A 115,343-nucleotide genomic window follows, 5' to 3' on the forward strand; every position below is an offset into this window, starting at 1 on the left:
ATACCCAATTGACGGAAGAGCAAGGCGGGGGTTATGAACGTTCTAATCCTGATGGAGATCCGAATAATAACTTGCGTGGGTAAGAATAAGAGATACATATCGCTTTATTGTAACTGAAATACATTACCTTTTCTGGAGAAGAGGTGGATGTGTTTCATTATTTTTTCATCATAGGTAATACATGGAGGAATATGAATGAAGAAAAAGGATTCACCTGAAGAAATAATTTTCACAGCAATCATTTTTTTATCTTTATGGATCTATTTTAAAACTAGTGATCTATCTACCACTTTAAGTGTAGGGGTTGGATTGACTATATTATATATACTGATATTAGTGATACGTAGTATACTTCATAAAAGAAAAACCTTAATGTCTGGGATGATAAGATTGATCAGATGACTGGAAAGCAATTTGAAGAATATTTATATCATTTGCTATCGAAAAAGGGATATAAGGTTAGATTAACCAAAACTACTGGTGATTTTGGGGCCGATTTGCTTTTAACCTCACCTACTGGAAAGTGCATTGTTGTTCAAGTTAAAAGATACAAAAAGAATGTCGGGATAAAAGCGGTGCAGGAGGTTGGAACAGCTATGCCTCACTATCAAGCATCTGAAGCGTGGGTCGTTACAAATAGTTATTATACAAAAGCTGCTTGCACATTAGCGAAGTCAAATGATGTTCATCTATATAATAGAGAGGATCTAATTAATTGGATCGTTAAGGTGAAAAAGACGAAAGTGAGCTAAAGGTATTACCGATTATTATTATAAAGTGTTAAAATATTAGCAATACATAAAAAGGAAGGGTGTTAATCATGCAGAAAGCTGTATCGATCATCCATAAAGGTCTTGAACTTCGCGGTATGGAGCATATGCCTGAAGGGGAAAAACTGCCAGCCGTCATCTTATTTCATGGATTTACTGGAACGAAGCTTGAGCCGCATCGCTTATTCTTAAAGATTTCACGGGAATTGGAAGCGAAGGGTATTGCAAGTTTCCGTTTCGATTTTCTTGGTAGTGGTGAGAGTGATGGGAATTTTGAAGATATGACTGTGTCAGGAGAATTGGAAGAGGCAGAATCAATATTCAATTATGTTAAATCCCATCCGCAAGTTGATGAAGACAAAATAATCATACTTGGGCTTAGTATGGGCGGCCTTATCGCTAGTTTACTTGCAGGAAAGTTGTCTACCGAGATTGAGAAGTTAATTTTGATGGCTCCTGCTGGGACAATAGGTAATTCAATAGAACCGATGATTAATTCTGTTCCTTTTATTGCAAGCCATGATGCGTATGATCATGGTGGCAATCTTGTGGGAAAAGCGTTTCTTGAAGATGTAAAAAACCTTGAAGTATGGTCGCAGTCTGCCAAATATAAGGGAAAGGTATTGCTAATTCATGGTACAAAGGATGAGGCTGTCCCCTTTGAGGTTTCCAATCTCTATATTGAAAATAGTTATAAAGCTCAGGCTAGCCTTCTACCAATCGAAGGGGGCGATCACACCTTCAATGCTTATTATTGGGAAAAAGCTGTGATTGATGCGATCCTTGAATTTGCAATAAAATAGAATGGTTAAACGGAACCATTATTTATTTCGATCGTGTAACGTGATTGCTGTTGATGAACCAACTTTTTTAGTATGGGAGTGACCACACTATCAAAAAAGATAAGCAGGAAAATGAGATGGCAACCGGTATAGCAATTGGTGTCGCACTAGGAATCCCCTTGGGCATTGCGCTTGATAATATCGCAATTGGTATTGCTATTGGAATTGCAATTGGATGTGGAATAGGTAGCGCCAGTACAAAAAAGAAATGAACATTCGTGATGAGAAATACAGTAACCCCCCTTTTTTATAGGGAGGTTACTTTTTTAATAATGTGAGAAGATAATGAACTATGCTACATTTTCGGAGCTCAGTAACAGTTGCAGTGGTTGAAGTCTTTTTAGTCGGCTCTTAGTATCATTGGAATACAGTACACTTACAATTACGTTCTATGAGTATTAATAAAACATAGTATAGATAGTTGTTTCGTACCTTTAGCGATAGATGAGGATGGTTTATAATAATTGATAATCTATCTGTAGAAGGGGAATCAACCTATGAGAAAGCTTTTATATGGATTCGTTATTTTAATTTTTATATTAACAGCATGTTCATCAAAGGAAAAACCGGCGGAAAAGTCAAAATCTACTGAAAAGCAAACCGAAAGTATAGCTACGGAAAAACCAATAGAAAGTGGGTATAAACCAAAAGAAGTAGAGTACTATGATATTGAAAATGTTGATCGAGAGTTTACAGATGTTGAAAAAGAATTACTACGGCATCCAGGTATTTACAGTGGCGATCAGTACGACGAGGGAAAGGTAAATGAGGCACTGGAACAATTACCTGATGATTTAACTCAAGAACAATATTTAGAAGAAATGCTTTATTTGCTAGCAGAAGATTTTCATGAAGAAATGCAAACATTAGTGAATTTTGATTCTAGCGTTGAGGTAAATGTTGATCGTCCTGATGAAACGGTAAATTCACCTACATTAAAAACTGCCCATTATGCAATTTTAATTGATGCGAGTGGGAGTATGAAGGCGATGTCTGGAAATAAGACGAGAATGGAAGCCGCAAAAGCAGCAGTGAAAGAATTTGCCGAGCAAGTGCCTGAGAATGCAACAATATCCATGCGTGTATACGGTCATGAAGGAACTGGAAGTGATACAGATAAAAAGTTATCTTGTAGCAGTTCGGAGAATCTATATAATGATCATTTTAATCAGAAAGAATTCCAGCAATCTTTGGATAAAGTAAAACCAGCAGGTTGGACGCCAATTGCTTTAGCTTTGGAGAGTGTGAAAGAAGATATCCCAGAAAATACGGATGATGTCGTTGTTTATGTAGTTAGTGACGGGATTGAGACTTGTGATGGAGATCCAGTTAAAGCAGCGAAAGAACTGGTGGATGCGGATATTCAAACAGTTGTTAATATCATCGGTTTTGATGTAGATGACGCCGGCCAAACACTACTGAAAGAAGTTGCAAGTGCAGGTAATGGAGAATTTACTTATGTGAATTCAGAACGTGACTTTAAAAATTATATGAAAGTACAATATGAAGAGATTCAGAAGAAGTGGATGGAATGGAAGGAAACTGGAAAATCGGAGGCTTATGAAATAAAAGAGCAAAAGAAAGAATTGGCTTACAGTACAAAAGAAAGCATGAAAGCAAAAAGTATCCAAGAGAAAGAACGACTCAAAATGGCTCAAATATATTTAAAAGACAGATTTGCTGACTATGATCATCCAGCATCAAAAATGTTTTCGATGATTGTTGATTATGGAGACGCTAAATGGAGATATGCCGTAGACACTGGAAACCAGGCTTGGAGAGAAAGTGTTGATAACGGGAATGCAGAATGGAACGATTATGTGGATGAAGGAAATAAGAAAATTAATGAAACGATAGATAAGAAGAATGAATAGATACAAGAACGGATAAGGCTACGAGAGTTTAAGGTCGTAAGCTTATTAAAAATAAATCTTTGTTTTTAATATTTTGATAGAACATATGTTTCTTTTCTGTTTTTTTCTGTTATACTAATATTAAAGTTGTATTAAGTGAGATAGGACGGTTGGCCGCTTACCCGAGAAGGGAGGTGGTGTTGATGACAGTATATGAGGCATTGAGTGTTGTTGGACAGTTTAGTATTGTGGCAATCAGTGTTCTAACATTAATCGTATCACTTGTCATCTATAACAACAAAAAGAAATAACCGTCCTCCACTGCCTAAGGATTACGGTTATTTCATTTACCTCAATTAGCTGGGCCAGCCGTACACGTTGCGGCATACAACTGGATGAACCGAGTGTTGGAGCACTCGGTCTTTTTTTAAGGTAACCAGGTATAAGATTCTGAGAAGTGTCTCTATCCTAGTTTTGACGTACATGAGTATGTCTACACTGACATTCTGTACTCTTTTTATTATATTACTATTATACGATGAAATATGCAGAATGCAAAGGATTGATGAAAGATTTTTAGGTACAATCACCTATATTATGTGAAGCATCTTATCTCATCATTTTTTGCTTTCAGGCTCAGCTACTTTTACAAGGAGTTTACCTTTATTCGTTCCCTCAAATAGGCCAATGAATGCTTCTGGAATGTTTTCAAAGCCTTCAATAATTGTTTCTTCGTATTGCAATTTTCCTTCGCTTAACCATTTTCCAAGCTGTTCGGCAGCTTCAGTGACTTGATTGCTGTAATCCCCAACAAGGAAACCTTTCATCAGGGAGCGGGTTTTTACGAGCTTGCTTTGTACTCTTGGACCAATATCGGCTTCTGTTTTGTTATAACTGGAAATAGCACCGCAAACTGGGATGCGAGCAAAGTTATTTAAGTGTTGCATGACTGCATCTGAAATGTCTCCACCGACGTTATCAAAATAGACATCCACACCATTTGGACATGCCGTTTCAATAGCTTTTTCGATATTTTTTTCTGTTTTATAATTGATCACTTCGTCAAAGCCCAATTTCTCTTTTAAAAGTTGGGCTTTTTCATCCGTACCTGCGATACCAACGACTCTAGCACCTTGAATTTTTGCTATTTGTCCTACAATCGAACCAACAGCACCCGCTGCTCCAGAAACGACAACCGTTTCACCTGCTTGCGGCTTGCCGATGTCAAGCAGTCCAAAATAAGCAGTTAACCCAGTCATACCAAGCACACCAAGATAAGTAGTGATAGGAGCAACAGAAGGATCTATTTTTCTAACGGCTTTTTCATTTGCAACTGAATATAGTTCCCAACCTAAACTTCCAAGTACAAAATCACCTTTTTTAAAATGAGAGGATTTCGACTCAATGATTTCTCCAATCACTCCTCCTTCCATCACTTCTCCAACTGGAAAAGGCTGAACATAAGACTTTACATCTGCCATTCGTCCTCGCATATAAGGATCAACAGATACATATAACGTGTGAATAAGAACTTCACCGCTATTAATACTAGGAATTTCCTTATCGATAAATGAAAAAGTATCCTTGTCTGGCATACCTTCTGGACGTTTAGCTAAAATGATTTGTTTATTGTTCATGCTCATGTATTCCCTCCTAAAATTATTTTCATTCTTCCGTAACTGTAACATTCAAGCAAAATGTATTCAAAAGAACAGTTTACCCGCAAAATTGTTAAAGGATGAAAAGTTGTGATTTGTCTCACAAAAAAATGAACTTAATTAGTATATAATGATAAAGAAGAACCTCTTGGAAAAGGAAAAAATATATGTATAAGAGTAATGAATTCAACCGAAGGGATCAATTATACATAATGAGTTGGATTGGATGGAGGGGAATATTTGGCTACATTTTATAAAATTCTTGTTTTTATTCATATTATTTCAGCCATTCTTGGTATGGGGCCGGGTTTCATATTAAGTATGATTGCAAAATCGGCAAAAACGATGACGGAGTTGCGTAATGCTTACGTGATCAAGCGGCGACTTCATATGATGGTGATGATAGGTGGCTTGTTATTAATCGGTACAGGTTTATTAATGGGGATGATTAATCCAAGCTTATTTCGTACGGGTTGGTATGTAGTAAGTTTAACTCTCTTTTTAATAGGACTAGCGATGGGACCTATTTTATTAGCTCCTTTATCAAAGCCTATTAAAGCTATTTTAGCTTCTCATAAAGGGGATGACATCCCAGCAGAATACGTACGTTTATCTAAGAAACTAGATGTATGTGAAAATATCGCGAATACTATTTTTTTCATTATTATCGTTCTAATGATATTAAAGCCTTTTTAGCGAAAGTCAGCCTCTAGGTTGGCTTTTTCTATATAATCGAATATATTACTTTTTTAATAAGAGATAAATTGTTATGATGATAAGCAATCGGAAGGAAAATTTGATAGCGCATACAAACCGAGAGGGAGTGGAACGGAAAATGAAAATTAAAGCATTAGCCCATCGAGGGTATCCTGTTAAATATCCAGAAAATACGTTGTCTGCTTATCATGCTGCTTATGATCTTGGGTTTACTCATCTGGAACTAGATGTTCATTTAAGTAAAGATGGAATTCCTGTCCTTATGCATGATATCACTGTCGATCGAATGACGAATGGAAAAGGAAGGGTAAAAGATTTTACATATGAAGAATTAAGAGACCTTCGAGTTGGTGAAAAGGAGACGATTCCCACCTTAGAAGAGGCATTGCGATTTGCTAAAGGTAAAATGATGGTAAGTATTGAGTTGAAACAACATGGTGATCTGTATAATGGCTTGGAAGAAGCAGTACTCAATGTAATCTTAAAAACAGGAATGTTAGATCACGTATATGTAAATTCATTTGACCATTATGCAATAATAAATATGCGCAAGTTATCAGATGATATGGAGCTCGGCATTATTCAACATGGGGCTTCTCCAGCTGTGATTCCATTTATGAAGGAAATAAAAGCAACTTATTTGTCTTTAAGAGTGGAATATTTAACGGACTATTACGTTCAACTTTGCGAAGAAGCAGGAATCACAATTGTCGTTTGGCCAGTAGATACAGAATGGCAATTTAAAAAGATGCAACGTTATCCATCGGTACTCGGGACAACGAATAAATTGGAGTTTTTCAAGCAAATGTATGAGCAGAAATACGCGAAAAATTGAAAGTTGAATTTCGAATAAAAAGAGGATCCAGCGTATCAATGAGTTCCGTATTCTATCACAAAACGTTAATATACAGCTAAAAATGTGTATCAAATTGCACCGCAATCTGCGGTTTTTTTTGTTTTCAGCCAATAAGATAGCCCAGTCCGATATGTTACGAATGGAGCTATAATTTGTAGTTATTTTTGCTTTCTATTCCCGTAAATCACTCGTTAATTTTAGTATATTCTATCACAAACTTACCCTGATACTCTTTAACCAATTTTAATTCCGAATCCAATCCATCTTCCATCTATATCTTCAATTACAAATTCTTTATTATTGTAATCAGTATTGTCTAGAGTACGGACTATTTTTACGTTGGAATGGATGAACTCTTTTTGAAGTTCATCTTGATCTTTTGTGATAAAGTAAGCATCATACCCGTAGCCATATAAATCTCTATTTGGAATTACTTTTTGTCCGTTAGATTTAGTTAAGATAATTTCAGTGGTATCACGATATAAGCAAATATGAGGTTCATTTGAGTCCATATACTGAACAACATTAAATCCCATCTTCTGTTCATAAAAGTTTGCTGTTTTAATAATATCTGGAGTCGGGAATACACAGTGTGACTCTAATAAAAAGTGCTTCATTTTGCATTCTCCTTTAAAATTCAATTGTGGTCACTTTACATTTCTATTTCGGAGTTAGATAATCCTTCTTTCACTAAATTGTCTATTCGTTAATAAATGGGCCAACATATCTTCCACTAATTGTACAAGAGTTAAGCCTGTATGAGTATTGCAATATTTTCGAGATTAAAACGAAAACCTCCATGTTACATCTTCCGGATTGTGGTACTTTGGTGTAATTTAAATCCAACATCCCTAATTATGTTCGTATAGGGTTATCTTTTTGGTGGTAAAATGAATCAGGATGTAGCCTCATCAATAGATTTGCTTTTTCAAATGTGATAATATTAGCCCTTAAGTATATAGAGGACGTGATCAATATGATAAATATTAAAGAACCTGCTGCAGATATAACCATTACGCAACGCAAACAAGTAATCGAGAATGATGAAGCGCCAATTAAACCAATCTATGGATTTATCGACTTTCATGAAATTCCCCGTGACAAAGGCGGTATTTTCCAGTTTTATAATGAGCGTGATGAGCTTTTGTTTGTAGGGAAGGCACGAAAGCTTCGCCAACGTATAAAGAAACATTTTGAAGATACCGTTTCACCAATCAAAAATCATCGGAATGAGGTCAAAAAAATTACCGTTTCGATCGTAGAAGATCCAACAGACCGTGAAATTTATGAAACTTATTTGATTAACACAAAACAAGCGAAGTATAATGTCGATAAAGTTTTTTACAAATAAAAGTCGTTTAGAAAGCAACTTGGTAATAGCTCTTAGATTTGAAGACAAAAGGTAGTTGGAATCATCTCATTCCAACTACCTTTTTGTATTTTTATTTTTAACCATGGAGCGAATACCAAAAACGCAATGAAATAACGTCTTCGACCAATGGATAAATGAAGGTGAAACCATTCGTAGCAACCGATTTGTGAATGAAATGGTTTTTGTGGAACAAGTTGTTCATAGTAATATTCACTAATAATTTGCTTACAGGATGTTGGTTTCTTTCCATTAATTCTTATTACTTTAAGATTAGTCTTACCTTCATAGTAAAAATGAATAAGTAATTAGAAAAAAACTTCGTGGTTTGGAGAAGCGTCCGCTCGCCCCGCGATAAGCTTCGGAAAACCTACTCTATCCAATGTTGATGTTTTATCAGGGTTGTCGACGCTCTGAGAGCAATGGCAATATAGTCATTGCTCTTTTTTCTTGTACATAATTCCATGCTATTTAGTGAAAAGTAATAATGATAGCTATATCCGGAGGCGATAAATGATGAGAAATAGATTAATGACAATTGTCATGGCAATTATATTGATTTTTTCTTGGAATAATACGATGTATGCTCAAGAAAAACCTACCGCCCTTTTAGAATACGACCATGATGTTACAGGTGATGGAGTACGTAATAAAATCACCTTATACGGTATACCATTTGAATCGAACTCCAAATTTTATCAAAAAGTATGGGCGGAAATAGAATTACGAGATGGTAAAAAAGTTAGAATTGATTATGAAGGCGGTTATGAACCGAAACTCGAGTTCGCCGACCTGAATCATGATGGAGTGGATGATATATTATATTCCAGTGCTACTGGCGGTAGTGGTGGTTTATACAATTATGCATTACACACTCTGAAAGATGCACAGCTTAAAGAAATACCTTTACCAGAACCATTGCAAATCGAAGGGGCATTCCAAAATGATTTCAAAGCAATCATCGAAATCCCCGGAATAAAAGACCCAATCGTTCTCGATTTAAGTAGCCGCAAAGATGACTATATTTCCTTAGGTTTATTTCAAAAAAATGGCATGCTAAATGAACCGACAGAATTAATGATTGATCCCATTGCATTTTTCGAAATAGTAAAGGTGAAAAACAAAAAAGGCTATGGATTGAAGGGCTATAGACAAATTAGTGGAGCTTATCATGCAGATGGCTTAGGAACGGTTGAAACAACCTGGTATTATGAAAACGGAAAATGGAACCCTGTTAAAGTAGAATGGAAAACTTCAGAATAGACCTTTGTGGAATTTCCTTCCTGTGGTAAAATGGACCTAAAGATGACATTCATCAAAGGTGGGATCACAATGGATATTGCGGCATTATCAATGGCACTTAGCCAAGGAAAAGTCCAACAGCAAGCATCAATATCAGTTATGCAAATGGCTAAAGGAACGGCAGTGCAACAAGGGGATGCAATGGTCGATTTGTTAAACTCTGCAAATGTTACAGCAATTCAGCATGCAGCTCAACCGCATTTAGGTGGAAATATTGATCTGAAAATGTAATTGAAAAATCTGTCCTAGACGAGTTCTGGGACAGATTTTTTGTTCGTTTTCATGCTTTCAGTTTTTTCGGCCAAATAAAGTAACTTGCACTAATGAGGAAATCAATCCCTAAAACGAGTGACCAAACCTTCCATGTGCTTGATAAAGCTTCTGTCTGTTCTTTGTTATCAATATAAAAGATGAGTCCAATTAAAATAGCGGAACCGATTCCGTAGGCAATGACGTGCTTTAACCAACCTTTAAATCCATGTTTAGCATGTTCAAAACCATCTCGTTTTAGCGGTTTTGGCCCTTGCTTTGTTACATAATAGAGAAATCTTTCATCTGCCCACTCAATCATGCTTTTACCAAATGCAATGGAGACTCCAATATACACTGCTGCAATGGCATGAGCTTGTGTTGCAATAGCACCACGGTGCAGATCAATACCCGTAATGATGAGAAGGATTAAATCAATGACTGGAGTTAAAGCAAGAAGAAAAAGTCCAAGTTTTTTCTTTTTAAATATATATCTAGTAATTAATCCTCCTAAAATCACAATCCAAAATCCAATTTCACATGCAATGATCATCCATGCCACTAAATTCATATATGCGCTCCTCATTTTAATACAACTGTACTATTTATTTTATTTTATTTTATTTTAACATGATGATTTTGACAATACAACTGTGTTATTTAAAATTGCCGATCAAATTATTAATTGTTAAAATAGAGGTATGCCAAAAATTATTGATCATGAAAAACGTAAAATACAAATTGCTGAAGCGACTTGGCGCGTTATTCTGGAACGAGGGATGGAAGGAGCGACAGTAAGAAATATTGCTAAGGAAGCCGATTTGTCATCAGGTGCTTTACGCCATTATTTTTCCACACAAGATGAGTTACTTATGTATGCGATGAACCTCGTCAAGGAAAACGCCACTGCTAGAATTGAAAAGATTGCCCAGCAAAATTTTCCGCCAAAAGAATTAGTTTTAAAAATACTAATGGAAATTATTCCAACTAATAAAGAAACACTGGCCGAAATGGAAGTGTGGTTTGCCTTTATTGCTCATTTTATGCATGACAAGTCAGTGTTTGAGGTACATCATGATGGTATTCTTCAAGGACTGCAAAAGCTGATTGAGTTATTAGAGCATTTTCAACTTCTGAAAAAGGAGTTAAATAAAGAGTTGGAAATAGAAAAATTATATGCATTAGTCGATGGATTGGCACTTCATGCGATGTTCGAGCCAAACCGCATCGATAAAAAGAAAATAGAGCAAGTTCTCTTTAGTCATATCCAATCGATATGTAAGTAAAATTAACAACTGTAATCTCTTATTCATATTCCGTTCATGTTGCTCCTCTATATTGTAGATATAAGTTAAATGATAAAGATTGAAATATAGATAGGGGAGAAATAATATGAACGGAAGAAATTTATTGCTTATTAGATTTTCAGCGATTTTTTCAGTAATTGGAGCGGTGTTAGGCGCCCATATGGCAGGTGCTGGTTCTTATGCTTTTCGCCCGATTCATGCCCACATACTTGTTCTTGGTTGGTTAACATTATTCGCCTGGGGTGTATATTATGAGATATTCCAGATTAAGTCGAAAAAAATAGCATTATGGCATACATGGACGGCTATTATAGGTACAATAGGACTGACTTTGGGAATGTGGCTGAATTTCATTAAACCATTTAATATAGCCGATGGAGTATCATTGGTCTTTTATATCGGTGGAGGCGTAATTATATTAATCAGTTTTATTTTGTTCTTTATTACAACATTCTTTATTGAAAAGAAATCTAGTAAATAATAGTAGGAGAGCAGTGAGGGAACGAAACTCATTGCTCTTTTTTTTGTGGAAAAAGGGCGGTGCTACGCAAAGTGAATAGAAGACAAATAAAATTGTAAATAATTTTTTGTTATAATTGAATTCGATACTACAAGAGTTGGATGCTTCGAATTATATTTGTTTTTACATATAAACAAAAGCAACTGAATACGAATAACTATCCGTGCTACAATGAAGGAAGTGTTTTTTCGGGAATGAGCGATCATTTCTTGATTTTTATAAAAAAGGGAGTTTTACCGATGATAAAAAATGCGCCAACATTAAAAAATATGACACCAACTTATGATCCGTGGGAAGCATATTTAGATGTGACAGAGCATGGGGAGTTAACATTATCGAATATTGAATTTACAACTACATATTTATGTAATATGCGTTGTGAGCATTGTGCTGTAGGATATATGCTCCAACATAAAGATCCGGATGCATTGCCGATAGATTTGTTGATTCAAAGATTAGATGAAATTCCCCATTTGCGTGCATTCAGTATAACTGGCGGAGAACCAATGTTTTCGAAAAAGTCAGTGGAGCAGTATGTGCTCCCGTTATTAAAATATGCACATGAACGTGGTGTGCGCACACAAATGAACTCCAACTTAACGATGCCATTAGATCGTTATTTATTGATTGCCCCGTATTTGGATGTCCTCCATATTTCTCACAATTGGGGAATGGTTGATGACTTTATAGATGGCGGATTTGCGAACATGGAAAGAAAGCCACCTCGTGAGCGCCGTGCCCAGCAATTCGAACGGATGATTGAAAATAGCCGGGCACTTTCAGAAGCGGGCGTGATGGTTTCAGCTGAAACAATGCTTAATAAACGAACATTGCCACATCTTGAACATATTCATAAGCAAGTTGTTGAGGAGATGAAATGTGCACGCCACGAGATTCATCCGATGTACCCAAGTGACTTCGCGGCTAATCTGGAAGTTCTTTCTTTAGAAGAAACGAGAAACGCGATTCATCACATCCTTGATATTCGTAATGAAGATGTTTGGATGTTATTTGGGACGTTGCCATTTTATCCATGCAATGAAAAGGAAGAAGACCTTAAATTACAGGAAAGAATTTATCAAAGCAAAAACGTGTCCGTTCGAAATGATCCAGATGGAAGATCACGACTTAACGTTAACATCTTCACTGGTGATGTGATCGTTGCGGACTTTGGAGACGTACCACCACTTGGAAATATTAATACAGAAACACTACCATCCATGTTTGATCGTTGGTTGGAGCAACCAATAGCTAAATCACTTAACTGTCATTGTCCAGCAGCACGTTGCCTTGGGCCGAATCTATTAGTGAAAAATGCTTATTATCCAGAAGTCGATTTTGGGCAGAGAAAAGCGAAGATTAGATATTAAAAATTCGCGTGACGGCGAACAGAGTGGTCGTGATGGCGGATAGAAATGCGTGACACCGAATAAAATCACGTGAATGCGAATAAAACGGCTGCGGATAAGACGGCCGTGGATAGGATCGCTTTAACAGTAAATCGCAGTTATTAGTCAGGCAATTTTTCCCTCTGTTGAGTAAAAAAGAAGAAGAACTGTGTGGATGACTCTCCATACAGTTCTTTTTTATCATAAACAAATTATTTAGTGCGCAAATCCAACCATTTAACTTCATCTTGAGTTAAGCTGATGTTTGTTGCCTCTTTACAAGATAGCATTTCTTTTTTATTTTGCGGCCCAATAATTGCTGCCGTTGGGAATGATTGATTTAAGACGTATGCTAGGCTGATTTGAATTGTTTCTACACCTTTTTCTTTCGCTAATTGTTCGGCTCTACGGTAGCGCTCCCAGTTTTCATCATTATAAAAGACGCGAACAAGATCTTCATTTGAGCGATCTTCCGGAGTGAAACGGCCGGTGAAGAAGCCACGAGCTTGAGAAGACCATGAGAAAATTGGTAATCCTGTTTCTTCATGCCAAGCAAGTGTTTCGTCATCTACTGAAATACAATCAGCCCAATAAGGCTCAATTGCTTTTGCTAAACTCAAGTTTGGACTGCTGTATGTGAAACCAACTAAACCGTGTTTTACAGCGTAATCATTTGCTTCTTGTAGTCTTTCTTTGGACCAGTTAGAACCGCCGAATGCGCCAATTCGACCTGCTTCCACATGTTCATTTAATATTTCCAGGATTTCTCCAACAGGAACGCTAGGATCATCACGATGCAATGCATATAAATCAATATAGTCTGTACGAAGTCTCTCCAAACTCGTTTCAAGCTCTTGATTAATGGCTTGTCTATTTACTTGAGGTCCATTTTGATTTGGATGTCCGCCTTTTGTTAGAATTAGTACATCGTCACGGCGTTTATTTTCTTCCATCCAAATACCAATTGCTTCTTCACTTTTTCCGCCAGCATAAATAAAAGCAGTGTCAATCGTGTTTCCACCAATTTCTATATAATCATTTAATACTTCCGTCACTTTGTCCATAATATCTGGAGTAAAGTAATCTGTCCCCATAATTAGTTCAGATACAGGTTTTTTTATATTTTTAATTTGGATATTACGCATATGTTTTTATCTCCTTTTCATTTAAAATAATTCTTTGCTGTTTTTCAGCTGAGAGGAGTGCCCCTTTAACAGCTCTCATATTGCGAATCATGTCATCTGCAGGGAATTTTGTTTCTTTTCCATCTAATACACTTTCTGCAAATGAATCAGCTTGAAGCGCATATGGATTGATATTCTCCTCTTGAACGGTCGTCACTTCGTCCCCTTTAATGATGTCATATGATTGATCACCAAGGAATGCTGCCTTCATAACAATTCGACCTTCAGTACCGAGAATTTCTAATTCATTACGGAAAGCTGCCCACATGGCACAGTCAAACGTTAGTGAAACTCCATTGGAAAATTCCATAATTCCTGCAGCCATCATATCAACGTCTCCATGATCAGGAGAGAATAATGCATGTGTTGTTACTGCAGTAGGCTCTTCATCTAGAATTAACCTTGCAGCACTAATAGGATAGCAACCTACATCATATATGGAGCCGCCACCCCATTCTTTTTTATAGCGGATATTTTCTAGATTAGTGGCACCATTAAATGAAAATACGCCGTGAATACCCCGTATATCACCAATTTCTCCATCTTTAATTAGTTTTTTAATATCTTCATATCGTTTTTGGTGACGATACATATAAGCTTCTACTAAAATGACTCCAGCTTTTTCACAAGCATCAATCATCTCTTGTGCTTCCACCTCATCTAATGCTACTGGTTTCTCGCAAAGTATATGTTTACCAGCTGCAGCAGCCTTTAGTGTCCACTCTTTATGTAAATGGTTAGGAAGTGGAATGTAAACGGCATCAATTTCTGGGTCTTGTAATAGCTCTTCATAGCTGCCATACGCTTTTGGTATACCTAGTTCTTTAGCGAATTTTTCGGCATTGTCTAAAGACCTGCTCGCAACCGCTTCCACTGTATTGCGCTTTGATTCTTGAATACCTGGTATAACAGAGCGTTTACCAATACTTGCTGTACTCATAATGCCCCATCTTACTTTTTGTTCAGACATGGTAAGAGCCTCCTAATATTAAAGTAGTATATTTATATTATGACAGATAGATTAGCTAGTAAGCTAATCTTTTTATTTGAAAAAGAAAATTAATTTAAAAAAAGAGCAAATTCCCTAACGCGAGGGCCAGAGAATTTGCTTATTCATCATATCCAGTCGCTAAACGGACGCTTCCGCTTTTCTTAAGAAAATTTTGGTAGCCAGTCTCCGTGTGCTTCGATTAGGTCATCGCATAGTGAGACGATATCGTCTATTGAAAGTTCAGCTGCAGTGTGTGGGTCGAGCATAGCAGCTTGATAAATATGTTCTTTTTTGCCAGTCATAGCTGCTTCGATTGTTAATAGTTGTGTGTTAATATTTGTTCTATTAAGAGCTGCGAGTTGTTCAGGCAGATCTCCGACATATGTCGGTGTCACACCGCTACTATCAACAAGACAAGGAACTTCTACAACCGCATTTTCTGGGAGATTGCTAATTAATCTTCCTGTATTTAAGACGTTTCCGCCAATTTTATAAGGAATATCCGTTTCCATTGCTTCGATGATATATGAGCCATACTCATGAGAACGTTCGTGAGTTAAGTCTTTGTTATTAACCATGTCTTCACGCATTTGTTTCCATCCGGCAATTTGGTTTACACATCTACGTGGATATTCATCGAGTGGAATATTGAATTTCTCAATTAATTCAGGATAATTCTTTTTAATGAAATATGGGTGGTATTCTGCGTTATGCTCGGACGATTCTGTTATGTAATAACCGAATCGATTCATTAATTCAAATCTCACCATATCATTATGTTTTGTTTTTTGTTTTTCAGCAGCACGTTTTTTAATTTCTGGGTATAAGTCTTTTCCATCACGTGTGATTTCAAGCAACCATGCCATATGATTAATTCCTGCGATCTTCCATTGGATATTATCCGTAGGCATATCGAGAGATTTAAGTAAATCCGGTGCACACACTTGCACACTATGACAAAGACCTACTGTTTTAATGCCACCGTAGCGAAGCATTGTTCCAGTCAATACGGCCATTGGATTTGTATAATTTAAGAACCATGCATCAGGGCATACTTCGCGCATATCTTTTGCAAAGTCTAGCATGACTGGAATCGTTCTCAGGTTCCTGAAAATCCCACCAATTCCGATCGTGTCTGCGATTGTTTGACGAAGCCCGTATTTTTTTGGAATTTCAAAGTCCGTGATCGTACATGGATCATATCCACCAACTTGGATCGCATTGATTACATACTTAGCACCTCTTAGTGCTTCTTTCCGATCTGAATATGCTTTTATAGTTACTGTTGATCCCATACTATTTTTCATATTGTTCAACATATTTTCTGAATCTGTTAATCTTTCATGATCGATATCGAATAGGGCAAACTCAAAGTCTTGCAAGCTAGGGACTGTCATGCAATCACCGAGCACATTTTTTGCGAATACTGTACTTCCTGCACCGAGAAATGTTATTTTAGACATGAATGATAACCTCCATAGTAAAAAGTTGCTTGATTCACTTTTATAATATATCTTAGTGTAAGCTCTTTCAATGGTAAAAATGAATGAATGGAGGGTAAAATATTGCTGTTAGAAAATGGGGGTTTCAAATCTTTTGGTTTTCATTTTTCAGGAGAACATCAAAATGCAGTAGCTGGTCTTTATTCGGTAGGGTGGGAAAGGGAATCGACACACGACTATGATTATGATGGGATGAAACGTAATGAATTTGGTAAATATGTTTTTCAATATACGTTTTCAGGTGCAGGTAAAATAGAAGTTGCAGGAAAAGAATATACATTGGCAGCGGGAAAAGCATTTCTTGTGCAAATTCCGAGTGAGCATCGTTACTTTTTACCTGATGACAGTGAACATTGGGAGTTCATGTATATTACAATTTATGGAGAAGAAGCAAAAAGGTCATTTGATTTTGTTAACGAAAAGCTGGGCACTGTTATCCAGTTTAGTCCTGAATCATCGCCAATCAAGTTATTAATGAGTATTTATCAGGAAGCAGTAAGTAGAAATATAACGGATGCGTATGAGTCATCTGCTATGGCTTATTCATTTGTAATGGAATTATACCGCTATGCTTTAAATATAGGGGTATCAACAGAAAAATGGCCGAAACAAGTGGAGAAAGCAATCTTATATGCGAAAAAATATTATCCGAGCCAAATCGGTTTAAATGATTTAGTTGCCGAATCTGGACTGTCAAAATATCACTTCACTAGACTTTTTCATAAAACAACAAATTTAACACCGATTCAATATTTAACGAAAATCCGTATTGATAAAGCGATTGAGTTGCTTAGAATGACGAATTATTCAATAGATGACATTGCTAAATTAGTAGGTTATTCAAACGGAAATTACTTCATTAAAGTTTTTCATAAGCGAATTGGTATGTCCCCTGGTCAATTTCGTGAAAGTAAATATACGGTGCCAGTAGATCATGTTATGACAGACTGAAGTAACATACTCTTGTTAATCTTTTATCTTTGGATGTCGATATAAAAGATATATGGAAAGGGGGAAAAGGATGGATATTGAACAAGTAACGAAAGGTGATCGCAGAAGTAAAAATAATATCATGACACTTGCATATGGTGTTGCTAGTGGTATAGGGTTCATTGCTCAACTTATTTTAAAAGCTAATCTAGCGGTTCAGCTGTCACTAGGAATACCATTCGTTTTATTATTTATTTTCTATTATTTTAGCCGTCGCAATGATTTCTTAGATCGGTATTTATCTTATATTATTATTTCTTTAGGTTCTATTACCATATTCGGTTCATTAATATTATCGTCCGCAAGTCTTGGTACGATCGCTTTATCTTTTTTTCTTTTAATTATAGCAAGTATTCCTGGTTCCTATGGAGTGATGATCTACGGTTATATTTTAAGTTCGATTTCGATGGGAATGAATTTTAAGTATTTTAGTAATATAGAGAGTATGGGTCCAAATGCAGTTAATCTTTTAATCGTTCATTTTCTAGCAGCGGCGGCGCTCTTCTTGCTCGTCCGTCAAAGTAATCGAATGTTTAAGCAAGTGGGGTTACTTTTACAAGCTTCTCAAGCGAAAGCTGTTGAAGAGCAAGAATTGGCCGATAAGCTAGAGCATGCGGTAGGTACGATCATAACTAATATAGAAAAGGTTCGAACCAATGCGAATACATCAGTTGATGCCCAAAGAGAAATGCTTACAGCGGTAAGTGAAGTAAGTATAGGCAGTCAAAGGCAGGCCGATCAGATTGCTGATATCGCTGAAAGTACAGAAGAGACAAGTAAATCGGTAGAAGAAATGCGCTCACAATTGGACAAAATTGTTGCTCAAGCGAATGAAGCTGGCAATAGAGCAGATGGTGGGGCTTTGCAGATTGCTAAAATGAAAAATAGCATAGAATCGTTTACAGCGTTTTTCAATGGCCTTAGCGATACATTCAAAAAGCTTACAGAAAAAATACTTGAAACGAATAATTTTGCTAGTTCTATACGCCAAATAACGGAACAGACAAATTTGCTTGCTTTAAATGCTTCTATTGAAGCGGCTCGTGCTGGGGAACATGGAAAGGGCTTTGCCGTTGTAGCGGAAGAGATCCGCAAGCTCTCGGGTTTAACAGATGAAACGTTAAGAAAAATAGATGAAAATCTAAACGAGGTTAATACGTATAATGAACTTGCGGTTGACAAAGTGCAAGAAGGGGTTCATCAAATGAATGAGCAAGTAAATCTGGCGGATGATTCGAACGCTTCATTTATCGACCTATTTAGAACGATGAGTACGCTACAGCTTGAATTACAGCAATTTTCAAAGCAGATGAGTACCATTTCAGAAAATAGTGGAGTAATCCAAGGACGTACGAATGAATTTGCTGCGATTATCGAACAAAGCACCGCTGCTGTTGAACAATTGAATGCTACACTTATTCAGTTAGTAGATGAGCAGGAACAAATTACTACATACATCAATGAAACATATGACGAAGCAAATCAAATACGAGCATAATTACTAGAAAAGTCACCAATCTAGAGATGGTGGCTTTTTCCAATGAAAATCTAGTAATTAAAATAGTAAATCGATCAAATATAAAGTTGTGTAAAATAGTAATATGATCGTTTTAAACAGAATGAAGAAAGGGTGAGTTATATGATTACATATAGGAATAGGTTTAAGCACCTGCTTATATTGATAAAACATTATTTAAATATTTATATAATGGAAAGTATACGACGAAAATTAGTTATTACCCTACTCATCGTGATGACTGTTCCACTTGTCATTTTTTTAATCCTATCCACTAATATCGCGAGAGGCACTGTCGGATCTTCAGAGATCAGTTCAAACATAGCCCGGGTCGATCTTTCCAGTCATTATATTGAATATCAGCTAAAAGAATATGATCAGCTACTTTTTTCAGCATTAGTAGATGACTTACTAGTTCCTAGTTTAATGAAAGTTGATGATATTAACACGACCAATATGTTCAACACGCAAAATTATATTAAGGATAAACTCTTTAATATGTATAATAGCAGGGAAAGCATTAGAGCAATATCACTCGTTTCTTACGATACTGGTAATAATTATCGTATAACAGATAATGAATTCTTTATTGAATCGTACTCAAACTTACCGCAGTATGCTAAAAGTAAAGATGTCATTTTTGGCATTGATGAAGAATCTAATAGTTTTTTCTTTGAACGAAATATTTATAGATTTGAAGATCAGAAACTAATTGGGAAGATAAAAATGAATATTAATTTTTCCTTGTTTGATCCTATTATAAAAAATCTGCAAAGTAATGAAGGCGAGCATGTTATATTACTTAGTTCTTCAGGGGATATTCTTTATAATCCAGATAATGCTCATATTGATAAGTCAGTAAGAAAACAAATGGTGACAAATAGGAGTAGGGAGACAGAGGTTACCCAGGAAGAGAATCTGTATTTATTTCAAAATAAGTTGAATCAAAATATTATTTTATTAAAAATGGTGCCAGTAGAAGTAATGAATATTGGGGCTTCTTATATTCAAAAGTCCGGAATTATTATTCTCATTATTTCAATTATTTTAACAGTAACATTGTCAATCTATGTGTCAAATAAAGTAACTAAGCCTGTAATTGAGTTATCAAAAGCAATGGAAAAAATAGGTGAAAACAATTTTAATGTTCAAATAAAAACAACTGGATCGGATGAAATTAGTCATTTAAGAAGGAAATATAAAGAAATGATCGGCAGAATTCGTAACTTAATTGAAAAGGATTATAAGCGTGAAATAGAAAAGAAGGATGCACAATTTTTAGCGTTACAGGCACAGATTAATCCTCACTTTCTATATAATACCCTTCAAGTTATTGGGGGGATGGCAATTAAAAAGGGTGTAAAAGAAATTAATGATGTGACACAAACGCTTAGTGATGTGTTTCGATATATTACCAAAAAACAGGATGGACTCGTTTATTTATATGAGGAAGTAGATCACTTGAAAAATTATATACATATTCAACAATTACGTTTTCAAGATAAAATGTCTATTCATCTATTTGTAGATGACGAAGTAAATGATGAATTGATTCCGTTGTTAACGATTCAGCCGCTTATTGAAAATTGCTTTATCCATGGTTTTGACTCTAAAGTTGATGACTGCATAATAAAAATAGATATTCAAAAAGTATTTGATGAAATTGAAATTATTGTTGAAGACAATGGTAGTGGAATATCTAAGATTGATTTAATTCGCATTCGAGAAAGTTTGGCTTCTGGACAATTTGTGCAAGGAGAAAGAATTGGAATTAATAATGTGAACAATAGAATCAAGCTTTATTTTGGAGATGAATATGGAATTGACCTGTATAGTGAAAAGAATAAATATACTAAAGTCATCATGAGACTTCCTAATCAAAAGAAAGGAGTAGGCGAATGACAAAGCTATTAATTGTTGATGATGAAAAATGGGTCCGGGATACAATAAAAATTTTGGTTAAGCAAGCATCATCACCTATTAAGCATATTGAAATGATAGAAGCTAAAAATGGAATAGAAGCGTTGGAATTGATTCATATTGTACAACCGGACATTGTTATAACAGATATGAAAATGCCTGGTATAGATGGAAAAGAACTACTGGAAATAGTGGGAAATAACCACCCACATCTTCCAGTTATCGTTTTAAGTGGATACCATGATTTTGTGTATACGAAGCAAGCAATTAAGTCCAGAGTGATCGAATATTTACTAAAGCCTGTCGATGAAATGGAACTATTTCAGGCAATAGAAAAATCTATTGAGGTGAAAACAAAGCTAGAACATCAACATATAAATTACCAAATGTTATCGATTGATCGGCCAGAAATATCAAACGTCATTCAGCCTTTTCTCAAGAGCATTTACTATGATGTGAAAGAATTAAATACTGCCTTGTATTTGAACCATGTGCAACAATTTTCAAATACAATAGACATATCCTTAAAAATGGATGAATCATTCACTTTACATTTACAACAAAAATTTTTAATTACAATGGAAGAGATGATGCATGATCATCAACTTCGTCTAGAAGATTTGAAAATAACTTTATCAAAGTTACATTTAAATCGATCTGCTACATTTGAGCAAGTCATTGGAAATCAAGTTGAAATAGTGCAAGCAATTATCACTACTATTGAAAGAAATAAAAGCTTGAAAAAAAAGCTTAATTTGGAAGAGATTAAACAGTATGTTGATCAGCATTACGACGTTCCGGAGATATCTTTAGATGTAGTAGCAAAAACCTTTTTTATTAGTAAAGAGTATCTAACTACTGTATTTAAAAAGAAGTATGGGTACAATATTACGGAATATATCATTTCTTTAAGAATGGAAAAAGCAAAACAACTTGTAATGAATACTACTATGCAGTATAAAACGATTGCTGAAAAAGTTGGATATGATGATCCTCCTTACTTTTACCGAGTATTTAAGAAATATTATCATAAATCGCCAGGAGAAATGAGAAAGACCTGAATATTTAACTCCCTCCTTGAAAGCTTACAGGAGGGAATTTTATTTTGTGAATATTAATAAAGTGCAAGTGTAAGCGATAACATTTTCAATTTTTTATAGTATTGGAAAGTAATATGATAGACATATAAGGGGGAGTTAATATGAAAAAAATATTTATTACTATGTTCACTCTAATTTTATTCGGAAGTTTGCTAGCAGCCTGCAGTTCAAAAGGAGGTTCAGCGACTAATTCAAGTGGTGAAAAATTGGAGAAAGTCGACTTAAAAGTGTTTATCTCACAGCCCCGCTTTAAGAAGCAATATGAAACATATCTGGACCAATTTGTTGAAAAACAAAAAGAAGAAAAAGGCAGAGATATAAATATTAAACTTGAAATGCCGAACGTTAATCAGGCGGATCAATTATTAAAAACTCGATTGGCTTCTGGAGATAGTCCAGACGTATTTAGTCTTCATGCGGTAAACGATATCCCAGTATATGATAAAGCTGGCTATCTCGAAGATTTATCAGGTGAGCCATTCATAGATAAATTATATGATACAGTCACACCAGCCGTAACAATTGATGATCGTGTGCTTGCTGTACCATTAGAAACATTACAATGGGGTTTCTTATACAATAAAGACATTTTTGCAGAATATAATCTGGAAGTTCCGACGACGATGAGTGAAATGGAAGAAATAATTAAGGTATTGGAAAAGAACGAAGTAACACCATTTATACGGGCATATAAGGATTCTTATATACCACAATTATTCCTACCATTGGTGGTAGGTGCATCAAGCGCTACTACAAATCCTGATTTTATGGATGATATGAATGAAGGTAAGGGAAGTTTCGCAGATTTGAAAGATTTATTTCCAGTAATGGACCTTGTTCATGAGCATGGAACTGATAGACCGTTTGAAATTGGACAAGACCAAGGTGCATCAGATTTTGCCAATGGAAAAGCGGCAATGTGGGTGCAAGGTGCATGGATGGCTGAATCTATCGTTGCTGCCAAGGAGGATTTCAACTTTGGAGTCGCAGCACTTCCTATTAATGATGATCCAAATTCAACTTTAATAAATTTAAGCACGTCAACATCTCTAGCCGTTTCAAAAGAAAGTAAAGTAAAAGACGTAGCAAAAGATTTCATCAATTACGTAATGGATGAGGAAGATTCAAGTGCATTATATGAAAGTTTAGCATTTAATCCGATCTCTGATTTGCATACATTTGATCTATATCCTTGGCTCGAGGATTCAAACTCATACGTTGAAGATGGAAGAATATATCAAGATCCTACAATTCCATCTGCAGTAAAATCTGAATCGGAAAAACTATTTCAAAGCTACTTCGCAGATGATGCGACACAAGAAGCAGTAATCAAAGGACTCGATCGCGCATGGGAGCAATACTTAAAAATAAATAATTAATCAGAATCGATTAGGAGCACGGGTTAGAGTGAGAATAGAAAGATAGCAGTGATGCTGTTTTTCTATTCTCTGGAATAAAGACTGGAAAGGAATGAATCCTATGTCTGTGAAAGAGCCAGTAATAGAAACACGCAACAGGACCTCTATTGATTTAGTAATTCCTAAAAAAAGTAGCTTTAAAAAGAAGTATCTAAGTTTACTATTATTCGTATCACCCGCATTTCTATTTTATCTTTTGTTTTTATTTATCCCAACTATTGGTGCAGGTGTGTATAGTTTTACGGATTGGAATGGTTTGAATCCGAATTATGCATTCGTCGGATTCAGCAATTATATAGAAGCATTTAAAGAAGATCAGGCATTTAGACATTCATTTTTATTTACGTTAAGATACACAGTTTTTGTGTTTATTATTCAAAACGTAGTCGCACTTATGCTTGCTTTATTGATTGAATCAAGAACAAGATCCAAAGGGTTTTTTAGAACCATTTTCTTTATGCCAAATATGCTTAGCTTAATTATAAGCGCATTAATGTTTTCCTTTATTTTCACAAATGTTCTGCCAGAACTTTCTCAAAAGGCATTATTGACAGTGCTTGATCAACCATGGATTGGTGATGCAAAAGTTTCTTTTTATTCGATTTTGATAGTTTCCCTATGGCAAGGGATTGGATATATGATGGTCATTTATATGGCGGCTTTACAAGGAGTTCCAAAACAATTAAAAGAAGCGGCAATGATTGATGGAGCAAATGCTTTTCAACGGTTAAGACAAGTGATCCTTCCAATGATTATGCATGCGATTACAATCTGTTCCTTTTTAACATTAAATGGAGCGTTTAAAGTGTTTGATGTTGTTTACGCCTTGACACAGGGTGGACCCGGAACATCTACTCAAGTCATCGCTTTAAATATATATGAAGAAGCGTTTTCAAATAACTTTCGCTTCGGATATGCCAACGCGAAGGCCATGATTTTATTTATGGTTGTTCTGATGATTACCCTTATTCAAGTTAGAGTAACAAAAGGTAAGGAGGTGGAAGCATGAGAGAGAAACGCTTAGCATCAATATCTGCAAATGTTATTTTAACGCTCTTTGCTGCCATTTCATTCTTTCCAATCTATATGGCAATTATTAATTCATTTAAAACACAGGGTGAGATTTTTAACTCTGTTTTAACATTACCTAGCTCTTTACATTTTGAAAATTATATTGGTGTGTTCCAAGAGCTGAATTTATTAGGAAGTGCATTTAACACCTTGATTGTAACCGTTATCGGCCTTGGTGGGATTGTGATTTGTGGTTCTCTAGCTGGATATAAACTTGCTAGAACACGAGGTATATTAAGTAATATTCTCTTCATGCTTTTTATTGCTTCAATGCTTGTACCATTCCACTCTATTATGATTACGCTGAGTCAAATGGCAAAAGGGATTGGAATACAAGGTTCCTTGCCGGGTCTAGGTTTAATTTATATTGGGCTGGGGGTCAATATGGCTGTCTTTCTTTATCATGGTTTTGTGAAATCCATTCCATTAGAGCTTGAAGAGGCAGCAAAAATTGATGGTTGCAGTGATATACAGATTTTCATAAAAATTATCTTTCCTTTATTAAAACCAATAACGGCAACTATATTGATATTAAATGTTTTATGGCTATGGAATGACTTCTTATTGCCATTAATTATGCTAACAGATGTCAATAATTACACATTGATGCTTTCTATCAATATGTTAATTGGCCAATACAATAGTGATTGGCCAAAAATATTAGCGGGTCTAGTATTAACTGCGCTTCCTGTTATTGTATTCTACGCATTTTTTCAAAAGCATATATTGTCTGGGATTTCAGAAGGTGCTATTAAATAATAGGGTAGGGACCTTCTAGTAAGCTATTTTAAGATCTGGTTTAAGGATTTTTTAATTTTTTGAAAATGAGATTGACGTCAAGCCAAATATAATTTACAATACAGTACATAGTATTATTGAAAAAATATTCCAAATAACTGAACGATAACTAAATAGCAAAGCTTATCAAGAGAGGCGGAGGGACTGACCCTGTGAAGCCTCAGCAACCAGCAATGACAAATTGTATGGTGCTAATTTCAGAAGAATACTTTTGTATTCTATAGATGAGTGTGCTTTAACTGGCTTACGGCCTGTTGAACCTCCACTCATACAATCTTGAGTTGGAGGTTTTTTTATGGATAAAAAAGCATAAAATAGGAAGAAAGAATTTTTGTAGGCATTTTCCATAATCAAAAAAGGAGGGATAATGATGGCTTCTTACGATGAGAAAATTATTGAATATATTAAATCTGAATTAAATAGTATTAATTTTGGTTCTGTCATAATTACTATTCACGATGGAAAAATTACACAAATTGATAAGAATGAAAAAAAGAGATTTCCACATCCAGTTAAATTAGGATCAGCAAAAAAATAAGAGAGAATAATGTACTATATTCAGCCTTACTAGTCTCCGATTTAGCTAGAGATCTTTATCGTTAACCCTAATTTTAGCTTCGACAAATTTTTCGTTATGTATATCGACTTAATTTTCTATAAGTTACTGGAAATACCTTCAACGAGGTCGATATAATAGTAGGTATTAAAATATGCTATCAATCGATAATTTCGAAGAGGGAGGCGAAGGCATGGATGAGCAACAAGCTCCCTGTGTATTGCTATATCACATGCAAAGCCGTATATATACTGCAATTAGTGATCGTTCCAATGTCCTAAAGGAAAATAGTAAGCAGATAGAGCAGCAATTCAAATGGGTTAATGAAGCAACGGATAAATCTTTTCACATGGATCTTGGAGACCGATGTTATGAAGTAACAGCTGTGCCATTTCAACAAGATTCGATACTTATCTATATGTTCCCGCATAATAGGGGAGAATTATATCTATCTATGGAACATGAGAAAATGCTGCGATTACAACAACATCAACTATTTGAATTGGCAAAATCAAAAATGATTTCCCAAGGAGCCATTCAGTCGTTGATCGAAGATATATGTGAAACGATTTCATCTGTCATGGATAGTGACCGAGTAAGTATATGGTTGTTTAATGAAAAAAACACAGTTTTGAACTGTCAATATTCATATAATCGACATACCAATGAAGAGTATTTTTCTGAATGGACATTAGAACTTAAAGATTTACCAATGTATTTCGAGCAAATACTGAATAAAAGATTTTTTGTTGTAGAAGATGTGATGGCAGACCAAAGAGTATCCGGCCTCAAACAAATGGACTTTTACCAAAGGGATAAGATACATTCCTTATTAGACACCCCGATCGTATTAAGCACTGGTATTAAGGGAGTTTTATGTTGTGAGTCATTCTCCAAAAGAAAATGGTCGGAGTTAAATCAAGCAATTGTTGGAACGTTCGTAGATATGATAAGTTTTCTATTTGAACGTTTACAGCGAATAGAATTAGAAGAGGAAATACGAAAACTTGCCTATGTAAATCAATTAACGGGGTTATCTAATCATCATGCTTTTCTTGAATTAGTAAATGAAGAGATGCTAAAAATGGACCCAAATGAAAAAGGCTTCATGGTGTACTTAAAGCTCGATCAATTTACTAATATTCAAGATGTATTAGGCCATAGCGGTGGCGATGAAGTGATTATTCATACGGCAAATAGGATGCAAGAATTATTTTATCATAATGGGATTTTAGGACATATCGGATTTGATCACTTTGCGATTTTCTTATCAACAACCAATGATCATTTGACAGCGGATTCTATCGAGCAAATGACGAATCAATTGTTACAGCCAATGTACGTTATGAGGCAAGAAGTGTATATGACGCATAGCTATGGTGTAAGCATTTACCCAGACCATGGTAAAGATGCAAAAAGTTGTTTGCAAACGGCTCAAATCGCCTTAAATATGGGGAGAAAAAGAAATATTCGTAACGTCAAAGCAATATTTACTGATGATATGCTTACAGTAATGGCGGATGATTTAAATGTAGAAATGAACTTGCGTCGTGCTTTGGATTTAGATGAGTTTGAACTATACTATCAGCCACAAATAGACTGTCAATCCGGAAAAGTAATTGGGTTTGAGTCTTTGATTCGATGGAACCATCCAGAGCGAGGTCTGGTGTCTCCAGTTGAATTTATTAACTTAGCTGAATCCACAGGACTTATAATTCCGATTGGTGAATGGGTTATTACACAAGCATTTCAACAACTGGAAAAATGGAATGTAAACAAGCAGGTGGAGTTTACCCTATCAGTGAATATTTCACCACGTCATTTTTTAGATGTAAGATTGTATGACTTTTTAAAACAAAGTTTAGAAACGTATCAGGTGAATCCTAAGAATCTTAATATTGAAATTACTGAGAATGTTGCAATGGAAGGTTTGACCCAAGTACAATATCGAATGAGTAAACTCCATGAACTTGGTATAACTGTTAGTATTGATGATTTTGGGACAGGATTTTCAGCTTTTCAGTATTTGCAACATTTCCCAGTTCAAGGAATAAAGATCGATCGTCAATTTATTCGAGATATTGCAGAAAATGAAAAGAGTATGGGAATCACTAAGACAATTATTGATCTTGGTAAAATGATGAAGTTAAATATTATTAGTGAAGGAGTGGAAACAGTAGAGCAATGGGAAATATTAAAGAAGCTAGGCTGTCCACAACTTCAAGGATATTATTTTTCAAAACCAATGCCACTTAAAGAGATAGAGAATTGGTTAAATCAATACCAACATTAATACTATAATCGAAATAACCTGTTTCCTTTTTCGGGAACAGGTTATTTTTATTTTTTAGATAGTATCATATTGACAATAACAGAGTGTGGAGTATAATGATATTATCAAATTGATAATAAGAGGAGTGTTAATGATGAATAATGAAACTTCCGCTTCAGAACAACAATTTTTAAAAACATATAATCCAGAACAGTATAAAAGGCCGTCGGTTACGGTAGATATGTTACTTTTTACAGTAGCAAGAGGCGAACAAAAGAATTATCGCAAGCTTCCGGATATGGAATTAAAGCTATTACTTGTAAAACGTGGGAAGCATCCATTTAAAAATCAGTGGGCATTGCCCGGAGGATTTGTTCAGGTAGATGAAAGCCTCGAAGAAGCTGCATACAGGGAGTTGAAAGAAGAAACAAATGTGGAGGAAGTATATTTAGAGCAACTATATACATGGGGGGCAGTCGAGAGGGATCCAAGAACAAGAATTATTAGTGTTTCCTATTTAGCACTCGTCGACCATACGAAACTCACGGTCAAATCTGGTGATGATGCAGCGGAGGCTGAGTGGTTTACCGCGACACTAAAAATCCAAGAGGAAGAAAAGAAAATGACAGAAGAAGGTTTTGTTCAAAGAGAGACTTTTCTTCTAACATTACGAAACGATGAAACAACATTGACAGCTGATGTGATTGTACATCGTACTAAAATTGGAAAAGTGGAGACTACGAAAACAGACATATCCTTAAGCAAAGGCATCGCTTTTGACCATGCAAAAATCATTGTATATGCGTTAGAACGCCTTCGCAATAAAGTTAGTTATACGGATGTTATTTTTACATTGATGCCTGATACATTTACACTAACGGAATTGCAAAAGGTGTATGAAACGATCTTAGATAAAAAGTTGATTAAAGCCAACTTTAGGAGAAAGATCTCTCATATGGTGTTAGAAACAAATGAATTTACGACGGAGGCAGGGCATAGACCATCACAATTATTTACATTTAAAAATGATTGGAGCGATGATTGATGGAAGCAGAAGCAGTTCAAAAAACGACTGAATCTACATTTATTCATTATTTTGGCATATGGACTTGGTTTGAGAAAATTTGGCTTACTATATTTACTGCCATTACAATCTATTTGTTTTTTGCTTTCGAGGACAGTTTAATTGGGCTTGTATCATCATTGACAGGAATGCTCTGTGTCGTGCTTGTTGCTAAAGGAAAAATTACTAATTATTACTTCGGTATCATCAATACTTTGACTTACGGTTATTTAGCTTATACGTACGGACTTTACGGTGATGCGATGTTGAATCTACTATTTTATTTTCCTGCTCAATTCATCGGCATTTACTTGTGGGGTAAGCATCGCGCAACTGGAAATGTGCAAGGAGAAGACGTTGTCGTAGCTCGAGTACAAAAGAAATTTAGACTGATTGTATTAACAATCTTACTATGGGCCCTTTATGCGATCTTTCTTGTATATCTTGGGGGAAGAAGTATTGGGCTTGATTCTGCTACCACTATATTATCTGTAATTGCACAAATTTTAATGATTAAAAGGTATGTGGAACAATGGCTTGTGTGGATTTTAGTTAATATTCTTTCGATTGCAATGTGGATTATTGAGTTAATTCGTCAAGATGGAAATGATTGGGCGATAGCCCTTATGTGGACAGCATTTTTAATCAACAGCATATATGGTTACTTAAATTGGCGAAAACTATATAAGAAACAGGAGGTGCTAACGAAATGAAAAAAGTCGGAATGTATGGGGGTAAATTTTTACCTGTGCACCAAGGACATGTGAATGCAATGACGATTGCTTCAACGATGGTGGATGAGTTGCATATTATTGTTTCCTATGATGAAGAATATGAAAAAAGGTATTTTGAAAATAGTTCACTAGAACCAATCCCATATAAGCAACGACTTCGCTGGTGGAGTCAAATGACAAAGCAAATGGATCATGTATACGTCCATGCGGTGAAGGAAAAGCAAACTGGTTCTTTTTCTGATTGGGAAGAAGGTGCACGACAAATTAAGCAAGCAGTTGGAAAGGAAATCGATGTTGTTTTCAGTTCAGAAAAAAACTATTCTCCTACTTTTGAGAAATTATACCCACAGGCAGTACATGAAATCATTGATAATGAGCGCATCATGGTAGATATTTCAGCAACAAGAATTCGTGAAGAGGGTGTTTATCAACACTGGGAGATGATACCAGAAGAGGTACGCCCGTATTTCGTGAAAAAAGTGGTCGTAGTAGGGACGGAAAGCTGCGGTAAATCAACACTTGTGAAGAACTTGGCTCGGATTTTCAATACGAGGTACGTAGAAGAATACGGGCGTACCTATTATGAAAAGTTTAAGGATTGTGTATCAGTTACTCAAGAAAGTGACTATCATGAAATCGCTTTTGAACAAAAATATCACGAAAAAATGCAAGCGGAGAGAGCAAATAAAGTGCTTTTTATAGATACCGAAGCAATAGTGACTCAGTATTATTCAGAGCTTTATGTAAATAAAAATCAAGAAATTTTAACGAGTATCGCGAAACTGCAAGACTATGATTTATATCTATTTCTCGAACCGGATGTAGTGTGGGTAGATGATGGGACACGTGTCCATGGCGAGCAATATGTCCGAGATGAAAACAATCAGCGCTTGAAAAAAATGCTCAATAACTATGGAGTGAACTTTCACGAAATTAACGGAAGTTATTATGAGCGGCTGAAAAAAAGTAGGCAATTGGTTGAAAGTATCTTGTAGGAAAAAGCATTCTTAACAAATGAAAATTTAATTGTATCGCTCCATGATGCGCCAGTTTAACTATTCCATAGGATTGTACTTTTATTGCTTGAAGATGATAGAATTGGGTATTGTAAAATATAAAAGGAAATTGAATCGAAAAGGTGATAATACTTGAAGAAACAACAGGAAAATAAAATCCACTTAGAAAAGGTTAATATGGAAGAAAGTACGAGGAATATGGATAAACATTATTCAGAATCAAAATTCATAAACAAAATAAAGAAAACAGGTGGAAAGCTTGCACAAAAAGCGTTATATGCAGGCCTAGTACTCTTTTATGCATTAAAAAGTCCGAAATTACCGCAGCGCTCTCGTCTTGTTATCTTTGGAGCTTTAGGATATTTTATTTTACCGATCGATTTGGTACCTGACTTTCTACCGATCATTGGTCTTAGTGATGATGCAGCTATCTTAATCGCTGCCCTCGGTAAACTTTACGAGGCAATTGATGAGGAAACGAAAGAACAAGCTCGCAAGAAAATGCGTGATTGGTTTGGGGTCGACTATGAAAGTGAATTTGCATAATAAGTAAAAAGAGCATTCCACCAGTAAATAATGAGGGGGAGTGCTCTTTTCCACTTTGTTTAGCTATAGTCTCAATGTCAAGGTTAAGACCAATCGCCAAAGAGTAGAGGCCGATCTTCTTACCGTCTTGTCATATGCTGGTCGCCTGTGAGCGAGTGCATCTCTTAAATTGTAAATTTATTTGCGGTTGATTTCAGTTCGTCCGCTAAGTTTGCAAGTAGGTCTGCGTTTTCGGAAATTTTTTCAATTTGATGAGCTGTCTCTTCAACAGATGCGGTTGTTTCTTCAACTCCTGCTGCTGTTTCTTCTGTCACAGAGGCAATTTCAGTAACACCTTCAGTCAGTTGACTCCCGATTGCTTCCATTTGAATTAAATCTTTAGACATATCGGTTGTCAAAGTAGACATTTCATTCGTTAGATGAGTGATTTCTTGGAAAACTTTACCCGTTTCTAGAATTTTATCCTTACCTTCCGTCACGCTGTCGTATCCGCTCTTAAGAGAGGTAGCAACAGTCGCCGAGCCTAATTGGACATTATCTACGATACCGGTAATTTCTTGCACGGAAGTAGATACTTGTTCCGCCAACTTTCTTACTTCATCCGCTACAACAGCAAACCCTTTTCCTTGTTCCCCTGCGCGTGCAGCTTCAATTGCCGCATTCAATGCCAATAAATTCGTTTGAGCCGCAATGTCTTGAATAACTGTAACAAGCGTAGAAATTTCCCTCGTCTGCTCATCTAGTGTTTTCATCTGTTTTACTGAATCTTGAACAATTGAATCGATCATATTCATTTGGTCAACAGAAGATGCCATCATTTCATTTCCCTTGGTTGTCATTTCTAATACTGAATTAGACGAATGTAAAACGCTTTTCCCTAATTCATTTGCATGTTGCACTTCATTAAAAAAGCTTGAAACCATCTCTGCCATTGTTGTTGCTGTACCGGCTTGGGCTTCAGATCCAGAAGCTAATTCCTCCATCGTGGCAGCAATTTGATCGGAAGCTTCATTCACCTGTAATGTTGCTGCAGACAAAGTGGAACTTTGTTCATTGACCAAGTCGGCTGTTTCGAGTGTCTGAGAGACTGTTGTTCGTACTTCCTTGTTCATTTTATTAACAGAATCGATAAGTTGTCCAATTTCATCTTGAAGTTTGGTTTCAATAGGTGGTTCATTTAAATAACCATCTGCAATTCGTTCCATTCGTTGGGAAACTGTTACTACAGGTTTTGAGATAGTATTTGCAATAATAAAAGAAACGATGGCCCCAATAATGATAACAAAAATAGCCAAAATGATATTTACATTGCGGATTAAATAACCTTGCTCTGCACTTTGCATGCTATCAGAAGCAATTTGATTTTGCCTCTTTGACGCAATTTCATCAAAGCCTTCCATCACTTCACCTGCAAGAGGAGAGGCTAACGTTTCGTCTATTCGCGATGCTTCCTCCATGTCTCCACGTTCAATCGCCGGAAACACTTGCTCTGTAATAATTTCACGCCATTGTATACTTTTATCAACAAGCTCTTTCACGGCATTATTATTTGTATTTGCTAATAGTTGATCTTGTAATTGTTGACTCTCTTCCGTGTATTGAAGGAATAGTTCCTTATAATTCTGATCTTGATGAATAAAGTAACCCCGTGCCAATGCTACACGATCAGCTATATTAAATGCGAGTCTGCTGTCAATAATCATTGTAGGAATATCTTCCTCGGCAGTTTTCTCGATTTTATTTACTAAGATTGTTATGCCTATTAAACTAGAAACAGCCATAAAGACCGCTAAAATAATCACAACTAAAAAGCCTAAATTAATTTTTAAACGAAGTGATTTCATGCCCATTCTCCTTTTTTCTGGTTGTTATTTTTATATCGGTATTAATTTGTAAAAAAACAGGGCAAATAGTACTAGGTGGAAGGTGATTTTTGGGACATTTAAAAAGAAATTAAATAACACAGTATATATTAATTAGGTAAGTTATTTATGTATAGGTTATTTATGTATAGCTTATGGATAGTAACTATCAACACAATATAGAATTTCATTACAGTACGGATCCTCGTAAAAATAAAAACCCCGTAGAGAAGTCATCTTCTCTACGGGGTTTAGGTGTTAGATTGACATAGGTTATTATTTTGCTTTTTTGGGACCGCTAAAGTTTTTAACTTGGTCCATTAATTTATTTCGGGATTTTTCATTTCTTAATAAGTATGCTGCGCCAAGGGCAACAGATGTGAGCAATGCTTTATTTTTCATGAAGACACTCTCCTTTTATCGTAATGACTGTGCCTTCTTCTTATTCCCCAATTATACAAAAATACACGGAAAATGGTGATAAAATCTGTGAAATTGGAATTTAAGTTAATTCTAATATAATAAAATCATAAGGCTCTAAAGTGATTGTACTATCACTGAAAGGTGAATCAGACCACAGATTTAGCATTTGATGATCGGCTAACTCTACTGGTATTTGAAATTCTCCCTCTTGATCGGCTGTATTGAAAATGATTAATATTTTTTTATTTTTATTGCTTTTCATGAATCCAAAACAATTAGAATCTGCTGTCTCTTCATGAAGAAAGGAAAGTTCGCCATCATTTGCTAGAAGTGGGTGTTCTTTGCGTAGCGAGATTAATTTTCTAACATGATTAAACATATCGCGGTCTTGTTGTGACTCATTCCATACCATACATTTTCTACAACCTGGATCCTCGCCACCATCCATCCCAATTTCATCCCCGTAATAAATGCACGGTGTTCCCATAAATGTAAGCAAGAAAGTGAATATTTGTTTTAGTCTTCGCTTGTCGCCCATACACTCATTAAGAATGCGAGGTGTATCATGGCTGCCTACTAAATTAAATGCGGTTGCGTTTACTGTATCAGGATACATATACATAACGGTTGTCATATTTTCCACAAATTCCTTTGTAGTAATTACTTTCTTGGCAAATAAATCTAGTACGTTTCTTGTTAAAGGATAATTCATGACTGCATCAAACTGATCGCCTCTTAACCAAGGCATTGAGTCATGCCAAATTTCCCCTAGTATGTATAAATCCGCTTTAATATCTTTTACCTCACGACGAAATTCACGCCAAAAATCATGATCTACTTCATTAGCAACGTCTAGTCTCCAACCATCAATATCAAATTCTTCCACCCAATACCTTGCAACATCAAGTAAATATGTACGCACTTCTTGATTTTGTGTATTTAACTTTGGCATAAATGGAGTAAATGCAAAAGTATCATAATTTGGAGCTGGGTCTGTTACAACTGGGAAGTCGCGAATATAAAACCAATCATTGTACTTAGAGTCCTCCCCATTTTCTAATACATCTTGGAAAGGAGGGAAGTAATAACCAGAATGATTAAAAACAGCATCGAGCATTACTTTGATGCCATTTTTATGACATATAGTTATAAGTTTTTTCAACGTTTCTTTATCCCCGAATTGTGGGTCGATTTCCATATAATCGATCGTATCGTATTTATGGTTAGAATAAGCTGTGAAAATCGGTGTGAAGTAAATACCACCAATTCCTAGATGCTTTAGATAATCAATATTTTCAATAACACCATCTAAGTCACCACCGAAGAAATTATCTACTTTCGGTTCGGAGCTCCCCCAAGCTAATGACCCTTTTGGATCATTAGTCTTGTTACCATTCGCAAACCTTTCTGGGAAAATTTGATACCAAACAGTGTCTTGTACCCAAGATGGTGGTGTGAAGACTTCTGAAGGGTGAACAAAAGGAATACAAAAATACTGTGCAATGTCAGTTGGACGTTCCGCTTTGAACCCATTTTCTCCAAAAAAAATAATGTTAGCGCCGTCATTTAATTCAAATCCATAGCGAAGTCTTTTGTATTCGGGTTTCAGATGCATTTTCCAATAATCAAATAAAGCATCAGATCCGCTTTTACTCATAGTCGTTTCATTGCAAACCCATTTTTTATTTTGCCAATCATACGGATCACCGTGAATCAACTGAATAGAATGAATATCATCTTTTGCAGTTTTAATCATTAAACAAACTTCACCATTCGCGCAAGCGTATGCGTAATTATCAGTAGCTCTATGGGTTACGGCCAAATGATTCATATATCCCACTCCTATGAAAATAGTATAGTGAATTAAATGTATATCATCATAGAATTAGTTGTCAATGTATGTATATTCAAATAATTTAATTTGATATTTTTATAAAAGTAGTTGCACTTTTTAAAAAGTTAGTTATAATACAATTTATAAGCGCAATCGTTTTCATAGACTTGGAAGCGATTAATTTTTCGAATCCAAGCGCAATCGATTGCACTATAAACATAATTTATATGGAGGGGTCAAGATGAAGAAGTCAATCTCGTTGCTACTAGCTATGATGCTAGTAATCGGTATGCTCGCAGCATGTGGACCGAGCAGAACGGAAACAAATGATAGCGGAAACACAGGTAGTAAGGAAAAGGAAGAAGAAAATAACGCGGTAGAAGAAACAGATAAGCCTGATAAATTAGTAGTTTGGGTGAATGATGAAGAGTCACAAAAAGTTGCACTACGTGAAATTTTTGATAAATATGAAGAAGAAACAGGGATTACAGTTGAGCAAGTAGAAATGAATATGCTTGATCAAATTGAAGCACTTGCACTTGATGGTCCAGCTGGAAAAGGTCCGGATTTATTCTTCCAGCCACATGACAGAATTGGAAATATTGTTTTGCAAGGTCTAGCTGATCCAGTAGAGTTAGGGGATGCAAAAGAAGAGTATGTTGGAACTTCTATTGAAGCAGTCACATATGATGGCGATATTTGGGGAGCGCCCTTAGTAGTTGAAACGTATGGTACTTTTTACAATAAAGATTTAGTCGATAAAGCTCCAGAAACAATGGATGAACTTATGGAAATTGCTAAAACTCAAACAGATCAATCGAAAGATGAATACGGTTTCTTAATGGAAGCAGCGAACTTTTATTTCTCTTATCCATTCTTTGCAGCAACAGGCGGCTATGTGTTCAATAAAGAAGACGGTGCTTATGATGTAAATGATATTGGATTAAATAATGAAGGCGCAATTAAAGGTGGAGAGCTGATTGGTTCTTGGTTTAAAGAAGGCTATATTCCAGTAGAAGTGAACCCAGATATTATGAACGGATTATTCAATGATGGGAAAACAGCTGTTGTTATTACAGGTCCTTGGAATATACCGACATACAAAGAAGCACTAGGTGATAAGCTTGGTACAGCTATTTTACCGAAAATTGATGGAAATGTACCACAATCATTTGTTGGTGTGAAATCATGGATGCTTTCTTCTTATTCAGACAATAAGGAATGGGCTACAGATTTAATGAAATTTACTACAAACACAGAAAACTCGTTACATTATTTTGAAAATGCGGGAGAAATGCCAGCAAACGCAGCAGCTCTTGAAGATGAAAAGGTAACTTCAGATGAATTGATTAAAGCATTCGCTCAACAAGTTGAATATGGTGAGCCAATGCCATCGGCTCCAGAAATGCAGCAAGTTTGGGATCCGTTTAATAATGCACTTGCTTTCATTGCAAAAGGAGAGCCAGTAAAAGAAGTATTGGATGAGGCAGTAGAAACAATCAAAGATAGTATCCAAGCTTCAGGTGGCGGTCAATAAGCTAAGAGTTTATGAAGTGACTATTGGTATTGTCATGTTATATGGAGGTGCCGATATAATCACATCTTGTTGAGTTAGAAGGCTATGTTAATGATGCTGTTGATTCTTTAGCTCATTTTAGCCCTGGCTTCATGACGGGCGAGAGAAATTACTTTCCCATTCATGAGGCCAGGGCTACCTTTCAGATTAGCTAAGAGACGTGAGATAACAGGGTTTAAAAGTCGTTGAATCAACAATATTGATTAATATAGTCGAATGAAAAAAGGGAGAATAAAGTTAAGCCTCTGGCGGTTGCCTTAGATATTATAAGGGATTTATCGAGCAAGCTTGATAAAAATCTGGGCACTAAAACGCCAAGGAGAATTTGATCTTTAGGAGGATTGCATATGTCGGATGGACATAGAAGTAGGCATAATCCGAAATTGGCAATGGTCCTATCCATTATTTTTGCTGGTCTCGGTCAATTATACAATCGACGCTGGATTAAAGGAATTATATTTATTGTTGCAGAGATTGCTTTTATTGTAACGCTTGGAAGCTTTGTGAATGAAGGGATTTGGGGGCTACGAACACTTGGAACGATTCCAGGAGAACATCATTCAATATTCCTACTAATTTTCGGACTTATTTCTTTGATTATCCTTGGATTTACCATCGCATTATATGTATATAACATGATTGATGCAAAAAAAGATGCAGAACGAATTGTTAGGGGAGAAGAAAAACGCAGCTTTATAGAAGCGATTAGTCATGCATGGGATAAAGGGTTCCCTTATGTATTTGTAACACCTGGTCTGATTATGCTTCTATTTATTGCGGTATTACCTTTGTTATTTACCATTGCACTTGCTTTCACTGATTACAATCTATATAACACGCCACCTAGAAAATTATTAAACTGGGTTGGATTCGAAAACTTTAAAAATATGGTCACGTTAAAGGTTTGGAAAGACACGTTTTTCAGTGTGTTCGCATGGACACTTGTATGGACAGCGATAGCTACAACCTTGCAAATTGCCCTTGGGTTGATCCTAGCATTATTGGTTAATGATCCACGGATTAAATTTAAAAGATTCATTAGAACCTTCTTGATTTTGCCTTGGGCTGTACCAGCGTTTGTAACAATTTTAATTTTTGCTGCAATGTTTAATGATAAGTTTGGAACGATTAATAGAGATCTACTTTCTATGATTAATATTGCTATCCCGTGGCTTCAAGATCCTTTTTGGACTAAAACAGCGCTAATAATGATTCAAACATGGCTTGGTTTTCCATTTGTATTCGCTTTGTTTACGGGTATTCTTCAAAGTGTATCTAAGGAATGGTACGAAGCTGCTGATGTTGACGGTGGAACGCGTATGCAGAAATTCAGATATATTACGTTACCGCATATTATGTATGCGACTGCCCCATTATTGATTATGCAGTATGCAGGGAATTTTAATAACTTTAACATTATTTATCTATTTAATAATGGTGGTCCTGCGGTACGCGGACAAAGTGCAGGAGGAACTGATATCCTCATTTCATGGGTATATAAACTTACATTTGAGTTGAATCAGTATAATATGGCTGCAGCTATTTCCTTAATTTTAGGGCTGATTGTGATGGGATTTGCCTTCTTCCAATTCCGACGTACTCGTGCCTTTAAAGAGGAGGGGAATATTTAATGAATCCAAAAGTGAAATCAAGAATAGAAGTTACACTGATTTATCTCTTTCTATTAATCATGTTTCTTGTAATTGCATATCCACTAGCATGGACAATCGGGATGTCTTTAAACCCCGGTACAAGCCTATATTCCGCAAGTATTATTCCTGAAAATTGGTCACTAACGCATTATAAGTGGTTGTTAACCGGTGAAAATAGTAATTACTTATCATGGTATAAAAATAGTTTAATTGTTGCGATTGCTAATGCATTTTTCTCTGTTATTTTAACAGCATTAATTGCTTATGCATTCTCACGCTATAAATTTGTTGGACGTAAATATGGTTTATATACTTTCTTATTACTGCAAATGTTTCCATCATTAATGGCAATGGTTGCTATATATGTCATGCTGAATATGATTGGTTTACTAGATACCTTACAAGGGTTGATATTGATTTATGTAGGTGGGCAAATTCCATTTAATGCTTGGCTTGTAAAAGGATTTTTCGATACTATTCCGCGGGAGTTAGATGAAGCAGCAAGAATCGATGGTGCGGGGCATCTTACTGTATTTTTCAAAATTATGTTGCCACTAGCTAAACCAATTCTTGGTGTTGTTGCTTTATTTAACTTCATGGCTCCATTTGTGGATTTCATACTGCCGCGAATCGTTTTACGCGATCCTGAGAAGTTTACACTTGCCGTCGGATTATTTAATTTCATTAATAATGAATTTGCAAATAACTTTACACGCTTTGCTGCTGGTTCAGTTATGATCGCTTTACCAATCGCGATCGCTTACTTATTCTCACAAAAATATTTAATTTCCGGGCTAACTGCTGGAGGAACGAAAGGTTAAGAAAAAGGTCGGTTGCTATCTTACTGTCTTCTTTAAAAATAAAGAAGACAGGGGGAGGCAATGGTGAAATTATTTCGTGATTAATGGATGATTCACTTCAGAAGTGAGCAAGGAGGAAGAGCGTGTCGATAACAATAAAAGATGTGGCGAAATTTGCAAATGTCGCTCCTTCCACTGTTTCAAGAGTAATTGCGGATAATCCTAGAATTAGTGAGAAAACAAAAAAACGTGTACGTGAGGCAATGAAAGAGCTTGGATATCATCCAAATTTTATCGCAAGAAGTTTGGCAAGACAGTCCACTAAAGTCATTGGACTAGTTATGCCTGGTTCAGCAGACATCATCTTTCAAAATCCATTTTTTTCAAATGTATTAAGAGGATTAAGTGAAAGTGCACATGAAAAGAATTATGCATTACAGATGACGACAGGGAAGACTGAAGATGAAATTTTCGAAGGCGTGGTACAAATGGTTCAGGGCCGAAGAGTGGACGGACTTGTTCTTCTGAATTCCCATGTGGATGACAAAATAATGGAATATTTACGAAAACAAAATGTTCCATTTGTGGTTATTGGAAAGCCGTTTAAATATGTAGAAGAGATTACCCATGTTGACAATGATAATTTTCAAGCAACAAGGGAAGTAACAGAGTATTTGCTTCAACTCAACCATGACCGGATTGCATTTATTGGTGGAAGTTTAGATCTTGTTGTAACAATCGAACGTCTCTTAGGTTACGAAAAGGCTTTGCAGCTTGCTGGGATTGAATTAAATAATCAATATGTGATCCATGAGGAGTTCCTCCGAGAAGGTGGAAGAGAAGCTGTTTCCGAACTGTTAAAACTCTCCGATCCACCGACAGCCCTAGTAGTTGCAGATGATTTAATGGCATTAGGTGTGTTAAACATGCTTGCAGAGCTAAATGTTTCAGTACCAGAAGATATATCTATTGTCAGTTTTAATAATGTATTGATAGCTGAAATGGGTAATCCACCTCTAACCTCTGTTGACATCAATATTTTTTCACTTGGATACGAAGCTGCGAAAAATTTAATTCTACATATTAACAATACACAGGAACCAATAAAACGAGTGATTGTACCACATAAACTTATTATCCGATCTTCTTGCATGAAAAACATTGAGAATGATCTGGTGTCATTAGAATAAAGAATAGGGAAGTATTTATTGGGGGAAGAGAAATGAAAACAATAAAAATAAAGATAATAAGTGGGTTTGTTGTAGTTATTTCTCTTGTAATGATAATGGGTGTAATTAATTTTATTTCTACACAAATAACGAATCAAAAGGCAGCTATTGTAGTGGACGATGAGCTGCCTTTGCTAAACCTTTACGAAGCAATAAATTTTAATATGAATGAAAGAACATCATTGGCTAGAGGATATTTACTATATGACCAAAAGGCATATTATAATGCTTTTACTTCTGCTACTGATGATATTCGTGTATTAGAAAAGCAACTAATAGCGCTATCACCTCATAAATCTACACAGGAATTAGTAGATAGAGTACATGCGTGGGAGCAGTTGATGGATAAGCAAGTGTTTTCACAATATGATAATGAGGATAAAGAAAGGGCAATAGACAATTTTAGAAAAATAGTTGAGCCTGTAGGCCTACAATTAAGAACAACTTTAAATGAATTAGCTACTACTAGAGTAGAGAATATATCAACCAGTGGCGAAGATATCATAAAAAGCGGTTCAAGGGCGGCTATCATTAGTATCGGACTTACAGTTGGGATTATCGTAATTGGCATTGCAGTCGCTCTTTTTATTGCTAATTCGTTATCAAGGCCTATCGTGAGGGTTGTTAAACGGATGAAGTCAATTGCAGATGGCGATTTAACACATGAGGATTTAAAAACGCGCTCAAAAGACGAAGTTGGAGTCCTCATTCATGCAGTCAATGATATGAACAAGCAAATTCGAGAAATGGCAGTTGAAATTGGGACTGCATCAAAGAAAGTCACTAATCGTAGTAAGGGATTAAGTCAGTCAGCAATGGAAGTTAATATAAGTAGTGAGCAAGTGGCAGTAACAATGAAGGAACTGGCACTAGCTTCCGAATCCGAGGCTCAATCTGCAGCACAGTTAGTGGATTCGATGGGGTTATTATCAGATAATATTCACGATGCAAATGAGCACGGTCGTCAAGCAAACCTTGTAACGGATGAGGTTCTTGAATTTATTGTAAAAGGAAATACAGCGATGAATGAATCGGTTTCCATGATGAAGGTCATTGATGAAAATGTGAAAGTAGCAGTTAAAAAAGTTGGAAAACTTGATAAGCATTCGAATGAAATTTCCCAATTAGTAAATGTTATTTCTGATATTGCTGAACAGACAAATCTATTAGCGTTGAATGCAGCAATTGAGGCAGCGCGAGCAGGCGAGTTTGGAAAAGGCTTTGCAGTCGTTGCGGATGAAGTGAAGAAGCTTGCTGAGCAGGTGGCTAAATCAGTGTCAAATATTACTGGGATAGTTTCCACAATCCAGATTGAAACAAATGATGTAGTGGATTCGCTACATGATAGTTTTGAACATGTAGAATTAGGAACAAAACAAATTGAAGCAACTGGACTTGCATTTGAATCAATAAGTCAAGCGGTTCATCAAGTAGTCAAACAAATTCAAATTATTTCAGCCGACCTAACGGAAATAGCTGGTAATTCTGAGATAATGAATCATTCTATTGCTAATATAGCAGCAATTACGGAAGAAGCTTCAGCGGGCATTGAGGAAACAGCAGCCTCTGCTAGTGAGACAACAAATTCTATGAATAAAATTGTGGAAAATGTAGAATCTTTATCGGAAGTAGCGGTTAACTTAGACCACTTGATTAGAAGGTTTAAAGTTTCTTAGAAAGCTGGAAGAAAAATATTGCATCTGGAGCTGTCTAATCATTAGACAGCTCCAGAACCAATTGGATTGGTCATTTTCAAAAAGGTGAGTTTGTATCTGATCATTTTATTCTTATTATATAATCAAGAGACTGAATATTTATATTAATCTGACTAATGGGAGAGGGATATATATATAATGACAAAAAAAGTGCAACAAAAAAAGATGTCTGTTTTTGCGATATTACTAATGATTTTCAGCTTGTTTTCCGGGTATTTACCGCAAATCTCGGCCGAATCTAACAGTACATTAGGCAGTCCAGTTTTAAATGAAGATAGAACGGTCACATTTAATTACGAAGATGCTTCAGCAGGAAGTGTGCGTGTTGCAGGAAGCTTTACCAATTGGGATGAGCACCCACTTGTTATGGTTAATGATGAAGGGCTGTGGACAACAACTACAGATGAATTAACCCCTGATGTATACGAATATAAGTTTATCCTAGGCGATGATGAGTGGATCAAGGATCCACTTAATATAGAAGAAGAAGGTGGAAACAGTAAACTCGTTGTACCAGGGATTAACCTAATACCGATTGCTTCTTTACAAGAAATAAATAGCACAACGAAATTGAAGGCTAACATCATTGAAGGTAATGGGATAATTCAAGAAGAATCATCGGAAATAACTTGGTCTTTAGAAAGTGCTCCACCAGGTGTTGAAATTAATGGGGCAACATTAACAATTACCGAAAATGCACCAGTTGGTACAATATTTATTATAAAAGCTACTAAAGGAAATGATACAGCTACGAAAGAAATAGAAATCTCTGCACAAATGAATCAGTTTACGATAAATTATCATCGAATCGATAACAATTTAGAAGATTGGAATGTGCATATTTATGAAGGCGGATACGAAGCAAGGAATTATAATTTTGAATCGGAGTATGCTGTACAAATGGGGGATGGCAAAGAGTTTAAATTCTCTAAAGGTACATATTCATTCCCGAATAATAGCTTTAAAATAATCCCTCGTAAAGCTAACTGGGAAAGCCAAGATTTGGAACAATACGTACTAATGCCAGAAGGGAAGAAAGAAACAGAGATCTGGATTATTCAAGGATATCCAGAAGTTTACATGAGCGAAAGTGCGGCTATTGCTGCATTAACAGATTCCGTATCACCTCATATCCAATTTGTATATGAACGTTCGGATGCAAACTATGATGATTGGGATGTATGGGTGTGGGGGACAGAAGCACAAAATGATAATATTAATTTTACAAACTTTAAAGATGGAAAAGCAATCGCCGATATAGGGGTAGGCCCGCTTGCAGATCGAGTTGGCTTTAAAGTACGTAAAGGTAACTGGGAACAAGAGGAGCCAGGTGGAGACCGTTATATTGATGTAAATAGAATGGATCCAATAACAAAAGTCTATGTGAAAAGTGGGGAAACTGAGTTTTTTACTGTTCCATCTATGGAAGCACCAGAAGTCAATAATGGAAATGCAACATTTTATTATCGTGACAAGAATTTATACGTATCAGATCAAATGTCGAAAATTGAAAAGGTAGAACTTAGCATTTTAGGCGAACGACATGAAATGACTAGAGAGAAAAATAGTGAGCGTTTTGTATTTACTTATAATGATCTTCCATATGGTGATCATGAATATACATTCTTTGTAACGATAGAAGGAGAAACAACTGAAGTAGCGGATCCATATTTCGCAGTCGACGGAAAATCAATCATTTCTTTCTTCAAACCAGAAATGGAAATAAAGGGTACTGTTTCTCCTGCGGCCATTGATTATAGTCAAAATGCCGTATTAACACTAGATTTATTGAATGAGACCGAAGCCGAATTACGTGGAATCTATGTTGATTTGACAGAGGTTGGTGGTGAATCGAATGTAACAATTGATCCAGATTTGGATAGAGTCACAATAGCTGTTCATGAATCTATTACAGCAGGTGTAAAAACACTTCCATTAAAGGTGGTTGATGTATACGGAAATGAGCATACAGGTGAAGCGAAAGTAACAGTGAAAGCTCGTAATTTTGTCGGAGAGGCTGACTTTGATTGGGATGAAGCGAGGATTTATTTCCTTCTAACAGATCGATTTTTTAATGGAGACACGACAAATGATGATCCGTATCGTGTAGGATATGACAAGAACGAAGCAGGAGCATATCAAGGCGGAGATTTTAAAGGAATTACAGAAAAGTTAGATTATCTCCATGATCTAGGAATTAATACTATCTGGATCAACCCAATTGTAGAGAACATTGCTTATGATGTACGCTATAATGATGAACCACATCTTACCCCGTACTATGCTTATCATGGTTACTGGGCAAGTAATTTCAATGAGCTAAATCCTCATTTTGGAACGATGGATGATTTTCATGAATTAATTGATGAAGCGCATGCAAGAGGTATGAAGCTTATGGTCGATGTAGTGGTGAATCACGCAGGTTATGGATTAAAAGAATCAGATGAAGCATTAGATGGGACAATTCCGCAATTTCCAACGAATCAAGACAGAGAGCGGTTCGCTGGGATGCTTCGTGATGGGGGAAGCGGTGATATAAAAGGTGAATTAGCTGGTCTTCCTGATTTCATGACAGAAGAACCGGATGTACGCCAGCAACTAATTGATTGGCAAACCCAATGGATTGAAAAATCTAGAACACCAAATGGAAATACGATTGACTATTTCCGTTTGGACACAGTGAAACATGTGGAAAATACAACTTGGAGGGCATTAAAGAATGCCCTAACAAATGAAATGCCTGAATTTAAGATGATAGGCGAAGCTTGGGGAGCAAGTCAGCATAATGATTATGGTTATCTTAATTCAGGAATGATGGATTCTCTCCTAGACTTTGATTTTAAATATCAAGCGAGAGATTTCGTTAATGGTAAGATAGATTCAGTAGAAAATGATTTGAATAAACGAAACGATTTAATCAATAACACAGCTACTTTAGGGCAGTTTCTAAGTTCTCATGACGAGGATGGTTTCCTCCAGCAATTTAAAGGCGAAGAAGGTAAATGGGGGAAACTTATGGTTGCAGCATCTGTACAAATTACCGCAAAAGGTCAACCAGTTATATATTATGGTGAAGAGTTAGGGATTTCTGGGGAAAATAACTATCCATATCTTGAAAACAGACAGAATCTACCATGGGATAAAGTAGACGGAAATGAAATACTTGAACATTATACGAAGGTTTTAAATGCACGTAAAGATCATTCAGCTATATTTTCAAAAGGTACGAGACAAACGTTAGCAGGTTCTGATGAGCTTGGTTATTCTGTATTCGAAAGAGCCTATGCAGGAGAATCGGCCATTGTTGGATTAAATACTGGAATCGAAGCAACTGAAATAACATTTTCGGTTCCATTTTCGGTAGGTCAGGTTGTTACTGATGTTTACAGTGGTAAAAACATTGTTGTGGGAAACGATCAAAAAGTAACTGTTCAGCTACCAGGGATGCAAGATGGTGGTACATTTATTTTAGTAGTTGAAAATGAAAATGAACAGCCAGTAGAAGAAGATGTACCAGTAAAAAATGAAACACCAAAGGTAAACGAAAAGCAAGTGGAGAGTGGTAAAACAAGTGATGATGAAACTGCAGGATTGAATGAATTATCAACCTCACAAGCTGAAAAGAAGTTGCCTAATACTAGTACAGCTCTTTATAATTGGCTTATGTTAGGTGTATTACTCTTTATAATAGGAAGCGCAATCTTATTAGCGCAGCGAAAAAGAAAAGCTAATAAAATAGATTTTTAATAAATGATAGAAGGGTGTTTCGAAAATAGAAGTTTTGGAGACACCCTTCTTAATTAATACAATCTGTACATCATTGAATTGGAGTGATAGGATTTATATATATAACCAAAGATAATTTAAAAGTAAGAAAGTAGGATACATAAATGGCAATAACGATAAAAGATGTGGCTAAATTTGCTAATGTCGCACCTTCCACGGTCTCAAGAGTAATAGCTGATAATCCTCGAATAAGTGAAAAAACAAAAAAAAGAGTTCGTGAAGCAATGGAAGAACTAGGTTACCATCCTAATTTTATTGCGAGAAGTTTAGCAAGTCAGTCTACTGAGGTAATAGGTCTTGTTATGCCCGGATCCGCAGATAAGACTTTTCAAAATCCTTTCTTTTCCAATATTTTAAGAGGATTAAGTGAAAGTGCACATGAAAAAAATTATGCATTGCAAATGACTACTGGTAAAACAGTTGATGAAATTTATGAGAATGTCGTGCACATGGTGCAAGGTGGAAGAGTAGATGGGCTTGTCCTTCTGAATTCCCGTGCCGATGATAAAATTATGGAATATTTACGGAAAAGAGATTTTCCTTTTGTGGTGATTGGTAAACCATACATGCATGAAGAAGAAATTACACATGTTGATAATGATAATTTTCGTGCATCTAAAGAAGCGACTGAATATTTACTAGAGCTTGGGCATGAGAGCATTGCATTTATTGGTGGAGATCTTAGCCTAGTTGTAACGATTGATCGTTTGCTTGGCTATGAAAAAGCATTACGGATTGCGGGAATTGAGTTAAATAATCAATATGTCATTCATGAGGAATTTTTACGCGAAGGTGGACGCGAAGCTATATCAGAGTTGCTAAAGCTTTCAGATCACCCTACAGCTTTAGTTGTTGCAGATGATCTAATGGCCTTAGGAGTGTTGAATACGCTTGCTGAATTAAATATTTCCGTTCCAGAGGACATTTCTATCGTAAGTTTTAATAATGTTTTATTTGCGGAAGTAGCAAATCCACAACTTACATCTGTAGATATTAATATATTTACACTTGGCTATGAAGCTGCAAAAAACCTTATTTTAAAAATTAATAATCCGAATGAACCAGTGAAGCGAATTATCATACCACATAAATTGATCATCAGAGAATCTAGCGCAAAAAAACATTAATTTTTCAAACAACTTTTTAAGTGTTCAGTGCTTTTGTTCTGCCACATGTTCTTTGAAAGGTTTTAAACTAAATTGGGATAAAAGTAAACTGGGGGTTTGATGATGTCTATTTACCAATATTCAGCAACAGGAATAGATGGATCGGAAAGAAATCTTAGTGAGTTTGAAGGAAAGGTATTACTAATCGTTAACACGGCAAGTAATTGCGGTTTTACAAGGCAATTTGGGGAGTTACAATTATTGTATCAAAAGTATGAAAAAGAAGGCTTTTCCATTTTAGGTTTCCCATGTAATCAATTTAGAAATCAAGAGCCAGGTAGTGCAGAAGAAATCCAAACTTTTTGTCAAAAAAATTATGGGGTTACATTTCCTCTGTTTTCTAAGGTCAATGTAAAAGGAGAAAGAATACATCCAGTCTTTGAGTATTTGACAGGTCATGGTAAGGGTTTTTTAACTAACGAGGTAAAGTGGAATTTTACAAAATTCCTCATTGGTCGTAATGGTGAAGTTGTAAAACGCTACGCACCAACTAAAGATCCATTAAAGATAGAAAAGGATATTAAGAATCTTTTAAACTGAGGATATAAATAGATCTGAATTGGTAGAATGAAGGAAATAGAAATTTCCCGGGAAATGTCGAAAAGACAGACTGACCTTGTGCAAGTCAGTCTGGTCTCTGTTATCAATAATAATAATATGGGTAATATGGATAACCGTATCCAAATCCATACCCATATGGCCCGCCAAGTAAGGCTCCCGCAGCAAGCCCCCCTAAGAATCCAGTAGCGAGTGGAACCCCGAACCCGAAAGGTCTTCCAAATCCAAATCCATATGGACGCCGACCAAAACCAAAAGGTCTTCTGCCAAATCCATATGGACGGCCAAATACTCTTTCGTCTTGATGTTCCATTGGGAAAGGCTGATTATATCCATAAACATCATTATATTGTTGCATAGAGCATCCTCCCTTTAGTATTCATTGAACCAATAACAATCCATCATATGCATTTGTACTAGAAATGGAGCTTGAAAGAGGCTGAAATTGGGCAATAGAAAAAAGACTTGCTAAAAAATAGCAAGTCTTTTTTCTCAACTAGTAGGGGGGGACTCCACAAATTACTTTGTCATTCCAAATAATTTATGGAGTAATAATCTATCTATTCCCGCCCATGAATAAAGTAAACATTTTTTTTGGGGAACTTTAACATTTATCTTGACTAAAGCAAACATGAAACAAAAAATCTGTTAAACAATCCCACTGATTAGCCGATAATAGGGATAAGTACATACATATAATTGTATAAGGGGAGAACGAGAATGGTCGGACAAGTTGGGGTTGGAGGCGAATTTTCAGCTGTTACTGCTACAGCAACGGATAATTCAACAAGAGTAGACGTCCGTGCTTTAGCAAATGATGTAAAGGTTATTCTAGGAAAAACGGAACAGACTGCTGTTATTCCAAAGGAACAGGTCGAAAAAATTGTCGGTGGGATGAATGATTTTTTAAAAGCATCACCGCATTCGAATTTGAAATTTGAGTTCCATGAAGAACTGAATGAATATTACGTTACTATTGTGGATGATATAACTAATGAAGTAATTAAAGAAATTCCACCGAAAAAAATGCTGGATATGTTCGCAGCAATGACAGAATTTCTCGGTTTAATGGTAGATAAAAAGATCTAATCGTTTTTGAAGGAGTGCATAAAGATGAGAATTGCTGGATTGGCTAGTGGAATGGATATAGATATGATGGTGAAAAATCTAATGCAAGCGGAACGATTGCCATTAGATAAACTAAAACAAAAAAAGCAAATACTAGAATGGCAACGTGATGATTATCGCTCAATCAATACACAATTACTTAGCTTCCGTGACAAACTTGCGCAATTAAAATTGACACCGAATTACCGTGCGAGAACAGTAACATCTTCGAACGAAGATAAAGTATCGGCAACCGTAACTAGTGGGGCGTCACAAGCTTCTTATTCGATTTCACAAGTGGAACAATTGGCGACGGCTGCGACGAGGAAAAATGCTGGGAAAGTTACGATTGATCCAACCAAATCCCTAGGCAGTCAGAATATGGGGGATAACTTTTGGAGTCAAGGTGTCGTTCAGTCAAAAACATTTAATGTAAAAGAAGAAAACAAATCGACGTTTCAGCTCCAGGAGGGGACCTTAAAAGATCCTTTAAAAGCTAGTGTTAAAGTAAATGGACAAAGTATGGAAGTCATTCCATATGATTCAAGTAAATTACCTGAAAAAGGGCAAGTCGCTATTGACTCTGCTGGAAATCTCACTTTTAATGAAGCATTAGCAAAGGATAGCGTTGTTAAAGTTGACTATATACTAGTTGAAAAGAAAGTGGAATTTCAGCATGCTGATGACGCAAAAGATCCATTGAAAAATTGGAATATTGGGGCCGGATCAATTGCTTCAGCAACAATTACAATTAACTCGGTTGACTATAAAATGGATACAATTGTAACTGATGGATTTGCTGCCTTGAAAAATGGAGATACCGTAATTGGAAAAATTAATCCGACTACTGGTGCAATAATTTTTGAGCCAGGCCTTGAAAAAGGTACAAAAGTTGATGCGACTTTCAAACAAAATTATTCTGCTTTTGAGATTGAAACCCATACTTCCAAAGGAAAAGTAAAGGAACAATTTTATATTACTGAAAATGATACTTTAAACAGTGTCATCCGCAAAGTAAATGAATCAGATGCAGGAGTTACAATGTTTTATGATTCTCATACCCAACAAATGACATTAACAAGAAAAGAAACTGGTGATTTTAATAAAGATACCTTAGATGATGATGGAAAAGTTACGACTAGAAATGCCGAAATTGTTGTTTCAGGTGATTTTATGGAAAAGGTTTTGCATTTCAATAATGATATGGAACACGAAAATGGCGGTCAAAACGCCAAATTCACTATAAACGGTCTTGCAACGGAACGTAATTCCAACACTTTCGATATGAATGGAGTTACATTTACACTTAAGCAAACATTTGCGGAATCACCGGGAGAATCCGTTGCAATTTCAATTGGAAACGACAGCAACCAAGTATTTGAAAACATCAAAGGATTTGTTGATCAATACAATGAGCTCATTGCAGAGATTGGCAATAAATTAACTGAAAAAAAGAATCGTGATTACAAACCTTTAACGGATGAGGAACGTGAGGAACTCTCAGATAAACAGATAGAAAAGTGGGAAGACCTAGCGAGAAGTGGTTTATTGAGGAACGATCCAGCATTATCCGGTGTGATATCTGCAATGCGTTTAGATATATCGAGTAATGTAGAGACCAATGGTTTATTCTCGCAATTAGCAAGCATTGGTATTAGTACGACATCGAATTATATGGAAGGCGGAAAACTGGAAATTAACGAGGCAAAATTAAAAGAGGCTCTAGAAAAAGATCCGGGATCTGTCGAGAATTTATTCCGTGGGACTGGCAGTGATGCTGGCCGGGGAATTGTCCATAAATTGTATGATACTGTAGATGCTTCTATTAAGAAAGTACAGGATAAGGCAGGAAGAGCGACGTCAACGGATCAGCAATTTGCACTGGGGCGTGAGTTATTAAACGTCGGTAAAGGTATTGATCGCTTTGAAGATAAAATGAAAATCGTTGAGGCTCGTTATTGGAAACAGTTTACCGCTATGGAACAGGCAATTCAGAAGGCAAATAGTCAGTCTGCGTATTTAATGCAACAATTTAGTGGCTTTTAAGTTGAAAGGTAAGGGTGGTAAATTTGGCTATGAATAATCCGTACCAGGCATATAAACAAAACTCTGTAACAACTGCGTCACCTGGTGAGTTAACATTAATGCTTTATAACGGTTGTTTGAAATTTATTAATATGGCGAAAAATGCAGTTGAAATGAAAGATATTGAAGCAAAAAACATAAATATTCAAAAGGCGCAAAATATTATTACTGAGTTGATGGTTACTCTAAATATGGATTTAGAAATTTCGAAAAATATGTTGTCCTTATATGATTATGCGAATCGTCGTTTAATTGAGGCGAATATTCAGAGTGATACTGCTATGCTTACAGAGGTTGAAGAGCTTATTACTGAGTTTCGTGATACTTGGAAGCAAGCAATTCAAATGAACAGGCAGCAGAAACATGCAGTAGCTGGTGGCGCTATATAATGAAGAAACAGCTCGAAACTTGTGTATTAATCTCTGAGCAATTACTAGAACAAGCAAAAACAGTAAATGATCAGGAACGGGATGAACAGATAAAAAGAATTGAAGAATTACTGCAACAGCGTGAAGAAGTCCTGCCACATATACATGGTCCATTTACACCAGAAGAAATGACTATTGGCAAACATTTATTGCAGATCAACATAGAGCTTGATGCATTACTAACAAATATTCAGATGACTATTCAAAAAGATATGAATCAGTTGGAAAAGAAAAAAACTTCCGCCACACGCTATGCTAATCCATATGCAAGCATGCAGGAATTAGATGGAGCGTTTTATGACAAACGCAAATAAAAAAATAAAGTTCTTAAGTTAAATACATGCAAAGAAAGCTAGATCAGTGATGATTCTAGCTCTTTTTTCTAAATCCTCACAAATTCGACAAAATTCTTATGAAGGTTAAGCAGGTATTTTATGTGGTATATAGAATAGTATATACATAGCCTTTAAATAAGGAGGAATTTTTATGCTAAACTACCAAATTCGCGGTGAAAACATCGAGGTAACTGAGGCTTTACGAGACCATATTGAAAAGAAAGTAAGTAAACTAGATCGTTATTTTAGTGAAACACTTGAAGCGAATGTACATGTTAACTTAAAAGTAAATCCAGATAAAAAAGCTAAAATTGAAGTTACTATTCCAATTCCTCAGCTTGTATTGCGAGCTGAAGAAACGAATGATGATATGTATGCAGCGGTTGACTTGATAGTAGACAAGTTAGAAAGACAAATCCGTAAACATAAAACAAAAGTAAATCGTAAATTCCGTGAAAAAGGAAATTTAAATGAGTTTTTTGCTACAGGAGAGAATGGTTCAGCTGTTGAAGAAGAGGACGAAGATGAGTTAAATATTGTTCGAACGAAACGATTTGATTTAAAGCCGATGGATAGTGAAGAGGCTGTTCTTCAAATGAATATGCTCGGACATAGCTTCTTCATCTATACAGATGCTGAAACAGATGGGACACATATAGTATACCGTCGTAAAGATGGAAAATATGGATTGATTGAAACGAATTAAACAACAAAAGCACACACCATGGTGTGTGCTTTTGTTGTTTAGTTTCTTTTGTATTCATTGTATAATTCAATAAATATAGTTAACTTTGTGAGGATGATTATTTCTCTTCTTAAATATAAGAAGGCGGTTGATTCGATGAAGCAGATAGATATATTTATAGCATTTTTTCGTTCAGGGATACTTGGTTTTGGCGGTGGTCCATCCGCCATTCCACTTGTCCAAAGAGAAGTGGTGCTGACATATAAATGGATGAACGATGAAGAATTTTCTGATGTGCTTGCGTTAGCAAATGCACTGCCAGGCCCAATTAATACAAAAATGGCCGGGTATATTGGTTGGCGTGTAGGAGGGGTGTTTGGTATGCTGAACGCCCTTTTTGCTACGATTATACCTACTGTCTTCCTTATGATCCTATTTCTTACATTACTTTCTGCTCATAAAGATAAACCTTGGGTAGCGGGTATGTCGAGGGCAGTAATTCCAGTTGCGGGTGTCATGATGGGAATATTAACATGGGATTTTATCGTAAAGTCAAAAGCAACATTGGGGTGGAAATGGACAATATTATTTGTCACATTAAGTATCCTCATGTTGGTACTTCTTGGTATTCATCCCGCTATATTGATTGCAGGGTTATTATGTGTGGCTCTATTTTCTCGCGGAAAGAGGAGTGAAAGAGGTGAACACTCGTGATATATTGGGAGATTTTCATCGCCTTTTTCATCCCCGGTATACTTGGTTATGGGGGAGGTCCCTCCTCGATTCCACTTATCGAAAATGAAGTGGTTGGAAGATATCATTGGTTAACGGTTGATGAATTCAGTGAAGTATTAGCGCTGGGAAATGCACTGCCAGGCCCGATCGCGACTAAAATGGCTGGTTATATTGGTTATCAGCAAGCAGGGATTCCAGGAGCAGTAGTGGCCTTGTTTGCAACAGTTGCCCCATCACTGCTATTAATGATTGCTTTGTTAGGATTATTATTGAAATTTAAGGATTCACCTCAGGTGAAAAAAATGACCCAACTTGTAAGACCTGCGATCGCTGTATTACTGGGAATGATGACTGTGAATTTTTTCTTGAGTTCTGTATCCGAAAATAGTGCGGGATATTTGCAGACAATCTTCATCAGTTTAGTAAGCATCGTATTACTTCAAGTAAGAAAGGTTCATCCTGCGTATGTAATTGCAGGCGCACTTCTTTATGGTGCCTTCTTTTTATAAGTATATTCGTAGGCCAGATTCGATGACCACATACGTGACCATTGAACCTGGCCTTTAATAATGATAAGATTAGTAAGGTAATTTGTAACATTTTACTATTAGATTTATTAAGGTTATTTTACCAATAATATTTTCTGGGTGATTTATCCGGGTTGATATAAGAAGTTAAACTTGCTCGTATTTTGAAAATAAAGGGAGCGTATTAAATGGTTACTTTTATCAAAAAAATGTTTGATCCTAATAATCGTGAATTAAAACGTCTAGATAAAGTGGCAGATCAGGTGATCAGTCTTGAATCCGAGATGGAAAAATTAACAGACGATCAATTACGAGGTAAAACAGATGCTTTTAAGGAGCGTTATCAGAATGGAGAGTCTCTAGATGACCTTCTTGTAGAAGCATTCGCTGTTGTTCGAGAAGGTGCTCGTCGAGTGCTGGGGCTATTTCCATATCCTGTACAACTGATGGGGGCGTCTTCCCTTCATGAAGGGAATATAGCGGAAATGAAAACAGGTGAGGGTAAAACACTAACAGCAACGATGCCTGTTTATTTAAATGCACTTACAGGAAAAGGTGTGCACGTAGTTACCGTCAACGAATATCTAGCTAGTCGTGATGCGAGTGAAATGGGAGAATTGTACGAATTTCTTGGCTTAACTGTTGGAATGAATTTGAACAGTATGTCAAAAGAAGAGAAACAAGAAGCATACAGAGCTGACATTACTTATGGTACAAATAATGAGTTTGGTTTTGATTATCTTCGAGATAATATGGTCCTGTATGCAGAACAAAGAGTTCAACGTCCCCTTCATTATGCAGTCATTGATGAGGTTGACTCCATTCTGATTGACGAAGCTAGAACACCTTTGATCATTTCAGGACAGGCACAAAAATCTACGCAAATGTATATGCAAGGCAATGCGTTCGTGTCGCTGTTGAAAAAAGAAGAGGACTATACATTCGATGAGAAAACGAAAGGTGTGCAGCTTACTGAAGAGGGAATCAATAAAGCAGAGCGTTATTTTAAAATTGATAACCTCTTTGATATTTCTCAAGTCACTCTAAATCACCATATTAATCAAGCATTAAAAGCCCATGTTAGCATGCATCTTGACGTAGACTATGTAGTCCAGGAAGATGAAATTGTCATTGTTGATCAATTCACTGGAAGGCTTATGAAAGGACGCCGTTTTAGTGATGGCCTTCATCAGGCAATCGAAGCGAAAGAAGGCGTAGAGATTCAAAATGAATCGATGACAATGGCAACGATCACTTTTCAGAACTATTTCCGAATGTATGAAAAGCTTGCTGGTATGACAGGTACGGCAAAAACGGAAGAAGAAGAATTTAGAAATATTTACAATATGCGCGTGATTGCTATTCCAACAAACCAACCTATTGAAAGGGATGACCGCGCCGATTTAATTTATGCGTCTATGGACGGTAAATTCAGAGCTGTTGTAGAAGATATAGAAGAACGATATAAAAAAGGACAGCCTGTTCTTGTCGGTACTGTAGCGATTGAAACGTCTGAATTGATTTCATCACTTTTATTAAAGAAAGGCGTAAAGCATGATGTATTAAATGCAAAGAACCATGGCCGGGAAGCGGAAATTATTATTGGTGCAGGGCAACGTGGGGCTGTTACGATAGCAACTAATATGGCTGGACGGGGTACAGACATCAAACTTGGTGAAGGAGTGAAAGAATTAGGCGGTCTTGCTGTTATTGGTACAGAGCGCCATGAATCACGCCGGATAGATAATCAGCTACGAGGACGTTCTGGCCGTCAAGGGGATCCAGGTGTCACTCAGTTTTATTTGTCGATGGAAGATGAATTAATGCGTAGGTTTGGCTCAGACAATATGAAATCAATGATGGAACGCATGGGAATGGATGACTCTCAGCCTATTCAAAGTAGAATGGTTTCTAAAGCCGTTGAATCTGCACAAAAACGGGTGGAAGGAAACAACTTTGATGCAAGGAAGCAGCTACTCCAATATGATGATGTATTACGTCAGCAACGAGAAATCATTTATCAACAACGGAATGATGTAATGGAATCAGAGAATTTACGTGAAATAGTTGAAAATATGATTCGTTCTGTTGTTGAAAATACCATCCATGCGCATACTCCGAAACATGAAGAAGAAACGGAATGGAATTTGCAAGGAATTGTTGACTATGTAAACGCCAATTTATTACCTGAAGGGGATATCACTGTTTCTGACTTAAATGGTAAAGAGCCGGATGAAATGATTGTGTTGGTTAATGATAAAATAAAAGCTCGCTATGATGAAAAGGAAGAGCAATTGACTCCTGAACAAATGCGTGAATTTGAAAAAGTCATCTTACTACGCTCTGTTGATACGAAATGGATTGATCATATTGATGCGATGGAACAACTACGTCAAGGTATCCATCTAAGAGCCTACGGCCAAATTGATCCTCTAAGGGAATATCAAAGCGAAGGATTTGCAATGTTTGAAAGTATGGTTGCTTCTATCGAAGAAGATGCTGCTAAATATGTGATGAAAGCAGAGATTCGCAATAATTTAGAGCGTGAGGAAGTGGCCAAGGGTCAAGCTGTTAATCCGAAGGAGGAAGAGGGACCAGTAAAAAGAAAGCCAATCCGTAAAGAAGAAAATATTGGACGAAATGCCCCATGTCCTTGTGGCAGTGGCAAAAAATATAAAAATTGTCATGGTAGACTCGCATAGACTCTTCCGTATGATAAAAATAACAAACAAAGTAAGTTAAACTGATGATCGAGGTGGATGTAATGGAATTATTTGAAGTGAAAACAGAATTAGATAACTCAGCTAAGCGTTTGGCTGATTTTAGGGGGTCTCTTTGACTTAGAAGAAAAGGAGACAAGAATAGCTGAATTAGATGAACTAATGCTTGAGCCGGGATTTTGGGATGACCAACAAGGGGCACAAGCGACAATTAATGAAGCAAATGCTTTGAAAGACCTAGTTAATGAATATAAAGAACTTTTGGAAACACAGGAGAATCTTGAGCTAACACATGAGCTTGTGAAAGAAGAAGCTGATGCGGATCTAGAGGCAGATCTAGAAGAAGAACTAAAAGCATTGGTTCATCAACTGAATGAGTTCGAACTACAATTATTATTAAGTGATCCGTATGATAAAAATAATGCAATTCTGGAATTACATCCAGGCGCAGGTGGAACAGAATCACAAGATTGGGGTTCTATTCTACTCCGTATGTACACACGCTGGGCAGAGAAAAAAGGTTTTAAAGTAGAAACCATGGATTATTTACCAGGTGATGAAGCAGGTATTAAAAGTGTAACATTACTTATTAAAGGTCATAATGCTTATGGTTATTTAAAGGCTGAAAAAGGAGTTCATCGTCTCGTGCGAATTTCACCATTTGATTCATCTGGCAGACGTCACACATCATTCGTATCTTGTGATGTTGTGCCAGAATTCACTGGTGACATCGAAATCGAAATACGTTCTGAAGATTTGAAAATAGATACGTATAGAGCGAGTGGGGCTGGTGGGCAACATGTTAACACGACAGATTCTGCTGTTCGAATTACACATATTCCGACAGGTGTCGTTGTAACATGTCAAAACGAACGCTCGCAAATTAAAAATAGAGAACAAGCGATGAAATTACTGAAAGCAAAGCTTTTACAACGAGAAATTGAAGAAAAGGAAAAAGCGATGGCCGAAATTCGTGGAGAACAAAAGGAAATTGGCTGGGGAAGTCAAATCCGTTCTTATGTATTCCATCCTTATTCTATGGTTAAAGACCATCGGACAAATGCAGAAATTGGTAATGTGCATGCTGTCACAGATGGAGAACTTGACCCATTCATTGATGCATATTTACGTTCTCGTATTTAAAATTTGAATCATGTTTTGTAGGGATCGTCAGAAGACTACTCTTCTAACGATTCTTTTTTTGTTAAGCAGTATAAATAAGGAGATCTACGTAATGATTCCTTGTTTACTCATGGTATAATTCACCAATTTGCAACAAATGAGGATTGGCATTTCGACATTCAGTTGTAAAGAGTTTTAAAAAGGAACAATATTGGTATACTATAGTAGCGCAGTAATATCTTTAAGGAGATGTGTCTATTGAAGAAAAAATTATTAGGTCTAATGATGGGTGCAACTTTAGCGATTATCTTGACAGCTTGTGGCGGTGGCGGCAATAACAGCAATGAAAATGCCGGTGAGTCAGTAAGTGATGCAGAAGCAATTGTCAATAAAAGTTGTATTAGCTGTCATGGAGAAAATTTAGAAGGACGAAATGGTCCGGCGTTAGATAAAATTGGAGCAACAATGGATAAAGATGAAATTTTAGATGTAATAGCGAATGGTCGTCCTGGAATGCCGAAAGAGATCATTAAAGGTGACGACGCGGAAAAAGTTGCTGAATGGTTGGCAGAAAAAAAATAATATAATACTTTCAAATATGCAGCTGCATTTAAATGTAGCTGCATATTTTTGTGAAAATAATAAAGTGCTGATTTTTTATAGCTAGAATTTTCATAAAAATGTAGTAACTCATATAAAATAAGTCGTTCTTTTTCGGTTCTAAAGACCTATTTACAGTACGTGAAAAAAGAATTAGACGCATTTAGTTTAAATATGTTACAAAAACTCAAAAATGAAATGAAACTGTAATATAGTTTTCCCTTAACATATTCAATTCTGATGTTATAATAAGTTTGGGTTAAAAAATGTCAGCAATAGACTAAATACTTCAGTATTTTTCGCCAAGATGAAAATATTGGTGAAAAGAGAAAATGTAGAACCATCTTTTTTTGTTCTCAGATGATATATATGCAATTGGGACAAGACCACTGTGATGGCACAAGTTGGTTGGAGGCCAGGTGATTTTATGATAGAAATGCAAAAAGTTACAAAAAAATATTCAAATGGCATTATCGCCGTAAACGACTTAAATATTAATATTAAGCATGGCGAGTTTCTTTATGTAGTAGGACCTAGTGGGGCTGGAAAGTCTACTTTTATTAAAATGATGTACCGTGAGGAAAAACCTACCACTGGAAATATTATAGTGAACGGTATTGATTTATCTAAATTAAAAAATAAACAAGTTCCATATTTACGTAGAAATATTGGGGTGGTATTCCAAGATTTTAAGTTATTACCAACATTAACAGTATTCGAAAATGTAGCATTTGCGCTTGAAGTGATAGAGCAACGCCCAGCGGAAATTAAGAAACTTGTAATGGAGGTACTTTCATTAGTTGGTTTAAAACATAAGGTACGTATGCTGCCAACAGAATTATCTGGGGGAGAGCAACAGCGAGTTTCGATCGCTAGATCCATTGTTAATAAGCCTAAACTTGTAATAGCGGACGAGCCAACGGGGAATCTTGATCCTGAAACTTCTTGGGAAATAATGAGCTTACTAGAGGAAATTAATCTTCAGGGGACAACAATTATTATGGCTACGCACAATAGAGAAATTGTAAACACGATTAAACATCGTGTTGTGGCTATCGAAAATGGAAGAATTGTCCGTGATGAGCAGCGAGGAGAGTATGGTTATGAAGGCTAGAACGTTTGGGCGGCATCTTCGTGAAAGTTTTAAAAGCCTGCGCCGCAACGGCTGGATGACTTTTGCTTCCGCAAGTGCAGTTACTGTAACTTTATTACTAGTCGGAGTTTTCTTCGTCATTATGATGAATATGAATAAATTTGCAACTGATATCGAAAGTGATGTCGAAATTAAAACACATATTGAGCTTACAGCATCTGAGGAAAATATTGAGACGCTAAAACAACAAATTGAAGGAATGGATCTTGTTGAGTCTGTTACATTTTCTTCGAAAGAAGCTGAACTGGAACATCTGATAAAATCTATGGGGAAAGAATGGACCTTATTAGAACAGAAAAATCCTCTGTATGATGTATTTGTCGTAAAAACGAAGAAGCCTACTGATACACCGATTGTAGCTGAAAAAATTGATAAATTAGAGTTTGTGCATTCAGCTCTATACGGTGAGAACAAAGTAGAAAGCTTGTTTAATATATTGAAGACAAGTCGTAACATAGGAATCGTGTTAATTGTTGGCTTGTTGTTTACAGCAATGTTTTTAATTTCTAATACGATAAAGATTGCGATCTTCGCTAGAAGACGTGAAATAGAAATTATGAAACTAGTAGGAGCTACTAATTGGTTTATTCGTTGGCCATTTTTATTTGAAGGAATGTGGCTGGGAATATTAGGTTCAATTATTCCAATAGGTATTGTTGCTTCTGGATATTACTATGCTTATGATTTTTTAGAAGCGCGTATACCAGGAGAATTACTTCAACCGTTAGCTTATAGTCCGTTTGTATATCAAATATCGGCGATTATTTTAGCGATTGGTGTTCTTATTGGTGGTTGGGGTAGTTTCATATCCGTAAGAAGATTCTTGAAAATTTAGTTGTGAAGAAGACCTACAAATAGAATGTAGAGATTACTAGGGAGAGAGAAAGGGGAAGTACCTTTTGAATAAACGATCAATATTATCATTTTCATTGGCAACTGCTTTAGGGCTTGGATCTATTTTTGCAGGTGCCGGAAAAACAGAAGCTGCAAATTTATCGGACTTAGAACAACAGAAGTCAGAAATACAAAATAAACAGTCGAATATTGGGAACTCTATTAATGAAAAACAAAATAAAATTTCTGAAATTGCAGGCGAACAAGGTAATTTGGAAGCTGAGATGAAACAATTAGAATCTGAAATTGCCGGTACTGATAAGAAAATTGTAGAAAAAGAACAGCAAATTAAAGATACAAAAGCAGAAATTGAAAGATTACGAGAAGAAATAGAAGAATTGAAAGAAAAAATTGAAGCTAGAAATGAGATGCTTCGTGAAAGAGCTCGTACGATTCAAATGAACGGTGGGTCTGTGAAATACATAGACATTTTGCTTGGTGCTGAAAGCTTTGGTGATTTGGTAGATAGAGTTACTGCTATGTCAACACTGGTAAAAGCCGACAAAGAAATTATCGATGAACAAGCGAAAGATAAAGAGCAATTAGAAAAAAATCAAGCTGAAGTAGAAAAGAAGTTAGCGAATCTAACTGATATGCTTAAAGAACTTGAAACATTAAAAGAAGATTTGAAAGCACAAAATGCTCGGAAAACTAAACTCATGAAACAATTAGATGCTGAGAAAAAGCATATTGAAAGTGAGAAGATGAGTTTAGAGGAAGAAGCTGCGGTACTTGAAGCTCAAGATGCAGCAATCGCAAAAGCAATTGAGATGGAAAAAAATCGTATGGCAGAAGAAGCAGCTCGCCAAGCAGAGGAAGCAAGAAAAGCTGAAGAAGCACGTAAAGCAGCTGAAGCCCAAAGCGCTTCCCAACAACAATCAACTGTTTCATCGAGTAAGAGTAGCAGCAAGAGCAGTAGTAGCAATAACAGCAGCAACAAAGCTCCTGCCACTTCGAATAGTCCGAGCGTTGGAAAACCAGCTGTAACATCAGGCTTATTCATGAGACCAGCGAATGGTTATCTTTCATCTGGTTTTGGTGGACGTAGCCTGGGTAACCACTTTGGGGTAGATATCGCGGCTCGTGGTACTGTGCCAATCGTTGCAGCAGCAGATGGGGTTGTCATCAGATCAGAATATTCATCAAGCTATGGAAATGTTGTTTATATCTCACATCGTCTTAATGGTCAAACATATACAACTGTGTATGCACATATGAGTAGCCGTTCTATTTCATCTGGTGCATCAGTGTCTAAAGGTCAACAAATTGGTTATATGGGTAATACAGGTCAATCTTATGGCCAACATTTACACTTTGAATTGCATATTGGTCCGTGGAATGCAGCGAAATCAAATGCTGTTGATCCAACAAGATATATTAGTTTATAATTTACACTTTAATAAGAAAAAGACCGTATCCTTTAGGGTACGGTCTTTTATGCATATATGCTAGAATAGGGAATGAGATGTAATAAGTAAAAAGATTATTAGGATGCGAGGGGCTAATGTATGACATTTACTACGGTCACAACAGTATTATTAAGCTTAATTCTTGTTTTGAATATTGTGTTAGCAGGATTTGTTATATTTTTAGAGCGTAGGGATGCTGGGGCGACATGGGCATGGCTTCTCGTGTTGTTTTTTGTGCCTGTTGGTGGCTTTATACTTTACTTAATATTCGGACAAAATTTGAGCAGAAAAAAAATATTTGGCTGGAAAGATAAAAATAAAATTGGAATAATGGAAATTACAAAATACCAAATAGAATTACTAAGAAAAGGGGAATTTCCCTTCCATGATAATAAGACCTCTCAGTATAAAGATCTGGTTTATATGCTTCTTGTTAATGATAGTTCGGTTCTGACTCAAGATAATAAAGTCGAGATTTTTATTGATGGCTACGACAAATTTCGTTCCCTTCTCCTAGATCTTGAGCAGGCTCAAGATCACATACATTTTGTATACTATATATGGAGAAATGATAAACTAGGGACTGAACTAGTTGAGGCGTTAGCAAAAAAGGCAAAAGAAGGGGTAGAGGTTCGCGTTTTATACGATGCGATGGGATCTAGGAGATTACCTAGGAACTTCTTTCGATCACTGATAGCTGCCGGCGGAAAAGTGAGTGCTTTTTTCCCTGCTATATTGCCACATCTCAATTTACAAGTAAACTATCGTAATCATCGTAAGCTTGCGATTATTGATGGGGAAATCGGTTATATTGGTGGATTTAATATTGGCGATGAATACCTTGGTTTAAATAAGAAATTTGGATATTGGCGTGATACACATTTAAAAATTACTGGAAAAGCTGTGTTTGCTATGCAAACTCGTTTTATACTTGATTGGAATCAAGCTTCTTCGAGTTTAATTAGGTATGATGACAGACTTTTTCCAGAGATAGAATCCAGGGGAAATACGGATGTTCAAATTGTGTCTAGTGGACCAGATTCGGAGTGGGAACAGATTAAATATGGCATATTAAAGATGGTGAGTTCTGCCAAAAAGTATCTTTATATTCAAACGCCTTACTTTATACCAGATGCAAGTGTGCTAGACGCAATTAAGATTGCGGCCTTATCGGGCGTAGATGTACGCTTGATGATTCCAAACAAGCCTGATCATCCATTTGTTTATTGGGCAACGTATTCGAATGTAGGAGCAATTCTAAAAACAGGAGCGAAAGTATATAAATATGAAAATGGCTTTATTCATGCAAAAACAATTGTGGCAGATGGTAAGATAGCTACCGTTGGAACGGCCAATATTGATGTACGGAGCTTTAGGCTTAATTTTGAAGTGAACGCTTTTCTTTATGATGAAGAACTAGTTGGTGAGCTTGTTGAGATTTTTAGTAATGACATGGATCGATCTAGTGAGCTGACGTTGGAAGAATATTTAAAACGTCCGATGTTTATTCGCTTTAAAGAGTCTGTCTCACGACTGCTATCTCCAATTCTTTAAATAAAGCCGGTAGATTTAATTGTTTTAGTTTATTGGGAGGGCTCAGGTAATGTGGCTTTCGATCGGATCTTTATCATTTCAAGCATCATGGGCAGCAATCGCTATTGCCTTTTTCTTAACAACAGCTTTATTATATCTATTTAAGGAAAAAAGCTTTGCTGATTATTATAGTAATGCAATATTTATATTCATTCTAACGTGGAAACTAAGTGTAATTTTATTTCAGTTTAAACTAAGTATCCAAAACCCGTTTACCATATTGTATTTTAATGGTGGTATAAGGGGATATTGGCTAGGTATAGCAGCTTCATTGATCTATTTATTTATTGCAAGTAAAGGAAAAAAACAATGCCCAGCTAATATAAATATTAACGGTCTTTTTCAATCATGGTTAATGACAGTATCTATTTACGAACTGATAATGAGTATATTTCAGGATCATAATTGGTGGTTTATGGTTATATTAATATTAATTAATATGTCTTTTATAGTCATGACAGTTTTAAAAAGTAAGCAAATACAGTGGCAATATCAATTAGTCATCTTATTTACAAGTATTCAAGTACTAATTTATTCAATCATGAATAATCTCTTTTCAGCTCCAATCATAACGTATATATTAATAGCGGTACTCTTAAGCATAATTAAAAGAATTAGAGGTGTTGCCAATTGAAAAAAAATATTTTCGGAGTGATCATTATTGCAATTTTGATCAGTATCGTTACCGTGAATATAGTAAAAGAAACGCGAGCAAAAAAACTAGAGGAATTGGCTCAAGAGGAGTTTTTACTGGAATCGGCTACGAAAGAAGCGCATGTAGATGTTGCTAGTAAAGGGTTAACTGCAGGAAATGAACCTCCGGATTTTGAGTTGGAAACAATGGATGGACAAGCGGTAAAGCTATCCGACTATAAAGGTAAGAAGGTTATTTTGAATTTCTGGGCGACATGGTGTCCTCCTTGTAAAGCGGAAATGCCACATATGCAGAACTATTACAATACAGATGCTTCTGAAGAAAATGTCGAAATAATTGCTGTAAATTTAACGAATGCTGAAAAGGGACTTAACAAAAACGAAAAGATTAGTAATTTTATTAAAGAGTATGGTCTAACTTTTCCCATTCCTTTAGATGAAGAAGGAGAAATCGGTAATAAATATCAAACATTAACGATCCCAACCACGTATATGATTGATACGAATGGATTGATTCATAAAAAAATTGTAGGGCCAATGGACGAAGAAATGATTGGGAAATTAGTCCAAGAAATGAAATAAAGTAAAAAATATTAAAGAAATGATGAAAAGTGTTGACAATCTTTAAATACGTAGTATACTAATTTTTAAGAGTTCATTGAAATATCTAAAATTTAATAAATTGCATTACTCTTATCTAGAGCGGCGGAGGGACTAGGCCCTGCGATGCCCGGCAACCTTCAGATGACTTATATCTGAAAAGGTGCTAATTCCTACAGGTTATTTATTAACCTGGAAGATAAGGGGAGGAACTGTATATACGCCCTCTTCTTATCCAGAAGAGGGCTTTTTGTATTACTAAGATTGCAACAAACAATCATGCAACCTTTAAACAGAGTTTACCTATAAAATTACTTAAGGAGATGGATAAAATGTCAGAACAAAATTTTAAACCAGAAACTTTATTATTACACGGTGGGCAGGAACCAGATGCAACAGGTTCGCGGGCAGTACCGGTTTATAGAACGACTTCTTACGTATTTGAAAACACAGAGCATGCGCAAAAATTATTTGGATTAGAGGTTGCAGGTAATATTTATACACGTATCATGAACCCGACTGTTGATGTGTTTGAAAAACGTGTTGCTTTACTTGAAGGCGGAACTGCAGCAGTTGCTCTTTCTTCAGGCATGGCTGCCATTGCATTTTCAATCTTAAATATAGCAAGAGCAGGCGATGAAATCTTGGCAGCGACTGACCTATATGGCGGTACATATAATTTATTTGCAGTTACGCTTCCAAATTACGGAATCAAAGTAAACTTCGTTGATCCAAAAGATCCAGAAAACTTCCGTAAAGCAATTACACCAAAAACAAAAGCCATTTTTGCTGAAGTAATTGGTAATCCAAGCTTGCATATTCTAGATACAGAAGCTGTTGCTAACGTAGCTCACGATAATAATATTCCATTAATTGTTGATAGCACTTTTGCAACTCCGTACTTAAGCAGACCGATCGAACATGGCGCTGATATCGTTGTCCATTCCGCTACAAAGTGGATCGGTGGTCATGGAACTGCAATCGGTGGAGTTGTTGTAGACAGCGGCAAGTTTGACTGGAATAATGAAAAATTCCCAGGATTTACAGAGCCAGACCATTCGTATCACGGACTCCGCTTTGGTATTGATGTACCAGATGCAGCATTTGCTACAAAACTCCGTGTTCAGTTACTTCGTGACTTCGGTCCATGCTTAAGCCCTGACAATGCTTTTATATTCTTGCAAGGCTTGGAAACATTGCATCTGCGCATTACAAAACATGTCGAGAATGCAAAAGCTGTAGCAGAATACTTACAACAAAACGATGCGGTGGAGTGGGTTGCATATCCTGGACTTGAAAGCCATCCATCTTATGAACTTGCTCAAAAGTATTTCCCTAAAGGTGCTGGTGCAATCGTCAACTTTGGCATTAAAGGTGGCCGTGAAGCTGGTAGACACACGATTGATAGTGTCAAACTATTCTCTCATGTTGCCAATGTAGGGGATGCAAAATCATTGATCATTCATCCTGCTTCAACTACACACCAACAGTTAAGTGGAGATGATTTGAAAGCGACTGGCGTAACAGAGGAATTGATACGATTAGCAGTTGGCCTTGAAGCAATCGAAGATATTACTGCAGACCTTGAACAAGCAATTGCAAAAGCGGTTGAAGCTGCAACATCTGTTAAATAAATGATAAAAAAATTGGAGGCTGAGCGCATTGCGTTTCAGCCTTTTCAAATTAAGAGGTTGTAAAAATTTTTTTAATATAATAGGAGGTTATAATAATGGAAGTCATTAAGGCGGCAATATTAGGTTTCGGGACAGTAGGAGAAGGAGTCTATGAAGCAATACAAACGCATCAGCAGCAATTGCAAAATATACTTGGTGTTGAAGTGCAAATAGCTGGAGTGCTAATTCAAGATCTGGAAAAAGAGCGTAACATCGCTGATGAAGTGTTGGTGACAACTAATTTTGAGGATATATTAAATATACCTGATTTACAAGTTGTATTTGAAGCGATTGTTGGTGAAGATCCAAGCTATTCATATTTAAGTCAAGCAATTGATAAGAGATGCGATATCGTCACTGCTAATAAAGTAATGTTTGCAACATATGGTGAAAAGCTTATAAAGAAAGCACAAACACAAAATGTGAAAATTGGTTATGAAGCAACAGTTGCTGGTGGTGTGCCGATCATTAGAACACTCGCCCAGCAATTACAAGTGAATAAAGTGGGGCGAATCCAAGCAATTTTAAATGGGACATCAAATTTTATTTTAACTGAGATGAGAAATAAAGAACTTTCTTTTGAAAACGCACTTGGGATCGCACAAGAACTTGGCTATGCAGAAGCGGATCCGACTAATGATATAGGGGGATTTGATGCATTTTATAAACTTATGATTTTAAGTAGTCTAACATTTGGTGAACAACCTGACTGGGATGAAGTGAAAATTGAAGGAATTTCCGCTTTATCCAATGACCAATTAGAAGAAGCTAATCAAAATAATTTTCGTTATAAGCATGTAGCAGAATTGATAAAAGAAGGAGATAATATCAGCGCCTCCGTCAGTCCCGTGCTCACAGATGCAGACCATCCACTATATAATGTAGAAGGAGTAGACAATGCAGTCGTCATTGAAGCTAACTTGGCAGGTACACTTACAATACAAGGACCAGGAGCAGGAAAAAAACCTACTGCTAGCGCAATGATTGAAGATTTTGTTCATATCATCCAAAGTAAAAAGACATCTTATGCATTAAGTTAATGACATCCTCTTCCGTTCATTCCAATCATAACTTGTCCACTTGCAACATACTATGTATGGATAAAGATCACTAAGAAGTGAATACACATTCATGCATGAGTGTTTGGAGGGATAAGATGAATAGAAAATGGCTTGTAGTAATTATTGTTTGCTCATTCTTAATAGGGGTCGGTGGTACTTATAGCGGAATCACCTGGATCGTTCCATATTGGAAAAACAATACTGCAGACAATAACACGGATGCTGGCCAGGAGACGGAAATAACGAGTGAAAATACTTCACTTGATAAAGTTGCTAAGGCATATGATTTAATTCAAAATTCATATATTGAAAAGGTCGATGAATCTAAGCTAATTCAAGGAGCGATCCAAGGAATGATCGGAGTTTTGAAAGATCCTTATTCTGTATATATGGATAAGGAAACTGCGGCTAGTTTTAAAGATAGTATGGACTCCTCATTTGATGGAATTGGGGCGCAGATTGCAATTGAAGAAGGAAAGCTAGTAATTATCTCACCTATTAAAAACTCCCCTGCAGAAAAGGCTGGTTTGAAGTCGAAAGATGAAATTATTAATATTGATGGAAAAAGTGTGCAAGGACTCGATTTGTATGAAGCTTCATCTAAAATTCGTGGTAAAAAAGGAACGGTAGTCAAATTAGAAATTAGAAGAAATGGTTTAGCAAATCCAATAAATGTATCGGTAACGCGAGATGAGGTACCTATTATGACGGTATTCTCAGACGTAAAGAAAAATGCTGGACAAAAAATAGGCTATTTAGAAATCACTTCCTTTTCAGAGGGAACAGCAAAGGACTTTACTGCTGAATTAAAATATTTGGAGCAACAAGGAATTGATGGCTTAATTGTGGATGTCCGAGGAAATCCAGGTGGTATGTTATTAAGTGTACAGGAGATACTTGGCCAACTCGTCACAGATAAGAAGCCATTTGTGCAAATAGCAGACCGTGAAGGGAATAAAAATCCATATTATTCGGAATTAAAAAAGTCAAAAGCATATCCAATTACAGTATTAATTGATGAAGGTAGTGCTTCTGCTTCGGAAATCTTAGCAGCTGCTCTAAAAGAGGTAAATGGTAATACACTTATAGGTGTGAAGACTTTTGGCAAGGGGACGGTCCAACAGCCCGTACCAATGGATGATGGTAGCAATATTAAGCTGACAATGGCTAAATGGCTAACACCTGATGGAAACTGGATTCATGGAAAAGGAATTGAGCCGACGATAGAAGTGGCACAACCAGCATATTTTCACGCACACACTCTTCAATTGGAGAAAGATTTAGTTAAAGATATGAATAATGAAGATGTGAAGATTGCACAAGAATTATTAAAAGGCCTTGGGTATGGTCCAGGTCGGGAAGATGGCTATTTTGATGAACAAACGGAGCGGGCTGTTCGAGCGTTTCAAGCAATGGCGAAGCTACCTGTTACTGGGAAAATAACGGTAGAAACGTCTGAAAAAATAATGGATACGATTATCGCTGCTGTGCAAGAGGAAGACAATGATTTACAATTACAAGTTGCAATTAAATCATTTAATAAATAAAACGTCGGAAAAGCTGATATATCCATAGGAGGGCACTGAAGAAGTCCTCCTTACAGGAATCACTGTTGATTTTCACTTCGGGTTGTCGCTATGATCTTTGCAAGGGCCACTTGGCTCGTAAACACCATACGTTTCATTCAACTTGGTTTCACTTTTCATACACTGGCTTTGTTCCATCATGCAAGTGTAGTAAGAAAATCTAACATCTAAGGGAATAGAATGTAATGAGATATGTATTTTCAAGAACGTATTCACGCATGCTGTGCTATTACTGCAACCTTAGGATCCTTACACTGAGGTTGTTTTTGGTATTATTAGGATGTGAAGTGAGTCGGTTTCCTTATTCGGAATTTAAGAGCCCTGTATCCACACGAATTTCCTTGACCTCTATTAAAAAAGGTAATAGTAAGAGCGTGGGGTGGTCTGCACTTGAATCTTAGGCAATACCATAATAATAGTAAGATATTCAGTGGCCTTATTCATAAGCTTCTCTTTAATTTGGTTGTAATGGAGCGATTATCTTAATCGTTAAATTCTCAGCCACGTAAATATTCAAACTACTAATAAATTTTAAGGGCGCTTTATCGAAATTTCTGATAGAATAAGAGAAAGAATGGATCGTTTGGGAAGGTGCGTGATTTTGTGGATAATATGTGGCTAATAGAGTTTGCGAAAGGCTTTGGGAAAATGTTCTTGAATCCAGTATTTTATTTTTCGTTCATATTGGCTCTGATTGCCGGCACCTTGAGAATAAAGAGAGAACGCCGAGATTTTAATTTAAAAGTAAATGAGCTTTCCCATGAACTTAGATATTTATTCCCCGTCGGCATTGTGACTGGTATTGTATTTTCTATTATAGCTATAGGGACAGGCTTTGCTTTACCTCCAATCGTTATAGCCAGTATTGCTACTATGACAATTTTGTTGGGGATAATTGGTAATGCACGTTTACTTTCGCCAGCATTAACAATAGGCATTCCATTGCTTGCATTATATGCTACTACATATTTTGATTTTCAAATACCGTATTTTGATCAGAGTTTCCTCACTTCAAATAATCATTTTTTCATAGCAACGGCTTTATTATTAGGTATATTTATTTTAACTGAAGGATTTTTTATGTTGAAAGATGGCTTGATGGATATATCGCCGAAGTTAAGAAAAAGTCGCCGAGGACAGACAGTAGGAGCACATCAAACGAAGCGGCTGTGGTTTATACCGATGTTTTTATTTTTGCCGGCAGGCCCTTTAACAGCACCATTTGATTGGTGGCCCGTTTTTGAGTGGGGCAGTGGTATGTATTCACCAATACTTGTACCATTTATTATTGGGTTTCAACATCAAGTGCAAAGTATACTTCCGAAAGTGGCAGTAAATAAACTTGCTAAACAAGTAATTTTGCTTGGTGTGATAACTATAGTCTGTGCAGGGGCAAGCTTCTGGTTACCTCAAATAATGCCGATTGTAGCTGGGGCAATTGCTATTAGTGGAAGACTGTGGATTTCCTATCGTCACCGTGTTCGTGAAAGGTCCAATCCTTATTATTTTACATCAAGAAATAATGGGATTATGATCTTAGATGTCATACCAGACTCTCCAGCAGATAAATTGGAATTGAAAATAGGGGAGATTATTAAAACTTGTAATAATGTGCCTGTAAGAAATAAACAAGAATTGTATGAAGCATTGCTTATTAACAGAGCATATTGCAAGCTAGAGGTATTAGATGTTCACAATGAGCTTCGTTTATTGCAAAGAGCTCTTTATGAGGGAGATCACCATGCTTTAGGAATCCTGTTTGTAGAAAAACGATCGATACCAGTTTCAGTAGAAGCAGGTTGATGCGAATAAAAGGATTTTCCAGTAAGCAATGAAATTCAAATAATTCGGTATACTAAGTCTGTTCTTGCTGTTTAGAAGAACAGGCTTTTTTTGTATAGAATTAGACATTAGATAGGGTTTTCTAGTAGAATAGCGTAGTACATTATGCGTGAATGGGGATGATTACCATTTAATGCTTTTTTATGCGGAAGGAGGATTTCCCTTACGAATGAATAAATCAATTTTTATTTATTTTATTCTTATCTTTTGTGTTATTGCTTGGGGAAGTAATTTTGTTTTCGGCGCCATTTTAGTTGAACAGTTTGACCCTAGTGTAATAGCTTTTTTTCGTTTGATCTTTATTATTATCTTTTTGTTTTTTGTGACATTTCGACATGTGCAACAGAGCAAAAGCAACTTACGGATGCACCATTATATATGGTTAGGGGTTGCTGGCTTTATAGGAATTACATTAAATCAATGGAGCTTTTACGCAAGTTTGCAATATACAGAACCAGTAACTGCGGCATTGATTTTAGCGTTATCCCCGGTCGTTACCGCTTTAATCTCCTCATATTGGTTTAAAGAAAGAAAACAACTACAGTTTTGGTTTGGTTCTTTTATTGCATTGTTAGGGGTATGGCTAGTTATTACGAAAGGTTCTTTTTTTGTCCCGCATATAGGCAAAGGGGAATTATTAATTGGCCTAACAATGTTATCGTTTTCGATTTTTTTAATCTTAGTTCAACAATTATCAAAGTCGATACATCCAGCGACAATTACTTGGTATAGCAATATTTTTGGGCTGATAGGTCTACTGCCATTTGTACCATGGAAAAATACATCACTAGTATGGTCCGTTCCCATTCGTTATTGGGTATTACTAATCGTTACCGCTATTGTCATGCACGGCTTATGTACTTTTCTATGGAATAATTCCATACATAAGGTAGGGGCTTCAAAAGCGGCTTTATTATTGAATTTAGAACCATTTATTGCTATGGTATTTGCCTTTTTCATATTAGGGAATAACATAAAAATACTTCAACTAGTCGGTGCATTTGTCATTATTGTTGGGGTCTATATATCCATAAGAACAAAAACGAAAAAAATTGCGGTTAATAGTTGAAACCAGAATATAAATCTCATTAGAAAGCCAGACATTGCGCACTGATGCGTATGTCTGGCATTTCTTCTTATATAAGTTCTATCTTCTTCCCCCTTTTACTCCATTCTATATTCATATCACTCGGCAGCTTCCACTCTTCATAACCATTTAATAGTATTTTATCCAGATCATCTATCCAATGTAGTTTATGATGCTGATCAAACATCATTAGATTGTCTGGAAAATCTGGTATATCGGGTACAGATTCATGTATGGCCTTTATACTATATACATGGGTGGAAGCCGCCTCTATTCCACATAGGATATGATGATGCTGATTAGCAGTAGCTTCAATACATATTTGCAACTTCGCAAGCTTATTATTTTCGGGGTCATCATATTTTTTTGTAGATCCATCATCGAAATGAGCTACTATAGGTCCACCATCTTTATAGGAAATGGTTGCTCGTTCAAATTCTAATTCATAATGTGGTTGGTATACTTTATGAACGGCGTGAGAAGCAAAGTATAATATCTCTACCTCATCCTTTGTATGTAAGCGAACTGCGCATGTATCAAATGTCTCTATTTTATTTGCGCGGTATAATTCGGATGTTACATCTTTTAATTGACAACTTGTATCTAATGTAGGACCTAACAGATACAAAAGATGATGTAAATGGTGAGATGTTGCATTGTTGGCGACACTATCGAAAATCATATCCCCGTTAGGGCTATATTTTTTCCCAGCCCAAGAAGATCGATTATAATAGTCCTCGTCGCGAGGCCATAATACAATCGATTTTAATCGCTTAGGTTTTCCAAATGCTCCATCAAGGATATCTCGTTTCAATTGTTGCACAGCTGGAGTAAAGGACCAGTTAAAACCGATGGCTAAAAACTTACCAGTTCGATCACGTGTATCCATCATTTCTTGTATATCGCGCGGATTTCCGCTTGCGGGTTTCTCACATAATACATTGCTTCCATGCAACATGGCATAACAGGATTGCTCTTTATGTAAGTGAATCGGCGTAGAAATAATCGCTAAATCTGCTTTTGAATGAACATAAAAATCCTGGAGTGATTCGTAGATTGGTATGTCATTTTCTACAAGACAATCATAATAAACAGACCTGTTTGGATAAATATCAACAACACCAGTTATGTATGCGTGTTCATTGTTGCTGAGTAATTCTTTTAAATATACACTCCCATATCCATTCATTCCGACTAAAACAATAGAAACCTTTTTTGGCATAAACGTTTCTCCTCTTAATTATAATTTCTACTAGGCGCAGTAGGTAGCTAATAATCCTATTTTTATATTATTAGAAAAATTCGAAAAAAACAAGTGCAATGACTGTTAGGATTTTGAATGTGTATGCTTATATAGGACCTTGTGCCTTTGAGAATAAATGTATGATAACGTATAAGTATATGTCTTTGTACTCAAATGTTTTCAAATAAACAAAATACAGACAATGGAGAGGCTAAATTAGTGTAAAATAATAGAAATGATCTAGCGAAGGAAGGGAGGCGTTTATTAAGCATGAGTGATTTTGTTGTTTTGCCGAAAATGAAAAGGATTATTATGTTGGCTTTCATTTCCATTATTTTTGTTGTGACTGGTGTTTTGATTTTTGTAGCCACGCTAAATGAGGCTGGAGGTGAGGGACTCCTTTTTAAAACGATTGGCATTATTGCTATTGTTTTTTTTGGACTATGTTTGATTTATTACATAAATGTATTAATCAAACGAAAGCCTGCCTTAATCGTCTCGGAGGAAGGCATTTTTGATGATTCTAGTTTCATAGGAGCAGGTTTAGTTAGATGGGAAGAAATAGAAGCCCTTGATTTCGTTAACTTTTCCGGACAATTATTTCTTGGGATAAAGACGTATGATCCGAATCTAATTGTTAATCGATCGAACGGTGTAAAAAGAACCCTTAACAAGTTAAATAAAGGTTTAGTTGAAGCGCAAGTCAATATACCGGTAAAAATTCTAGCTTGTTCAATAGATGAACTGGTAGAAGAAATCCAAAAGCGCTGGCAAATAGCTGCTGAAAGTAATGAGAATCACTTTGAGAACCTGTGAATAACGAATAAATTCGGGTTGACTATTAATTGAAGAGGTAATAAAATTATACATATTAAAATATACAAATGCGATGAGGAAGAAGAGTAGACAAAAATAACACTTTAGAGAGCTGATGGTTGGTGCGAATCAGTGTGGAATTTTGTTGAATGGGCTTCTGAGCTTCCAGACTACTGAATGTTAGTATTGGCGGATGTCTTACCGATAAAAGAGACGATATATGGAACGACATAGGTTGTTTCATATAATAAGTGCGTTTGCGTAAGGTAGACGAACAAAGGTGGCACCACGGGTTTCTCGTCCTTTTTTCAGGGGATGGGTGACCCTTTTTATATATATAAATTTATTCAGCAGAAGCCTCCCACTTTTACAGATGGTGAGATGAATGCAAACAGGTATCGACCTCAGCTGGAGGCAAACTTGAGCTGAATAAAATGAAGCTTACGGTGGATGCCTCAGATTATCGGTAAGCTCGATAAAAATTTGGCCGCTAATATGCCAAGGCGAATTTGAGATAGGGGAGATGAGATTAGATGAGTCAGACGAGTCAGATTGAAAAAGGGTATTTTGGAAAATTTGGAGGTAGCTTTGTACCACCAGAACTACAAAAGGTATTAGAAATTTTAGATGAAAATTTCGAAAAATATAAAGAAGATGATGCGTTTAATGAAGAATTTCAATATTATTTAGAGGAGTATGTAGGTAGAGAGTCACCACTTTATTTTGCTGAACGCTTAACAAACGAATTAGGCGGAGCGAAAATATATTTGAAACGTGAAGATTTAAATCATACTGGCTCACATAAAATCAATAATGTGCTTGGACAAATTCTTCTTGCAAAACGAATGGGGGCAAAACGCGTTATTGCTGAGACAGGTGCCGGCCAACACGGTGTCGCTACTGCTACGGTTTGTGCGATGTTTGGCATGGAATGTACCGTTTATATGGGAGCAGAAGACACAAAACGTCAAGCACTAAACGTATTTCGTATGGAATTATTAGGTGCAAAAGTAGTAGCTGTAGCTGAAGGACAAGGTCGTTTGAAGGACGCAGTAGATGCAGCTTTTGCTGATCTTGTAGAAAATTACGAAAACACATTTTATCTATTAGGTTCTGCTGTAGGGCCACATCCATTTCCAACAATGGTTAAACATTTCCAATCTGTCATTAGTAAGGAAAGTAGAAAGCAAATTCTAGAAAAAGAAGGTTCACTTCCTTATGCAGTAGTCGCTTGTGTTGGTGGCGGAAGTAATGCTATTGGTTCTTTTGCAGAATATGTATCAGATGAGGAAGTTCGTCTCATCGGCGTAGAGCCGAGTGAAGCAGCAACATTAACGACAGGAACATCTGGTGAGTTACATGGATTCAAATGCCTTGTATTACAAGATGAACAAGGCAATCCATTGCCAACCTATTCGATTGCAGCAGGCTTAGATTACCCTGGTTGTGGCCCAGAGCACAGTCACTTAAAAACAATTGGACGTGCCGATTATGTTGCGGTAACGAATGATGAAGTCCTAGAAGCATTCCAAGTATTATCTAAGTTGGAAGGGATCATTCCGGCGCTTGAAAGTGCTCATGCTGTAGGATATGCACTAAAATTAGCTCCAACATTGGGGAAAGATAAAAGTATCATCGTTAATATTTCTGGACGTGGGGATAAAGATGTCGAGCAAGTTTATCAAATGCTAGAAAATAAGTAAATGATAGATAGAAAGTGTAAATTGGGCTGTCTTGGCAGCTCAATTTACACTTTTGTTTTATGAAAAATAATATTGATGAATAGTTTTAAGAAAATAACCGTTGACAACTATAAAATTCAATGATAATATTATCTTGAATTCGAAATGAATGAATACGAGATATGTTTCGTGCATAAGCAAGCAGTATTGATAATGGATAACTCGTGATCAAAAGCATGGATGGTTTTCTTGCTTGTTTCAAAATCAAACGTTAATTTGTTTGAAAAGATCTCCTGTGAAGAAAAAATTTTAAGCATATATCTCGAAATGAAGATATATTAATTTAAGTTTATAATTGTATGAGAGGAGTGAACATTCATGACAAAAAAATCGATGGGGATCCACCATATAACAGCAATTGTTGGACATCCACAGGAAAATGTTGATTTCTATTCAGGTATTTTAGGTTTACGTTTGGTAAAAAAAACGGTTAACTTTGATGATCCCGGTACGTATCATCTGTATTTCGGTGATAAAGGTGGAAAGCCGGGAACCATCATTACTTTCTTTCCTTGGATAGGAGCCCAGCAAGGTGTCATTGGTGCCGGTCAAGTTGGTGTTACATCATATGTTGTTCCGACAGGAGCATTGTCCTATTGGGAAAAAAGATTAGAAAAATTCCATATACCTTTTACTAAGACGGAGAGATTTGATGAGGAATATTTAACATTTGCTGATCCACATGGTCTGCAATTGGAAATTGTCGAGCGGGAAGAGGGAGAAGAGAATGAGTGGGAATTTAGTGGAATAACACCTGATGTAGCCATTAAAGGGTTTGGTGGTGCGACATTATTATCTACTCAACCTGAGAAAACTGCCGAGCTGCTTGAAAAAGTAATGGGACTTGAACAAATTGGAAAAGCAGGGGGACTCATTCGCTTTCAATCTTCTAGTGATATTGGCAATATAATTGATTTAAAAGTAGCTCAAGTTGAACGAGGACAAATGGGCGTTGGTACTGTTCATCATATTGCTTGGCGCGCGAAAGATGATGGTGATCAATTAAATTGGAAAGAACATGTAGAAAATTATGGCTACAGAGTAACACCTGTTCAAGATAGAAATTATTTTAATGCCATTTATTTTAGAGAGCATGGTGAAATACTATTCGAAATCGCCACAGACCCACCAGGCTTCGCTCATGATGAGACCCCAGGAACAATGGGAGAGAGTTTGAAACTTCCAGAACAATATGAAATTCACCGCGATAAGCTTGAACAATTGTTGATTCCTATTCAGGTGCGAGAACAAAACTGAGGAAATAAGGAGTGATATACGTGCTTTCTATTGATCCATCCACAAAAACAGAAAGAGAAAATTACAAATTGTTAATCGGTAGCATTATTCCAAGGCCGATCGCATTCGTTACAACTGTTTCAAATGATGGAACACTAAATGGCGCACCATTCAGTTATTTCAATATTGTTTCCTCCAATCCAGCGATGATATCTTTATCGATTCAGCGGAATGGCGGACAGCAAAAAGATACGGCTCGAAACATTATCGAGTCAAAGGAGTTTGTCGTCCACATTGTTGATGAACAAAATGTTGAAAAAATCAATAAGACAGCTACGAATCTTCCTTCTGATGAAAGTGAAATTATTATAGCAGGCTTAACACCAGTCTCTAGTACAAAAGTGAAAGTTTCTGGTATTAAGGAAGCGAAAATACGGATGGAATGCACACTTGAACAATCCTTACATTTGAATGAGAGTTCTGATTTTATTATCGGCAAGGTTGTTCAATTTCATATTGATAGTGATATTTATGAAGATGGTCGAATTGATCCTCTAGGATTAGGAGCTGTAAGTAGACTCGCGGGTAATAACTATGCAAAAATCGGCAATATTTTTGAGATAGAACGGCCTAAATGAAGATCTATTTTAAGAAGTAGTGCAACATAGCATAATTTCAGAAATGAAATTACTAGCATTCATATGATGAGGTGGAAAAATTGAGTTTTTTAGATAAATTATTTGGAAGATCACAAAAAAAGGAGACGGAAAATATGTCAAATATAAAAACAGCAATTATTTACTATAGTTCAGGCGGCACAAACTATCAATTAGCAAAATGGGCAGCAGAATCTGCTAAGGAATCAGGAGCTGACGTAAGAGTATTAAAAGTAGCTGAAACTGCTCCACAGGCTGCAATTGATTCTAACCTGGGCTGGAAGGCACATGTAGAAGCGACACAGGACGTACCCGAAGTTACTTTAGAGGATCTAGAGTGGGCAGATGCAATTATTTTCAGTGTACCAACTAGATTTGGTAATATGCCAGCACAAATGAAACAGTTTTTGGATACAACTGGTGGACTATGGTTTAATGGAAAGCTCGTAAACAAGGTTGTTAGTGCAATGTCATCCGCTCAAAATCCTCACGGTGGTCAAGAAGCGACTATCTTGTCTCTATATACTACAATGTATCATTGGGGTGCGATTGTTGCAGCTCCGGGCTACACGGATCCTGTTACATTTGCTGCAGGAGGGAATCCATACGGAACGAGTGTTACAGTTGGTCAAGATGGTAAAATGATAGAAGACGTTCAAGCAGCTGTAAAACACCAAGCGAAACGAACAGTAAATATTGCAGAGGCAATTAAAAAAGCTAATAACTAAGTATAAAAAAGTCGATCTATAATGATCGACTTTTTTTATGGAAATATCTAAATTTGTCTTACGGAGTGTACGAAGTACGTCAACTAAAACCGCCCTGTGGCAACATGGACGCACCCACATCCTGTGGGCGTAGTTTGAACGTCGCTAAACAGGCGCCTCCGTCTTTCTTTATTGTGCAGCTCCAAAGAATTCGCGTGCTTTTTGAAGGTAGATTTCGTCTTCTGGGAGCATTTCTTCTTCGTGAAAAATTGCGTCTACGGGACAAACAGCTTGGCATGCGCCACAGTCAATACAAATATCGGGATCAATAAAATATTGATTTTCGCCTTCATCAATACAATCTACAGGACAAACGTCCAAGCATTCTCCAAATTTTTCACCGATGCAAGGTGAAGTAATTACATAAGCCATTCAAAATAACCACCTTTTATAAAGTATATGGTGTATCACCATGTTTTTTTAGAGGTCCTAATATTGTTAATATAACAAAATAGCCTGTCATATTCAACGTTATATCTGAGTAGCCAACATACATTTAGTGAAAACTAGAAACCGATTGGTCTAATTTTGTCATCTAAATAGAAAAAATAATCTTAATAATCCCGTATAATCCTTGACAGATTAAATGGAAATGCATACACTGAAATCAATACATGACTATATATTCATATATTGAAGTTGAAGGGAGTCCATAAATATGACTAAGGAACAATCAGATTCACATTTCCTTGATGGAGCAAAGGATTTGGATGAAGAAACCCTCTTTATTGTTGCCCAAACGTTTAAGGCATTATCAGAGCCGACTCGAATTAGAATTTTACATTTGCTGTCAGATCGAGAATGCTCGGTTAACGAAATAGCCGAAAAATTATCGTTATTGCAATCAACCGTTTCTCATCAATTACGTTTTTTGAAAAACTTAAGATTGGTTAAATATAGAAGAGAAGGAACGAGCCTTTATTATTCGCATGATGATGATCATGTAATGAACATGTTAGAACATACAATCGACCATGCGATGCATCACTAATTGTGTAAGGTAAAAGAAATCATGGATAAAGGAGGAACTAAGGTGGCTGAGTATAAGCTTCGAGGGTTATCATGTGCAAACTGTGCCCGAGAAATAGAAGAAGAAATTCAGAAGCTTAACCATGGAGAAGACGCGAAAGTATTATTCAATTCCAGCAAACTTGTTGTCTCAGATGAAGTTGCTTTAGATAAAGTAGAAAAGATTCTAGCAGGTGATGGCGCAGCATTAATAAAAGAAGAAACATCAAATTCAGACCATAGCCTCACCCATGGAAGTGGGCGTAAATTGCTCATGTTAATTAGTTTGTCTGCACTTCTATTTGTAGCTGCAATCTTTGTCGAAAATCAATGGAGTTATTTGATTGCAGTGCTTTTATATTTGACTGCTGCAGCATTGAGCGGTTATTCTACTTTTTTAAAGGGGTTAAAAAATCTTTTTAAGTTTAAATTTAATATTGACACGTTGATGACAATTGCATTAATCGGCGCATTTGGTATTGGTGAGTGGAAAGAAGGAACGCTCGTCGCGATTCTCTTTGGCATAAACGAGTATCTTGAAGGACTAGGTATGGAAAAAGCGAGAAAGTCAATGGAAACCTTGCTTAAAGTTGCACCTAAAGAAGCGATACTTATACAAGAGAATGGAGAAAAAGTCATTCCGATTGCTGACTTACAAGTCGGAGATATTGTTCTTGTCAAGGCAGGGGCCAAAATTCCATCTGATGGAACAGTGGAAAGTGGTAAAAGTTCTGTAAATGAAGCCGCAATTACTGGTGAATCCATGCCTGTAGATAAAACACCTGGTGAGAAGGTATTTGGCGGAAGTATTAATAATGAAGGTGTCTTAAAAGTAAAAATATTCAAAGCTTATGAGGACTCTTCTCTTGCAAAAATCTTACACTTAGTAGAAGAAGCGCAAGAAACAAAGACACCAACGGAACAATTTATTAATAAGTTTGCAAAATATTATACCCCAATTATTATGGTGATTGCTGTAATCGTGATGGTTGTACCTCCTTTACTTGGTGGTGATTGGGGATCATCGTTTTATCAGGGTCTCGCAGTATTAATTGTCGGTTGTCCATGTGCGCTAATTATTTCATCGCCGATTGCGATTGTTTCTGGAATTGCTCGAAATGCACGTAATGGAATATTGATCAAAGGTGGCGTCTTTCTAGAACAACTTGGTCATATCAAAACAGTGGCTTTTGACAAAACAGGGACACTTACGATGGGTGAACCTCATGTTGAAAAAATGAATGTGTATAATGAATCATTGTTTTTACAAGTTGCTGGATCAATCGAAAGTTCATCATCGCATCCATTGGCGAAAGCGGTCATGAAAAAGGTAAGCGAATATAATATTTCACTTGATGAGCCGTCTGAGATTGACACGATAGCTGGCCAAGGAATTGAAGCGGTTCTGAACGGGGAAAAATATTGGCTTGGAAACGAGGCGAGTATTCCTGTTGCAGCTCTTACGGACGACATACAGTCAGAAATCGCAAAATATAAAGAGGATGGATTAACGATTGTTGCCGTTTCTGATCAAGTACATGTACTGGGGCTCTTTGGAATCGCTGATGAAATACGTGCTGAAAGTAAAGACATTGTATCTGCATTATACGATGCTGGTGTGCAGGAAGTTGTCATGCTAACAGGCGATCATGAAATGACAGCAAAGAAGGTAGCGAATGCAACAGGTTTAACAAATTATTATGCAAATTTACTACCTGATATGAAAGTGGAAAAAGTAAAGGAATTGACGGCACAAGGAAAAACTGCCATGGTTGGTGATGGTATAAACGATGCGCCTGCGCTTGCAACCGCCGATCTTGGTATTGCAATGGGGAAAGGAACAGACAGTGCGATTGAAACAGCAGATATTGTATTAATGCAAGATCATCTAGGTAAATTACCAGAGGCTGTTCGCATAGCCAAAAAGGTAAATACTATCATAAAAATGAATATTTCGATTGCATTAGGTCTGAAGATCATCGCACTTCTTTTGACGATACCAGGTTTGCTTACATTGTGGATCGCGATCCTTTCAGACATGGGAGCAACAGTGCTCGTTACTCTAATTAGCTTAACCGTACTGATTGAAAAAAGGAAATAACAATAAGGTCAGGTTAAAACGTACTAGGTACAATTCAACCTGACCTTCCGTTTGTGGGAGGGATAGTCATGGAGAAAATACTTGTAGTGGATGACGAACCATCGATTGTTACATTGTTGAAATTTAATCTAGAGAAAGCGGGCTTTGCAGTATTAACAGCTGAAGACGGAAAAGCGGGTTATACAATCGCCCTGGAAGAAAAGCCTGATTTAATTGTATTAGATTTGATGCTTCCATTCATGGATGGCATGGATGTGTGCAAAAAACTAAGACAGGAAAAAGTCGAAACGCCAATTCTGATGTTGACAGCTCGTGATGATGAATTTGATAAAGTACTTGGACTAGAACTTGGCGCAGATGATTATTTAACAAAGCCTTTTAGTCCTCGTGAAGTAGTGGCTAGAGTAAAGGCTATTTTAAGACGGGTGAATAAGGATGATAAGAATTCAACCAGTGAGACGGATGAAAAATCTTATATTCAAATAGGCGAACTTATCATTTATCCTGAAAGATATGAAGCGATGATGAATGGTAACATTTTAGAATTGACGCCTAAGGAATTTGAGCTATTGCTTTACTTGGCACACAATCAAAGGAAAGTGTTGAATCGTGATCAACTGCTCACTGCAGTGTGGAACTATGATTTTGCAGGTGACTCACGAATTGTGGATGTTCATATCAGTCATTTACGGGAAAAAATAGAAGCAGATAAGAGGAAGCCACTTTATATTAAAACCGTTCGCGGTTTCGGCTATAAATTGGAGAGACCATAATGCATAGACTATGGGTTAGGATCACCCTCTCGTTTTTAATATTATTATCATCGGTGTTTCTCATAGCCGGATTTTTTCTAGCTGATATTTTGAAAAATACATATTTGGAATTAAAAGAAGAACATCTACACCAAACAGCAGCTGTCATACTAAAAGCGATTGAAATAGACGAAAGCAATCGCGATTTACAAGAAAGAATAAAGGATTTATCAATGCCCATGGACGCTCGAATTACGCTGATTGATCTTGATGGTAATGTTTTAGCAGATTCTGAAGATGATCCGAAAAAGATGGGAAATCACGCCAATAGGCCAGAAGTTAAACAAATTATGGCTGAAAATAAAAAGTCGGGATTATCGGTCAGATATAGTAAGACGCTTGGATTCCGAATGATGTATACTACTATCCCGATATATGAAGATGGAGAAATAAGCGGGGTAATGAGAACATCGCTCGTATTAAAGAATATTGATTCTGCGATTAATAAATTATGGATAAGTATTATATTTGTATTAGTAGCCGCTATTTTATTATCGACTATAATTGGTACTAGGATAGCAAAAGGAATATCTCGACCGGTGGAAGAAATGATTGTTGTGACAGACAAATTGAAAAATAGTGACTATCATGCACGAGCGACAAGCAATCCAAAAGGAGAACTTGGTCAGTTGACCCAATCGATTAATGTGCTTGCCTCAAGTTTAAAAACGCAGATGGAAAAAATCGAAGAAAACGAACAGCAACTTACAGGCGTTTTAGCGAATATGATGAGTGGAGTTTTGCTCGTTAATACGGAAGGGCGTATTTTACTAGCAAATAGGGCTATTGGCCATTTACTAGGAGAGGAATCAGAGAATTTTACCGGTAAGTTGCATTTGGAAGTAGGTAGGAGTGTAGAATTAAGTACTTTAATCGAAGAATGTCTGAAAAATGGAGTAGAAATCCGAGAAGAAGTCCGAATATTTTTTCCGAAAGAAAGGATACTGGATGCACACCTAGCCCCCTATGTAGATGATCTGGGAGAAACGAAAGGTATAGTAGCAGTGCTCCATGATGTATCTGACATTCGCAGACTTGAAAAAATGAGAAGTGAGTTTGTTGCGAACGTCTCTCATGAATTAAAAACGCCGGTTACATCTGTAAAAGGATTTGCCGAAACATTGCTTGATGGAGCTTTGGAAGATGAAGAGATTTTGCGTAGCTTTCTAACGATCATTTATGATGAAAGTGAGCGGCTGCATCGTTTAATTAATGATATTCTTGACCTATCCAGTATTGAGCAACTTCAAATTCCGCTAAAGGTTGAAAATATTAACTTAACAAAGGCTGTATACGGAACGGTAGAGACTGTTATAGAGACAGCCATAAAAAAGAAAGTAAAAATAAAGCTTCCTAAGAAGAAAGACGTCTGGATTCAAGGTGAAAAAGATCGGATTCAGCAAATTATTCTGAACCTAACTTCTAATGCCATTGCCTATACACCTGAAAATGGTCAGATCTCGATTGGGATTACTGAAGGTAAAACGGATGTTGAATTGCAAATTGCTGATTCTGGGATAGGTATCAATCAATCAGATCTACCACGTATTTTTGAAAGATTCTATAGAGTGGACAAAGCTAGATCACGTGTTTCTGGTGGGACAGGTCTTGGACTTGCCATTGTTAAGCATTTAGTTGACGCACATCGAGGTACAATAGAAGTGAATAGTGTGGAAGGGGAAGGTACGATATTCATCATTTCTCTGCCTAAAAAACAAGCATAAAACTCGCATTCTTAATATAAGGGTGCGAGTTTTTTTGTTCCTTTCGCTTTCCTTGATATCTAGCCCCTCGAGGTCACAAGTCAATTTGCTGTAGTGGTTAAAGGAGCTGCCTCCTCGCAATTTGTCTTGAGCTTGTTTGGGCTAACGGAGGCGCTTCCACTATCTTTACAATATCTTAACAATAGATTCATATGAACTTAAACATGGGGAGTTATATTGTATATGCAAGGAGTTACTAGAGTATAAAAATAAGAGGTGGGGGTACACTCATGAAAAAGAATATGTTAGCAATTTTTGGATTTGTATTTATGCTCTCGATTATTATGGCAGGGTGTGGAAATAGTGAAGGTGCCGAATCAAGTGCAGGAGATAAAACTAATGGTAAAGATGATGCAGCTACCGTATCTGGAGCGATTACTGCCGTTGGGTCAAGTGCTTTACAACCATTAGTAGAAGCTGCTTCTCAACAGTTCTCAACAGAAAATGCCGGTGCAGTGATTAATGTACAAGGCGGTGGAAGTGGGACAGGCTTAAGTAAAATTAGCGAAGGCGCAGTTGATATAGGAAACTCAGATATTTTTGCAGAGGAAAAAGACGGGATTGACACTGCAAAATTAGTAGACCATAAAGTAGCAGTTGTAGGAATGGGTCCAGTTGTTCATCCGGATGTGAATGTTCAAGATATTACACAAGAACAGTTGATTGATATTTTCACAGGTAAAATTAAAAACTGGAAAGAAATCGGTGGGGCTGATCAAGATATTATCGTGATCAACCGTGCACAAGGATCAGGTACACGGGCAACTTTTGAACAATTCGGTTTGAATGGTGCAGAGCCAGCTCAAGCACAAGAGCAAGATTCATCAGGTACTGTTAGAAAAATTGTTAGTGAAACACCAGGAGCTATTAGCTATCTAGCATTCTCCTATTTCGATGATTCGCTTGTTGCCCTGAAAGTTGATGGTAATGAACCAACTCAAGCAAATGTAGAAACAAATGATTGGAAAATTTGGGCATACCAACATATGTACACAAATGGCGAACCTTCAGGTTTGACGAAAGAATTCCTTGATTACATGTTATCACCTGAAGTGCAAGATAATTTGGTTCCAGAATTGGATTATTTGCCTGTAACAGGTATGCAAGTAGAACGTGATGCAGAAGGAAATGTGAAATAATTTATTATGCATGGCTCTAGGTGGCTCAATAGCCACCTTAAGCTATTTCATAGGAAGGGGAAACATCTGTGGAAAAAATGCCAGAAGATATTTCGCTTCAACTATTGAAGCCGAATAAAAAGGTTAAAATTGAACGAATGGGAAAAATACTTGCATTTACAGCAGTGGGAATTACAATTGCCATTGCTTTTGCTATTTTATTTCTCGTTTCATCAAAGGGCTTATCTACATTTTACAGTAATAAGGGAAGTGTAATTGAATTTTTCACTGGTTTGAAATGGAATCCAGGAGCAGTGAATGAATTAGGTAAACCGATTATTGGTGCACTACCATTTATCTTTGGATCCTTTGTTGTTACGATTTTATCCGCGCTCATTTGTGCGCCGCTTGCGATTGGTGCAGCTATTTTCATGACAGAAATATCACCGAAGTTTGGCAAGAAAATACTTCAGCCTGTTATCGAATTATTAGTGGGCATTCCTTCTGTAGTTTATGGATTTATTGGATTGACCGTTGTAGTACCTTTCATTAGGGATCATCTTACAGGTAGTGGATTTGGGATAGCGGCCGGGACGATCGTATTGTCAGTAATGATTTTACCTACGATTACCAGTCTATCTACAGATGCTATTAAAGGTGTGCCAAGACAGTTGCGAGAGGCGTCACTTGCATTAGGTGCGACTCGCTGGCAAACGATCTATCGGGTTATTTTGAAGACCGCACGACCAGGTTTACTTACAGCAGTTATTTTTGGAATGGCTCGAGCATTTGGAGAAGCGTTAGCTGTACAAATGGTTATTGGGAATTCAGCAGTTATCCCGTCATCACTGTTTGAACCGGCCTCTACTTTAACGAGTATTTTGACAATGGGAATGGGATATACAGTCATGGGTCAAGCGGAAAACAATGCATTATGGTCGCTTGCTCTTGTTTTACTCATCATGTCATTTATTTTTATCATTGCGGTTAGGATGATCGGGAAGGGGAAAAAGACAGCATGAATGCTAAATTCGCAGATCGGTTAGCCACAGCAATTTTTTATGTGATCGCATTTATAATCGTGCTCATATTAGCTAGTTTGCTAGGTTATGTTTTATATAACGGTGTACCTAAATTAAGTTGGCAGTTTATCTCCTCCCCGCCACAAATATTTAAAACTGGAGGCGGTGTTGGACCACAGCTCTTCAATTCATTTTATTTACTTGTGCTTACAATGATTATTAGCATTCCGATCTCACTCGGGGCTGGCATATATATGGCAGAGTATGCAAAGAAAAATGCGTGGACAGATTTTCTTCGTACGATGATCGAAGTGCTTTCGTCGCTTCCATCCATCGTCGTTGGATTGTTTGGTTTTTTATTTTTCGTTATTTACATGGGATGGGGATTCTCGATTCTTTCAGGTGCCCTCGCATTAGCAGTATTTAATTTACCATTAATGGTCCGCGTAGTGGAAGAATCCGTACGAAATATTCCGCAGCAGCAAAGAGAGGCGGGGTTAGCGCTCGGTGTATCAAGATGGGAAACAATTACTACTATTGTACTTCCAGCAGCATTACCAGGGATTATTACCGGTGTTATTTTAGCATCAGGAAGAGTATTTGGTGAAGCAGCTGCACTCATATATACAGCAGGTATGAGTACGCCTAATCTGGATTTCTCCAATTGGAATCCTTTTTCGCCAACTTCTCCACTCAATCCTATGCGACCAGCGGAAACATTGGCAGTTCATATATGGAAAATCAACGGGGAAGGAATTATGCCTGATGCAGCGGCAGTCTCTGACGGTGCAGCAGCATTACTTGTAATAGCAATTCTTATCTTTAATCTTGGAGCACGCTGGATCGGTGGCTTGGTTCATCGGAAAATGACTTCAGCATAAGCAGGAGGGTTTAGTGATGGCAGCGATACTTGAAAGAAAAACGGAAGACGTGTTTAACAGGGGAAAACAGCCAGTTCATTCAGGTGCTGATTTACAGAAGATAGCGATGGAAACAATTGATTTAAGTGTACATTACGGTGAGAAAACCGCCATTCATCAAGTATCATTACGTTTCCCAGAAAAAAACGTAACGGCCTTAATTGGTCCTTCTGGATGTGGGAAGTCTACGTATTTACGTAGCTTAAATCGGATGAATGATGAGATAGAACAATGTAGAACAGACGGAAAAATTATGTATAAACAAGTAGATATTAATAGTGATGAAGCAAATGTTTTTGAAGTGAGAAAGCAAATTGGAATGGTTTTTCAGAAGCCCAATCCATTTGCTAAGTCTATTTTCAATAATATAGCATACGGTCCATCTCATCATGGGGTGAAAAATAAACAGCAGCTACATGACATAGTGGAAGAAAGTTTACGTAAAGCAGCACTGTGGGATGAAGTAAAAGATCAACTTCACCGATCGGCTCTTGCTTTATCTGGTGGTCAACAACAACGCCTTTGTATTGCAAGGGCATTAGCAATGAAGCCTGAAGTACTACTTCTAGATGAACCAGCTTCAGCGCTTGATCCGGTTTCAACAGGTAAAATTGAAGAGTTAATAAGTGAGTTAAAACAAGAATTTACAATTATTATTGTTACACACAATATGCAGCAAGCAGCACGGATATCTGATCACACAGCATTTTTCTATATGGGAGATGTCGTTGAATATGGGGAAACAGAACAAATATTCACGAATCCTCAAAAGCAGCAAACGGAAGATTATATTTCAGGTAATTTCAGCTAAAAGGAGGGGATACGATGTCCACAATGCTTTTGGAAAAAAATAAAGTGGCTGAAGAATTCGCCATTCGAACAGAACAATTGCAATTTTATTATGGAAAGAAACATGCGCTAATAGATATTAATCTAAATATTAAACAAAACTGTGCAACAGCGCTAATTGGTCCTTCTGGCTGTGGTAAATCTACTTTTTTGAGAACATTAAACAGAATGAATGATTTGATAGATAACACGAGAACAGAAGGTAAGATTTTGATTGGCGACTGGAATGTGAATGATCCGAATATGGATGCAGTAGAGTTGCGAAAACGGGTCGGCATGGTATTTCAACAAGCGAATCCTTTCCCAATGTCAATCTATGACAATATTGCTTATGGACCACGTATTCATGGACGGAAGAGCAAAGCTGAGTTGGATGAATTAGTTGAGTCAAGCCTTCGTTCAGCAGCGCTTTGGGATGAGGTAAAAGATACATTGGGTAAGTCAGCATTGGGTTTATCTGGTGGTCAGCAGCAACGTCTGGTTTTAGCTAGAGTCCTTGCTGTCAAGCCAGAGATTATATTAATGGATGAGCCTACCTCCGCTTTAGATCCTGTATCCACGTTAAAGTTAGAGCAATTAATTTTAGAATTAAAACAGCAATATACGATTATTATCGTTACACATAATATGCAGCAGGCCGCTAGAGTCTCAGATGAGACTGCCTTTTTTCTAAATGGTGAGGTTGTAGAATTTTCCGACACAAATAGTATTTTTACAAATCCAGTAAATAAAAAAACAGAGGATTATATTACAGGTAGATTTGGTTAATCATTTTCAAAGGGGGAGTTATAATGGCGATTAGAAGCCAGTTTGATGAACAATTGAGTGAACTTCATCAGCAATTATTAACAATGGGAATGATGGTTGAAGAGGCAGTTTTTAAATCTGTGAAATCACTTAGTGAAAAGGACGAGGAATTAGCACAAGCGATCGTTTCTGGTGATAAAGCTATTAATGATGCAGAAGTTTCGATTGAAAAGACATGCTTTTCTTTACTCGCTTTGCAACAACCAGTAGGAAGTGATTTAAGAAGAATTGCGACAACGTTGAAAGTTGCGACAGATTTGGAAAGAATGGCGGATCACGCTGTCAGTATTGCTGAAACGACGATTACTTTGAAAAATGAGACATATGCCAAGCCGTTGATCGATATCCCGAAAATGGGCGAACTTGTTCAAAAGATTGTACGAGATGCGATTACCGCTTATATTCAATTAGATCATAAAGGTGCATATACAATTGCACAACAAGATGATGCGATTGATGATAAGTATCGAAAGGTATTTTCTGAATTAATCGAGATGATGTCGAAAGATCAGAAACTAATTAGCCAGGCAACACATTTATTATTGGTTGCACAATATTTGGAACGAATTGGTGATTATGCGACAAATATTTGTGAGTGGATTGTTTATATGGAAGCAGGTCAAATCGTTGAATTGAATAATTGATAGAAGAAGGACTTTCGGGTAAACCGTAAGTGTTGAATCAAATGAGGCATATTTGATTTATTCCTTCATGAAACGATGTGAGGATGTCCCGAAAGACAACTTTTTGGGGATCTACACATCTTTTTTATTTTTCAGAAGTGAGTAACATGATGTAACTAGCGCTATCTATTTTTCCAATTGTAAAGCTTACAAAAACAGTCTATTTGATAGGGCATGTAATGGAGATTTCCCTATGGGCTTGTATGATGTAAAAGCAGATTTTTTCGCGTTAATGAATGCTCAAAGCTTAATGAAGATGGTATATTTAGAATATCCCATTTGATGCCGAAGTTGGAGTATTAGGATAAATTCGGAGGACCTAGTACGGTTTCTCATTTTTGTCACTGACGTTTCTTCATGGTACAATCTCGTAAATAACTTAAGGGCTGGTGATGATTGTGGGAATACATCATTATTTTAAAAGTTTGTCTGACCTAGAGAAAATTTATCGTTGTCCAGGCAAGTTTAAATTTCAAGAACATTCTGTTGCAAGCCATTCTTTTAAAGTGACGAAAATAGCTCAATTTCTTGGTACAGTGGAAGAACAAGCTGGTGAGCAAATCGATTGGCGACTTTTATATGAAAAAGCTTTAAATCATGATTACGCAGAGCTCTTTACAGGGGATATCAAAACACCTGTAAAATATGCCTCTAAAGAGTTAAAGCGGCTTTTCAATGAGGTGGAAGAAGAAATGACGAAGAAATTTGTCGAAAAGGAAATCCCAACTGAGTTTCAGCATATCTATTTGGAACGATTGAAAGAAGGTAAAGACGAAACATTGGAAGGGCGAATTCTATCTGTTGCTGATAAAATTGATTTACTCTATGAATCATTTGGTGAAATTCAAAAGGAAAATCCCGAAGAGTTGTTTCTTGAAATATATGAGGAAGCATTAAGTACGATTTTGCGATTTAAAGATATGACATGCGTAAAATATTTCTTTGAGTATATTTTACCTGATATGCTTCAGGAACGTTTTATTGAACAAAGTGAGCTTACAGCGATTACAGAAAAAATGATTATGGAAAGCGGTGGAAATGCAAGCTTATAGTATTTCTTTTCAAATGTGATAAGAATTCCTTGTGTTAGAATTAAGATTGAGGTGTTTGATTGTGATTGATAAGGTATTATCAGCAATATTTTTGCCCGCTCTATTAATGATTTTTTTTACAAGGGTTACATACAGTCGAGTAGTTGGTTTTCTACTCACTGTTGCGCTAATCGTTGTATCTGCTTACAAGGGCTATATTAATATGTGGTGGTTAATTGTTGTGGAAGCAGCATCACTAACGATTGGTCTTTATTTTGTAAACGAAATGAAAAGAAGAAAGAAAAATAAAAATGCTTCATGAGCAGCGAGGTCTGTGTCAGGAAGCATTTTTTTATTATGTTAGAAAAAGAAATGGAAATGAACCTTTTTGCTTCGTCATTTGTATAAATTGATAAATAGAAGTAAAGGAAGGTGTTGGGAATGCCGATTAATGGCTGGATTATTAGTAGTATTGTAGCGGGAGTTATTGGATCTCTTTTCGTTTTGATCATCATCCCAATGAATAAAAAGGTTATTCGTGATAAGTGGGGAAAGATTGATTTTACAAAAACAGACATATATTTTCGCTGGACTAGGTGGGACACGATTATCGTGCTTTGTTCTATTTATACCTTTCTCCAGATAGCGGGATTACTGTTATTTTTATTGAGAGGTGATACAATTAATAGCCCTGTTATTCAGTATTTTATCCATCAAACATTTGTGTTTAGTTTAATTACTTTTATATGGCTGATTACAAAGTTGGCTTATGTATTTAAGGGGATAAAAGAGCGGTGGCCAAATGAATTTCAAGAATGATGATTTATACATTATAATTGATCAAGAAGGTAATATGCAGTCGATTGATACGATTTATCTTACGTATAAAAATCAATTATATCGATTTATATTCCGATATTCTAATGATCGACAATTTAGTATTGATGTCGTCCAAGATACTTTTGAAAAACTGATAAGAAAAAAACATTATTATACCTCTGAAAAAGGTAGCTTTAAAACGTATTTATTCCAAATTGCTTATAATACGATGATGACCAAGTTAAAGAGAAGGAGAAAATTCGCAATACTATTGCCTTTTTTAGCTCCAGATCGATTTTCTACCATTGCTGTCGAAGAAAAAATGAGTGTTCAAAAAGCTGTCCAAACTTTGCCTGAAGGGCAACGGGCAGTTATCGTTCTTCGGTATTATCATGATTTACCTCAAAAAGAAATTGCGGAAGTATTGGGCATTCCAATCGGGACAGTGAAGTCAAGGTTACATCACGCCTTGAAAAATTTGAAAGATGATTTAGGGGTGGATAAAGATGGATAACCATGATGAAAAACTGTTAAAAAAGTTGGAGGAATTTCATGTTGAGGTGCCAGAGTTTCCAATGAGGAAAAAGAAGGTTCACAGACTGGCAAATTGGTTGTTCGAGGAAGTTCCCATCCCAAGTGTAAGTATGAACTTGACGGGAAAAGGAATGATTCTCATACAAATGATGCCACTAGTTATTATTGTCCTTACCCTAATACCGCTATTATTTTGAAGGTAGCTTAAAGTTCATAAAAATAATTCACCAATGCAAGATTTGTAGGCCCCGCTTTTACAGTGTGTTAGAATGCAAAAATTTTACTAACAAAGGAGTAATGAATAATGCTTATGCCGAAGCTTTCAGCTGAACAGAAAAGACAGATGATAGAAGAAATTCAAACTTATTTCCTTGAAGAACGAGGGGAAGAAGTGGGTGAAATTGCCGCAGAAATTTGTTTTGATTTCATTAAAGACCGTCTTGGCCCTGTATTCTACAATGCAGCAATTCGAGATGCAAGGGAAGTGACAGAACAAAGAATGCAAGTACTTGAAGAGGACTTATACGCACTAGAGAAACAGTTGTGATTGTTTTGAAGAAAGGTAAAAATGTATGCGATACATTTTTTACCTTTCTTTTTTGTTTCAGCTAGAAATGCACGGATCGAAAATACGTTCGCTTTTTGATGGTTTTTTATATGTGGATTGTGGTAAAATAAGTATATGTGATTTTTAGATTAATCTCGACTATAGGGATTCTTATATATGGCAATAATAGGAGAAAAAGTTGTTTATAGGGGAGGAAGCCACTTGGAAAATCAGTTTGAACTTGTCTCGCAGTATCAACCCGCCGGAGATCAGCCGAAAGCGATAGAAAGTCTTATTGAGGGTGTACAGTCTGGGCGGAAATATCAAACGTTACTTGGAGCAACCGGTACTGGGAAAACCTTTACTGTTTCTAATGTGATTAAAGAAGTGAACAAACCGACGATCGTCATCGCTCATAATAAAACGCTCGCCGGTCAATTATATAGTGAATTCAAGGAGTTCTTTCCAAATAATGCTGTGGAGTATTTCGTAAGCTTTTACGACTATTACCAGCCAGAGGCATACGTTCCTTCAACAGATACATTTATCGAAAAAGATTCGAGCGTAAATGATGAAATAAATAGACTGAGACACTCAGCCACATCTGCCTTGTTTGAGCGCAGAGATGTGGTCATCATTGCTAGTGTTTCATGCATATATGGTCTCGGTTCTCCAGAAGAGTATTGGGAACATGTTCTTTCACTCCGAACGGGTATGGAAATTGAAAGAAATCAGTTGTTACGAAAGCTTGTCGATCTTCAGTATGCGCGTAATGATATCGAATTTCAAAACGGTACCTTTCGTGTACGGGGAGATGTTGTAGAGATTTTCCCGGTTGCACGTGAAGAACAATGTATTCGGATTGAATTTTTCGGTGATGAAATTGACCGAATTAGAGTAGTGAACGCCCTTACTGGAGAAATTGTCGGAGATAGAGAACACGCAGCCATATTTCCGGCATCTCACTTCGTCACTCGAGAGGAAAAACTTCGAGTGGCAATTAATAATATTGAAACAGAATTAGAAGAACGTCTTAGTGAACTAAATGAGAATAATAAATTGCTTGAAGCGCAGCGCCTTGAACAAAGGACGAGATATGATTTAGAAATGATGAGAGAAATGGGCTTTTGTTCTGGAATTGAAAACTATTCTCGACATTTAACATTAAGGCCAGCGGGAGCCACGCCGTACACACTCTTAGATTATTTTCCTGATGATTTCCAGATTATTATCGATGAGTCCCATGTGACATTGCCTCAAATTCGCGGAATGTATAATGGTGACCAGGCTAGAAAGCAAGTATTAGTCGATCATGGCTTTCGTTTGCCATCTGCACTTGATAATCGACCTTTAAAGTTTGAAGAATTTAAAGAGCATATTCATCAGGCTATCTTCGTTTCTGCAACCCCAGGACCATTTGAACTAGAACATACACCGGAAATGGTGGAACAGATTATCCGTCCAACAGGCCTTTTAGACCCAACAATCGATGTCCGGCCAATTGAAGGACAGATTGATGATCTATTAGCCGAAATTCAGGATAGAATGACGAAAAATGAGCGTGTTTTAATTACTACTTTGACGAAAAAGATGTCAGAGGATTTAACTGATTATTTAAAAGAAATTGGCATAAAAGTACAATACTTACATTCGGATATTAAAACATTGGAACGAATAGAGATTATCCGTGAGTTACGGCTTGGCACATATGATGCTTTAGTTGGGATTAATCTCTTGCGTGAAGGACTTGACATTCCAGAAGTCTCACTTGTAACAATACTTGATGCAGATAAAGAAGGCTTTTTGCGTTCAGAACGATCACTCATCCAAACAATTGGACGGGCAGCTCGAAATTCAAACGGACACGTGATCATGTATGCTGATAAAATCACAGATTCGATGGAAAAAGCAATGAGCGAAACACAGCGTAGGCGTTTAATTCAAGAAGAATATAATCTGAAACATGGTATTACACCTATGACGATTCAAAAATCGATTCGTGACGTTATTAGAGCGACCGTCGCTGCGGAGGATACAGCTGAATACTCTGCAAAAGGGAAAACGAAGAAATATACGAAAAAAGAAAGAGAAAAGCTGATAATGACGATGGAACAAGAAATGAAGGAAGCTGCAAAAGCGCTTGATTTTGAACATGCTGCACAGCTTCGTGATGCTATTTTAGAGTTAAAAGCGGAAGGGTGAGCAAGCGATGGCTTTAGATAAAATAATTGTCCAGGGCGCAAGAGCCCATAATTTGAAAAACATTGACGTTACAATTCCAAGAGATGAGTTGGTTGTCATCACTGGATTATCAGGATCAGGAAAATCCTCGCTAGCATTTGATACAATTTATGCTGAAGGACAGCGCCGCTACGTGGAATCTTTGTCTGCTTATGCCCGACAGTTTTTGGGACAAATGGATAAACCGGATGTAGATGCTATTGAGGGATTATCCCCAGCTATATCGATTGATCAAAAAACGACGAGTAAAAATCCACGTTCAACAGTCGGAACTGTTACGGAGATCTATGATTATTTACGCCTGTTATTTGCTCGAGTGGGCAGACCAATATGTCCAGTCCATGGGGTAGAAATTACATCACAAACAATTGAACAAATGGTAGATAGAATTATGGTTTATCCTGAACGCACGAAACTACAAATTCTAGCACCATTAGTCTCCGGGCGTAAAGGAACGCATGCAAAAGCTTTGGAGGATGTAAAGAAGCAAGGCTTTGTTCGTGTTCGGGTCAATGGAGAAGTAATGGACCTTGGGGAAGAAATTGAACTGAATAAAAACAAGAAACATTCAATTGAAGTGATTATAGATAGAATTGTTGTAAAAGATGGAGTGGAATCAAGGCTAGCTGATTCTTTAGAAACGGCCCTAGGATTAGGGGACGGGAAAGTCGTAGTGGATGTGATGGAAGAAGGCGAATTATTATTCAGTCAAAATCACGCTTGTCCACAATGTGGTTTTTCGATTGATAAGTTGGAACCGCGCATGTTTTCTTTTAACAGCCCTTTTGGCGCATGTACAGACTGTGATGGCCTTGGCTCAAAACTTGAAGTTGATCCAGAACTAGTTATTCCAGATTGGAGCCTTACGCTTGAGGAAGGTGCCATTTTACCTTGGGTTCCAGTTAGTTCACAATATTATCCACAACTGTTAAAGACAGTCTGTAAAAAATTTGATATTCCGATGGATATCCCAGTTCAAGATATACCTAAAGCACAAATGGATAAAATACTTTATGGATCGAGCGGAGAAACAATAAAATTCCGCTATCAAAATGATTTTGGACAAATTCGTGAAAGTAATATCCGGTTTGAAGGTGTATTGCGCAATGTGGAACGCAGGTACCAGGAAACAAGTTCGGATTATATCCGCGAACAAATGGAAAAGTATATGGCACAGCAGCCATGCCCGCGTTGTAAAGGATACAGACTTAAAGAAGAGAGCTTAGCTGTAAAAGTGGAAGGCAGACATATTAGCGAAGTGACAGAACTCTCCGTTATAGAAGCATCTACCTTTTTCTCTGACTTACATTTAACTGAAAAAGAAATGCAAATAGCACGGCTAATTTTAAGAGAAATAGATGAGCGAATTGGCTTTCTTATCAATGTCGGACTTGATTATTTAACATTAAGTCGTGCGGCAGGTACGCTTTCAGGTGGAGAAGCGCAGCGAATTCGTCTAGCCACACAAATTGGATCCCGGTTAACGGGGGTTCTTTATATATTGGATGAGCCTTCGATTGGTTTGCATCAACGTGATAATGATAGATTAATTAGCACGTTGAAAAGTATGAGAGATATCGGAAATACATTAATCGTTGTCGAACATGATGAAGATACTATGCTTGCTGCTGATCACCTAATTGATATCGGTCCTGGCGCAGGTGTGCATGGTGGTGAAGTGGTCGCAAGCGGTACGCCTGATGATGTAACACAAAATCCTCATTCACTTACAGGACAGTATTTATCAGGTGAAAAGTTTATTCCTCTTCCACAAGAAAGGCGTAAATCTGATGGAAGATACATTGAAATAAAAGGAGCAAAAGAAAATAATTTAAAAAATGTGAGTGTAAAACTTCCACTTGGTATGTTTATTGCTGTTACTGGTGTATCAGGTTCAGGTAAAAGTACTTTGATTAATGAGGTTTTGCATAAATCACTTGCTCAGAAGCTTAATAGAGCAAAAGCAAAACCAGGTGCTCATAAGGAAATTAAAGGGATAGAACAACTAGAAAAAGTAATCGATATTGACCAATCACCCATTGGAAGAACACCTAGATCCAATCCTGCGACATATACTGGAGTATTTGATGATGTTAGGGATGTATATGCTTCTACTAACGAAGCGAAGGTACGCGGCTATAAGAAAGGACGTTTTAGCTTTAATGTTAAAGGCGGTCGCTGTGAGGCCTGTAGAGGTGACGGGATTATTAAAATAGAGATGCATTTTTTACCTGATGTGTATGTACCTTGTGAGGTTTGTCACGGTAAGAGGTATAATCGTGAAACACTTGAAGTAAAATATAAAGGGAAAAATATTGCAGATGTATTGAATATGACAATTGAAGATGGTCTAGTTTTCTTCGAAAATATTCCTAAAATCAAACGCAAACTTCAGACCATATTTGATGTTGGATTAGGTTATATGAAGCTTGGGCAACCAGCAACGACATTATCGGGTGGAGAAGCCCAGCGAGTGAAATTAGCTTCAGAATTGCACCGTCGTTCAAATGGCCGCTCTCTTTATATACTTGATGAGCCAACAACAGGACTACATGTCGATGATATTGCACGTCTACTTTTAGTCTTGCAACGACTTGTAGAGAATGGAGATACAGTACTTGTGATTGAACATAATTTAGACGTGATCAAAACTGCCGATTATTTAGTTGACCTTGGTCCAGAAGGTGGCGATAAAGGCGGAAAGATTATTGCTAAGGGCACGCCAGAAAAAATCGCTGAAAGTCCGATATCTTATACAGGGAAATACTTAAAACCGATATTGGAACGTGACAGTGCTAGAATGAAAAAACGATTATTAGAAAAAGAAAATGTCGAAGAAGACTTTGTAAAGCAATAAACAGATACGAACAAAATAATAGCCGGGTGAGCGAAGCTTATTCTTAAAGGAACTCAAATATATAAAGAAGGATTCATTTATTTGTTTTCTATTCATTTTGCTTAGCTCTACCTTTTTTGCAATAAAAATGAAACTATTACTACCTTGTATCCGTATAAGAATATAAGATTAAAAAGGAGGATGCGAAATGAGTGAAGAGCGAAAAAGAATATTAGAATTAGTTCAAGATGGTAAGCTTTCAGCACAGGAAGCAATTATTCTACTTGAAGCCCTTGAGAAAGATGCATCACTGAAAGAAAAAGTAGCTAGTGATGCAGCTAACGACGATAATGCTAATACAAAGTCACAAACCACGCGCGAGGAAACTGCTTCAAAGGATTCTTCTCAATCCACTGAAAATACAAAGGAAGATACTTTTTATTCTCAGTTAGAAAATGCAGGAGAACGGATTTTTGACTTTGTAAACAATGCACTTCATAAAATTAAAAATGTCGATTTACAATTTACGCAATCAGTAGACATTCCTCATACGTTTCAACAAGAAGATAGTGAGATAGAAAAAATAGATGTAGATGTTGCAAATGGTCCTATTAGATTGATTGCTTGGGATCAACCAGAAGTACGCGTTGAATGCCAAGCTAAAGTATACCGTTCAGATGACAGGGAAGAAGCGCGTAAGTATTTTCTTGATAACACAATCTTTTCAATTGAGAATGGTTTACTTTGCTTTGCTACACAATCGAAGTGGATGAGAGTAGAAACAGTTATCTACATTCCTGAAAAGCAATATAAGAAGGTTTCTATTAGAATATTTAACGGTGGACTTACCGGAGAAAATATTCATTCCGAATTCTTAACTGTCAAAACAACGAATGGAAAAGTAGAACTTGATAAAATGGAAGGTAGAAAGTTTGAAGTTGACACCGTGAACGGGCAAATTAAACTAACAGGTTCAAAGGTGGAAGAGCTTGAGGCTGAAACAGTGAATGGTACGGTCGATGTTTCAGGAATTTTTCAAGTAGCAGATATTCAATCATTTAATGGGAATATTTCATGTACCCTACCTGAAATAGGTGCAAAGAGAATAGAAGCGAAAGTTGTAACTGGTAATATCAATATATATTTACCTGAGGGAGCGACAGTAGATGGTGATGTGCGCTCGAATCTAGGCAGTTATAAGCTGGATCTTGAAGGCATTAATGTTTCGCATGAAAAGAAAGAAATGATACAAAAACAAGTTCAGTTTAAGCGTCCGGGACGAGAGGAAGAAGTTATTCATTTATTGGCGGATACAAAAACAGGATCAGTATTAGTAAAGCAGGTTAATTAGGCTGGTGAATAATGTATGAAATGGTTGATCGGAATAGTTATAAATGCTCTATTATTTATTGCCTTTGCAGGTTATTTTGAAGGCTTTGAAGTTTCCAGTTTTGGTGCCGCAGTTGGAGCTAGTCTCGTTTTATCTATATTAAACATACTTGTAAGACCCATTCTTATACTACTTACATTACCTGTCACTTTAATAAGCTTAGGGCTTTTCTTGTTTGTAATTAATGCTATTACATTATGGATGACAGATGCAATAATGGGTAGTATATTTGAGATATCGGGATTTGGGTTGGCCATTTGGATTGCAATTTTGATGTCGATCATCAATTTAATTATTCAAAAGACTGTCCTAGAACCTAAAAAATAATACGAACCCACACGGTAAAAATCGTGTGGGTTTTTCATATGAGGAGATGATTCATCATATAAGGGCTATGATAATCTCACATAGCTCTATTTCCCTTTACACAAAAGGATCAACTCGCAAAATAAAGCGGTTTGACTGGTGCCAGCATGATTTTCTCTTTCTAAACAGGTAGGAACTATGTCTACTTAAATGTATGAAGTTATAAAAGTTTCAAGAGGAAAGGTAGAGTTTCAAAGCTATTAAGTGCTAAAATAGAAAAATGAATGTAATTTTGAAGTTTAAATGGTTTTCAATTATATAGGAAGACGAGGAGTGATTTTGTTGGCGAAAGTGCGGACGGAAGATATTATTAAGCAATTTAATTTGGAATTGATTAGCGGTGAGGAAGGAATACATAAACCTATTACAACGAGTGATATCTCGCGGCCTGGTCTGGAGTTATCTGGTTTCTTTAATTATTATCCAGCAGAACGAGTACAGGTTTTAGGCCGGTCGGAAAACAGTTTTATTGAACAAATGACAGATAATGATAGAAAAGATCGCATGGAGCTTTTGTGTAATGCAACTACACCGGGCATTGTGATCACACGCGGTTTGGATGTTCCTCCAGAATTAATCGAAGCATCTGAACGTCATTCTGTGCCAGTCATGCGCACAACAATGAAGTCAACTCGTTTTTCCAGTAGGTTGACAAATTTCTTAGAAAGTAGGCTAGCTCCTACAACTGCTGTGCATGGTGTACTTGTTGATATTTATGGTATAGGCGTGCTTATTACTGGACAAAGTGGTGTTGGTAAAAGTGAAACAGCATTAGCGCTTATTAAACGTGGTCATCAGCTTGTTGCGGATGATTGTGTTGAAATTAGGCAAGAAGACGAAGATGTACTTGTTGGAACAGCTCCTGAGTTATTAGAACAGTTATTAGAAATTCGTGGTTTGGGAATTATAAATGTGATGACATTGTTCGGAGCGGGAGCAGTAAGACCAAGTAAAAAGATCACATTAACGATCAATTTAGAGTTATGGGATCAAAATAAGCATTATGATCGACTTGGCTTAGATGAGGAAAAAATGAAGATCATTGATACAGAAATAACACGATTAACTGTACCTGTACGTCCGGGTCGAAATTTAGCAGTTATTATCGAAGTTGCTGCAATGAACTTCCGTCTCAAACAACTTGGGGTGAATGCTGCTGAGCAATTTACGGAAAGGTTAAACCAGGTAATAAGAGAAGGTGACAATGATTAATGATAATGGTTTAAATATCAATGTTAAAAAGGAGTGAATTGTATGGAATCCGGAATTACCCCGATCAATCCAATTGCATTGCAACTTGGACCTTTATCAATCAATTGGTATGGTATTATTATTGGAATAGGCATAGCTCTTGCTTTGTATGTGGCTATTCGTGAGAGTGATAAGCGAGGGTTAGATAAAGATTTATTTGCCGACTTAATGATATGGGCTATTCCAATTGCTATTATCTCTGCTCGGATTTATTATGTGATTTTTCAATGGGATTATTATTCACAAAATCCTGGTGATATCATTAAGATATGGGAAGGCGGAATCGCCATCCACGGGGCTTTAATTGGTTCTGTTATTACCGCAATTATCTATACGAGAAAAAAGGGTGTTTCTTTTTGGAAAGTGGCAGATATAGCTGCTCCTAGTATCATACTCGGACAGGCTATTGGCCGTTGGGGAAATTTTATAAATCAGGAAGCACATGGTAGAGAAGTATCAAGGGCTTTTCTTGAAAACTTGCATTTACCACAATTTATTATTGATCAAATGTATATTCAAGGTGCTTACTATCATCCAACTTTTTTGTATGAATCGCTCTGGAATATTATTGGCTTTGGCTTATTAATTGCGTTAAGAAAGGTTAATTTCCGTCGCGGTGAGCTATTCTTAAGCTATGTTATTTGGTATTCGATTGGTCGTTTCTTTATCGAAGGTTTAAGAACGGATAGCTTGATGTTAACGGACAGTTTACGAATTGCCCAAGTTATTTCGCTAGTTTTAATAGCTATTGCTGTTGTTATATGGGTTTATAGAAGAAAATCAGGACTCGCAACAGCTAAATATCTAGATAAATAAAAGCTTTTTTAGGAGAGAAGTTCGTCATGTGGCAGTCCTCAATCAAAAATGGAGCAATAGCGGGGTTAAAAACGACTTGGACTTTGGGAAAGATTATTTTTCCAGTTACCTTGATCGTAGTGATGCTTCAACATACTCCAGTTTTACCGTGGATCATTCATAAAATAGAACCATTTATGGGGATATTAGGATTATCGGGAGATGCTGCTATTCCATTAGTACTTGGTAATTTCCTAAATTTATACGCAGGAATTGCAGGGATATTATCGGTTGAATTAACGGTAAAAGAAGTGTTTATTATCGCCACGATGATGTCATTCTCACATAATTTATTTATTGAATCTGCGGTTGCTGTTAAAGTAGGTGTGAAAATGTGGATTATTATAGTTGTTAGGGTCGGCTTGGCGCTTCTATCAGCTATAATGATTAATCTACTTTGGGGTGGAGGTCAAGAAATAGCGCAATACGGGATGATTCCAATTGCAGAAGAGCAAGTAGTAGGTATCCCCGCAATAGTTGGAATTGGTCTAAAAAAGGCATTTCTTGGTGTCTTTCAGTTAGCGCTTATCGTCATTCCACTCATGATTGGTATTCAGCTATTGAAAGATTTTCGGTGGCTATCTGTCTTTTCAAAATGGCTAGCACCATTCACACGACTTTTAGGGATGAAGGAAAACACTTCAACTACAATGGCTGCCGGTCTATTTTTTGGTCTTGCTATGGGCGCCGGAGTAATGATCCAGGCTGTACAAGAAGACGGAGTAAGTAAAAAGGATGTTACACTCGCTTTTATTTTTCTCGTAGCATGCCATGCTGTTGTGGAAGATACACTAGTGTTTATCCCTCTTGGTATACCTGTATTGCCACTCCTTCTTATTAGACTTGTAACAGCAATCCTGTTAACTTTACTCGTGGCTACGATTTGGAAACGAGTTGAAATTGCAGAAGAAAGGAATGCAGCTTAATGAATAAACAGATTACAACTTTATTATTTGACCTTGATGGGACATTAATAGATACAAATGAATTGATCATTTCTTCTTTTTTGCACACGTTAGAAATATTTCAGCCAGGACTTTACAAAAGGGAAGATGTACTCCCTTTTCTAGGGCCAACTTTAACGGAAACATTTGTGGGGATTGATCCACATAATGCTGAGGCTATGACTAAAGAATACCGGAAATTTAATCTAGAGCAACACGATCTTCTAGTAAAAGAGTTCGAAGGTGTATTTGAAACGATCCGTACGCTTTATGAAAACAAATATAAATTAGCTATCGTTTCTACCAAAGTAAGAGCTACCGTTTTAAAAGGTCTAGCCCTTACGAATCTAGATCAATTCTTTGATGTGATTATTAGTTTAGATGAAGTGAAACATGCAAAGCCAAATCCAGAGCCGCTTGAAAAAGCATTGAAGTTACTTGACTCTAAGCCGAAAGAAACAATGATGATTGGTGATAATTATCATGATATTTTAGGTGGGAAAAATGCAGGTACATATACATGTGGCGTTTCTTGGTCAATAAAGGGTAGATCGTATCTAGAACAATATGATCCTGATTATATGTTGGACACGATGGCTGATTTATTAGATATAGTTGGAGTAGGTAGTAAATGAGAAAAACGGAGCGGTTTCCAGTAGAGGGAGCAAACTCGTTATGGCATGTGTATAAAACGGTTCCGTTCTGGAAGGTTATCCGAAATTTTATTGTCATTCAAATGGCTAGATACACACCTTTCTTGAGTATGAAAAATTGGCTTTATCGAACGTTTTTACGAATGGAAATTGGTAAACATACATCTTTTGCATTGATGGTCATGCTTGATGTAATGTATCCTGAGAATATTTCTGTAGGACGGAATACCGTGATTGGGTATAATACGACCATATTAGCTCATGAATATTTGATTAAGGAATATCGGTTGGGACCGGTAGATATTGGTGATGAAGTGATGATTGGAGCTAATTCAACTATATTACCCGGTATTAGCATTGGTAACGGTGCAATCGTCTCAGCCGGTACGCTAGTTCACAAAGATGTGCCAGAAGGTGCATTTGTTGGTGGAAATCCAATGAGGGTTATTTATACGAAAGAAGAACTTCTTGAACGTCGGAAAGAGGATCCGATATATGGAGGGGAAACCTGATGAAATTCAGGTTTTTTTTATTGGGAAAAAAGTATGACCTTATTATAATTATGCTGTATATATTACACTTTTGTGTCTAATTACATTAGGGGAAATTTACCAATGCTGTAGAGTTCTTTAATATGAGCGTACACAATGTTGTGTTTATATTGGTGTTCCTTGCCCCGAACCTCCCCTTTCTTCATGCGTCATAGAACAAAGAGCTTCCACTTTTTTATCCTATAAAGGAGCAATTTAGTATGATATACTACAAAAAGCGACAAAGGAAGATGACGACGGAGGAATTCGATGTTTAAAGAAACAAAACTACAATATGAGAAATCAAACATTTTTCCGTTTGTACCAACGGGCGAATATTATTACCATAAGGGAATTAAAGCGTATGATCGCTATGATATAAAAAAGGCAAAAAAATATTTAATAAGAGCTTGGGAACTTGAACCGGATGAACCAATGATTGCCTGTCAACTTGCACTTATCTATACAGATGATGCGGAATATGCGGAGTCAAATGAATTACTGCATACGGTGCTTAAGGACCTTGACGAGCGAATGACCGAATGCCATTATTTTTTGGCGAATAATTATGCGCATCTTGGTCTATTCACAGAAGCTTATAAGCATGCACATTTGTATCTTGATTTAGATCAAACTGGAGAGTTTGCAGAAGATACGGAAGAACTACTAGCTTTGATGGGAATTAATGAAGATGAGAACATAGATGAACTGGAAGAACAAGAGTTGATGGCAAATCAACAGGAAGCAGCTCGACAACTTTTAGAAGCCGGAAATTTTATGCAGGCAATCGAAATGCTGGAAGAAGCAGTAGAAACTCATCCGGAATTCTGGCCAGCTTATAATAATCTTGCCTTAGCTTATTTCTATGAAGGAGAAACAGGTAAGGCATTTGGCATTCTAGAAAAAGTATTAGATCAGAATCCGGGTAATCTGCATGCGCTGTGTAATCTAGTAATCTTTTTATATTATGAACGGAAAGATGAAGAGTTGGATACGCTATTGTCTGCGCTTGAAAAAGTTCAACCGATATCAATGGAACATCGTTATAAATTAGGAGCCACATTTGCACTTGCGGGGAAATATGACAAGGCCTATTATTTACTACGACATATCCAGAAACATGGGTATGAGGGAGATGCCGGTTTTTATTATTGGTTAGCTAGAGCGGCCCATTTTACGGGAAACCATACTACAGCAGAACGAGCTTGGAAACAGTTAGCTGTGATGAACCCTAATAAAGCAGGAACTGAGCCATGGAAAGAAGCTCAACAAATATATGTAAAACTAGAAGACGAAGATACTTTTATTATGAAATTATTGAATAGTGATCGTTTGGAAGAAAGATTGTATGGAATCTTTCTTATAGGTGTATCCAAGCATAAAAAAGAGCTAATCACACACGATGAATTCAAACCTTTAGATGATTTTTCACTAACAGAGAAAATTTATTTAGCTGTGATCAATCAATCAAACACAAAGGAAAAAATTGATCCTGATGGCTTGGTTGAAAAAGGTCATGAAATTGCCCTTAAACTATATAGGCAATTTGACAGTGATAGAACGAAAGCTAGCGGCATTATACTTGCTTGGTTTTCTACATTTAGACATGCTTTAAAAATTGGAGCAGTATTTACTAATACGACTGCGATAGCCGCAGCAATGGAATACACGTGGCTTCGCGATAAAGAAAATAAAAAGACGCAAAAAGAAATAGCAGATGAATACGATTTATCACAATCGACTGTTAGAAAGTATATTCACATACTAGAAAATAACTGGAAATGAGCATATCTTTGGACGGAATCGCACTTGTTTAATACGATAGAAGTAGAGGCATAATGAACATAAGGGATGGCGATTTGAAGCAACATATAAGTGTTGACAAAAGCCGCTTTATTCATAAAGGAGAGTTGCAACAATGGCAGAAGAAAAAATTTATGATGTGATTATTGTTGGTGCTGGTCCAGCTGGTATGACTGCAGCAGTCTATGCGTCACGTGCCAATTTATCTACTTTAATGATCGAAAGAGGTATGCCGGGTGGACAGATGGCAAACACAGCAGATGTAGAAAACTACCCAGGTTTTGAACATATTTTGGGTCCTGATTTATCTACAAAAATGTTTGAACATGCAAAAAAATTCGGTGCAGAATATGCTTATGGTGATATTAAAGAAGTAGTTGATGGCAAAGAGTTTAAAACTGTAAAAGCAGGATCAAAAGAATATAAAACTCGAACAGTTATTATCACAACTGGTGCAGAATACCGCAAAATGGGGATTCCAGGAGAACAAGAACTGACAGGGCGCGGTGTATCATATTGTGCTGTTTGTGATGGTGCTTTCTTTAAAGGTAAAGAACTTATCGTTGTTGGTGGCGGTGACTCAGCAGTTGAAGAGGGTGTCTTTCTAACTAGATTTGCCGATAAAGTTACAATTGTTCACCGGAGAGATGAACTTCGAGCTCAAAAAATTCTACAAGATCGTGCTTTTGCAAATGAAAAAGTTAATTTTATCTGGAACCATACAGTAAAAGAATTCAATGGAAAAGACGGCAAGCTAGGTTCTGCAACACTTGTTTCAACTGAAACCGGTGAAGAAAAAGAATTTAGTGCAGATGGAGCATTCATTTACATTGGGATGGATCCTTTAACAGAGCCATTCGCACATCTTGGAATCACTAATGCAGAAGGCTATATTGAAACAAACGACAATATGGAAACAAAAGCTCCAGGCATTTTTGCTGCAGGGGATGTACGTGATAAGTTGTTGAGACAAATTGTCACTGCAACTGGAGACGGCAGTATTGCTGCTCAAAGTGCGCAAATATATATTGAAAATTTAATGGAACAATTACAAACACAATAAAATATTATTAGGTTGCTCTTGATGTGAAAACACACTGGCTAAGCAGGGGATTACCGTTAGTGTAAGATCACAGGCTAAGTCCAATGAATATGCTGATTTAAAAGTAACCGTGTTTTAATGCTACTGTAACAGTGCTGAAATGTTTTTCGGCTATAGTATAAACATGAGATATTGACCCCCTTTTTATACAATATCCCTTTCTTTGTGCACAGGCCTAGCCTGTGCTTTTTTTTGTTGCAAGTCTGTATCTACATTTTTGTGCATGGTTTGTATGGAATCTACGGATGCTTCCGCTTTTCTGTAAAAAAGTAGATCTGTTTTAATGTTGATAGAAATAGTATAATGGTAAGAACGTACTTTTATTGATAAATGAAATGTATATATTATATATAGGAATAGGGGTGTAGGAAATGAATGCTGGTTTAGTAGATGACGTGCAATTAGTGATCATTACAGGGATGTCTGGTGCGGGTAAAACGGTAGCCGTCCATAGTTTTGAGGATTTGGGTTTCTTTTGCGTTGATAATTTACCTCCTGCGCTTATGCCAAAGTTCCTTGAGCTAATGAAAGAATCAGGAAATAAAATGAATAAAGTTGCGCTTGTTATGGATTTACGAGGTAGAGAGTTTTTCGATACACTTTTACGTGTGATCGATGAGCTTGGTGATTCAACATGGGTAACCCCACAAATCTTATATCTAGATGCTGATGACGCAGCGCTTGTTCGTAGATATAAAGAAACTAGACGTTCTCACCCATTAGCACCTGTTGGATTGCCACTCGACGGAATTACTCAAGAGAGAAGCTTGCTCGAAGATCTGAAAGGACGAGCACAGCTTATTTACAATACATCGAATATGAAGCCTAAAGAATTAAGGGAAAAGATACTTGTAGAATTCTCGGCAAATAAGCAAGCAATATTTACAGTGAACATGATGTCATTCGGATTTAAACATGGTATTCCGATTGACGCAGATTTAGTTTTTGATGTTCGCTTTTTACCTAATCCCCATTATATAGATCATATGAGACCAAAGACAGGTCTTGAAGAAGAAGTATCTAATTATGTTTTGAAGTGGAATGATACACAAAAATTTCTATCGAAAATAACAGATTTATTAACCTTTATGTTACCTCATTATAAACGTGAAGGAAAAAGTCAACTTGTTGTCGCAATTGGATGTACAGGAGGTCAGCATCGCTCAGTCGCACTTGCTGAATATATCGGAAAATTTTACGAAAAAGAATACCATATTCAAGTAACACACCGAGATATTCAGAAAAGAAAGGAATTGCAGCGATGAAACAAGACCAAAAGCCGAAAATTGTAGTAATTGGCGGTGGAACAGGTTTACCTGTTCTATTACGTGGATTAAAAAAATATCCAGTAGATATTAGCGCGATTGTAACCGTTGCTGATGATGGTGGAAGTTCTGGCAGAATTAGATCTGAAATGGAAATCCCACCACCAGGTGATATTAGAAATGTGTTAGCGGCATTGTCTGATGTAGAACCGCTCGTTGAAGAAATGTTTCAGCATCGTTTTCAAACAGCCAATGAACTATCGGGACATTCTTTAGGTAATTTAATTATCGCAGCATTAACATCTATTACTGGTGATTTTGTTCATGCGGTCCATGAGATGAGTCGAGTGCTTAATGTACATGGGAAAGTCTTGCCAGCGGCAAATCAAAGTGTTGTTTTGCATGCCGAGATGAATGATGGAACAATCGTGTCAGGAGAATCAAAAATTCCCGAATCGGGTAAAAAAATCAAACGTGTTTTTTTAACACCAGAGGTTATCAAACCTTTATCTGAAACAATTAGAGCAATCCGTGAGGCTGATTTAATTGTTGTGGGGCCTGGGAGCCTCTATACGAGCATCTTGCCTAATTTACTTGTACCCGGACTGGGAGAAGAGGTGTGTAAGGCAAAAGCAAAGAAAGTATATATATGTAATTTAATGACACAGGCAGGGGAAACACTTGGATTCACAGCAAGTCAACATGTTGACGCATTGTATAACCACATGCTATGTCCGTTTATTGATATCATTCTAGTCAATAATGAAGCTGTTCCTGTTGAAATACAAAATCGCTATCAAGAAGAGCAAGCCCAACCGGTATTGTTTGATGTGGACCGATTGGTCGCACTTGGAATGGAAGTGATCCATGATGAAATTATTAGTTTTGATCATGGTTTCATTCGACATGATACTGAAAAAGTGGCAAATATCCTCTATTCACTTTTGGGGCGAGATACAGATCATATCGCTCAGACATAATAGTTGTTAGGAGGTAGGAAGATGTCGTTTGCCTCGGAAACGAAAAAAGAACTTACAAACTTAGATGTGAAAGACTGCTGTGCAAAAGCTGAATTATCAGCATTGATTCGAATGAATGGTTCTTTATCATTTTCTAATCGATTACTAATTGTGAACGTTCAAACGGAGAATGCGGCTATTGCACGGAGAATTTATACATTATTAAAGAAATTGTACGATGCAGATGTTGAATTGCTCGTCAGAAAGAAAATGCGTTTGAAAAAAAACAATGTATATATCGTGCGCCTGAAAAAAAATGCAGAAAAAATGCTTAGAGACTTAAAAATTCTTGGAGAAGGAATCACTTTTGTTCATGACATATCTAAGGATTTGATTAAAAAGAAATGCTGTAAAAGGTCTTATTTACGAGGTTCTTTTCTCGCTGGTGGCTCAGTAAATAACCCAGAAACTTCCTCTTATCACCTTGAAGTGTTTTCGCTATACAAAGAACATAATGATTCCCTTTGTGAATTAATGAATGACTTTCAATTAAATAGTAAAACATTAGAACGCAAAAATGGTTTTATAACGTACTTAAAAGAAGCAGAAAAAATTACTGAGTTTCTTAGTGTGATTGGGGCGCATGGAGCATTGCTAAGATTTGAGGATGTTAGAATTGTCCGTGATATGAGAAATTCAGTAAATAGACTGGTTAATTGCGAAACAGCTAATCTAAATAAAACAATTGGTGCAGCTCTTAGGCAAGTAGAAAATATTCGCTATATTGAACAGTCTGTCGGGCTCGATATTCTACCTGATAAGCTACGAGAAATAGCTGTCTTGAGAGTAGAACATCAAGATGTTACGTTAAAAGAATTAGGTGAGATGCTCTCGAGTGGTTCGATTAGTAAATCAGGAATTAATCACCGTTTACGTAAAATTGATGAAATCGCGGAGAAATTAAGAGCGGGCGATGAATCATTTGCTTCGGCTCCAAAAAAATAAAAGAATGAAATGGTTACTGAAGGAGAAGCGTGATGCTAAAACAATTTTTTTCCTATTATAAACCCCATAAGCGACTGTTTATTATTGACTTTACTAGTGCCGTAATAGTAGCCATTCTAGAGCTTGCATTCCCAGTTGCAGTCCAGTGGTTTATAGATAAACTTTTACCTGAGGGGAATTGGAGCACAATTGTAACAGTAGGTTTATTATTGTTACTTGTTTATGTTCTAAGTACAGGTCTTCAGTTTATCGTGAGTTACTTGGGACACAAGCTAGGAATTAATATAGAAACGGATATGCGGGAAGAGTTATTTACCCATGTGCAAAGGCAATCGTTTCGCTTTTTTGATAATACGAAAACAGGACATGTCATGAGTAGAATTACAAATGATTTATTCGATATTGGTGAGCTTGCCCATCATGGACCAGAGGATTTCTTTATTGCGATCATGACCTTTGTTGGTGCCTTTGCAATCATGTTCAATATTAATCCACAGCTAGCTATTATCGCTATTATTATGGTTCCGTTCCTTATTTGGCTTGTGACATTTTGTAATGTAAAAATGAATCAAGCGTGGAAGAATATGTATGGGAAAATTGCAGATGTGAATGGACGTGTTGAGGATAGTGTGTCGGGCGCTAGAGTAGTTCAATCATTTACAAATGAAGAGTTTGAAATCTCTCGTTTTAAAGAAGATAACGGCAATTTTCGCTTAGCAAAACTTGTTGCATATAAGGTGATGGCTTGGACGCATTCTAGTATCTATATGATGACTCGTCTTGTGACTCTATTAGTTCTGGTTGTTGGAGCCTGGTTTAGTTTTAATGGAAAGCTTACATATGGTGAGCTTGTTAGTTTTGTTTTGTACGTTAATGTCTTGATTAAACCAATTGATAAAATCAGCGCATTGCTGGAATTGTACCCTAAAGGAATGGCTGGATTCAAACGGTTTCGAGATTTAATCGAGCAAGAACCGGAGATCCAGGATCGGCCACATGCCGAGGAGGTGCACGGATTAGTTGGTGATATTCAATTTAATGATGTGTATTTCAAATATGATGAACATCAAGCGGTATTAAAGGGAATTAACTTAAATATACAATCCGGGGAAACTGTAGCCTTTGTCGGTCCATCTGGTGCGGGAAAAACAACTATATGTTCGTTGATACCGAGGTTTTATGATGTAAATGCGGGTTCAATCTCCATCGATGGTATCGATATTCGCGATATGACAAAGCATTCACTACGCTCACATATTGGAATAGTTCAGCAGGATGTCTTTTTATTCACTGGAACGATCTGGGAAAACATTGCATATGGAAACAGAAATGCAAGTGATGCAGAAATTTACAGCGCCGCACGAAAGGCACATTTGGAAGACTTTATTGCTTCATTACCGGATGGTTATGAAACACAAATTGGGGAACGTGGTTTAAAATTATCTGGGGGGCAAAAGCAGAGATTGGCCATTGCGCGTATGTTTTTAAAAAATCCACCAATACTTATTCTAGATGAAGCGACATCTGCGTTAGATACAGAAACAGAGAAAATAATTCAACAAGCATTGAATGAACTTGCAGAAAATCGTACAACTTTAGTGATTGCACATCGTTTAGCAACAATCCGTGATGCTGATAGAGTCCTAGTTGTAACAGAAGATGGAATTGCAGAGGATGGCACTTACTCCGATTTAGTAAATCAAGGTGGCATCTTTGCTAATTTGCACCATATCCAATTTCAAGAAGTATGAATCAATTTTTTATATTGAAAAACGCTTGAGACATTATCTCAAGCGTTTTTGATGAGAAAAAAAGGTTATTTTTTCTCGATTTCTTCATGGCGTTGCAGGATATGATCGATTAATCCATATTCCTTTGCTCTTTCAGCTGTCATAAAGTTGTCGCGATCTGTATCACGTTGAATTACTTCAATTGGCTGCCCTGTACGTTCAGACAGAATTTGATTAAGTTTTTCACGTAAGAAAAGAATACGTTTCGCAGCAATTTCAATTTCCGTTGCTTGACCTTGCGCACCACCGAGTGGTTGGTGAATCATTACTTCGCTGTTCGGTAAAGCGTAACGTTTTCCTTTTGTACCTGCAGCAAGTAGGAACGACCCCATAGATGCAGCCATACCGATACAAATTGTTTGGATATTTGGTTTGATAAATTGCATTGTGTCATAAATAGCCATTCCTGCAGTGATGCTTCCGCCTGGGCTATTTATATAAATAGAAATGTCTTTCTCGGGATTTTCAGCTTCCAAGAATAACAATTGTGATACGATCGAGTTAGCGACATTATCGTCAATAGCGCTACCGAGCATGATGATACGATCTTTTAATAACCGTGAATAAATATCATAGGCCCGCTCTCCACGACTTGTTTGTTCAATAACTGTTGGAATTAAATTCATAATGTTTCTCCTCCTTATAAAAAATCAGATGGTTTAACTTAAGCTCTTTGCTCTTTTACATATGATGTAATAATATCATACAACGATGGTCAGTAAAGGTCAAACGAATGAATTTAGAGTGTATAAATAAAGTTTATACCATATCATATTAACCATCAGCTTTCATTTTAAACAAAAAATGCTTGCAATGGTTAATTATTTGACTTTTAACAGTTAATATTGGGTAAAATGCTCATTCTAAGATAAAAAGAAAAACGGTAACATCAATTCGATTCTGATGTTACCGCCTTCGCTTTAATATTAAAATGTTTTTTAATAAATGCTTTTTCCTCATCAAGAGACAGAACGCCAGAGGCCTTTCCAATCGTACCACCTTGCAATTTCCAAACAGCGTTGTGGTCTTTGTCTGCTTGTGTGAAATCATTATTCTCCCAACGCTCAAGAATGCGTAAGTATGTACTAGCATGTATGTATTTGCTTTCATTCATTTCAACTACTTCTATTAAACGTTTTACACGCTCTTGAGTTAAAGGAAGAAAACCCCATTTTTCTTCCGCTATCACTTTTTGATGTGACATTCCATGTATAGCGTCTTGAATAGCATATTCACTTGTATCATTAGGAAACTCTTCTTCAATCGTTTCCTCTCTTTGTTCATCAATTTCAATTACCGATGTTTCAACTTGAGTATTTCCTCCAGATTTTGTAATCGCGGTTTTTTCTTTAACAGTGACATCGTTTTTGTCATTGTTTAACAAAGTGAAAGTGAGATATGTAACGATAGCAAAAAGAACAGCTCCAAATGTAATAATGAGTATTTTTTTATTTTTCATAAAATTCACTCCCTCTCTATAGTAATACATGGAAAATCTTCTGACAATCTATATTTGAGTGGATGATTTAAGATTATGAAGAAAGCTTTAGCAGCCATAAAAAAAAGCGCCTCTTTCAATTAAGAAAGAGACGCAGTAAAACTTTCGTTACTTATTATTGCTTGAAACACGCGATATACGCCCTCGGCAGGAATCGAACCCACATCTCAAGAACCGGAATCTTACGTGTTATCCGTTACACTACGAGGGCAAAAAACTGTCATGTCAAGGCTTGCGTTACTTCTTTCCGAAGCACTATTATAAATACGAACCTTAAGACATCTTTCATCATACTTAAACAGGTGATACTTGTCAATAATAAAAGATGATTTTATTCGCGTTCTTCTGATCCGTGCGTATAGTCGATTCGTTAAAGTGGACGCTTTAAAATGGTTACTCCATGATGAAATAAGATATTACCTTTAAATGGAATTAATTAGAGTGAATCCCAAAATAATGTAAACAGTGATCAAGGCCAGTATATGCTCATTGATGGATAGTAAAGAGCGCTCAACGGACAGTATTTGCTTATGACGGCTAGTAAATATCCGATGACGGCCAGTAAATGATCTGAAACAGCCAGTAAGCTGGTGTAAACCGCAAAAGAATGTGGAGATTAGCTGTTTATTATATTTAGTTGAATAGAACATAGAACCATAGGATATTAATTTCTATATTATTAATGAGAAGGAATTATTTTTGACTCCACAAAGCTTTAAAAAATATATATAATTATCCAGGTAGACATGTTTATATTAAGATGATGGGGTGATGATAGTGGGAATAACTTTTTATACAAAGAAAAATTGTATGCTTTGTGAGGACGCTGAATTAATGTTAAGAATGTTACAAAAAGAGTATGGTTTTGACATTATTACAAATGATATAGAAACAAACGAGATGTGGATGGAGAAGTATGGTATATCTATTCCTGTTGTTGAGATAGATGGCGAATTGATTCAAGAAGGGATCATTGATCTTTTTACGTTAGAGGAACAAATACAAAAACATCTGAATTGATATTTATTTTTTAGCGTGATAAGATATAAATAAGCCGGAGCTTATTTTTTTATTTGTAATGGGACGCTTTATGTCTTACTGGGACGCCACGTGACCTGCGGTGTTGAAGGAGCAATGATATGCATGATTTTTTGAAAATCCAATCGAAAATTGTGCCTGACTTACTTGATGTTATGCAGAAACGCTATCAGATTCTACGTTCTATCCGTTTAACGGAACCAGTTGGTCGTAGGACATTGGCAGGTATGTTAGGGATGACTGAACGAGTTTTAAGAAGTGAGGCTGAATTTTTAAAGACCCAACATCTAATTGATGTAAAAACAGCTGGAATGATGGTAACTGAAAAGGGCTTAAAGTTACTTGATGAACTTGATGAAATGATGAGTAATTTATCAGGTATTCGTCAATTAGAACATGACCTTAAACAATTGATGGGTATCGCCGAAGTAATTGTCATTCCCGGAGACAGTGATACAGCTACCTTTGTTAAAGAAGAACTTGGTAAGGCTTGTGCAGATCGTTTGAAGTCTAGTCTCAATAAGGATAATATTATTGCTGTAACAGGCGGAACTACTATGGCCTGTACTGCTGAAATGTTGACTGATGAGCTAGGAGAGAAAAGAAAGTTACTTTTCGTGCCTGCTCGAGGTGGAATTGGGGAAGATGTTAAGAATCAAGCAAATGTAATTTGTGCAACCATGGCTGAAAATACGGGTGGCTCTCATCGAGTATTATATGTCCCAGATCAAGTAGGACGAGAAGTGTATGAATCCTTACTTAAAGAACCGGCAATTAAGGAAATTTTACAACTGATTAAAGCATCCAACATTGTTCTTCACGGTATTGGAGATGCTATTACAATGGCTGGTAGGAGAAGAACTTCTACATCATCGATGAAAAAAATTTCCGAAGAAAATGCAGTTGGTGAAGCATTTGGCTATTATTTTAATGAAAATGGGGAAATAGTACATAAGGTCCCCACTATCGGACTTCAAATTTCCGATCTTCATGTGGGTCGAAAAGTGATAGCGGTAGCTGGAGGTAAGTCGAAAGCTAAAGCAATCAAGGCCTATATGAAAAGTGCACCAGATCAGACAGTATTAATCACTGATGAAGGTGCAGCGAGAGAGATTTTAAAAGTACATCTCAAATAGGTGTATCTTTTAAATATAGATTTAATGCATGATCATAAAGGAGGAAATAAAGATGGCAGTAAAAGTTGGTATTAATGGTTTCGGAAGAATCGGGAGAAATGTTTTCCGTGCGGCACTTAACAATCCAGAGGTGGAAATCGTAGCAGTCAATGACTTGACAGATGCGAACATGCTTGCACATTTATTGAAACATGACACTGTT

Annotated in this window: 109 protein-coding genes, 1 tRNA gene, 2 riboswitches and 1 other annotated feature (2 of these 113 running past the window's edge); of the genes, 95 read left to right on the top strand and 15 right to left on the bottom strand. The window is 36.7% G+C overall.

Annotated features, from left to right (window positions below; genetic code table 11):
* The 6 genes from BLE01S_RS11030 to BLE01S_RS21165 form a co-directional block, all read left to right on the top strand.
* Positions 1 to 83, top strand: partial view of a hypothetical protein gene (locus BLE01S_RS11030; protein WP_066141590.1) — the 3' end only. Its footprint begins 583 nt before the window's first position; the window shows 83 of its 666 coding nt (coding positions 584-666); its start codon lies off the left edge, out of view; the stop codon is at positions 81 to 83.
* A 315-nt stretch (positions 84 to 398) separates the two neighbouring features.
* Positions 399 to 752: a restriction endonuclease gene (locus tag BLE01S_RS11040; protein WP_082788700.1), complete on the top strand. Its 354-nt coding sequence runs from the start codon at positions 399 to 401 to the stop codon at positions 750 to 752.
* A gap of 68 nt (positions 753 to 820) precedes the next feature.
* Complete coding sequence (locus BLE01S_RS11045) at positions 821 to 1,573, top strand: alpha/beta hydrolase (RefSeq protein WP_066141598.1); 753 nt, start codon at positions 821 to 823, stop codon at positions 1,571 to 1,573.
* Between the two features lie 89 nt (positions 1,574 to 1,662).
* The gene (locus tag BLE01S_RS21295; protein ID WP_476703237.1) at positions 1,663 to 1,824 is read left to right on the top strand and encodes a glycine zipper domain-containing protein; all 162 of its coding nucleotides are present in this window, start codon (positions 1,663 to 1,665) and stop codon (positions 1,822 to 1,824) included.
* A 285-nt stretch (positions 1,825 to 2,109) separates the two neighbouring features.
* Positions 2,110 to 3,486, top strand: coding sequence for a VWA domain-containing protein (locus BLE01S_RS11050; RefSeq protein WP_066141600.1), 1,377 nt, complete (start codon positions 2,110 to 2,112; stop codon positions 3,484 to 3,486).
* Positions 3,487 to 3,668: 182 nt separating this feature from the next.
* Positions 3,669 to 3,776, top strand: coding sequence for a putative holin-like toxin (locus BLE01S_RS21165; protein ID WP_231955843.1), 108 nt, complete (start codon positions 3,669 to 3,671; stop codon positions 3,774 to 3,776).
* 306 nt (positions 3,777 to 4,082) lie between these two features.
* On the opposite strand, the gene BLE01S_RS11055 is transcribed toward BLE01S_RS21165, so the two are convergent.
* A complete protein-coding gene (locus BLE01S_RS11055; protein WP_174521720.1) occupies positions 4,083 to 5,108 on the bottom strand; it encodes an NADP-dependent oxidoreductase in 1,026 nt (341 codons plus the stop codon).
* Between the two features lie 255 nt (positions 5,109 to 5,363).
* On the opposite strand from BLE01S_RS11055, the gene BLE01S_RS11060 reads away from it, so the two are divergent.
* Positions 5,364 to 5,819, top strand: a complete 456-nt coding sequence (locus BLE01S_RS11060; RefSeq protein WP_082788701.1) for a DUF2269 family protein — start codon at positions 5,364 to 5,366, stop codon at positions 5,817 to 5,819.
* A 139-nt stretch (positions 5,820 to 5,958) separates the two neighbouring features.
* Positions 5,959 to 6,675 (top strand): glycerophosphodiester phosphodiesterase, encoded by a 717-nt coding sequence (locus BLE01S_RS11065; RefSeq protein WP_066142252.1) that lies wholly within the window; start codon positions 5,959 to 5,961, stop codon positions 6,673 to 6,675.
* A gap of 254 nt (positions 6,676 to 6,929) precedes the next feature.
* On the opposite strand, the gene BLE01S_RS11070 is transcribed toward BLE01S_RS11065, so the two are convergent.
* Positions 6,930 to 7,313: a VOC family protein gene (locus BLE01S_RS11070; protein ID WP_066141604.1), complete on the bottom strand. Its 384-nt coding sequence runs from the start codon at positions 7,311 to 7,313 to the stop codon at positions 6,930 to 6,932.
* A gap of 353 nt (positions 7,314 to 7,666) precedes the next feature.
* On the opposite strand from BLE01S_RS11070, the gene BLE01S_RS11075 reads away from it, so the two are divergent.
* The 3 genes from BLE01S_RS11075 to BLE01S_RS11085 all read left to right on the top strand — a co-directional run bounded on the left by BLE01S_RS11075 (position 7,667) and on the right by BLE01S_RS11085 (position 9,598).
* Complete coding sequence (locus tag BLE01S_RS11075; protein WP_231955956.1) at positions 7,667 to 8,047, top strand: nucleotide excision repair endonuclease; 381 nt, start codon at positions 7,667 to 7,669, stop codon at positions 8,045 to 8,047.
* Positions 8,048 to 8,578: 531 nt separating this feature from the next.
* Positions 8,579 to 9,328, top strand: coding sequence for a YybI family spore inner coat protein (locus BLE01S_RS11080; RefSeq protein WP_111703528.1), 750 nt, complete (start codon positions 8,579 to 8,581; stop codon positions 9,326 to 9,328).
* Positions 9,329 to 9,397: 69 nt separating this feature from the next.
* Positions 9,398 to 9,598 carry a YjfB family protein gene (locus tag BLE01S_RS11085; RefSeq protein ID WP_066141609.1) on the top strand — a complete coding sequence of 67 codons (201 nt, stop codon included), beginning with the start codon at positions 9,398 to 9,400 and terminating at the stop codon, positions 9,596 to 9,598.
* A 49-nt stretch (positions 9,599 to 9,647) separates the two neighbouring features.
* Here the strand turns inward: BLE01S_RS11085 and BLE01S_RS11090 are convergent, their stop codons facing one another.
* Positions 9,648 to 10,187, bottom strand: a complete 540-nt coding sequence (locus BLE01S_RS11090) for a hypothetical protein (protein ID WP_066141611.1) — start codon at positions 10,185 to 10,187, stop codon at positions 9,648 to 9,650.
* A gap of 130 nt (positions 10,188 to 10,317) precedes the next feature.
* Between BLE01S_RS11090 and BLE01S_RS11095 the strand changes: the two genes are divergently transcribed.
* From BLE01S_RS11095 to yfkAB, 3 genes are all read left to right on the top strand, one after another.
* Positions 10,318 to 10,902: a TetR/AcrR family transcriptional regulator gene (locus BLE01S_RS11095; RefSeq protein ID WP_066141613.1), complete on the top strand. Its 585-nt coding sequence runs from the start codon at positions 10,318 to 10,320 to the stop codon at positions 10,900 to 10,902.
* 106 nt (positions 10,903 to 11,008) lie between these two features.
* On the top strand, positions 11,009 to 11,404 hold the full coding sequence (locus BLE01S_RS11100; RefSeq protein ID WP_066141615.1) for a hypothetical protein: 396 nt from the start codon (positions 11,009 to 11,011) through the stop codon (positions 11,402 to 11,404).
* Positions 11,405 to 11,682: 278 nt separating this feature from the next.
* Positions 11,683 to 12,813 carry a radical SAM/CxCxxxxC motif protein YfkAB gene (gene yfkAB / locus BLE01S_RS11105; RefSeq protein WP_066142259.1) on the top strand — a complete coding sequence of 377 codons (1,131 nt, stop codon included), beginning with the start codon at positions 11,683 to 11,685 and terminating at the stop codon, positions 12,811 to 12,813.
* Between the two features lie 230 nt (positions 12,814 to 13,043).
* Here yfkAB and BLE01S_RS11110 read toward each other — a convergent pair whose 3' ends face one another.
* The 3 genes from BLE01S_RS11110 to BLE01S_RS11120 all read right to left on the bottom strand — a co-directional run bounded on the left by BLE01S_RS11110 (position 13,044) and on the right by BLE01S_RS11120 (position 16,469).
* The gene (locus BLE01S_RS11110; RefSeq protein ID WP_066141621.1) at positions 13,044 to 13,976 is read right to left on the bottom strand and encodes an aldo/keto reductase; all 933 of its coding nucleotides are present in this window, start codon (positions 13,974 to 13,976) and stop codon (positions 13,044 to 13,046) included.
* Entirely contained in the window at positions 13,969 to 14,985 is a 1,017-nt protein-coding gene (locus BLE01S_RS11115; RefSeq protein ID WP_066141624.1) for a Gfo/Idh/MocA family protein, read from the bottom strand. The genes BLE01S_RS11110 and BLE01S_RS11115 overlap by 8 nt, the downstream gene beginning before the upstream one ends.
* 182 nt (positions 14,986 to 15,167) lie before the next feature.
* Positions 15,168 to 16,469 (bottom strand): alpha-glucosidase/alpha-galactosidase, encoded by a 1,302-nt coding sequence (locus tag BLE01S_RS11120; RefSeq protein WP_066141626.1) that lies wholly within the window; start codon positions 16,467 to 16,469, stop codon positions 15,168 to 15,170.
* Positions 16,470 to 16,571: 102 nt separating this feature from the next.
* On the opposite strand from BLE01S_RS11120, the gene BLE01S_RS11125 reads away from it, so the two are divergent.
* From BLE01S_RS11125 to BLE01S_RS11180, 13 genes are all read left to right on the top strand, one after another.
* Positions 16,572 to 17,459 (top strand): AraC family transcriptional regulator, encoded by an 888-nt coding sequence (locus BLE01S_RS11125; protein ID WP_066141629.1) that lies wholly within the window; start codon positions 16,572 to 16,574, stop codon positions 17,457 to 17,459.
* Between the two features lie 70 nt (positions 17,460 to 17,529).
* Positions 17,530 to 18,996 carry a methyl-accepting chemotaxis protein gene (locus tag BLE01S_RS11130; RefSeq protein WP_066141632.1) on the top strand — a complete coding sequence of 489 codons (1,467 nt, stop codon included), beginning with the start codon at positions 17,530 to 17,532 and terminating at the stop codon, positions 18,994 to 18,996.
* 141 nt (positions 18,997 to 19,137) lie between these two features.
* Positions 19,138 to 20,916, top strand: coding sequence for a sensor histidine kinase (locus BLE01S_RS11135; protein WP_066141635.1), 1,779 nt, complete (start codon positions 19,138 to 19,140; stop codon positions 20,914 to 20,916).
* Positions 20,913 to 21,995 carry a response regulator gene (locus BLE01S_RS11140; protein ID WP_066141639.1) on the top strand — a complete coding sequence of 361 codons (1,083 nt, stop codon included), beginning with the start codon at positions 20,913 to 20,915 and terminating at the stop codon, positions 21,993 to 21,995. The genes BLE01S_RS11135 and BLE01S_RS11140 overlap by 4 nt, the downstream gene beginning before the upstream one ends.
* 140 nt (positions 21,996 to 22,135) lie before the next feature.
* On the top strand, positions 22,136 to 23,413 hold the full coding sequence (locus BLE01S_RS11145) for an ABC transporter substrate-binding protein (protein ID WP_066141643.1): 1,278 nt from the start codon (positions 22,136 to 22,138) through the stop codon (positions 23,411 to 23,413).
* Positions 23,414 to 23,513: 100 nt separating this feature from the next.
* Positions 23,514 to 24,461 carry a carbohydrate ABC transporter permease gene (locus BLE01S_RS11150; protein ID WP_082788704.1) on the top strand — a complete coding sequence of 316 codons (948 nt, stop codon included), beginning with the start codon at positions 23,514 to 23,516 and terminating at the stop codon, positions 24,459 to 24,461.
* A complete protein-coding gene (locus tag BLE01S_RS11155; RefSeq protein WP_066141645.1) occupies positions 24,458 to 25,282 on the top strand; it encodes a carbohydrate ABC transporter permease in 825 nt (274 codons plus the stop codon). The genes BLE01S_RS11150 and BLE01S_RS11155 overlap by 4 nt, the downstream gene beginning before the upstream one ends.
* 159 nt (positions 25,283 to 25,441) lie before the next feature.
* Positions 25,442 to 25,552: riboswitch (SAM riboswitch) on the top strand.
* Positions 25,553 to 25,688: 136 nt separating this feature from the next.
* Entirely contained in the window at positions 25,689 to 25,859 is a 171-nt protein-coding gene (locus BLE01S_RS20480) for a YezD family protein (protein WP_420812672.1), read from the top strand.
* 211 nt (positions 25,860 to 26,070) lie between these two features.
* Positions 26,071 to 28,170 carry a sensor domain-containing phosphodiesterase gene (locus tag BLE01S_RS11160; protein ID WP_066141648.1) on the top strand — a complete coding sequence of 700 codons (2,100 nt, stop codon included), beginning with the start codon at positions 26,071 to 26,073 and terminating at the stop codon, positions 28,168 to 28,170.
* 133 nt (positions 28,171 to 28,303) lie between these two features.
* Complete coding sequence (locus BLE01S_RS11165; RefSeq protein ID WP_066142265.1) at positions 28,304 to 29,194, top strand: NUDIX hydrolase; 891 nt, start codon at positions 28,304 to 28,306, stop codon at positions 29,192 to 29,194.
* Positions 29,194 to 29,925 carry a nicotinamide riboside transporter PnuC gene (gene pnuC / locus BLE01S_RS11170; protein WP_066141650.1) on the top strand — a complete coding sequence of 244 codons (732 nt, stop codon included), beginning with the start codon at positions 29,194 to 29,196 and terminating at the stop codon, positions 29,923 to 29,925. Before BLE01S_RS11165 ends, pnuC begins: the two co-directional genes overlap by 1 nt.
* Positions 29,922 to 30,941 carry a multifunctional transcriptional regulator/nicotinamide-nucleotide adenylyltransferase/ribosylnicotinamide kinase NadR gene (nadR, locus tag BLE01S_RS11175; protein WP_066141652.1) on the top strand — a complete coding sequence of 340 codons (1,020 nt, stop codon included), beginning with the start codon at positions 29,922 to 29,924 and terminating at the stop codon, positions 30,939 to 30,941. Before pnuC ends, nadR begins: the two co-directional genes overlap by 4 nt.
* Before the next feature lie 153 nt (positions 30,942 to 31,094).
* Positions 31,095 to 31,508: a YkvA family protein gene (locus BLE01S_RS11180; protein WP_231955842.1), complete on the top strand. Its 414-nt coding sequence runs from the start codon at positions 31,095 to 31,097 to the stop codon at positions 31,506 to 31,508.
* Positions 31,509 to 31,672: 164 nt separating this feature from the next.
* On the opposite strand, the gene BLE01S_RS11185 is transcribed toward BLE01S_RS11180, so the two are convergent.
* From BLE01S_RS11185 to BLE01S_RS11190, 3 genes are all read right to left on the bottom strand, one after another.
* Positions 31,673 to 33,352, bottom strand: coding sequence for a methyl-accepting chemotaxis protein (locus tag BLE01S_RS11185; RefSeq protein WP_066141655.1), 1,680 nt, complete (start codon positions 33,350 to 33,352; stop codon positions 31,673 to 31,675).
* 294 nt (positions 33,353 to 33,646) lie between these two features.
* Positions 33,647 to 33,772 carry a hypothetical protein gene (locus BLE01S_RS21300; RefSeq protein ID WP_274379912.1) on the bottom strand — a complete coding sequence of 42 codons (126 nt, stop codon included), beginning with the start codon at positions 33,770 to 33,772 and terminating at the stop codon, positions 33,647 to 33,649.
* A 100-nt stretch (positions 33,773 to 33,872) separates the two neighbouring features.
* The gene (locus tag BLE01S_RS11190) at positions 33,873 to 35,624 is read right to left on the bottom strand and encodes an alpha-glycosidase (RefSeq protein WP_066141657.1); all 1,752 of its coding nucleotides are present in this window, start codon (positions 35,622 to 35,624) and stop codon (positions 33,873 to 33,875) included.
* A gap of 244 nt (positions 35,625 to 35,868) precedes the next feature.
* Between BLE01S_RS11190 and BLE01S_RS11195 the strand changes: the two genes are divergently transcribed.
* The 8 genes from BLE01S_RS11195 to BLE01S_RS11230 all read left to right on the top strand — a co-directional run bounded on the left by BLE01S_RS11195 (position 35,869) and on the right by BLE01S_RS11230 (position 48,091).
* Complete coding sequence (locus BLE01S_RS11195; protein WP_066141660.1) at positions 35,869 to 37,164, top strand: sugar ABC transporter substrate-binding protein; 1,296 nt, start codon at positions 35,869 to 35,871, stop codon at positions 37,162 to 37,164.
* Between the two features lie 386 nt (positions 37,165 to 37,550).
* Positions 37,551 to 38,834 (top strand): sugar ABC transporter permease, encoded by a 1,284-nt coding sequence (locus tag BLE01S_RS11200; protein WP_066141663.1) that lies wholly within the window; start codon positions 37,551 to 37,553, stop codon positions 38,832 to 38,834.
* Complete coding sequence (locus BLE01S_RS11205; protein ID WP_066141666.1) at positions 38,834 to 39,676, top strand: sugar ABC transporter permease; 843 nt, start codon at positions 38,834 to 38,836, stop codon at positions 39,674 to 39,676. The genes BLE01S_RS11200 and BLE01S_RS11205 overlap by 1 nt, the downstream gene beginning before the upstream one ends.
* A 122-nt stretch (positions 39,677 to 39,798) precedes the next feature.
* On the top strand, positions 39,799 to 40,845 hold the full coding sequence (locus BLE01S_RS11210; protein ID WP_066141668.1) for a LacI family DNA-binding transcriptional regulator: 1,047 nt from the start codon (positions 39,799 to 39,801) through the stop codon (positions 40,843 to 40,845).
* 32 nt (positions 40,846 to 40,877) lie between these two features.
* Complete coding sequence (locus BLE01S_RS11215; RefSeq protein WP_066141671.1) at positions 40,878 to 42,560, top strand: methyl-accepting chemotaxis protein; 1,683 nt, start codon at positions 40,878 to 40,880, stop codon at positions 42,558 to 42,560.
* A gap of 177 nt (positions 42,561 to 42,737) precedes the next feature.
* Complete coding sequence (locus BLE01S_RS11220; protein ID WP_066141674.1) at positions 42,738 to 46,346, top strand: alpha-amylase family glycosyl hydrolase; 3,609 nt, start codon at positions 42,738 to 42,740, stop codon at positions 46,344 to 46,346.
* A gap of 143 nt (positions 46,347 to 46,489) precedes the next feature.
* A complete protein-coding gene (locus tag BLE01S_RS11225; RefSeq protein WP_066141677.1) occupies positions 46,490 to 47,512 on the top strand; it encodes a LacI family DNA-binding transcriptional regulator in 1,023 nt (340 codons plus the stop codon).
* 102 nt (positions 47,513 to 47,614) lie between these two features.
* Positions 47,615 to 48,091 (top strand): glutathione peroxidase, encoded by a 477-nt coding sequence (locus tag BLE01S_RS11230; RefSeq protein WP_174521721.1) that lies wholly within the window; start codon positions 47,615 to 47,617, stop codon positions 48,089 to 48,091.
* Between the two features lie 103 nt (positions 48,092 to 48,194).
* Here BLE01S_RS11230 and ymaG read toward each other — a convergent pair whose 3' ends face one another.
* Complete coding sequence (gene ymaG, locus BLE01S_RS11235) at positions 48,195 to 48,422, bottom strand: inner spore coat protein YmaG (protein WP_066142270.1); 228 nt, start codon at positions 48,420 to 48,422, stop codon at positions 48,195 to 48,197.
* A gap of 407 nt (positions 48,423 to 48,829) precedes the next feature.
* Between ymaG and flaG the strand changes: the two genes are divergently transcribed.
* The 21 genes from flaG to BLE01S_RS11340 all read left to right on the top strand — a co-directional run bounded on the left by flaG (position 48,830) and on the right by BLE01S_RS11340 (position 71,987).
* Positions 48,830 to 49,198 carry a flagellar protein FlaG gene (flaG, locus tag BLE01S_RS11240; RefSeq protein ID WP_066141682.1) on the top strand — a complete coding sequence of 123 codons (369 nt, stop codon included), beginning with the start codon at positions 48,830 to 48,832 and terminating at the stop codon, positions 49,196 to 49,198.
* 24 nt (positions 49,199 to 49,222) lie between these two features.
* On the top strand, positions 49,223 to 51,262 hold the full coding sequence (gene fliD / locus BLE01S_RS11245) for a flagellar filament capping protein FliD (protein WP_066141685.1): 2,040 nt from the start codon (positions 49,223 to 49,225) through the stop codon (positions 51,260 to 51,262).
* A gap of 23 nt (positions 51,263 to 51,285) precedes the next feature.
* The gene (gene fliS, locus BLE01S_RS11250) at positions 51,286 to 51,690 is read left to right on the top strand and encodes a flagellar export chaperone FliS (protein WP_066141687.1); all 405 of its coding nucleotides are present in this window, start codon (positions 51,286 to 51,288) and stop codon (positions 51,688 to 51,690) included.
* On the top strand, positions 51,690 to 52,043 hold the full coding sequence (gene fliT, locus BLE01S_RS11255) for a flagellar protein FliT (protein ID WP_066141690.1): 354 nt from the start codon (positions 51,690 to 51,692) through the stop codon (positions 52,041 to 52,043). The genes fliS and fliT overlap by 1 nt, the downstream gene beginning before the upstream one ends.
* Before the next feature lie 172 nt (positions 52,044 to 52,215).
* Positions 52,216 to 52,770, top strand: a complete 555-nt coding sequence (gene hpf / locus BLE01S_RS11260; protein WP_066141693.1) for a ribosome hibernation-promoting factor, HPF/YfiA family — start codon at positions 52,216 to 52,218, stop codon at positions 52,768 to 52,770.
* 135 nt (positions 52,771 to 52,905) lie between these two features.
* Positions 52,906 to 53,463: a chromate transporter gene (locus BLE01S_RS11265; RefSeq protein ID WP_066141698.1), complete on the top strand. Its 558-nt coding sequence runs from the start codon at positions 52,906 to 52,908 to the stop codon at positions 53,461 to 53,463.
* On the top strand, positions 53,460 to 53,993 hold the full coding sequence (locus tag BLE01S_RS11270) for a chromate transporter (protein WP_066141699.1): 534 nt from the start codon (positions 53,460 to 53,462) through the stop codon (positions 53,991 to 53,993). The genes BLE01S_RS11265 and BLE01S_RS11270 overlap by 4 nt, the downstream gene beginning before the upstream one ends.
* Positions 53,994 to 54,199: 206 nt before the next feature.
* The gene (gene secA / locus BLE01S_RS11275; RefSeq protein WP_066141701.1) at positions 54,200 to 56,713 is read left to right on the top strand and encodes a preprotein translocase subunit SecA; all 2,514 of its coding nucleotides are present in this window, start codon (positions 54,200 to 54,202) and stop codon (positions 56,711 to 56,713) included.
* A 62-nt stretch (positions 56,714 to 56,775) separates the two neighbouring features.
* A protein-coding gene (gene prfB, locus BLE01S_RS11280) for a peptide chain release factor 2 (RefSeq protein ID WP_111703524.1) occupies positions 56,776 to 57,874 on the top strand; the annotation gives its coding sequence in 2 pieces (ribosomal slippage) (positions 56,776 to 56,847 and positions 56,849 to 57,874; 1,098 coding nt in all).
* 237 nt (positions 57,875 to 58,111) lie between these two features.
* Positions 58,112 to 58,435 (top strand): cytochrome c551, encoded by a 324-nt coding sequence (cccB, locus tag BLE01S_RS11285; protein WP_066141705.1) that lies wholly within the window; start codon positions 58,112 to 58,114, stop codon positions 58,433 to 58,435.
* A 445-nt stretch (positions 58,436 to 58,880) separates the two neighbouring features.
* Entirely contained in the window at positions 58,881 to 59,567 is a 687-nt protein-coding gene (ftsE, locus tag BLE01S_RS11290) for a cell division ATP-binding protein FtsE (protein WP_066141707.1), read from the top strand.
* On the top strand, positions 59,557 to 60,441 hold the full coding sequence (ftsX, locus tag BLE01S_RS11295; RefSeq protein WP_066141710.1) for a permease-like cell division protein FtsX: 885 nt from the start codon (positions 59,557 to 59,559) through the stop codon (positions 60,439 to 60,441). The genes ftsE and ftsX overlap by 11 nt, the downstream gene beginning before the upstream one ends.
* 64 nt (positions 60,442 to 60,505) lie before the next feature.
* Positions 60,506 to 61,888: a murein hydrolase activator EnvC family protein gene (locus tag BLE01S_RS11300; RefSeq protein WP_066141713.1), complete on the top strand. Its 1,383-nt coding sequence runs from the start codon at positions 60,506 to 60,508 to the stop codon at positions 61,886 to 61,888.
* A gap of 120 nt (positions 61,889 to 62,008) precedes the next feature.
* Complete coding sequence (gene cls, locus BLE01S_RS11305; RefSeq protein WP_066141716.1) at positions 62,009 to 63,463, top strand: cardiolipin synthase; 1,455 nt, start codon at positions 62,009 to 62,011, stop codon at positions 63,461 to 63,463.
* 49 nt (positions 63,464 to 63,512) lie between these two features.
* On the top strand, positions 63,513 to 64,136 hold the full coding sequence (locus BLE01S_RS11310) for a hypothetical protein (protein WP_066141718.1): 624 nt from the start codon (positions 63,513 to 63,515) through the stop codon (positions 64,134 to 64,136).
* Entirely contained in the window at positions 64,133 to 64,738 is a 606-nt protein-coding gene (locus BLE01S_RS11315; protein WP_066141721.1) for a peroxiredoxin family protein, read from the top strand. The genes BLE01S_RS11310 and BLE01S_RS11315 overlap by 4 nt, the downstream gene beginning before the upstream one ends.
* Positions 64,739 to 64,846: 108 nt before the next feature.
* Positions 64,847 to 64,962, top strand: a riboswitch (SAM riboswitch).
* Positions 64,963 to 65,088: 126 nt separating this feature from the next.
* On the top strand, positions 65,089 to 66,390 hold the full coding sequence (locus BLE01S_RS11320) for an O-acetylhomoserine aminocarboxypropyltransferase/cysteine synthase family protein (RefSeq protein ID WP_066141724.1): 1,302 nt from the start codon (positions 65,089 to 65,091) through the stop codon (positions 66,388 to 66,390).
* A 95-nt stretch (positions 66,391 to 66,485) separates the two neighbouring features.
* A complete protein-coding gene (locus BLE01S_RS11325; protein WP_066141727.1) occupies positions 66,486 to 67,469 on the top strand; it encodes a homoserine dehydrogenase in 984 nt (327 codons plus the stop codon).
* 116 nt (positions 67,470 to 67,585) lie between these two features.
* Positions 67,586 to 69,037: a S41 family peptidase gene (locus BLE01S_RS11330; RefSeq protein WP_066141730.1), complete on the top strand. Its 1,452-nt coding sequence runs from the start codon at positions 67,586 to 67,588 to the stop codon at positions 69,035 to 69,037.
* 651 nt (positions 69,038 to 69,688) lie between these two features.
* Complete coding sequence (locus tag BLE01S_RS11335; RefSeq protein ID WP_066142272.1) at positions 69,689 to 70,879, top strand: PDZ domain-containing protein; 1,191 nt, start codon at positions 69,689 to 69,691, stop codon at positions 70,877 to 70,879.
* A gap of 208 nt (positions 70,880 to 71,087) precedes the next feature.
* Positions 71,088 to 71,987, top strand: coding sequence for a DMT family transporter (locus BLE01S_RS11340; RefSeq protein ID WP_169800028.1), 900 nt, complete (start codon positions 71,088 to 71,090; stop codon positions 71,985 to 71,987).
* A gap of 67 nt (positions 71,988 to 72,054) precedes the next feature.
* On the opposite strand, the gene BLE01S_RS11345 is transcribed toward BLE01S_RS11340, so the two are convergent.
* Positions 72,055 to 73,227, bottom strand: a complete 1,173-nt coding sequence (locus BLE01S_RS11345; RefSeq protein WP_066141738.1) for a Gfo/Idh/MocA family protein — start codon at positions 73,225 to 73,227, stop codon at positions 72,055 to 72,057.
* Positions 73,228 to 73,518: 291 nt separating this feature from the next.
* On the opposite strand from BLE01S_RS11345, the gene BLE01S_RS11350 reads away from it, so the two are divergent.
* From BLE01S_RS11350 to wrbA, 5 genes are all read left to right on the top strand, one after another.
* Positions 73,519 to 74,064, top strand: a complete 546-nt coding sequence (locus BLE01S_RS11350; RefSeq protein ID WP_066141741.1) for an STM3941 family protein — start codon at positions 73,519 to 73,521, stop codon at positions 74,062 to 74,064.
* Between the two features lie 64 nt (positions 74,065 to 74,128).
* Positions 74,129 to 74,372, top strand: a binding site (T-box leader).
* Between the two features lie 225 nt (positions 74,373 to 74,597).
* A complete protein-coding gene (gene trpB / locus BLE01S_RS11355) occupies positions 74,598 to 75,767 on the top strand; it encodes a tryptophan synthase subunit beta (RefSeq protein ID WP_066141744.1) in 1,170 nt (389 codons plus the stop codon).
* A gap of 357 nt (positions 75,768 to 76,124) precedes the next feature.
* Complete coding sequence (locus BLE01S_RS11360) at positions 76,125 to 77,063, top strand: ring-cleaving dioxygenase (protein ID WP_066141746.1); 939 nt, start codon at positions 76,125 to 76,127, stop codon at positions 77,061 to 77,063.
* Positions 77,064 to 77,083: 20 nt separating this feature from the next.
* Positions 77,084 to 77,680 carry a flavin reductase family protein gene (locus BLE01S_RS11365; RefSeq protein WP_066141749.1) on the top strand — a complete coding sequence of 199 codons (597 nt, stop codon included), beginning with the start codon at positions 77,084 to 77,086 and terminating at the stop codon, positions 77,678 to 77,680.
* Positions 77,681 to 77,814: 134 nt separating this feature from the next.
* Complete coding sequence (gene wrbA, locus BLE01S_RS11370) at positions 77,815 to 78,426, top strand: NAD(P)H:quinone oxidoreductase (protein WP_066142275.1); 612 nt, start codon at positions 77,815 to 77,817, stop codon at positions 78,424 to 78,426.
* A 168-nt stretch (positions 78,427 to 78,594) separates the two neighbouring features.
* Here wrbA and fdxA read toward each other — a convergent pair whose 3' ends face one another.
* A complete protein-coding gene (fdxA, locus tag BLE01S_RS11375) occupies positions 78,595 to 78,837 on the bottom strand; it encodes a 4Fe-4S ferredoxin (protein ID WP_066141752.1) in 243 nt (80 codons plus the stop codon).
* 286 nt (positions 78,838 to 79,123) lie between these two features.
* Here fdxA and BLE01S_RS11380 point away from each other — a divergent pair, with 286 nt between their 5' ends.
* From BLE01S_RS11380 to BLE01S_RS11530, 31 genes are all read left to right on the top strand, one after another.
* Entirely contained in the window at positions 79,124 to 79,456 is a 333-nt protein-coding gene (locus tag BLE01S_RS11380; protein WP_066141756.1) for an ArsR/SmtB family transcription factor, read from the top strand.
* A gap of 42 nt (positions 79,457 to 79,498) precedes the next feature.
* Positions 79,499 to 81,574 carry a heavy metal translocating P-type ATPase gene (locus BLE01S_RS11385; protein ID WP_066141759.1) on the top strand — a complete coding sequence of 692 codons (2,076 nt, stop codon included), beginning with the start codon at positions 79,499 to 79,501 and terminating at the stop codon, positions 81,572 to 81,574.
* Between the two features lie 68 nt (positions 81,575 to 81,642).
* Positions 81,643 to 82,347 (top strand): response regulator transcription factor, encoded by a 705-nt coding sequence (locus BLE01S_RS11390; protein WP_066141763.1) that lies wholly within the window; start codon positions 81,643 to 81,645, stop codon positions 82,345 to 82,347.
* On the top strand, positions 82,347 to 84,110 hold the full coding sequence (gene pnpS, locus BLE01S_RS11395) for a two-component system histidine kinase PnpS (protein ID WP_066141766.1): 1,764 nt from the start codon (positions 82,347 to 82,349) through the stop codon (positions 84,108 to 84,110). The genes BLE01S_RS11390 and pnpS overlap by 1 nt, the downstream gene beginning before the upstream one ends.
* 269 nt (positions 84,111 to 84,379) lie before the next feature.
* Positions 84,380 to 85,288, top strand: coding sequence for a phosphate ABC transporter substrate-binding protein PstS family protein (locus BLE01S_RS11400; RefSeq protein ID WP_066141769.1), 909 nt, complete (start codon positions 84,380 to 84,382; stop codon positions 85,286 to 85,288).
* A 77-nt stretch (positions 85,289 to 85,365) separates the two neighbouring features.
* Entirely contained in the window at positions 85,366 to 86,289 is a 924-nt protein-coding gene (pstC, locus tag BLE01S_RS11405) for a phosphate ABC transporter permease subunit PstC (protein WP_066142278.1), read from the top strand.
* Positions 86,286 to 87,170, top strand: a complete 885-nt coding sequence (gene pstA, locus BLE01S_RS11410; RefSeq protein WP_066141771.1) for a phosphate ABC transporter permease PstA — start codon at positions 86,286 to 86,288, stop codon at positions 87,168 to 87,170. Before pstC ends, pstA begins: the two co-directional genes overlap by 4 nt.
* A 106-nt stretch (positions 87,171 to 87,276) precedes the next feature.
* A complete protein-coding gene (pstB, locus tag BLE01S_RS11415; RefSeq protein WP_231955954.1) occupies positions 87,277 to 88,020 on the top strand; it encodes a phosphate ABC transporter ATP-binding protein PstB in 744 nt (247 codons plus the stop codon).
* Positions 88,021 to 88,034: 14 nt separating this feature from the next.
* Positions 88,035 to 88,826, top strand: coding sequence for a phosphate ABC transporter ATP-binding protein PstB (pstB, locus tag BLE01S_RS11420; RefSeq protein ID WP_066141774.1), 792 nt, complete (start codon positions 88,035 to 88,037; stop codon positions 88,824 to 88,826).
* Between the two features lie 23 nt (positions 88,827 to 88,849).
* Positions 88,850 to 89,509 (top strand): phosphate signaling complex protein PhoU, encoded by a 660-nt coding sequence (phoU, locus tag BLE01S_RS11425; RefSeq protein WP_066141777.1) that lies wholly within the window; start codon positions 88,850 to 88,852, stop codon positions 89,507 to 89,509.
* A gap of 437 nt (positions 89,510 to 89,946) precedes the next feature.
* A complete protein-coding gene (locus BLE01S_RS11430) occupies positions 89,947 to 90,600 on the top strand; it encodes an HD domain-containing protein (protein ID WP_066142284.1) in 654 nt (217 codons plus the stop codon).
* Between the two features lie 61 nt (positions 90,601 to 90,661).
* On the top strand, positions 90,662 to 90,901 hold the full coding sequence (locus tag BLE01S_RS11435) for a CsbA family protein (protein WP_174521723.1): 240 nt from the start codon (positions 90,662 to 90,664) through the stop codon (positions 90,899 to 90,901).
* 119 nt (positions 90,902 to 91,020) lie between these two features.
* Entirely contained in the window at positions 91,021 to 91,398 is a 378-nt protein-coding gene (locus BLE01S_RS11440) for a hypothetical protein (protein ID WP_066141780.1), read from the top strand.
* Positions 91,382 to 91,912, top strand: a complete 531-nt coding sequence (locus BLE01S_RS11445; protein ID WP_066141783.1) for an RNA polymerase sigma factor — start codon at positions 91,382 to 91,384, stop codon at positions 91,910 to 91,912. Before BLE01S_RS11440 ends, BLE01S_RS11445 begins: the two co-directional genes overlap by 17 nt.
* Positions 91,905 to 92,129, top strand: coding sequence for a hypothetical protein (locus BLE01S_RS11450; RefSeq protein ID WP_066141786.1), 225 nt, complete (start codon positions 91,905 to 91,907; stop codon positions 92,127 to 92,129). The genes BLE01S_RS11445 and BLE01S_RS11450 overlap by 8 nt, the downstream gene beginning before the upstream one ends.
* A 107-nt stretch (positions 92,130 to 92,236) precedes the next feature.
* Complete coding sequence (locus BLE01S_RS11455; protein ID WP_066141789.1) at positions 92,237 to 92,479, top strand: DUF2164 domain-containing protein; 243 nt, start codon at positions 92,237 to 92,239, stop codon at positions 92,477 to 92,479.
* A 222-nt stretch (positions 92,480 to 92,701) separates the two neighbouring features.
* Positions 92,702 to 94,681, top strand: a complete 1,980-nt coding sequence (gene uvrB / locus BLE01S_RS11460; protein WP_066141792.1) for an excinuclease ABC subunit UvrB — start codon at positions 92,702 to 92,704, stop codon at positions 94,679 to 94,681.
* 7 nt (positions 94,682 to 94,688) lie between these two features.
* Positions 94,689 to 97,577, top strand: coding sequence for an excinuclease ABC subunit UvrA (gene uvrA, locus BLE01S_RS11465; RefSeq protein ID WP_066141795.1), 2,889 nt, complete (start codon positions 94,689 to 94,691; stop codon positions 97,575 to 97,577).
* A gap of 187 nt (positions 97,578 to 97,764) precedes the next feature.
* The gene (locus tag BLE01S_RS11470) at positions 97,765 to 98,907 is read left to right on the top strand and encodes a DUF4097 family beta strand repeat-containing protein (RefSeq protein ID WP_066141798.1); all 1,143 of its coding nucleotides are present in this window, start codon (positions 97,765 to 97,767) and stop codon (positions 98,905 to 98,907) included.
* 15 nt (positions 98,908 to 98,922) lie between these two features.
* Complete coding sequence (locus tag BLE01S_RS11475) at positions 98,923 to 99,273, top strand: phage holin family protein (protein WP_066141801.1); 351 nt, start codon at positions 98,923 to 98,925, stop codon at positions 99,271 to 99,273.
* Between the two features lie 321 nt (positions 99,274 to 99,594).
* Positions 99,595 to 100,524, top strand: a complete 930-nt coding sequence (gene hprK, locus BLE01S_RS11480) for an HPr(Ser) kinase/phosphatase (RefSeq protein ID WP_066141804.1) — start codon at positions 99,595 to 99,597, stop codon at positions 100,522 to 100,524.
* 42 nt (positions 100,525 to 100,566) lie between these two features.
* Positions 100,567 to 101,379: a prolipoprotein diacylglyceryl transferase gene (lgt, locus tag BLE01S_RS11485; RefSeq protein ID WP_066141807.1), complete on the top strand. Its 813-nt coding sequence runs from the start codon at positions 100,567 to 100,569 to the stop codon at positions 101,377 to 101,379.
* A 26-nt stretch (positions 101,380 to 101,405) separates the two neighbouring features.
* Positions 101,406 to 102,344: a nucleoside recognition domain-containing protein gene (locus BLE01S_RS11490; protein WP_066141810.1), complete on the top strand. Its 939-nt coding sequence runs from the start codon at positions 101,406 to 101,408 to the stop codon at positions 102,342 to 102,344.
* Entirely contained in the window at positions 102,344 to 102,997 is a 654-nt protein-coding gene (ppaX, locus tag BLE01S_RS11495) for a pyrophosphatase PpaX (RefSeq protein WP_066141813.1), read from the top strand. Before BLE01S_RS11490 ends, ppaX begins: the two co-directional genes overlap by 1 nt.
* Positions 102,994 to 103,527 (top strand): acyltransferase, encoded by a 534-nt coding sequence (locus BLE01S_RS11500; protein ID WP_066141816.1) that lies wholly within the window; start codon positions 102,994 to 102,996, stop codon positions 103,525 to 103,527. The genes ppaX and BLE01S_RS11500 overlap by 4 nt, the downstream gene beginning before the upstream one ends.
* A gap of 288 nt (positions 103,528 to 103,815) precedes the next feature.
* Positions 103,816 to 105,330 (top strand): tetratricopeptide repeat protein, encoded by a 1,515-nt coding sequence (locus BLE01S_RS11505; protein ID WP_066141819.1) that lies wholly within the window; start codon positions 103,816 to 103,818, stop codon positions 105,328 to 105,330.
* A gap of 133 nt (positions 105,331 to 105,463) precedes the next feature.
* Positions 105,464 to 106,411, top strand: a complete 948-nt coding sequence (gene trxB, locus BLE01S_RS11510; protein ID WP_066141821.1) for a thioredoxin-disulfide reductase — start codon at positions 105,464 to 105,466, stop codon at positions 106,409 to 106,411.
* A 410-nt stretch (positions 106,412 to 106,821) separates the two neighbouring features.
* Positions 106,822 to 107,715, top strand: coding sequence for an RNase adapter RapZ (gene rapZ / locus BLE01S_RS11515; protein ID WP_066141824.1), 894 nt, complete (start codon positions 106,822 to 106,824; stop codon positions 107,713 to 107,715).
* Entirely contained in the window at positions 107,712 to 108,695 is a 984-nt protein-coding gene (mgfK, locus tag BLE01S_RS11520; protein WP_066141827.1) for a gluconeogenesis morphogenetic factor MgfK, read from the top strand. Before rapZ ends, mgfK begins: the two co-directional genes overlap by 4 nt.
* 21 nt (positions 108,696 to 108,716) lie before the next feature.
* A complete protein-coding gene (gene whiA, locus BLE01S_RS11525) occupies positions 108,717 to 109,679 on the top strand; it encodes a DNA-binding protein WhiA (protein WP_066141830.1) in 963 nt (320 codons plus the stop codon).
* 32 nt (positions 109,680 to 109,711) lie between these two features.
* Positions 109,712 to 111,430 carry an ABC transporter ATP-binding protein gene (locus tag BLE01S_RS11530; protein ID WP_066141832.1) on the top strand — a complete coding sequence of 573 codons (1,719 nt, stop codon included), beginning with the start codon at positions 109,712 to 109,714 and terminating at the stop codon, positions 111,428 to 111,430.
* Positions 111,431 to 111,495: 65 nt separating this feature from the next.
* On the opposite strand, the gene clpP is transcribed toward BLE01S_RS11530, so the two are convergent.
* From clpP to BLE01S_RS11545, 3 genes are all read right to left on the bottom strand, one after another.
* Entirely contained in the window at positions 111,496 to 112,095 is a 600-nt protein-coding gene (gene clpP, locus BLE01S_RS11535) for an ATP-dependent Clp endopeptidase proteolytic subunit ClpP (RefSeq protein ID WP_066141835.1), read from the bottom strand.
* A 263-nt stretch (positions 112,096 to 112,358) separates the two neighbouring features.
* Positions 112,359 to 112,928 (bottom strand): DUF6241 domain-containing protein, encoded by a 570-nt coding sequence (locus BLE01S_RS11540; RefSeq protein ID WP_066141838.1) that lies wholly within the window; start codon positions 112,926 to 112,928, stop codon positions 112,359 to 112,361.
* Positions 112,929 to 113,106: 178 nt separating this feature from the next.
* A tRNA-Arg gene (locus tag BLE01S_RS11545) sits at positions 113,107 to 113,178 on the bottom strand.
* A 560-nt stretch (positions 113,179 to 113,738) separates the two neighbouring features.
* On the opposite strand from BLE01S_RS11545, the gene BLE01S_RS11550 reads away from it, so the two are divergent.
* From BLE01S_RS11550 to gap, 3 genes are all read left to right on the top strand, one after another.
* Complete coding sequence (locus tag BLE01S_RS11550; protein ID WP_274379913.1) at positions 113,739 to 113,987, top strand: glutaredoxin family protein; 249 nt, start codon at positions 113,739 to 113,741, stop codon at positions 113,985 to 113,987.
* Between the two features lie 119 nt (positions 113,988 to 114,106).
* Positions 114,107 to 115,141, top strand: coding sequence for a sugar-binding transcriptional regulator (locus tag BLE01S_RS11555; RefSeq protein WP_066141845.1), 1,035 nt, complete (start codon positions 114,107 to 114,109; stop codon positions 115,139 to 115,141).
* Between the two features lie 52 nt (positions 115,142 to 115,193).
* Positions 115,194 to 115,343, top strand: partial view of a type I glyceraldehyde-3-phosphate dehydrogenase gene (gene gap / locus BLE01S_RS11560; RefSeq protein WP_066141848.1) — the start only. It continues 858 nt past the right edge of the window; only the first 150 of its 1,008 coding nucleotides appear in the window; its start codon is at positions 115,194 to 115,196; its stop codon lies beyond the right edge, outside the window.

This window comes from Lederbergia lenta NBRC 16444 (assembly GCF_001591545.1).
Taxonomy (GTDB): domain Bacteria; phylum Bacillota; class Bacilli; order Bacillales; family Bacillaceae_C; genus Lederbergia; species Lederbergia lenta.

Excerpts from the sequence above, each read along its gene's own strand:
- BLE01S_RS11040 (WP_082788700.1), top strand. The coding sequence starts at position 399 with ATGACTGGAAAGCAATTTGAAGAATATTTATATCATTTGCTATCGAAA.
- BLE01S_RS11045 (WP_066141598.1), top strand. The coding sequence starts at position 821 with ATGCAGAAAGCTGTATCGATCATCCATAAAGGTCTTGAACTTCGCGGT.
- BLE01S_RS11050 (WP_066141600.1), top strand. The coding sequence starts at position 2,110 with ATGAGAAAGCTTTTATATGGATTCGTTATTTTAATTTTTATATTAACA.
- BLE01S_RS21165 (WP_231955843.1), top strand. The coding sequence starts at position 3,669 with ATGACAGTATATGAGGCATTGAGTGTTGTTGGACAGTTTAGTATTGTG.
- BLE01S_RS11055 (WP_174521720.1), bottom strand. The coding sequence starts at position 5,108 with ATGAGCATGAACAATAAACAAATCATTTTAGCTAAACGTCCAGAAGGT.
- BLE01S_RS11065 (WP_066142252.1), top strand. The coding sequence starts at position 5,959 with ATGAAAATTAAAGCATTAGCCCATCGAGGGTATCCTGTTAAATATCCA.
- BLE01S_RS11070 (WP_066141604.1), bottom strand. The coding sequence starts at position 7,313 with ATGAAGCACTTTTTATTAGAGTCACACTGTGTATTCCCGACTCCAGAT.
- BLE01S_RS11080 (WP_111703528.1), top strand. The coding sequence starts at position 8,579 with ATGATGAGAAATAGATTAATGACAATTGTCATGGCAATTATATTGATT.
- BLE01S_RS11085 (WP_066141609.1), top strand. The coding sequence starts at position 9,398 with ATGGATATTGCGGCATTATCAATGGCACTTAGCCAAGGAAAAGTCCAA.
- BLE01S_RS11090 (WP_066141611.1), bottom strand. The coding sequence starts at position 10,187 with ATGAATTTAGTGGCATGGATGATCATTGCATGTGAAATTGGATTTTGG.
- BLE01S_RS11095 (WP_066141613.1), top strand. The coding sequence starts at position 10,318 with ATGCCAAAAATTATTGATCATGAAAAACGTAAAATACAAATTGCTGAA.
- BLE01S_RS11100 (WP_066141615.1), top strand. The coding sequence starts at position 11,009 with ATGAACGGAAGAAATTTATTGCTTATTAGATTTTCAGCGATTTTTTCA.
- yfkAB (WP_066142259.1), top strand. The coding sequence starts at position 11,683 with ATGATAAAAAATGCGCCAACATTAAAAAATATGACACCAACTTATGAT.
- BLE01S_RS11110 (WP_066141621.1), bottom strand. The coding sequence starts at position 13,976 with ATGCGTAATATCCAAATTAAAAATATAAAAAAACCTGTATCTGAACTA.
- BLE01S_RS11115 (WP_066141624.1), bottom strand. The coding sequence starts at position 14,985 with ATGTCTGAACAAAAAGTAAGATGGGGCATTATGAGTACAGCAAGTATT.
- BLE01S_RS11120 (WP_066141626.1), bottom strand. The coding sequence starts at position 16,469 with ATGTCTAAAATAACATTTCTCGGTGCAGGAAGTACAGTATTCGCAAAA.
- BLE01S_RS11130 (WP_066141632.1), top strand. The coding sequence starts at position 17,530 with ATGGATATTGAACAAGTAACGAAAGGTGATCGCAGAAGTAAAAATAAT.
- BLE01S_RS11135 (WP_066141635.1), top strand. The coding sequence starts at position 19,138 with ATGATTACATATAGGAATAGGTTTAAGCACCTGCTTATATTGATAAAA.
- BLE01S_RS11140 (WP_066141639.1), top strand. The coding sequence starts at position 20,913 with ATGACAAAGCTATTAATTGTTGATGATGAAAAATGGGTCCGGGATACA.
- BLE01S_RS11145 (WP_066141643.1), top strand. The coding sequence starts at position 22,136 with ATGAAAAAAATATTTATTACTATGTTCACTCTAATTTTATTCGGAAGT.
- BLE01S_RS11150 (WP_082788704.1), top strand. The coding sequence starts at position 23,514 with ATGTCTGTGAAAGAGCCAGTAATAGAAACACGCAACAGGACCTCTATT.
- BLE01S_RS11155 (WP_066141645.1), top strand. The coding sequence starts at position 24,458 with ATGAGAGAGAAACGCTTAGCATCAATATCTGCAAATGTTATTTTAACG.
- BLE01S_RS20480 (WP_420812672.1), top strand. The coding sequence starts at position 25,689 with ATGATGGCTTCTTACGATGAGAAAATTATTGAATATATTAAATCTGAA.
- BLE01S_RS11160 (WP_066141648.1), top strand. The coding sequence starts at position 26,071 with ATGGATGAGCAACAAGCTCCCTGTGTATTGCTATATCACATGCAAAGC.
- BLE01S_RS11165 (WP_066142265.1), top strand. The coding sequence starts at position 28,304 with ATGAATAATGAAACTTCCGCTTCAGAACAACAATTTTTAAAAACATAT.
- pnuC (WP_066141650.1), top strand. The coding sequence starts at position 29,194 with ATGGAAGCAGAAGCAGTTCAAAAAACGACTGAATCTACATTTATTCAT.
- nadR (WP_066141652.1), top strand. The coding sequence starts at position 29,922 with ATGAAAAAAGTCGGAATGTATGGGGGTAAATTTTTACCTGTGCACCAA.
- BLE01S_RS11185 (WP_066141655.1), bottom strand. The coding sequence starts at position 33,352 with ATGAAATCACTTCGTTTAAAAATTAATTTAGGCTTTTTAGTTGTGATT.
- BLE01S_RS21300 (WP_274379912.1), bottom strand. The coding sequence starts at position 33,772 with ATGAAAAATAAAGCATTGCTCACATCTGTTGCCCTTGGCGCAGCATAC.
- BLE01S_RS11190 (WP_066141657.1), bottom strand. The coding sequence starts at position 35,624 with ATGAATCATTTGGCCGTAACCCATAGAGCTACTGATAATTACGCATAC.
- BLE01S_RS11195 (WP_066141660.1), top strand. The coding sequence starts at position 35,869 with ATGAAGAAGTCAATCTCGTTGCTACTAGCTATGATGCTAGTAATCGGT.
- BLE01S_RS11200 (WP_066141663.1), top strand. The coding sequence starts at position 37,551 with ATGTCGGATGGACATAGAAGTAGGCATAATCCGAAATTGGCAATGGTC.
- BLE01S_RS11205 (WP_066141666.1), top strand. The coding sequence starts at position 38,834 with ATGAATCCAAAAGTGAAATCAAGAATAGAAGTTACACTGATTTATCTC.
- BLE01S_RS11215 (WP_066141671.1), top strand. The coding sequence starts at position 40,878 with ATGAAAACAATAAAAATAAAGATAATAAGTGGGTTTGTTGTAGTTATT.
- BLE01S_RS11220 (WP_066141674.1), top strand. The coding sequence starts at position 42,738 with ATGACAAAAAAAGTGCAACAAAAAAAGATGTCTGTTTTTGCGATATTA.
- BLE01S_RS11225 (WP_066141677.1), top strand. The coding sequence starts at position 46,490 with ATGGCAATAACGATAAAAGATGTGGCTAAATTTGCTAATGTCGCACCT.
- BLE01S_RS11230 (WP_174521721.1), top strand. The coding sequence starts at position 47,615 with ATGTCTATTTACCAATATTCAGCAACAGGAATAGATGGATCGGAAAGA.
- ymaG (WP_066142270.1), bottom strand. The coding sequence starts at position 48,422 with ATGGAACATCAAGACGAAAGAGTATTTGGCCGTCCATATGGATTTGGC.
- flaG (WP_066141682.1), top strand. The coding sequence starts at position 48,830 with ATGGTCGGACAAGTTGGGGTTGGAGGCGAATTTTCAGCTGTTACTGCT.
- fliD (WP_066141685.1), top strand. The coding sequence starts at position 49,223 with ATGAGAATTGCTGGATTGGCTAGTGGAATGGATATAGATATGATGGTG.
- fliT (WP_066141690.1), top strand. The coding sequence starts at position 51,690 with ATGAAGAAACAGCTCGAAACTTGTGTATTAATCTCTGAGCAATTACTA.
- hpf (WP_066141693.1), top strand. The coding sequence starts at position 52,216 with ATGCTAAACTACCAAATTCGCGGTGAAAACATCGAGGTAACTGAGGCT.
- BLE01S_RS11265 (WP_066141698.1), top strand. The coding sequence starts at position 52,906 with ATGAAGCAGATAGATATATTTATAGCATTTTTTCGTTCAGGGATACTT.
- secA (WP_066141701.1), top strand. The coding sequence starts at position 54,200 with ATGGTTACTTTTATCAAAAAAATGTTTGATCCTAATAATCGTGAATTA.
- ftsE (WP_066141707.1), top strand. The coding sequence starts at position 58,881 with ATGATAGAAATGCAAAAAGTTACAAAAAAATATTCAAATGGCATTATC.
- ftsX (WP_066141710.1), top strand. The coding sequence starts at position 59,557 with ATGAAGGCTAGAACGTTTGGGCGGCATCTTCGTGAAAGTTTTAAAAGC.
- cls (WP_066141716.1), top strand. The coding sequence starts at position 62,009 with ATGACATTTACTACGGTCACAACAGTATTATTAAGCTTAATTCTTGTT.
- BLE01S_RS11310 (WP_066141718.1), top strand. The coding sequence starts at position 63,513 with ATGTGGCTTTCGATCGGATCTTTATCATTTCAAGCATCATGGGCAGCA.
- BLE01S_RS11320 (WP_066141724.1), top strand. The coding sequence starts at position 65,089 with ATGTCAGAACAAAATTTTAAACCAGAAACTTTATTATTACACGGTGGG.
- BLE01S_RS11325 (WP_066141727.1), top strand. The coding sequence starts at position 66,486 with ATGGAAGTCATTAAGGCGGCAATATTAGGTTTCGGGACAGTAGGAGAA.
- BLE01S_RS11330 (WP_066141730.1), top strand. The coding sequence starts at position 67,586 with ATGAATAGAAAATGGCTTGTAGTAATTATTGTTTGCTCATTCTTAATA.
- BLE01S_RS11335 (WP_066142272.1), top strand. The coding sequence starts at position 69,689 with ATGTGGCTAATAGAGTTTGCGAAAGGCTTTGGGAAAATGTTCTTGAAT.
- BLE01S_RS11340 (WP_169800028.1), top strand. The coding sequence starts at position 71,088 with ATGAATAAATCAATTTTTATTTATTTTATTCTTATCTTTTGTGTTATT.
- BLE01S_RS11345 (WP_066141738.1), bottom strand. The coding sequence starts at position 73,227 with ATGCCAAAAAAGGTTTCTATTGTTTTAGTCGGAATGAATGGATATGGG.
- BLE01S_RS11350 (WP_066141741.1), top strand. The coding sequence starts at position 73,519 with ATGAGTGATTTTGTTGTTTTGCCGAAAATGAAAAGGATTATTATGTTG.
- trpB (WP_066141744.1), top strand. The coding sequence starts at position 74,598 with ATGAGTCAGACGAGTCAGATTGAAAAAGGGTATTTTGGAAAATTTGGA.
- BLE01S_RS11360 (WP_066141746.1), top strand. The coding sequence starts at position 76,125 with ATGACAAAAAAATCGATGGGGATCCACCATATAACAGCAATTGTTGGA.
- wrbA (WP_066142275.1), top strand. The coding sequence starts at position 77,815 with ATGTCAAATATAAAAACAGCAATTATTTACTATAGTTCAGGCGGCACA.
- fdxA (WP_066141752.1), bottom strand. The coding sequence starts at position 78,837 with ATGGCTTATGTAATTACTTCACCTTGCATCGGTGAAAAATTTGGAGAA.
- BLE01S_RS11380 (WP_066141756.1), top strand. The coding sequence starts at position 79,124 with ATGACTAAGGAACAATCAGATTCACATTTCCTTGATGGAGCAAAGGAT.
- BLE01S_RS11390 (WP_066141763.1), top strand. The coding sequence starts at position 81,643 with ATGGAGAAAATACTTGTAGTGGATGACGAACCATCGATTGTTACATTG.
- pnpS (WP_066141766.1), top strand. The coding sequence starts at position 82,347 with ATGCATAGACTATGGGTTAGGATCACCCTCTCGTTTTTAATATTATTA.
- BLE01S_RS11400 (WP_066141769.1), top strand. The coding sequence starts at position 84,380 with ATGAAAAAGAATATGTTAGCAATTTTTGGATTTGTATTTATGCTCTCG.
- pstC (WP_066142278.1), top strand. The coding sequence starts at position 85,366 with ATGCCAGAAGATATTTCGCTTCAACTATTGAAGCCGAATAAAAAGGTT.
- pstA (WP_066141771.1), top strand. The coding sequence starts at position 86,286 with ATGAATGCTAAATTCGCAGATCGGTTAGCCACAGCAATTTTTTATGTG.
- pstB (WP_231955954.1), top strand. The coding sequence starts at position 87,277 with ATGGAAACAATTGATTTAAGTGTACATTACGGTGAGAAAACCGCCATT.
- pstB (WP_066141774.1), top strand. The coding sequence starts at position 88,035 with ATGTCCACAATGCTTTTGGAAAAAAATAAAGTGGCTGAAGAATTCGCC.
- phoU (WP_066141777.1), top strand. The coding sequence starts at position 88,850 with ATGGCGATTAGAAGCCAGTTTGATGAACAATTGAGTGAACTTCATCAG.
- BLE01S_RS11440 (WP_066141780.1), top strand. The coding sequence starts at position 91,021 with ATGCCGATTAATGGCTGGATTATTAGTAGTATTGTAGCGGGAGTTATT.
- BLE01S_RS11445 (WP_066141783.1), top strand. The coding sequence starts at position 91,382 with ATGAATTTCAAGAATGATGATTTATACATTATAATTGATCAAGAAGGT.
- BLE01S_RS11450 (WP_066141786.1), top strand. The coding sequence starts at position 91,905 with ATGGATAACCATGATGAAAAACTGTTAAAAAAGTTGGAGGAATTTCAT.
- BLE01S_RS11455 (WP_066141789.1), top strand. The coding sequence starts at position 92,237 with ATGCTTATGCCGAAGCTTTCAGCTGAACAGAAAAGACAGATGATAGAA.
- uvrA (WP_066141795.1), top strand. The coding sequence starts at position 94,689 with ATGGCTTTAGATAAAATAATTGTCCAGGGCGCAAGAGCCCATAATTTG.
- BLE01S_RS11470 (WP_066141798.1), top strand. The coding sequence starts at position 97,765 with ATGAGTGAAGAGCGAAAAAGAATATTAGAATTAGTTCAAGATGGTAAG.
- BLE01S_RS11475 (WP_066141801.1), top strand. The coding sequence starts at position 98,923 with ATGAAATGGTTGATCGGAATAGTTATAAATGCTCTATTATTTATTGCC.
- lgt (WP_066141807.1), top strand. The coding sequence starts at position 100,567 with ATGGAATCCGGAATTACCCCGATCAATCCAATTGCATTGCAACTTGGA.
- BLE01S_RS11490 (WP_066141810.1), top strand. The coding sequence starts at position 101,406 with ATGTGGCAGTCCTCAATCAAAAATGGAGCAATAGCGGGGTTAAAAACG.
- ppaX (WP_066141813.1), top strand. The coding sequence starts at position 102,344 with ATGAATAAACAGATTACAACTTTATTATTTGACCTTGATGGGACATTA.
- BLE01S_RS11500 (WP_066141816.1), top strand. The coding sequence starts at position 102,994 with ATGAGAAAAACGGAGCGGTTTCCAGTAGAGGGAGCAAACTCGTTATGG.
- BLE01S_RS11505 (WP_066141819.1), top strand. The coding sequence starts at position 103,816 with ATGTTTAAAGAAACAAAACTACAATATGAGAAATCAAACATTTTTCCG.
- trxB (WP_066141821.1), top strand. The coding sequence starts at position 105,464 with ATGGCAGAAGAAAAAATTTATGATGTGATTATTGTTGGTGCTGGTCCA.
- rapZ (WP_066141824.1), top strand. The coding sequence starts at position 106,822 with ATGAATGCTGGTTTAGTAGATGACGTGCAATTAGTGATCATTACAGGG.
- mgfK (WP_066141827.1), top strand. The coding sequence starts at position 107,712 with ATGAAACAAGACCAAAAGCCGAAAATTGTAGTAATTGGCGGTGGAACA.
- whiA (WP_066141830.1), top strand. The coding sequence starts at position 108,717 with ATGTCGTTTGCCTCGGAAACGAAAAAAGAACTTACAAACTTAGATGTG.
- BLE01S_RS11530 (WP_066141832.1), top strand. The coding sequence starts at position 109,712 with ATGCTAAAACAATTTTTTTCCTATTATAAACCCCATAAGCGACTGTTT.
- clpP (WP_066141835.1), bottom strand. The coding sequence starts at position 112,095 with ATGAATTTAATTCCAACAGTTATTGAACAAACAAGTCGTGGAGAGCGG.
- BLE01S_RS11540 (WP_066141838.1), bottom strand. The coding sequence starts at position 112,928 with ATGAAAAATAAAAAAATACTCATTATTACATTTGGAGCTGTTCTTTTT.
- BLE01S_RS11550 (WP_274379913.1), top strand. The coding sequence starts at position 113,739 with ATGATAGTGGGAATAACTTTTTATACAAAGAAAAATTGTATGCTTTGT.
- BLE01S_RS11555 (WP_066141845.1), top strand. The coding sequence starts at position 114,107 with ATGCATGATTTTTTGAAAATCCAATCGAAAATTGTGCCTGACTTACTT.